At 63.1% G+C, this 108,214-nt stretch carries 109 protein-coding genes, 1 other RNA gene and 2 pseudogenes (1 of these 112 only partly in view); 54 read left to right on the top strand and 58 right to left on the bottom strand.

The genetic code is table 11. From position 1 onward, the window contains the following. Window positions 1-94: 94 nt before the first annotated feature. From ssrA to ACX80K_RS11025, 14 genes and pseudogenes are all read right to left on the bottom strand, one after another. Window positions 95-462, bottom strand: a transfer-messenger RNA (tmRNA) gene (ssrA, locus tag ACX80K_RS11090). Window positions 463-595: 133 nt separating this feature from the next. Then, a complete protein-coding gene (locus ACX80K_RS11085; protein WP_459271924.1) occupies window positions 596-970 on the bottom strand; it encodes a hypothetical protein in 375 nt (124 codons plus the stop codon). Then, entirely contained in the window at window positions 967-1,440 is a 474-nt protein-coding gene (gene smpB, locus ACX80K_RS11080) for an SsrA-binding protein SmpB (protein WP_104179060.1), read from the bottom strand. The genes ACX80K_RS11085 and smpB overlap by 4 nt, the downstream gene beginning before the upstream one ends. 71 nt (window positions 1,441-1,511) lie before the next feature. Further along, a complete protein-coding gene (locus ACX80K_RS11075; RefSeq protein ID WP_459271923.1) occupies window positions 1,512-3,083 on the bottom strand; it encodes a peptidoglycan DD-metalloendopeptidase family protein in 1,572 nt (523 codons plus the stop codon). 28 nt (window positions 3,084-3,111) lie between these two features. Continuing rightward, window positions 3,112-4,026 carry a permease-like cell division protein FtsX gene (ftsX, locus tag ACX80K_RS11070; protein WP_459271922.1) on the bottom strand — a complete coding sequence of 305 codons (915 nt, stop codon included), beginning with the start codon at window positions 4,024-4,026 and terminating at the stop codon, window positions 3,112-3,114. Further along, window positions 4,023-4,730 (bottom strand): cell division ATP-binding protein FtsE, encoded by a 708-nt coding sequence (ftsE, locus tag ACX80K_RS11065; RefSeq protein ID WP_459271921.1) that lies wholly within the window; start codon window positions 4,728-4,730, stop codon window positions 4,023-4,025. The genes ftsX and ftsE overlap by 4 nt, the downstream gene beginning before the upstream one ends. Window positions 4,731-4,900: 170 nt before the next feature. Continuing rightward, window positions 4,901-6,016, bottom strand: a complete 1,116-nt coding sequence (prfB, locus tag ACX80K_RS11060; protein WP_459271920.1) for a peptide chain release factor 2 — start codon at window positions 6,014-6,016, stop codon at window positions 4,901-4,903. Window positions 6,017-6,081: 65 nt separating this feature from the next. Next, window positions 6,082-6,609: a pilus assembly protein TadG-related protein gene (locus tag ACX80K_RS11055; protein ID WP_459271919.1), complete on the bottom strand. Its 528-nt coding sequence runs from the start codon at window positions 6,607-6,609 to the stop codon at window positions 6,082-6,084. After that, on the bottom strand, window positions 6,606-7,097 hold the full coding sequence (locus ACX80K_RS11050; protein WP_459271918.1) for a hypothetical protein: 492 nt from the start codon (window positions 7,095-7,097) through the stop codon (window positions 6,606-6,608). Before ACX80K_RS11050 ends, ACX80K_RS11055 begins: the two co-directional genes overlap by 4 nt. After that, the gene (locus ACX80K_RS11045; protein ID WP_459271930.1) at window positions 7,078-7,491 is read right to left on the bottom strand and encodes a TadE family protein; all 414 of its coding nucleotides are present in this window, start codon (window positions 7,489-7,491) and stop codon (window positions 7,078-7,080) included. Before ACX80K_RS11045 ends, ACX80K_RS11050 begins: the two co-directional genes overlap by 20 nt. Window positions 7,492-7,512: 21 nt before the next feature. After that, complete coding sequence (locus tag ACX80K_RS11040; RefSeq protein ID WP_459271917.1) at window positions 7,513-7,743, bottom strand: hypothetical protein; 231 nt, start codon at window positions 7,741-7,743, stop codon at window positions 7,513-7,515. Between the two features lie 82 nt (window positions 7,744-7,825). Further along, window positions 7,826-8,767 carry a type II secretion system F family protein gene (locus ACX80K_RS11035; protein WP_459271916.1) on the bottom strand — a complete coding sequence of 314 codons (942 nt, stop codon included), beginning with the start codon at window positions 8,765-8,767 and terminating at the stop codon, window positions 7,826-7,828. Continuing rightward, window positions 8,764-9,621 carry a type II secretion system F family protein gene (locus ACX80K_RS11030; RefSeq protein WP_459271915.1) on the bottom strand — a complete coding sequence of 286 codons (858 nt, stop codon included), beginning with the start codon at window positions 9,619-9,621 and terminating at the stop codon, window positions 8,764-8,766. Before ACX80K_RS11030 ends, ACX80K_RS11035 begins: the two co-directional genes overlap by 4 nt. Continuing rightward, window positions 9,618-9,935, bottom strand: a pseudogene (locus ACX80K_RS11025) (CpaF family protein); the annotation flags it as partial. The gene ACX80K_RS11030 and the pseudogene ACX80K_RS11025, both read right to left, overlap by 4 nt. 70 nt (window positions 9,936-10,005) lie before the next feature. On the opposite strand from ACX80K_RS11025, the gene ACX80K_RS11020 reads away from it, so the two are divergent. Both ACX80K_RS11020 and ACX80K_RS11015 read left to right on the top strand, forming a co-directional pair. Beyond that, a complete protein-coding gene (locus ACX80K_RS11020) occupies window positions 10,006-11,379 on the top strand; it encodes a recombinase family protein (RefSeq protein ID WP_459271914.1) in 1,374 nt (457 codons plus the stop codon). Window positions 11,380-11,808: 429 nt separating this feature from the next. Next, window positions 11,809-12,723 (top strand): DNA/RNA non-specific endonuclease, encoded by a 915-nt coding sequence (locus ACX80K_RS11015; RefSeq protein ID WP_459271913.1) that lies wholly within the window; start codon window positions 11,809-11,811, stop codon window positions 12,721-12,723. A 35-nt stretch (window positions 12,724-12,758) separates the two neighbouring features. On the opposite strand, the gene ACX80K_RS11010 is transcribed toward ACX80K_RS11015, so the two are convergent. From ACX80K_RS11010 to ACX80K_RS10985, 6 genes are all read right to left on the bottom strand, one after another. Further along, window positions 12,759-13,499: an SDR family NAD(P)-dependent oxidoreductase gene (locus ACX80K_RS11010; RefSeq protein WP_459271912.1), complete on the bottom strand. Its 741-nt coding sequence runs from the start codon at window positions 13,497-13,499 to the stop codon at window positions 12,759-12,761. Window positions 13,500-13,620: 121 nt separating this feature from the next. After that, entirely contained in the window at window positions 13,621-14,280 is a 660-nt protein-coding gene (locus ACX80K_RS11005) for a hypothetical protein (protein WP_459271911.1), read from the bottom strand. Next, window positions 14,277-14,672, bottom strand: coding sequence for a hypothetical protein (locus tag ACX80K_RS11000; protein WP_459271910.1), 396 nt, complete (start codon window positions 14,670-14,672; stop codon window positions 14,277-14,279). Before ACX80K_RS11000 ends, ACX80K_RS11005 begins: the two co-directional genes overlap by 4 nt. After that, window positions 14,669-14,848 (bottom strand): hypothetical protein, encoded by a 180-nt coding sequence (locus ACX80K_RS10995; protein WP_459271909.1) that lies wholly within the window; start codon window positions 14,846-14,848, stop codon window positions 14,669-14,671. Before ACX80K_RS10995 ends, ACX80K_RS11000 begins: the two co-directional genes overlap by 4 nt. Window positions 14,849-14,999: 151 nt before the next feature. Then, window positions 15,000-15,323 carry an EthD family reductase gene (locus tag ACX80K_RS10990; protein ID WP_459271908.1) on the bottom strand — a complete coding sequence of 108 codons (324 nt, stop codon included), beginning with the start codon at window positions 15,321-15,323 and terminating at the stop codon, window positions 15,000-15,002. 168 nt (window positions 15,324-15,491) lie between these two features. Next, window positions 15,492-15,686, bottom strand: coding sequence for a hypothetical protein (locus ACX80K_RS10985; RefSeq protein ID WP_459271907.1), 195 nt, complete (start codon window positions 15,684-15,686; stop codon window positions 15,492-15,494). A gap of 177 nt (window positions 15,687-15,863) precedes the next feature. Here ACX80K_RS10985 and ACX80K_RS10980 point away from each other — a divergent pair, with 177 nt between their 5' ends. Then, window positions 15,864-16,031 (top strand): hypothetical protein, encoded by a 168-nt coding sequence (locus ACX80K_RS10980; RefSeq protein WP_459271906.1) that lies wholly within the window; start codon window positions 15,864-15,866, stop codon window positions 16,029-16,031. A gap of 66 nt (window positions 16,032-16,097) precedes the next feature. Here the strand turns inward: ACX80K_RS10980 and ACX80K_RS10975 are convergent, their stop codons facing one another. Beyond that, window positions 16,098-16,361, bottom strand: a complete 264-nt coding sequence (locus ACX80K_RS10975; protein ID WP_459271905.1) for a hypothetical protein — start codon at window positions 16,359-16,361, stop codon at window positions 16,098-16,100. 99 nt (window positions 16,362-16,460) lie between these two features. Further along, window positions 16,461-17,135 (bottom strand): recombinase family protein, encoded by a 675-nt coding sequence (locus tag ACX80K_RS10970; protein WP_459271904.1) that lies wholly within the window; start codon window positions 17,133-17,135, stop codon window positions 16,461-16,463. Between the two features lie 719 nt (window positions 17,136-17,854). Here ACX80K_RS10970 and ACX80K_RS10965 point away from each other — a divergent pair. Further along, entirely contained in the window at window positions 17,855-18,061 is a 207-nt protein-coding gene (locus ACX80K_RS10965) for a hypothetical protein (RefSeq protein WP_459271903.1), read from the top strand. Window position 18,062: 1 nt separating this feature from the next. Here the strand turns inward: ACX80K_RS10965 and ACX80K_RS10960 are convergent, their stop codons facing one another. Continuing rightward, window positions 18,063-18,635 carry a hypothetical protein gene (locus tag ACX80K_RS10960; protein ID WP_459271902.1) on the bottom strand — a complete coding sequence of 191 codons (573 nt, stop codon included), beginning with the start codon at window positions 18,633-18,635 and terminating at the stop codon, window positions 18,063-18,065. A 410-nt stretch (window positions 18,636-19,045) separates the two neighbouring features. Here ACX80K_RS10960 and ACX80K_RS10955 point away from each other — a divergent pair, with 410 nt between their 5' ends. Beyond that, a complete protein-coding gene (locus ACX80K_RS10955) occupies window positions 19,046-19,441 on the top strand; it encodes a signal peptidase I (protein WP_459271901.1) in 396 nt (131 codons plus the stop codon). Continuing rightward, a complete protein-coding gene (locus tag ACX80K_RS10950) occupies window positions 19,434-19,868 on the top strand; it encodes a hypothetical protein (RefSeq protein ID WP_459271900.1) in 435 nt (144 codons plus the stop codon). The genes ACX80K_RS10955 and ACX80K_RS10950 overlap by 8 nt, the downstream gene beginning before the upstream one ends. A gap of 200 nt (window positions 19,869-20,068) precedes the next feature. Here ACX80K_RS10950 and ACX80K_RS10945 read toward each other — a convergent pair whose 3' ends face one another. After that, on the bottom strand, window positions 20,069-20,965 hold the full coding sequence (locus ACX80K_RS10945) for a hypothetical protein (RefSeq protein WP_459271899.1): 897 nt from the start codon (window positions 20,963-20,965) through the stop codon (window positions 20,069-20,071). Next, the gene (locus tag ACX80K_RS10940; protein ID WP_459271898.1) at window positions 20,958-21,236 is read right to left on the bottom strand and encodes a hypothetical protein; all 279 of its coding nucleotides are present in this window, start codon (window positions 21,234-21,236) and stop codon (window positions 20,958-20,960) included. Before ACX80K_RS10940 ends, ACX80K_RS10945 begins: the two co-directional genes overlap by 8 nt. Before the next feature lie 201 nt (window positions 21,237-21,437). Between ACX80K_RS10940 and ACX80K_RS10935 the strand changes: the two genes are divergently transcribed. From ACX80K_RS10935 to ACX80K_RS10925, 3 genes are all read left to right on the top strand, one after another. After that, window positions 21,438-21,662 carry a hypothetical protein gene (locus ACX80K_RS10935; protein ID WP_459271897.1) on the top strand — a complete coding sequence of 75 codons (225 nt, stop codon included), beginning with the start codon at window positions 21,438-21,440 and terminating at the stop codon, window positions 21,660-21,662. Between the two features lie 116 nt (window positions 21,663-21,778). Continuing rightward, window positions 21,779-22,081, top strand: a complete 303-nt coding sequence (locus ACX80K_RS10930) for a DUF4193 domain-containing protein (RefSeq protein ID WP_459271896.1) — start codon at window positions 21,779-21,781, stop codon at window positions 22,079-22,081. A gap of 30 nt (window positions 22,082-22,111) precedes the next feature. Further along, window positions 22,112-22,363: a hypothetical protein gene (locus ACX80K_RS10925; RefSeq protein WP_459271895.1), complete on the top strand. Its 252-nt coding sequence runs from the start codon at window positions 22,112-22,114 to the stop codon at window positions 22,361-22,363. A gap of 139 nt (window positions 22,364-22,502) precedes the next feature. Here ACX80K_RS10925 and ACX80K_RS10920 read toward each other — a convergent pair whose 3' ends face one another. The 5 genes from ACX80K_RS10920 to ACX80K_RS10900 form a co-directional block, all read right to left on the bottom strand. Next, window positions 22,503-22,649: a carbon storage regulator gene (locus ACX80K_RS10920; protein WP_459271894.1), complete on the bottom strand. Its 147-nt coding sequence runs from the start codon at window positions 22,647-22,649 to the stop codon at window positions 22,503-22,505. Further along, complete coding sequence (locus tag ACX80K_RS10915; RefSeq protein ID WP_459271893.1) at window positions 22,650-23,012, bottom strand: hypothetical protein; 363 nt, start codon at window positions 23,010-23,012, stop codon at window positions 22,650-22,652. Window positions 23,013-23,031: 19 nt separating this feature from the next. After that, window positions 23,032-23,457, bottom strand: coding sequence for a hypothetical protein (locus ACX80K_RS10910; RefSeq protein ID WP_459271892.1), 426 nt, complete (start codon window positions 23,455-23,457; stop codon window positions 23,032-23,034). Between the two features lie 135 nt (window positions 23,458-23,592). After that, window positions 23,593-24,411, bottom strand: coding sequence for a hypothetical protein (locus tag ACX80K_RS10905; RefSeq protein ID WP_459271891.1), 819 nt, complete (start codon window positions 24,409-24,411; stop codon window positions 23,593-23,595). A gap of 102 nt (window positions 24,412-24,513) precedes the next feature. Continuing rightward, on the bottom strand, window positions 24,514-24,984 hold the full coding sequence (locus tag ACX80K_RS10900) for an OmpA/MotB family protein (protein ID WP_459271890.1): 471 nt from the start codon (window positions 24,982-24,984) through the stop codon (window positions 24,514-24,516). 361 nt (window positions 24,985-25,345) lie between these two features. Here ACX80K_RS10900 and ACX80K_RS10895 point away from each other — a divergent pair, with 361 nt between their 5' ends. Further along, window positions 25,346-25,717, top strand: coding sequence for a histone-like nucleoid-structuring protein Lsr2 (locus ACX80K_RS10895; RefSeq protein WP_459271889.1), 372 nt, complete (start codon window positions 25,346-25,348; stop codon window positions 25,715-25,717). 828 nt (window positions 25,718-26,545) lie between these two features. Here ACX80K_RS10895 and ACX80K_RS10890 read toward each other — a convergent pair. The 4 genes from ACX80K_RS10890 to ACX80K_RS10875 form a co-directional block, all read right to left on the bottom strand. Beyond that, the gene (locus tag ACX80K_RS10890; protein ID WP_459271888.1) at window positions 26,546-26,812 is read right to left on the bottom strand and encodes a helix-turn-helix domain-containing protein; all 267 of its coding nucleotides are present in this window, start codon (window positions 26,810-26,812) and stop codon (window positions 26,546-26,548) included. 238 nt (window positions 26,813-27,050) lie between these two features. Then, on the bottom strand, window positions 27,051-27,602 hold the full coding sequence (locus tag ACX80K_RS10885; RefSeq protein ID WP_459271887.1) for an HAD domain-containing protein: 552 nt from the start codon (window positions 27,600-27,602) through the stop codon (window positions 27,051-27,053). A 328-nt stretch (window positions 27,603-27,930) separates the two neighbouring features. Further along, window positions 27,931-28,155 carry a hypothetical protein gene (locus ACX80K_RS10880; RefSeq protein ID WP_459271886.1) on the bottom strand — a complete coding sequence of 75 codons (225 nt, stop codon included), beginning with the start codon at window positions 28,153-28,155 and terminating at the stop codon, window positions 27,931-27,933. 911 nt (window positions 28,156-29,066) lie between these two features. Then, entirely contained in the window at window positions 29,067-29,264 is a 198-nt protein-coding gene (locus ACX80K_RS10875) for a hypothetical protein (RefSeq protein WP_459271885.1), read from the bottom strand. Between the two features lie 54 nt (window positions 29,265-29,318). On the opposite strand from ACX80K_RS10875, the gene ACX80K_RS10870 reads away from it, so the two are divergent. Together ACX80K_RS10870 and ACX80K_RS10865 are read left to right on the top strand one after the other, a co-directional pair. After that, entirely contained in the window at window positions 29,319-29,594 is a 276-nt protein-coding gene (locus tag ACX80K_RS10870; RefSeq protein ID WP_459271884.1) for a helix-turn-helix domain-containing protein, read from the top strand. Window positions 29,595-29,606: 12 nt separating this feature from the next. Then, complete coding sequence (locus tag ACX80K_RS10865) at window positions 29,607-29,852, top strand: hypothetical protein (protein WP_459271883.1); 246 nt, start codon at window positions 29,607-29,609, stop codon at window positions 29,850-29,852. 1,672 nt (window positions 29,853-31,524) lie between these two features. On the opposite strand, the gene ACX80K_RS10860 is transcribed toward ACX80K_RS10865, so the two are convergent. From ACX80K_RS10860 to ACX80K_RS10845, 4 genes are all read right to left on the bottom strand, one after another. After that, complete coding sequence (locus ACX80K_RS10860) at window positions 31,525-31,914, bottom strand: DUF5956 family protein (protein ID WP_459271882.1); 390 nt, start codon at window positions 31,912-31,914, stop codon at window positions 31,525-31,527. A 108-nt stretch (window positions 31,915-32,022) separates the two neighbouring features. After that, window positions 32,023-32,394 (bottom strand): DUF2510 domain-containing protein, encoded by a 372-nt coding sequence (locus ACX80K_RS10855; RefSeq protein ID WP_459271881.1) that lies wholly within the window; start codon window positions 32,392-32,394, stop codon window positions 32,023-32,025. 341 nt (window positions 32,395-32,735) lie between these two features. Then, window positions 32,736-33,548 carry an alpha/beta fold hydrolase gene (locus tag ACX80K_RS10850; RefSeq protein ID WP_459271880.1) on the bottom strand — a complete coding sequence of 271 codons (813 nt, stop codon included), beginning with the start codon at window positions 33,546-33,548 and terminating at the stop codon, window positions 32,736-32,738. A gap of 37 nt (window positions 33,549-33,585) precedes the next feature. Next, on the bottom strand, window positions 33,586-34,284 hold the full coding sequence (locus ACX80K_RS10845; protein WP_459271879.1) for a hypothetical protein: 699 nt from the start codon (window positions 34,282-34,284) through the stop codon (window positions 33,586-33,588). A gap of 124 nt (window positions 34,285-34,408) precedes the next feature. Here ACX80K_RS10845 and ACX80K_RS10840 point away from each other — a divergent pair, with 124 nt between their 5' ends. The 9 genes from ACX80K_RS10840 (at window position 34,409) to ACX80K_RS10800 (ending at window position 39,594) form a co-directional block, all read left to right on the top strand. Then, the gene (locus ACX80K_RS10840; RefSeq protein ID WP_459271878.1) at window positions 34,409-34,555 is read left to right on the top strand and encodes a hypothetical protein; all 147 of its coding nucleotides are present in this window, start codon (window positions 34,409-34,411) and stop codon (window positions 34,553-34,555) included. Between the two features lie 258 nt (window positions 34,556-34,813). Continuing rightward, window positions 34,814-35,143, top strand: a complete 330-nt coding sequence (locus tag ACX80K_RS10835; protein ID WP_459271877.1) for a hypothetical protein — start codon at window positions 34,814-34,816, stop codon at window positions 35,141-35,143. A gap of 329 nt (window positions 35,144-35,472) precedes the next feature. Then, a complete protein-coding gene (locus ACX80K_RS10830) occupies window positions 35,473-35,865 on the top strand; it encodes a hypothetical protein (RefSeq protein ID WP_459271876.1) in 393 nt (130 codons plus the stop codon). 42 nt (window positions 35,866-35,907) lie between these two features. Next, complete coding sequence (locus tag ACX80K_RS10825; RefSeq protein ID WP_459271875.1) at window positions 35,908-36,342, top strand: hypothetical protein; 435 nt, start codon at window positions 35,908-35,910, stop codon at window positions 36,340-36,342. A gap of 60 nt (window positions 36,343-36,402) precedes the next feature. Then, on the top strand, window positions 36,403-37,074 hold the full coding sequence (locus ACX80K_RS10820) for an excisionase family DNA-binding protein (protein WP_459271874.1): 672 nt from the start codon (window positions 36,403-36,405) through the stop codon (window positions 37,072-37,074). Between the two features lie 268 nt (window positions 37,075-37,342). Further along, window positions 37,343-37,843, top strand: a complete 501-nt coding sequence (locus ACX80K_RS10815; RefSeq protein WP_459271873.1) for a hypothetical protein — start codon at window positions 37,343-37,345, stop codon at window positions 37,841-37,843. Between the two features lie 315 nt (window positions 37,844-38,158). Beyond that, the gene (locus tag ACX80K_RS10810; RefSeq protein WP_459271872.1) at window positions 38,159-38,431 is read left to right on the top strand and encodes a hypothetical protein; all 273 of its coding nucleotides are present in this window, start codon (window positions 38,159-38,161) and stop codon (window positions 38,429-38,431) included. Window positions 38,432-38,511: 80 nt separating this feature from the next. Next, the gene (locus ACX80K_RS10805) at window positions 38,512-39,282 is read left to right on the top strand and encodes a hypothetical protein (RefSeq protein WP_459271871.1); all 771 of its coding nucleotides are present in this window, start codon (window positions 38,512-38,514) and stop codon (window positions 39,280-39,282) included. 63 nt (window positions 39,283-39,345) lie between these two features. Continuing rightward, complete coding sequence (locus ACX80K_RS10800) at window positions 39,346-39,594, top strand: hypothetical protein (RefSeq protein ID WP_459271870.1); 249 nt, start codon at window positions 39,346-39,348, stop codon at window positions 39,592-39,594. Here the strand turns inward: ACX80K_RS10800 and ACX80K_RS10795 are convergent. Continuing rightward, window positions 39,591-40,082 (bottom strand): DUF6221 family protein, encoded by a 492-nt coding sequence (locus ACX80K_RS10795; RefSeq protein ID WP_459271869.1) that lies wholly within the window; start codon window positions 40,080-40,082, stop codon window positions 39,591-39,593. The genes ACX80K_RS10800 and ACX80K_RS10795 overlap by 4 nt on opposite strands. Here ACX80K_RS10795 and ACX80K_RS10790 point away from each other — a divergent pair. Together ACX80K_RS10790 and ACX80K_RS10785 are read left to right on the top strand one after the other, a co-directional pair. Continuing rightward, window positions 39,982-40,380 carry a metal-dependent hydrolase gene (locus ACX80K_RS10790; protein WP_459271931.1) on the top strand — a complete coding sequence of 133 codons (399 nt, stop codon included), beginning with the start codon at window positions 39,982-39,984 and terminating at the stop codon, window positions 40,378-40,380. The two genes, ACX80K_RS10795 and ACX80K_RS10790, sit on opposite strands and share 101 nt — an antisense overlap. Before the next feature lie 34 nt (window positions 40,381-40,414). After that, complete coding sequence (locus ACX80K_RS10785; RefSeq protein WP_459271868.1) at window positions 40,415-40,720, top strand: DUF6966 domain-containing protein; 306 nt, start codon at window positions 40,415-40,417, stop codon at window positions 40,718-40,720. 66 nt (window positions 40,721-40,786) lie between these two features. On the opposite strand, the gene ACX80K_RS10780 is transcribed toward ACX80K_RS10785, so the two are convergent. Next, window positions 40,787-41,032 carry a hypothetical protein gene (locus ACX80K_RS10780; protein WP_459271867.1) on the bottom strand — a complete coding sequence of 82 codons (246 nt, stop codon included), beginning with the start codon at window positions 41,030-41,032 and terminating at the stop codon, window positions 40,787-40,789. Between the two features lie 68 nt (window positions 41,033-41,100). Between ACX80K_RS10780 and ACX80K_RS10775 the strand changes: the two genes are divergently transcribed. The 6 genes from ACX80K_RS10775 to ACX80K_RS10750 all read left to right on the top strand — a co-directional run bounded on the left by ACX80K_RS10775 (window position 41,101) and on the right by ACX80K_RS10750 (window position 47,173). Beyond that, the gene (locus ACX80K_RS10775; protein WP_459271866.1) at window positions 41,101-41,700 is read left to right on the top strand and encodes a hypothetical protein; all 600 of its coding nucleotides are present in this window, start codon (window positions 41,101-41,103) and stop codon (window positions 41,698-41,700) included. Between the two features lie 133 nt (window positions 41,701-41,833). Beyond that, the gene (locus tag ACX80K_RS10770; protein ID WP_459271865.1) at window positions 41,834-42,388 is read left to right on the top strand and encodes a hypothetical protein; all 555 of its coding nucleotides are present in this window, start codon (window positions 41,834-41,836) and stop codon (window positions 42,386-42,388) included. 51 nt (window positions 42,389-42,439) lie between these two features. Next, a complete protein-coding gene (locus tag ACX80K_RS10765) occupies window positions 42,440-43,192 on the top strand; it encodes a DUF6994 family protein (RefSeq protein ID WP_459271864.1) in 753 nt (250 codons plus the stop codon). An 87-nt stretch (window positions 43,193-43,279) separates the two neighbouring features. Further along, window positions 43,280-43,870, top strand: coding sequence for a 5' nucleotidase, NT5C type (locus ACX80K_RS10760; RefSeq protein ID WP_459271863.1), 591 nt, complete (start codon window positions 43,280-43,282; stop codon window positions 43,868-43,870). A 904-nt stretch (window positions 43,871-44,774) separates the two neighbouring features. After that, entirely contained in the window at window positions 44,775-45,740 is a 966-nt protein-coding gene (locus tag ACX80K_RS10755; protein ID WP_459271862.1) for a hypothetical protein, read from the top strand. 674 nt (window positions 45,741-46,414) lie between these two features. Beyond that, a complete protein-coding gene (locus tag ACX80K_RS10750) occupies window positions 46,415-47,173 on the top strand; it encodes a peptidyl-tRNA hydrolase (protein WP_459271861.1) in 759 nt (252 codons plus the stop codon). 545 nt (window positions 47,174-47,718) lie between these two features. On the opposite strand, the gene ACX80K_RS10745 is transcribed toward ACX80K_RS10750, so the two are convergent. Together ACX80K_RS10745 and ACX80K_RS10740 are read right to left on the bottom strand one after the other, a co-directional pair. Next, window positions 47,719-48,561 carry a hypothetical protein gene (locus ACX80K_RS10745; protein ID WP_459271860.1) on the bottom strand — a complete coding sequence of 281 codons (843 nt, stop codon included), beginning with the start codon at window positions 48,559-48,561 and terminating at the stop codon, window positions 47,719-47,721. Window position 48,562: 1 nt separating this feature from the next. Next, the gene (locus ACX80K_RS10740; RefSeq protein WP_459271859.1) at window positions 48,563-49,399 is read right to left on the bottom strand and encodes an alpha/beta fold hydrolase; all 837 of its coding nucleotides are present in this window, start codon (window positions 49,397-49,399) and stop codon (window positions 48,563-48,565) included. 1,745 nt (window positions 49,400-51,144) lie between these two features. Here ACX80K_RS10740 and ACX80K_RS10735 point away from each other — a divergent pair. The 8 genes from ACX80K_RS10735 (at window position 51,145) to ACX80K_RS10700 (ending at window position 61,168) form a co-directional block, all read left to right on the top strand. Further along, on the top strand, window positions 51,145-51,921 hold the full coding sequence (locus tag ACX80K_RS10735; protein ID WP_459271858.1) for an AfsR/SARP family transcriptional regulator: 777 nt from the start codon (window positions 51,145-51,147) through the stop codon (window positions 51,919-51,921). A gap of 113 nt (window positions 51,922-52,034) precedes the next feature. Further along, a complete protein-coding gene (locus ACX80K_RS10730; RefSeq protein WP_459271857.1) occupies window positions 52,035-54,362 on the top strand; it encodes a hypothetical protein in 2,328 nt (775 codons plus the stop codon). Beyond that, a complete protein-coding gene (locus ACX80K_RS10725) occupies window positions 54,355-55,647 on the top strand; it encodes a hypothetical protein (protein ID WP_459271856.1) in 1,293 nt (430 codons plus the stop codon). Before ACX80K_RS10730 ends, ACX80K_RS10725 begins: the two co-directional genes overlap by 8 nt. A 20-nt stretch (window positions 55,648-55,667) precedes the next feature. Then, a complete protein-coding gene (locus ACX80K_RS10720) occupies window positions 55,668-56,183 on the top strand; it encodes a hypothetical protein (protein WP_459271855.1) in 516 nt (171 codons plus the stop codon). A 204-nt stretch (window positions 56,184-56,387) separates the two neighbouring features. After that, window positions 56,388-57,410: a hypothetical protein gene (locus ACX80K_RS10715; protein WP_459271854.1), complete on the top strand. Its 1,023-nt coding sequence runs from the start codon at window positions 56,388-56,390 to the stop codon at window positions 57,408-57,410. 10 nt (window positions 57,411-57,420) lie between these two features. Then, the gene (locus ACX80K_RS10710) at window positions 57,421-58,917 is read left to right on the top strand and encodes a peptidoglycan-binding domain-containing protein (RefSeq protein WP_459271853.1); all 1,497 of its coding nucleotides are present in this window, start codon (window positions 57,421-57,423) and stop codon (window positions 58,915-58,917) included. A gap of 840 nt (window positions 58,918-59,757) precedes the next feature. Beyond that, window positions 59,758-60,111 carry a histone-like nucleoid-structuring protein Lsr2 gene (locus ACX80K_RS10705; RefSeq protein ID WP_459271852.1) on the top strand — a complete coding sequence of 118 codons (354 nt, stop codon included), beginning with the start codon at window positions 59,758-59,760 and terminating at the stop codon, window positions 60,109-60,111. A 748-nt stretch (window positions 60,112-60,859) separates the two neighbouring features. Next, the gene (locus tag ACX80K_RS10700; RefSeq protein WP_459271851.1) at window positions 60,860-61,168 is read left to right on the top strand and encodes a hypothetical protein; all 309 of its coding nucleotides are present in this window, start codon (window positions 60,860-60,862) and stop codon (window positions 61,166-61,168) included. A 137-nt stretch (window positions 61,169-61,305) separates the two neighbouring features. On the opposite strand, the gene ACX80K_RS10695 is transcribed toward ACX80K_RS10700, so the two are convergent. Continuing rightward, the gene (locus ACX80K_RS10695; RefSeq protein ID WP_459271850.1) at window positions 61,306-61,530 is read right to left on the bottom strand and encodes a hypothetical protein; all 225 of its coding nucleotides are present in this window, start codon (window positions 61,528-61,530) and stop codon (window positions 61,306-61,308) included. An 818-nt stretch (window positions 61,531-62,348) separates the two neighbouring features. Beyond that, the gene (locus ACX80K_RS10690; RefSeq protein WP_459271849.1) at window positions 62,349-63,053 is read right to left on the bottom strand and encodes a hypothetical protein; all 705 of its coding nucleotides are present in this window, start codon (window positions 63,051-63,053) and stop codon (window positions 62,349-62,351) included. Between the two features lie 375 nt (window positions 63,054-63,428). Here ACX80K_RS10690 and ACX80K_RS10685 point away from each other — a divergent pair, with 375 nt between their 5' ends. The 5 genes from ACX80K_RS10685 to ACX80K_RS10665 all read left to right on the top strand — a co-directional run bounded on the left by ACX80K_RS10685 (window position 63,429) and on the right by ACX80K_RS10665 (window position 70,945). Then, on the top strand, window positions 63,429-64,697 hold the full coding sequence (locus ACX80K_RS10685) for a hypothetical protein (RefSeq protein WP_459271848.1): 1,269 nt from the start codon (window positions 63,429-63,431) through the stop codon (window positions 64,695-64,697). 148 nt (window positions 64,698-64,845) lie between these two features. Continuing rightward, a complete protein-coding gene (locus tag ACX80K_RS10680; RefSeq protein WP_459271847.1) occupies window positions 64,846-65,007 on the top strand; it encodes a hypothetical protein in 162 nt (53 codons plus the stop codon). An 81-nt stretch (window positions 65,008-65,088) separates the two neighbouring features. After that, a complete protein-coding gene (locus tag ACX80K_RS10675) occupies window positions 65,089-69,246 on the top strand; it encodes a DNA polymerase III subunit alpha (protein WP_459271846.1) in 4,158 nt (1,385 codons plus the stop codon). Window positions 69,247-69,368: 122 nt separating this feature from the next. Further along, window positions 69,369-69,644 carry a hypothetical protein gene (locus tag ACX80K_RS10670; protein ID WP_459271845.1) on the top strand — a complete coding sequence of 92 codons (276 nt, stop codon included), beginning with the start codon at window positions 69,369-69,371 and terminating at the stop codon, window positions 69,642-69,644. A 533-nt stretch (window positions 69,645-70,177) separates the two neighbouring features. Beyond that, window positions 70,178-70,945, top strand: a complete 768-nt coding sequence (locus ACX80K_RS10665; protein ID WP_459271844.1) for a DUF2637 domain-containing protein — start codon at window positions 70,178-70,180, stop codon at window positions 70,943-70,945. Between the two features lie 16 nt (window positions 70,946-70,961). On the opposite strand, the gene ACX80K_RS10660 is transcribed toward ACX80K_RS10665, so the two are convergent. Then, a complete protein-coding gene (locus ACX80K_RS10660) occupies window positions 70,962-72,104 on the bottom strand; it encodes a site-specific DNA-methyltransferase (protein WP_459271843.1) in 1,143 nt (380 codons plus the stop codon). 442 nt (window positions 72,105-72,546) lie between these two features. Here ACX80K_RS10660 and ACX80K_RS10655 point away from each other — a divergent pair, with 442 nt between their 5' ends. Both ACX80K_RS10655 and ACX80K_RS10650 read left to right on the top strand, forming a co-directional pair. Further along, on the top strand, window positions 72,547-72,867 hold the full coding sequence (locus ACX80K_RS10655; protein ID WP_459271842.1) for a hypothetical protein: 321 nt from the start codon (window positions 72,547-72,549) through the stop codon (window positions 72,865-72,867). Further along, window positions 72,860-73,642 carry a metallophosphoesterase family protein gene (locus ACX80K_RS10650; RefSeq protein ID WP_459271841.1) on the top strand — a complete coding sequence of 261 codons (783 nt, stop codon included), beginning with the start codon at window positions 72,860-72,862 and terminating at the stop codon, window positions 73,640-73,642. The genes ACX80K_RS10655 and ACX80K_RS10650 overlap by 8 nt, the downstream gene beginning before the upstream one ends. 212 nt (window positions 73,643-73,854) lie before the next feature. Here the strand turns inward: ACX80K_RS10650 and brxL are convergent, their stop codons facing one another. The 6 genes from brxL to ACX80K_RS10620 are packed head-to-tail and all read right to left on the bottom strand — an operon-like array spanning window position 73,855 to window position 86,721. Beyond that, the gene (gene brxL / locus ACX80K_RS10645) at window positions 73,855-75,969 is read right to left on the bottom strand and encodes a BREX system Lon protease-like protein BrxL (protein ID WP_459271929.1); all 2,115 of its coding nucleotides are present in this window, start codon (window positions 75,967-75,969) and stop codon (window positions 73,855-73,857) included. Between the two features lie 36 nt (window positions 75,970-76,005). After that, window positions 76,006-78,504, bottom strand: a complete 2,499-nt coding sequence (gene pglZ / locus ACX80K_RS10640; protein WP_459271840.1) for a BREX-1 system phosphatase PglZ type A — start codon at window positions 78,502-78,504, stop codon at window positions 76,006-76,008. Then, on the bottom strand, window positions 78,501-81,968 hold the full coding sequence (gene pglX / locus ACX80K_RS10635; protein ID WP_459271839.1) for a BREX-1 system adenine-specific DNA-methyltransferase PglX: 3,468 nt from the start codon (window positions 81,966-81,968) through the stop codon (window positions 78,501-78,503). The genes pglZ and pglX overlap by 4 nt, the downstream gene beginning before the upstream one ends. 12 nt (window positions 81,969-81,980) lie before the next feature. Continuing rightward, on the bottom strand, window positions 81,981-85,484 hold the full coding sequence (gene brxC, locus ACX80K_RS10630; RefSeq protein WP_459271928.1) for a BREX system P-loop protein BrxC: 3,504 nt from the start codon (window positions 85,482-85,484) through the stop codon (window positions 81,981-81,983). A gap of 8 nt (window positions 85,485-85,492) precedes the next feature. Then, window positions 85,493-86,101, bottom strand: a complete 609-nt coding sequence (locus ACX80K_RS10625; RefSeq protein WP_459271838.1) for a DUF1788 domain-containing protein — start codon at window positions 86,099-86,101, stop codon at window positions 85,493-85,495. Next, window positions 86,098-86,721, bottom strand: coding sequence for a DUF1819 family protein (locus ACX80K_RS10620; protein WP_459271837.1), 624 nt, complete (start codon window positions 86,719-86,721; stop codon window positions 86,098-86,100). Before ACX80K_RS10620 ends, ACX80K_RS10625 begins: the two co-directional genes overlap by 4 nt. Before the next feature lie 1,280 nt (window positions 86,722-88,001). Here ACX80K_RS10620 and ACX80K_RS10615 point away from each other — a divergent pair. Continuing rightward, window positions 88,002-90,836 carry a hypothetical protein gene (locus tag ACX80K_RS10615; RefSeq protein WP_459271836.1) on the top strand — a complete coding sequence of 945 codons (2,835 nt, stop codon included), beginning with the start codon at window positions 88,002-88,004 and terminating at the stop codon, window positions 90,834-90,836. A 225-nt stretch (window positions 90,837-91,061) separates the two neighbouring features. Here ACX80K_RS10615 and ACX80K_RS10610 read toward each other — a convergent pair whose 3' ends face one another. The 4 genes from ACX80K_RS10610 to ACX80K_RS10595 all read right to left on the bottom strand — a co-directional run bounded on the left by ACX80K_RS10610 (window position 91,062) and on the right by ACX80K_RS10595 (window position 94,217). Further along, a complete protein-coding gene (locus ACX80K_RS10610) occupies window positions 91,062-91,571 on the bottom strand; it encodes a hypothetical protein (protein WP_459271835.1) in 510 nt (169 codons plus the stop codon). Between the two features lie 83 nt (window positions 91,572-91,654). Beyond that, a complete protein-coding gene (locus tag ACX80K_RS10605; RefSeq protein ID WP_459271834.1) occupies window positions 91,655-92,482 on the bottom strand; it encodes a restriction endonuclease in 828 nt (275 codons plus the stop codon). A 241-nt stretch (window positions 92,483-92,723) separates the two neighbouring features. Further along, on the bottom strand, window positions 92,724-93,044 hold the full coding sequence (locus ACX80K_RS10600) for a hypothetical protein (RefSeq protein WP_459271833.1): 321 nt from the start codon (window positions 93,042-93,044) through the stop codon (window positions 92,724-92,726). Window positions 93,045-93,263: 219 nt separating this feature from the next. Beyond that, on the bottom strand, window positions 93,264-94,217 hold the full coding sequence (locus ACX80K_RS10595; RefSeq protein WP_459271832.1) for a DUF4429 domain-containing protein: 954 nt from the start codon (window positions 94,215-94,217) through the stop codon (window positions 93,264-93,266). Window positions 94,218-94,354: 137 nt separating this feature from the next. Here ACX80K_RS10595 and ACX80K_RS10590 point away from each other — a divergent pair, with 137 nt between their 5' ends. From ACX80K_RS10590 to ACX80K_RS10575, 4 genes are all read left to right on the top strand, one after another. Next, complete coding sequence (locus ACX80K_RS10590; RefSeq protein ID WP_459271831.1) at window positions 94,355-94,768, top strand: hypothetical protein; 414 nt, start codon at window positions 94,355-94,357, stop codon at window positions 94,766-94,768. A 243-nt stretch (window positions 94,769-95,011) separates the two neighbouring features. Continuing rightward, the gene (locus tag ACX80K_RS10585; protein WP_459271830.1) at window positions 95,012-97,147 is read left to right on the top strand and encodes an AAA family ATPase; all 2,136 of its coding nucleotides are present in this window, start codon (window positions 95,012-95,014) and stop codon (window positions 97,145-97,147) included. Between the two features lie 496 nt (window positions 97,148-97,643). Further along, a complete protein-coding gene (locus ACX80K_RS10580) occupies window positions 97,644-98,273 on the top strand; it encodes a hypothetical protein (protein ID WP_459271829.1) in 630 nt (209 codons plus the stop codon). A gap of 541 nt (window positions 98,274-98,814) precedes the next feature. Next, window positions 98,815-99,936 carry an EcsC family protein gene (locus ACX80K_RS10575; protein WP_459271828.1) on the top strand — a complete coding sequence of 374 codons (1,122 nt, stop codon included), beginning with the start codon at window positions 98,815-98,817 and terminating at the stop codon, window positions 99,934-99,936. A gap of 202 nt (window positions 99,937-100,138) precedes the next feature. On the opposite strand, the gene ACX80K_RS10570 is transcribed toward ACX80K_RS10575, so the two are convergent. After that, window positions 100,139-100,816: an SHOCT domain-containing protein gene (locus tag ACX80K_RS10570; protein WP_459271827.1), complete on the bottom strand. Its 678-nt coding sequence runs from the start codon at window positions 100,814-100,816 to the stop codon at window positions 100,139-100,141. Between the two features lie 47 nt (window positions 100,817-100,863). Continuing rightward, window positions 100,864-101,178 (bottom strand): hypothetical protein, encoded by a 315-nt coding sequence (locus ACX80K_RS10565; RefSeq protein WP_459271826.1) that lies wholly within the window; start codon window positions 101,176-101,178, stop codon window positions 100,864-100,866. Window positions 101,179-101,567: 389 nt separating this feature from the next. Here ACX80K_RS10565 and ACX80K_RS10560 point away from each other — a divergent pair, with 389 nt between their 5' ends. The 5 genes from ACX80K_RS10560 (at window position 101,568) to ACX80K_RS10540 (ending at window position 107,259) form a co-directional block, all read left to right on the top strand. Next, the gene (locus tag ACX80K_RS10560; protein ID WP_459271825.1) at window positions 101,568-102,236 is read left to right on the top strand and encodes a pentapeptide repeat-containing protein; all 669 of its coding nucleotides are present in this window, start codon (window positions 101,568-101,570) and stop codon (window positions 102,234-102,236) included. Between the two features lie 194 nt (window positions 102,237-102,430). Further along, on the top strand, window positions 102,431-103,120 hold the full coding sequence (locus tag ACX80K_RS10555) for a pentapeptide repeat-containing protein (protein ID WP_459271824.1): 690 nt from the start codon (window positions 102,431-102,433) through the stop codon (window positions 103,118-103,120). 1,517 nt (window positions 103,121-104,637) lie between these two features. Further along, on the top strand, window positions 104,638-105,201 hold the full coding sequence (locus ACX80K_RS10550) for a hypothetical protein (protein WP_459271823.1): 564 nt from the start codon (window positions 104,638-104,640) through the stop codon (window positions 105,199-105,201). 74 nt (window positions 105,202-105,275) lie between these two features. After that, a complete protein-coding gene (locus ACX80K_RS10545) occupies window positions 105,276-105,791 on the top strand; it encodes a hypothetical protein (RefSeq protein ID WP_459271822.1) in 516 nt (171 codons plus the stop codon). Window positions 105,792-106,173: 382 nt separating this feature from the next. Then, entirely contained in the window at window positions 106,174-107,259 is a 1,086-nt protein-coding gene (locus tag ACX80K_RS10540) for a carbon-nitrogen hydrolase family protein (RefSeq protein ID WP_459271821.1), read from the top strand. A 165-nt stretch (window positions 107,260-107,424) separates the two neighbouring features. On the opposite strand, the pseudogene ACX80K_RS10535 reads toward ACX80K_RS10540, so the two are convergent. Beyond that, window positions 107,425-108,214: pseudogene (locus ACX80K_RS10535) on the bottom strand (CpaF family protein); its annotated part runs 137 nt beyond the window's last position; the annotation flags it as partial.

The following is a 108,214-nucleotide window of genomic DNA, read 5'->3' as shown; positions in this document are numbered from 1 at the left end:
TCCCGCAAGTCCAGTCCACGCCCCCGGTGGAGTTCGGACTGGGGACAAGGGAAAGAAAAAGCCCCCGGCAGGGGTCCGGGGGCCCGCTTCGTGGTGGTGGAGATGGCGGGAATTGAACCCGCGTCCGATGCAGTGTTGTCAGGGCTTCTCCGGGCGCAGTTCGCGTCGGTTTTTCTCGGCTTCAGTCATCGTGCGAACGAGTGGCTGCCAAGCCCAGTTGTATGAGTGTCCCCCCGGTCCCTACAACGAGGACCGGGAGCAGTGGCCCTCTAAATGACGCCAGGATCCGGGGCGAGAGCAAACCCGGGCTGACGGACTAGTCAGGCTGCTTAGGCAGCGAGAGCGAAGTCAGTGCGCTTTTGTTCGGCACTTATTGTTTTACAAGGAGCGTTTACGAGATAACCCTGTGTCCTCGGCCCGCTTCCCCTGTCGCGACTAACATCGTCGAAACCTGTCATCCCCATGTTCAGTTATCAAGTGATCCCTGCGTCGCCAGGCCCACCGGCCGTCCGACTCCAGAAGTCTACCGCACCTGCCGGGTCCGCCGGGAGGACTTCGCCGAGGGAGGACGAGGCCGGAGGAACAGGAGGTGGGGCTACCCGCCGAGGGTGAGTCCGAGGACGACGACCGGTGCCTGCCAGAGGCGGACGACGACGAAGGCGAGGGTGATGAAGGCGATGCCGAGCGCCGCGAGGGCCGTGGTCGCCGCCTGCTTGCGGCGGAAGCTCCACCAGAAGATGGCGATGTTGAGCAGGAGCAGCAGGGGCGAGACCCAGACGAGCACCTGCGCGAAGAAGACGTAGACCAGGAAGACGAACGGGATCAGCGAGAGGACCCCGACGGGCACCACGACGAGGAGCAGGAGCAGGTCGAGCAGGGCTCCGGCCGTCACCCACCAGGGACGCCGGTACCTCAGTTCGGAGACCTCGGGCTCCTCGTCCTCCTGGGATTCCCAGAAGACGTCGCTCACGCGCCGAGGTTCTTCTCGCGCATGGCGCGCAGCGCCTCGCGGTTGTCCTGCTTCTCCCGGAGGGTCTGCCGCTTGTCGTAGTCGCGCTTGCCCCGGGCCACCGCGATCTCCACCTTCGCCCGGCCGTTGAGGAAGTAGAGCTGCAGGGGCACCAGCGTGAATCCCGATTCGCGGATCTTCTGCGAGATCTTGGTGAGCTCCTCGCGGTGCAGCAGGAGTTTCCTCCTGCGGCGTGCGGCATGGTTGGTCCAGCTGCCCTGCGAGTACTCGGAGATGTGGATGCCCTCGAGCCACAGTTCGTCGCCGTAGAAGACCGCGTACCCGTCGATCAGGGAGGCGCGGCCCGCGCGCAGGGACTTCACCTCCGTGCCCATGAGGGCTATGCCGGCTTCGTACGTGTCGAGCACCGCGTAATCGTGAAAGGCCTTCCGATTGGTGGCCACCACTTTCCGGCCACTTTCCTTCGGCACGGCGACTCTCCTTCTTGCGACACTGCTGCGGACGGCGGTCCGCGGGTGGACAGTGCCTTCCATCCTACGACCTAGAACAAACCGATCGGGTCCACGAGGGTGCCGTTGAGCATCGTCTCGAAGTGGAGGTGGCATCCCGTCGAGTTGCCGGTGGTCCCGGTGTACCCGATGAGCTGCCCGGCGCTCACACGCTGCCCGGGGGACACCAGGTAGCTCGTGAGGTGGTAGAAGTTCGTGGCGAGGGCGTTCCCGCCCACCACGCCGTGGTTGAGGACGATCCGGTTGCCGGCGCCGGGCAGCACGCCTGAATCCGCGTACCAGACCTCGCCGGCGGCCGGAGCGTAGAGGGCGGTACCGCAGCCCACGCCGTAGTCGATCCCGGTGTGCATGTACCCGCCGGTGCCGTTGAAGTCGATGGTGCCGATCGGCGTCGGACGGAACCCGAAGCCCGAGCTGATCGGGGCGTTGACGGGAGCCCGGAGACCGAAGGAGCCGGGACCGGACGGCACCGCCTCCGGTAGGGGTGCCGGTGCCGGTGGGATGACCGGCACGACCGGCGCGACGACCTGGGGTTGCACGGGCGCCGGCGCGGGCCGGTTGGCGGCCTCCGCCTCCGCTGCCCGGCGCGCCGTCTCGGCCGCGGCGGCGGCCTCGGCCTCGGCCTGCAGCCGGGCCTGTTCCGCGGCCGCGGCGGCCTCGGCCTCGGCGCGGAGGCGCTCCTGCTCGGCCTTCTGCCGCGCCTGCTCCGCCTTCTGCCGCGCCTCTTCCGCCTTGCGCGCCTCCTCGATCAGGCGGCGCTGGCGTTCGGCGATGTCGGCGTTGACCTGCTGCTGGGCCTTCTCGACCCCGGCGAGCTTCGCCTCGATGACGGGCTTCTGTTCCTGCAGCTTCGCGGAGAGCGCGGAGGTGTCGGCGACGAGCCTGTCCACCTTGCCCTTCTCCGAGGCGGCCGCGTCCCGTGCCGACTGCTCCGCGGCGAGGGCGGCGTCGGCCTTCTCCCTGAGCTTCGTGATCTCGGCCTCCACGGCGGCGAGGCGGGCCTGGCTGTTCGCGTTCGTGGCGTTCTGCTCCGAGAGGCGTTCCATGGCGGCGTTCTGGCTGCGCAGGGCCTGGTCCACCAGGTCCATCGACTCCGTGAAGTCCTCGACGTCGTCGGCACCCATGAGCAGGGACACGTTGGTGGGGACCCCGCCGTTCTTGTAGGCCTCGGTGGCGATCTGGCCGATGACCTCGCGGGTCTCGTCCATCTCCTGCCGGTCGGCGCGCAGTTCCTCGGTGATCTTGTTCTTCGTCTCCTGGGCCAGTTCCACGCGGCCGGCCAGCACCTCCGCCTCACCGGCGGCCGTCTCGACCCTTCCCTGCGCGTCGCTGAGCGCCTGCTGGGCGGCCGGGAGCCGGCCCTGGTAGGTCCTCAGCGTCCCGATCGTCTCGGCGATGTCCGAGTCCAGGTACTCCATCGACTCCTGGACCTCGGCGATCTCGTTCTCGAGCGCGCTCCTGCGGTCGTCGAGTTCGTCGGCGACGACGGGCGTGCTGAACCCGAGCGCGAGCGCGACGACGAGGGCGATGGAGCTGCCCGCCGTCCCGCGGACCACGAAGGCCTTCCTGTCCTGCCGTGCCCACCAGGTCCCTGGTGAGCGCACGTGTCCCCTGGCGCTGAGCGGCATGATGCTAGACCTTTACGTATCGTCGAAGGGTGAGCAGGGATGAGAGCCCTGCGAGGACCGCCCCGAGCAGGATGAGCGCGGGGACGAGGATCAGGACCTGCTGGGACGAGATGAACGCCGTCTGCGGGAAGGTCCTCACGAGCCAGCCGTCGATCAGGAACTTCGACGCACCCCAGAGGGTCGCCGACGCGAGCACCGCGCCGATCACCGCCGCGATGACACCCTCGAGGACGAACGGCAGCTGGATGACCGCCTTCGACGCCCCCACGAGGCGCATGATGCCGGTCTCCCGGCGCCGGCTGAACGCGGAGAGCCGGATGGTCGTCGCGATGAGCAGCATGGCGCAGAACGTCATGATGCCCGCGATCACGAGCGAGACGACGGACGCCCAGTTCATGTACCGGAAGATCGCCTCGAGGAAGTCGCGCTGGTCGCTGACCGCGTCGACGCCCGGCTCCGAGGAGAAGGCCTCGTCGATGACCTCGTACTTCTCGGCGTCGACGAGGCCGACGCGGAACGACTCGGGGAGCTGGTCGGCGGTGACGGAGTCGACGATCGGCGAGTTGGCGAACTGGTCGCGGAAGTGGCCGAGCGCCTCCTCCTGCGATTCGTAGGTCACCGTGTCGACGTACTGGGCGAACTGCTCCGACTGGAGCTTCGCCTCGATCGCGGCGCGCTGGTCCTCGGTCACCGGGCCCGCGGCGCAGCTGGCCTCGGACGAGTTGTCGACGCAGAGGTAGATGGTGACCTGGACGCGGTCGTACCAGTAGCCCTTCATCTGCCCGATCTGCAGCTGGAACAGCCCGGCCGCGCCCACGAAGGTCAGGGAGATGAAGGTCACGAGGATCACGGACGTGACCATCGAGAGGTTCCGGCGGATGCCCGAGCCGATCTCGGACAGGATGAACGCGAGCCTCACTCGACCCCCACGACGCCGGCGTCGCCCACGTAGATGCCCTGGGCGTCGTCGCGCACCACGGAGCCGCTGCGGAGCTCCACGACGCGCTTGCGCATGGTGTTCACGATGTCGTCGTCGTGCGTGGCCATGACCACCGTGGTGCCGTTCTGGTTGATCCTGTCGAGCACCTTCATGATGCCCATCGACGTCGTCGGATCCAGGTTGCCGGTCGGCTCGTCGGCCAGGAGGATCCCCGGGCGGTTGACGATGGCGCGTGCGATCGCGACGCGCTGCTGCTCGCCGCCGGACAGCTCGTGCGGCATGCGGTTGTTCTTGCCCTCGAGGCCGACTGTCGCGAGGACGTCGGGCACGGTCTCGCGGATGACGGCGCGGCTCCTGCCGATGACCTGCATCGCGAACGCCACGTTGGCGAAGACCGTCTTGTTGGGGAGGAGGCGGAAGTCCTGGAACACGACGCCGATCCCGCGGCGGAGGCGGGGCACGCGCCAGCTGGGGATGTTGGCGACGTTCTGGCCCGCGACGTACACGGCGCCCCGCGAGGCGCGGTCCTCCTTGAGGACCAGCCGGATGAAGGTCGACTTCCCGGAGCCCGAAGCACCGACGAGGAAGACGAACTCGCCGCGGTCGACGTCGAGGGAGACGGCGTCGAGGGCGGGGTGCGACTGCTGGTCGTAGGTCTTCGTGACGTTATCGAATCGGATCATGATCGCTCTGCGCCCAGGGGTGCGCCGGGCACGGGCATTGGCTGGGGGAAGGAAGCCGCGGCTCCTCGACTATAACGACAGCACCATCGGGCGCCCAATACCCCGTCGGTGTGTCGCGCGCAAGACCGCCACCCGAAAACAGGTGGTCTGCCCCTCTATTCGCGTAGCGGCTACGCGGCGTCGTTGCGGTTGTTCGTGCGCCAGCGGATGCCCGCGTCGATGAAGTCGTCGATCTCGCCGTCGAAGACGGACGAGGTGTTGCCGACCTCGTGGTTGGTGCGGAGGTCCTTGACCATCTGGTACGGGTTGAGCACGTAGGACCGCATCTGGTCGCCCCAGGACGCCTTCACGTCGCCGGCGAACGCCTTCTTCTCCGCGTCCTCCTGCTCCTTCTTCAGCAGCAGGAGCCTCGACTGCAGCACGCGCATGGCGGCGGCGCGGTTCTGGATCTGCGACTTCTCGTTCTGCATGGACACCACGGTGCCCGTGGGCAGGTGGGTCAGGCGGACGGCGGAGTCGGTGGTGTTGACCGACTGGCCGCCCGGGCCGGACGAGCGGAACACGTCGACGCGGATCTCGTTGTCCGGCACCTCGACGACGTCCGTCTGCTCGATGAGCGGGATGACCTCGACGGCGGCGAAGGACGTCTGCCGGCGTCCCTGGTTGTCGAAGGGGCTGATGCGGACGAGGCGGTGCGTGCCGGCCTCGACCGACAGGGTGCCGTAGGCGTAGGGCGCCTTCACCTCGAACGTCGCCGACTTCAGGCCGGCCTCCTCGGCGTAGGACGTGTCGAGGACCTGCGTCGGGTAGCCGTGGCGCTCGGCCCAGCGGAGGTACATGCGCAGGAGCATCTCGGCGAAGTCGGCGGCGTCCACTCCCCCGGCCCCGGAACGGATGGTCACCACGGCCTCGCGCTCGTCCCACTCGCCGGCCAGCAGCGTCACGATCTCCAGGTCGTCGAGGGACTTGCTGAGGGAGACGAGTTCCTTCTCGGCCTCCGCCATCGAGTCCGCGTCGCCCTCGTCCTCGCCGAGCTCCACGAGGACCTCGAGGTCGTCGATGCGGCTCTCGAGGGTCTCGAGGCGTTCGAGGGCGGACTGCCGGTGGGAGAGCTTCGAGGTCACCTTCTGCGCGGCCGCGGGATCGTCCCAGAGGTCCGGCGCGCCGGCTTCCTCGCTCAGCTCCGAGATGTCCTTGCGGATCCCCTCGACGTCGGAGACCTGCTCGATGGACGTGTACTTGGCGCGGAGGGCGCGGATCTCTGCGGGAAAATCGGTGGCTGCCATGGTCCTTCCAGCCTACGTCATCGGTCCGGGGCACCAGGAGTGTGCGCCGCCTCCGCGGTGGACCGTCAGCGGGTGAGCTCGGCCCGCGCGTCGGCCCGGGCGACGATCGGGATGCCGGCCGGTACGAGGAAGTTGACGATGGGCGGACGCACCACCGCGGTGAGCACCACGCGGGCCGTGCGTCCGTCCGGCGCGCCCGTCGCGGGGTCGACGGCCAGCCGGGCGAGCCGGGTCCCGGCCCCGGTGGCGGCGAGGTAGCCCGCGGCCGACTCCTCGACGCCGGAGTCCTGCAGCGCCGGCAGCGGCGTCGTCGCGCCCGTGCCGGCCCCGCTCCCGCTGCCGCCGATCCCGACGTCGATGCTGTAGTCGTCGGCGGCGGCGAGCGCGGCACCGTCGGCGGCCGAGAGCAGCTTCTTGTGCCCTATATATACGGACGACACGGCCAGCACGACGGTCACGACGAGCAGCGAGACCAGGAGGTAGCCGATGACCAGGACCCCGACCTGCCCGTCCTCCCGCCGGTCGGCTCCCGGCCCGGGTCCGGCGGTTCCGGAGGACGCCGGTCCCGGCGCCGGCGCGCTCGCGGGCGTCATCCGAACCGCTCGATGATCTGCGTCGCGGCGGCGTCCACCGTCACCGCGGAAGGGTGCGTCCCCGCGACGGCCGGCATCAGCGGGAGCGGGACGTCGAGGCGCACGACGACGGTCACGGTCGAGCCCGGTGCCAGGCATGCGGCGCTGCAGGCGATGTCGACGTCCGCCTGCTCCTCGGTGAACCCGAAGTCGGCGAGCGCGATGCGCACGGCCTCGCGGGCCCTCGTGTCGGCGTCCTGCGGCGTCGGCGCGTCCACGAACACCTTGGCCGCCTGGTCGGCGGCACCGACGACGGCGAACGACTCGCCCTGCAGCCGGCCCACCGTGAGCACGAGGTAGACGACCGGGACCAGGAGGAGGACGCCCAGGAACACGAACTCCACGACGGCGCTCCCCCGCTCGTCCCTCCCCGGCCGTGCGGCCGCACCCACCCGACCCCGACCGGCCCGCCCGTCGGAGGAGTTCCGCTCATGAGGGTAGGGCCGCATGTCCGCGCACCTCCATGATGCCGGCGGGGCCGATGAGACCGAGGACCGGCAGGGGTGCGCGGACCACCACCTCGAGCGTCCTGACGCCGGCGACCGTGCTCTCGCCGACGGAGATGTCGGATCCGTACGCGTCGGCCAGTGATCCGCGGATCAGCTCCTCGGTGCGCCCGACCGCGTCCTGCGGACTGCGATCCGCCAGCGTGCCGTAGCGGGCCCCCGATGCGGCGGCGTCGATGAGGGTGTTGCGCACGTGGAGCACGAGCGTCAACTGGACGATCGCGATGAAGACGACGGTCAGGAGTCCGCCGATCAACGCGAAGTCCACGACCGCGGCGCCGCGTTCGCCGTGGCCGCGACGGCGTCCTCCCCGCCCGCGGGACGACCGGTGCGGCATCACGGTGGACGGCTGCATCACCTAGGGCGAGACCTGGTCGATCGCCTGGTTGAACAGGCCCTCGAGGGCCGGCCCCGCGATCGCGAGCAGGGCCGCGACGAGGACGGCCGACATGAGCGTGATCATCACCCAGCCGGGGACATCGCCCCGCTCACGGTCGTCCCGGGGTACCGCCCGCACCGCCGACGCAGCCGTCACCGCCGTCGCGAGGAGGAGCAGGATGATGCGGTGCGCGCCGGTCAGGATTCTCATGGTGGTTCCCCCTCGTTGTCGTGGTGCCTGTCGTGGTGCCAGTCGTGGTGCCAGTCGTGGTGCCTGTCGTGGTGATACGGGGTCAGAAGCCGAGGTTGATGAGGGCGATGCCGGGATAGACGGCGAACAGGACGGTCAGCGGAAGGACACCGAAGACCAGCGGCACCATCATCGCGATCTCCTTCTTGCCCGCCGATTCCATCAGTTCCCGCTTGGCCAGGTCGCGGACGTCCTGCGCCTGCGCGCGCAGGACGTCCGCCAGCGGCGTCCCGCGCTGGACGGCGACGGTGATGCCGTCGACGAAGCGGGCGAGTGGGGCGAGACGGGTCCGGTTGGAGAACTCCTGCAGCGCATCCACGAGGGGCTTGCCAGCACGCGTAGCAGCGAGGACGAGGGCGAACTCGCCCGCGAGTTCGCCCGTCGCAGTCCGGCAGATGCGCTCGAGTGCGCCCGTGGCGCTCTCCCCGGCCGACACCGCGAGGGCCATGAGTTCCGCGAGGCTCGGGAACTCCGCCAGCATGCGGGCCTCGCGCCGCCTGATGTCAGCAGACAGGAGGTAGTCGCGCCCGACGAACCCCAGGACGGCGCAGCCGAGGACGAGCAGGACTGCCAGGGGCAGGTTGGCCGAGCCGGACGCGGCCAGGAGGACCATGACCAGGGCGGATCCGGCGAGTCCCCCTGCGGCCCAGAGCAGTTGCTGGGCCCGGAAGTCCGTCGTCGTCTGACCCCGACCCGCCTGGGCGAGCCTGCGCGAGAGCGTGGCCGCCGCCGGGTTGAACCGATGCGACCACGACACCGCGTCCGCGAGGAGCGGGCGGAGGATGCGCTCGAGCGGACCGAACGGCGTGATGTTCGCAGGCGCCTCCGCGAGCAGCCTGGACTGCACGTCCACGGCGCGCAGTTGCGGGGCGATCCGTTCGGTCAGGGTCACCGGGCGCATGGCCGGCAGCCTCATGGCGACCAGCCACAGTCCCACGCCCAGCAGGAGTCCCGCGAGGGCGGCCAGGGCGATCACGGGACTCACCGGAGGACCCGCTCGTCCTCGGGCAGTGCCCCGATGCGCAGCATGATCCTGTAGCAGACCACGGAGATCAGCAGCCCCCCGAGCAGGACCACCGCCCCGCCCGCCGAGTTGTAGGCGCGGACGGCTTCCGGCCGGGTCGACAGGAGCAGCAGGACGAACCAGGGCGCGGCGACGGCGAGGCGGGCAGCATTGACCGTCCAGGACTGCCGTGCTTCCAGTTCGCTGCGGGTGCGGGCCGCGTCCCGCAGGAACTCGGACAGCGTCCCGAGGAGGCGGCCCAGGTCGGATCCGCCCACTTCCCGCGTCATGCGGAGAGCCTCGACGATGCGGTCGGCGACCGGGTCCGCCAGGCGCTCCTTGAGCCGGTTGAGGGCGTCGTCGAAGCGCCCGCCTGCCCGGTAGTCCGCGCCGAAGGCCCGGAAGGCGGGCCGCAGTTCGACCGGCCCCTTCTCCCCCAGCTGGATGAGCGCTTCCGGGAGGGAGAGGCCGGCCCGGATGGCGGATCGGAGATGATCGACGACGTCGGGCCACAGTTCGCGGAGGGAGGCCGTGCGCCTGGCAGCACGCCACCTGACGATCGAGAACGGGAGGAACCCGCCGAACAGCGCGAAACACAGAGCGATCGGCACGGACCCGGTGAGCACGAATCCGGTCAGCAGGACCACGGCCCCGACCGCGACGCACGAGGCGATGAGGCCGTTCCCCGAGACGCGCTCGACACCGGCGCGCTGGAGGAGGTCCTCGAGCACCCGGCGTCGTGCCGGTGCCCTGCGCTCCGTCACCGGGCGCTCCCAGCAGGACCACCACACGAGGAAGAGGCCGGCACCGAGTGCGCCGCCGACGGCGGTGCTCATGCCCGGTCCCCCAGCAGGGACGACACGTCGACTCCCGCCGCGGCGAACTTCTCCTCGGCCGGCATGCCGCTGGCCGTGAGTCGCAGCTCGCCGTCCACGCGACGGAAGACGGGGGACGATTCGATGATGCCGTTCTCGACGCGGCGACCCAGGGCCATGATCTCCAGCACGCGCCGCCGGCCTCCCGGGAGCCGCGCGCAGTGCACCACGAGGTCGATGCAGGACGCGACCGTCGGCACGACGAAACTGCTCGAGATGTTCTCGCCCGCCAGGAGCGGCAGCGTGCAGATCTTGGTCACGGCGTCAGCGACGCTTCCTAAAAGACGTGCACGCCGCGCCCTCAAACACCGTCTCTCGACTCGATCTTCTCTCTATGTTTGATCCATGCGAAAACAGGCTGTCATCTATACACGCATCTCCAAGGACTTGGAGGGCCTGGGCCTTGGTGTAGCCCGCCAGCTCAGCGACTGCCGTGACTACGCGAGGAAGAACAGTTATCAGGTTGTAGATGAGCTTGAGGACAACGACATCTCAGCCTCTGGTCTAGCGAAGCGTCCCTCCTACCTGAAGCTGCGCGAACTCATGGCGAGCGGAGCGGTAGATGTCGTCCTCGTGTATGCAATGGACCGCCTACATCGCAATATGCGCGAGCTCATCGAGTACATCGAACTCTCGCAACAGACGAACACTGCCATCGAATCAGTCGTCGCGGGCAAGGTTGATCTGGCCTCGGCGGACGGACGCATGTTCGCAACCATCCTTGGTGCCTTCGGCGCGGCAGAACGAGAAAAAACGTCGGAGCGTCTACTGAGGAAGGCTAAGGCAAACGCGGAAGAAGGACGCTGGCCAGGCCGCCGAGTATACGGGTATGAATCCGACGGAACCATCGTGCCCGAGGAAGCTGACGTGATCCGAGAGTTGGCTCAGCGAATACTGGCTGGCGAGGGTCTGAACGCGGTAGCCAATTCATTCAACGCTCGGGGCATTCCTACGCTACAGGGCGCTGAATGGAGAGCGGCCACGCTCGTGGGCATCGCACGCTCCGCTCGAATCGCCGGGCACCGTGAGCACCGCGGCGTCATCACCAAGCGAGATGCCTGGGACAGAATAATCAACGAAGAGGACTCGATCCTGTTGCGCAGGAAACTCGCCAAGGGCCGTTCCGAAGGCCGTACGGTGGGCGGGCCTCGAAAGCACCTTCTCACCGGGCTGCTCGTCTGTGGCAACTGTGGTGCTCCTATGCAGCGAGGCCTCGCTGGGAAAACGCGCGTCCCCAATTACAGGTGCGCCAAGAATGAGGGAAGCCAAAGCTGCGGAAGGGTCTCCATCAACTTGTCATCGACAGAGAATTTCGTTACCGCGGCCTTATTCGCGGCCTTCGATCGCCCCACCCAAGGCGAGGACGATAATGGCGAAGCGGAGCGCGCCCGGTACGTGATGGAAAGCAAACGCCTGGAGGAGCGGAAGAACGCCCTAGCAACTATGTTCGGTGACGGGACGATCGACGCGGACGAATGGATGGCGGCGTCGAAGTCCGTTAAGGAACAACTTTATGCACTGCCGTCACCCCGAGCGAAGGCAGCTCGCCAGCAAGCGACAGGATCAGAGCTCGCCGCGGCTTGGCCTTCCATGGAGACGTCAACGAAACGGGCATTGCTCGATCAGGTCTTTGTGAAAATCACCGTGATGCCTCGACGCATAGTGACCGGCGCAAAGGTTTGGGACCCGGAGCGGCTGGTGCCTGAATGGCGGATCTAAGCAGCCGATTATGCTGGACTCGTGTTTGAACGGTCTATCGCAGCAAGGGCAAGCACGTGTGAGTGTGCGTTGGTAATGGACGGCGGAAGTCCCTGGGCGACCCTGCTTGAGCGAACCCACATTGAAGCGGCATCAGGAACGGGAGATGTTTGGGGCAGGATTATCTGGTCGACGACCGGGCGCGCATGGTGAGATTTGAGATTCATGGGCCTCATGTGTGCGGCGCACGCAGGAACCCTCCCTGCGTGCGCCCTGCGGCTACTTTTGGCCGATAGGGAAGGACGTACCGGTGGCCGAGGGGCGCAGGACCGCGTCGGCACGGCCGTGTCGTGCATTGGTTGCTGGAGGTCATCGCTGCAGCTGGGTTGCACCAACCCAACCCGTAAGCCTATTCATCCGCCTGTCACCTGCCGCTGGTACCTTCAGCCGATGGACGCCACCCTGCCCGAACCACGCCTCACCACCACTGCTACCTCCGTCGCCGACCTCTCGGACCGCGAGGGCTTCGACGAGGACTTCCTCGGCCGGCGCGTACCGATCCCGTCCCTGGCCGACGTGGAGACCGTCCTGCTGCCCTACACGCACTTCTCGGTGCTGATGCGCCTCGACAAGCGACTGGCGGCTATCACGGCGCTCGGCATCGACGGCGCGAAGCTGATGGACCTCGACCGGTCCGGCATCGACTGGCGCCTGGATCCACGGCTGCCGGAGGACCTGCAGACCGGGGAACGGGTCTACGCGCGCAACGACATCGACCGCGGACACCTCGTCCGCCGGGCCTCGGCGGTCTGGGGCGACACCCGCGCCGAGGCAGCCCAAGCGAACGAGGACACCTTCCACTACACGAACGCTGCTCCGCAGGCTGCGAAGTTCAACCAGGGCCTGGAACTCTGGCTTGGCCTGGAGTCGTATCTGCTGGACAACGCCGCAGACAACGACCGGTGCCTGATCGTCTTCACCGGGCCCATCTTCAGCGACATCGACCCCATGTACCGGGGCGTGGAGATCCCGCTGCGGTTCTTCAAGGTCGCCGTGTTCCTGGTGTGCGGATCACTGGCCGCCACGGGCTACGTCGTCGATCAGACGCCCCAGCTTGGGGATCTGCCGGACGTGCCCCGGCCGGGCGCCGTGGACGACGGCGACGCTCCCCCGCTGGGACCGTTCCGAACCTTCCAGGTGCCGATCCGGGACATCGCCGCGCTCACCGGGCTGGACATGGCCCAGCTGATCGCTGTGGATCGCATGCCGATCGCTGCAGCGCTTCCGAGTGCGCGAGTGACCTCCGCCTGGCGCGAGCTCTCGAGCCCGGAGTGCTTGGATCTCGACTTCGACCTGTGGAGCTAGTCGCGTCACGTGCCTCCCGCCGGGGCGAGGGCGCTCTACTCGGGGGCGTCATTCTCCTTCTTCATGAAGTAGTCCACCCCGGTGTAGCCTCCGTCGGCGACGATCGTTGCTCCCGTGATGAAGGACGCGGAGTCGCTGAGAAGGAAAGCGACGGTGCTGGCTATGTCGTCGGGACGTCCATTTCGCCCTAGAGGTGTGAGGCCGGCCGCTTCGTAGGGTTCGGTCAGAATGCCGGAGTCGACCCATCCCGGACTCACGGCGTTGACGCGCACGCCGCGGGGGCCGAGCACGTTGGCCAGGCTCCGGGTAACGGACAGGAGTGCTGCCTTACTGGCTGAGTACGCGATGCCGCGGAACGACCCCACGGACGCGTCCGTGCTGGCGATGTTCACGATGCTCCCGCCGACCGGCATGCGAAGGCCGATCTCCCGGGCGAGGATGAGAGGTGCCGTGACGTTGACCTCGAACGACCTGTCCCAGGCGCCGAGGCTCAGCGCCTCGAACGGCTCCTTCTCCAGCACCCCGGCATTGTTCACCAGGGCATCGAAGGGAAATTCCTCACGGACGAGACGGGCGAAAGACTGCAACCCGGCTCGGTCTGTGAGGTCGAGGTGGCGTATTACTACTCCGTGTGTGCGCTGCAGAACGGTCGCCTCGTCGCGGCTCGTGTTGTAGGTCGCCACCACCCTCCAGTCCCGCTCTACGAGGTGTTCGGCGATGGCACGACCTATCCCTCGCGCCGCGCCGGTGATGAGGACGGTGCGTTGGCTCGTCATCGTGGCTGCTTCACCTCGATCTTGGAGTGAGGAATTGCATGACCGGCAGCCTAGTCCGGCGCTGCCGAGCGTCCGAGCATATCCATCGCGAGGGGCTCACATAAGGGCCGGCCACGAGCAATCAGGCGGGTGCTGTCACTGGTCCGACGATGGAGTAGTCGACATCCACGCGCACACCGAAGGCCGTTCCGCCTGCGAGTGAGCCATGAACGGTTGGTCCTATCGGCTCGAGCGCCGAGGAGACGGTGGCCCTGGCATTTGCTCGGACTTCCTCCTGCGGGGCCTTGTTGAGGGCGGAGTGGATGTCGCGCCGGTACTTGTTCACCTCGTCGAGGCAGGTCGGAGGTGCATCGATGGGGTGAGCCACCAGGACGAGGGCGAAGACAGAGCCCGGACGTCCCGCGAGGAGCCTGTAAGCCTTCGCCAGATCGCTCTCAACCATGCCGGTGTATTTGCGGACGTTGGCGCGCTCCGGGTTCGCAATGTCGAAGGTGTAGAGCGCCTTGGCCTCAACCAGCACCATCGGCGTCGCCGAAGAGTCCAGGATCGCCAGGTCGGTGCGCTTCCATTCGCGGGCGACGACCAGATCAGGCAGCTTTGTGGACAAGCTCCAGGCGAGCCGGTCCCGCAGCGGCAGTTCCACTTTCGAGGTCAGCGCCAGATAGGCGAGTTCCCCCGGTGCGAGCGAGGCGGCAGCGGAATCCGGGGCCTGTGCCAAGTACTGAGCGGTGATTTCGGTCGTCCGCCCATCATTACAGGCGAACCCGGGCTCGAGTGTCACGCTTTGTCGCGCCACCAGCGGTCGACGCGCGTCGAGTCCGGATCCCAGTCCCACTCGGCGTCCATGGCGTTAGAGAAGCATTCCTTCTGCTCGGTGGTGAGCTGCGTCCAAGTGCCGTGGCTGACGTGCAGGGCCAGGGCGGCGAGGGTTTCCCGCTGCACGTGGGCGACTGTATTGAGTGGGGCGTCCGGCGTCGGCAGATTCTCGAAGCCGAAGATTTCCCGGATCAGGCGATGGAGAGCCTCGCGCGTCTCCTCGCACGCACCTCCTGCCGTGAGCTCATCGAGCTTGCCCTGGACGACGGCGGCCGCGGCGTGGGTGCCAGCGTTGCGGGCGCGGTCCAGGAGGCCGGAGAAGCTCGTGACGACCTCGGCATCGCTGGGCGTGGTCACTGGCCGGACTCAGCCTCTGCAGGAACGACGCGCGCGCGGCCGTTGTGGGCGATGAGGAGCACGCCACCCAGGAGCATCAGGGAGAGCAGTGTCTGGCCGTTGAGGGCCGGGGCTGTCACGCCGATGACGAGTGCTGCGAGGAGCAGGATGATCTGGGCGATTTTCTGAGTGGTCATGGCAGGTATGTGTGCGGGACTTCGGGAAAGACTCACCGTGCACGCACATGACCTTTGACGCATTTGCCTCGTTCCTCAGGCAAGCCATCAGCGAGCCGGGGCGATCAGGTCTGCGGGCCGCATGACTTCGAGACGAGCACGTGGCGGCTGCCTAGAGCGAAGCGGCGTGCTCCTCGGCCCATGCCACGACAATACGGGAAAGGTCCATGAACTGCTGTGCGTCGGCGACCACGGCGGCCCATTCCGGTGACTGCGCAGCAGCTGCAGCGGTCTCTGGGTTGTCGAACCAGACTTCGCCTAGCCCCGTGTAGGGCGGCCTTTCGCCATCTGGGCCCGGCACGCAGCGGTTCTGAACGTAGGCCTGCACCCCCGGCACGGACAGCACCAGAGGGATGTGGCGGGTGAGCCAGTGCTCGACAGCCTTATCTTCGTCCAGCCCTTCCTGGACCTGCCAGGTCGTCAACCGCTTGATCATGGGAAGCCCTTCCAGATCGGTGCGATGCGGGTGGGGCCAAGCTACCAGCCGTGCGAACGCCCTGCACAGAGACAGCGTGTACTGGCGCCGTCAAGCTGGTGCAGGGCACGAAAAAGCCCGCCGGGCGGTCGGCGGGCTTGGGGGCCAGGGCGGTTCGGCGTGGGTTCATCAGCGGTCCTCCATGCGGAGGGCGGAGCGGACACAAGCCGAGCGAGAACCGATGCGGTTCGTCTGGCCGGTGTGGTGCTTGCGGGCCTTTTGGTCCGCGTGGACGCCGGCGGCGCCGGAGGATGCGAAGCGCACGCGCGAGGCGATGAACTCGGCCGGCTGCGCGAAGCCGGTCTTGGGGGCCTTGGTGGCCATGGTCCTGCCTTTCTGTAGGGGTGTGCACTTCTCAGACGTGCGACAGGGCCCATTTTGCACGACGCCACAGTCAGTTGGGCCTCCAACCGCGAGAGCGTTCAACCAGATGAGCGAGGGCTCAAGATCTACCACCGGCGCCGGAACAGGTCTGCGTTGAGCTATAGCCGGTAGATCATCATGACGGCGCACGAGCAGCTCAGCAACGCGGAGGCCGGTTCGATCCCCTTCGAAGTGAGCCTGGCGCAGCTGGCCATCGACGGCCTCATCAACGAGTCCGTGGGACGCATGAACGAGATCCGCAAGGACTCCATCATGCGCGCCGTCGCCGCCGGCCGGTGCCGGTAGGACCCGGCCCCTTGCCTGGTCGGCTGTCTGCCGACCAGGGACGGGGCCGATCCAGGCGCCTGCTGTTCAGCGCATCGTGCTCACATCCGCCCGAATCGCGCCCGGAATGTAGCCTTCGAGGATCTCCGCTCCGATACCTGCCGACACCGGCGCCTTCCACCTGTGCAGCGGCCTCACTCCTTCGTCGGCCCACGGCAGCTTCCGGCCGACGTACTCCTCGATCGCGAAGCACACGTCGTCGTAGGACACGCTCTTCTCGGTGAAGTCCTCGAGGCCGTCGATCACCGCACCGACCTCGGTCGTCTCGCCCACGCTGCCTGTGTAGATCATGCGCATCGCCCTCGCTCCCTTCGTGACTAGGCGGTCCTTCCGCCGGTCACTTCCACTGTCGTCCCAGCTTCACGCGCAGGTGTGGGACGCGGTGCAGTGTCATTTCCGGGGAGGGGGCGTCCGCCGACGGGCAGCGTGCTTGGATCCATCGGCGCCCGGTCGGATGACCGTCTCTGCCGTCGACGTCGGCTCGAGCTCCGTCTCGCCGTACATCTTCAGGTACCGGTACAGGGTGGCCTTGGACCAGCCGACGGTCCGCGCCGCCAGGTTGGCCGTCTTGCCCTGGGACATCATGCGCCGTGCCGTGGCGACCCGCTCCCGGGCGACGGCCCCATCCAGGGGCGCCGGACCGAAGCGGACGCCCCGCTTCTGCGCCGCGATCACACCCGCGCGGACCCGCTCGTTGATCAGCTCCCGCTCGTACTCGGCCAGGGTGGCCATCATCGACAACTGCATACGGCCCTGGGCACTCGTGGGATCCAACTGGTCCATGATCGAGTGCAGCCGGATGCCCTTCTCGGTGAAAAAGTTCACGGTGTTCAGGACATCGATCACGCTGCGACCTACCCGATCGAGCCGCCAAAAATAGACGTCGTCGTCCTCTCGAGCGAAGTCCATGAGCTTCGCCATGCCGGGTCGCTCCTTGGCCTCCTTCGCGCCGGTGAGCTCGTCGAGGAAGATCCGTTCGGCCGAGATACCCGCATTCAGGAGCGCATCGATCTGCAGACTGGCGTCCTGGTCAGTCGTCGAGATGCGTGCGTAGCCGAGCTTCATGACGGTCATTCCTGACGCGAGTCCGGTATCCTCGAGGGCTTTCGAGACACCATTAGTAGACCGCCTCCCTGAGACATTTTCGACGTCCAAAGCGCGCAAAGGAGGGGTTCGGGGGCCTTCGTTGCTTAAACTAGAGTTCACGAGACCCCGGCCTCGTCCTTTGATAGGTCCCCGTGCGTAGCTAGATAGCCTTCTCCCGTGAAGACACCAGAGCCCAATAAACCAGAGCCGACCAAAGCTTCCCTTGAGCGGGAGTTGCTCACGGCCGGGCAGGAGCTATCTACGGCGCTGTAGAAGTACCACGTCGCAGAGCAGGCGCTGCGCTTCAGTGATGAGTGCTTCCTGCGTCCCGACGAGACGACGGAGTTGTTCGGCGGCAACCTCCCCCACAATCTCGACCGGGCCCTAGTCGATTGGCGGAATGCTATCGCGCTGGTTGAAACCAACCCGCGGGTCGCCTAGCGCAGCCAGAATGACCGAGCCTAGCGGGAGCCCTTGGACCCAGGGGGTTACGCTACTTTATAAACTTGGCGGGCCCGGATGACCTCGACTAGCGGACCCGGCTGCGGAATGCGCTCTACCGGGAGGAGGCGCGGCTCGATGCGGTCAACGAGGATCACTCGCACGAGTGCGGCCGGCCGACGCTCTCTGGCAAACCGTGGCGCAACCTGCCGGCGTACTGGCCGGGAGTCGGCAGGAAGTCGCCGTGCTCGAAGCACATGGACGACGCCGAGAAGGTGGAGCTCGCGGCAATCTGGGAGCAGGTCGTGATCACCGTCGACTGCCCCGGGTGCACCTCGAAAGCCAGCCAGAAATGCTCGATCGACAAGCTGGTGCCCTTGAATGGGTTCTTCGCGACGCCGAAGGCTTTCTTGGGACGGCTGGTCCACAGCCCGCGGCTCGACCAGTTCGCCGCGGCCCCCTGACCTACGAGGCCTGCGAGGCGCAACCGGCCAAGACAGCGTGAAGCGTCGTGAGGTGCCCATAATTGTTCAGCTGTACGGCAGTGTCCTTGGCCTCCACCACTGAGTCCTGGTACATCTCGACGACGACGCTCCAGGGCTCGGGGGTCCACTCTGTAAGCAGCGCGGACCGAAGCGCGGCCTCGGACAGTTCCGAGTATTCGCTGTTGCGCCGCTGCGCCTCGAGGAAGTCGAGGATCGCGGGTCGTACGCAATCCTTCTTCGTCAGATTCAGTGTGGGCGTGCCCTGGGCGAGCGTCACCAGATTGTCGGTGTCTCCCTCTAAGCGCTGCAGGTCGACCGGCACCACGACCGCACGGATCACACCAAGCACCCTGCGCTCATACTCCTGATCACTGAGGCTGGCGGACAGCAGCGCGTCGGCCTGGACATAGGCTCCGTCCTCGCACTCCCTGGCGCCGGGATTCTCGGCGCAGCTGGTGGCCCGCCCGTCGAAATTGATCTCCACTTGGGGGATGCAGGCCGAGAGCGCGAGCACTGTTGAGAGGAGGGCTGCGGTGAGGGCGTACTTGTTCATAGGTGTTCCTTGAATCCGGTGTTTCACTCCTCCGACGGTAGGCAGACAACTTCGTTGACTTTCAAGTTGGCGGTCTCACAGCAAGAAGGGCCGCCTGGATTTCCGGGCGGCCCTTCAGGTCAGTTCCCTAGCATCAGGGGCTCTGGGTCTTCCATGCAGTCATTGCCGACGTCTCGGTTGTGTTGGTACCGGTGATCTCGGTGGGGGCGGACTTGGTGTTGCTCACGCCCTACCACTTGCCGTTGCCCGGGGACGCGACGACCCCGTACTTGCCGGCGGTGGCGACGTCCCAGCTCGAAGGTCGCGCTGGAGGTGAGGCTGGCGGGCAGCAGGTTCGCCGGAGCGGTCGGAAGTTCGGCCAGGGTGCCGTCAAACTGGGCGGCTTTGCCGCAAATGTCAGTCGAGCCGGCTTGGCACCCCTGATCAACCCCGGCGACGTCGTCGTCAGCGTCCCCGTACCGGTGGACTCCATCGAGAAGGGTGACGTCATCACCTTCCACGTGCCCATCGAGGACCACTGGGTCGAAACCCACCGTGTGACCGCCGTCGAGCGGACACCGGCCGGCGTGGCCGTCCGCACCAAGGGGGATGCGAACCAGGCCGAAGATCCGTGGCAGGCGACCCTTGACGGTGACACCGTGTTCCGGCAGGTCGCCGTCATCCCGCACCTCGGGGCAGGCATCCGCGCGCTCCGCGAGCCCATCGTGGGCACTGTCCTGCTCTACGGCGCCCCAGCCCTGCTGTCCGTCGCCCTGCTCAGCGCGATCTGGACGCGGAGCGACGAGGAAGAGCCAGCCGATGCGTAGCCGCCGAAGGATCGCTCTGGCGGCCATCGCCGTCGCGCTCGGAGCCACCTCGCTGCCTGTGGCGGCGCACGCCGTCTTCACCGGTTACACCGGTGCGCCCGTGGAGGTGTCCACCGCGGTCATCGCCGCCCCGGACGCGCAGAGCACCGTCGTGACGAGCTCGTGCCAGGGCAGCACGCACATCCGGATCGGCGTCGAAGCGATCGCCGCCGTGCAGCGGGCCACCGGGTACGAACTGCGCGTCATCGACCCTGCAGGAAATACGATCTACGCCGAGGCCGTCGCTGCCACCGGCGGCGAGGTTCGCTTCAAGGTGCCGCCCCGCGGCGGGCCCTGGACCTATGAGTTCCGCGGCACGTTCCTGGCTCCGGGCGCCGCGAATGCTTGGGTCGGCGAGCCGCTTCGGGGTCCGATCACCTGCCGTTAAGGGCGTCGCAACCACTCCCCTAACAAACGGCTTCAAATCGCCGAAACGAATGTTATGTCAGGTAAAAGGTCTTGAAGGGGTCAAACGGGGTCTTCGAGTTCCTCCCCCTGTCTCAGTCCAGGTGGCGGAAATCTCACGATGAGTGGCCGACCCCGCGCAGAACGTGCTTGTCGCAGGCCCGCGAAGAGGCGACGAAGTCCTCACGAAGCGGGTGTTTCCTGGGGCTCCACCTCGTCCGGCAACGGCGGAGGAGGTTCCTCCACTTTGCCCCAACTGTGGGTGATGATTAGGCGCAGTGCTTTACAGCCTTGCTGCTGGACCACCACGTCGGGACCGGTGTCAGTGTTGTCCAGATGAAGCACGCTCAGTGGCTGCGTGACGTCGCAATCGTCTCCGAGCCGGGTCGCAAGTGCCTCTTGCCCAAGGGGTTCCAGAGTCACGGTTCTGAGGGCCGCTTCTCCGACGACGGCAGGTGATGCCTCGCTGGCAGCGGCTGCTTTCGGCGGATTGATAGCCCAGATGAAGATCATGAGCCCGGCCAGCGACAGGGCAGCCCCGATTCCTATGAAGATCATGGCCCGCTGCCATCGTTTAGCTACCGCCTCGTAGGAGGCCATGCGAGTCACGGTCCTCACAATATGACCAAGGTTTTGGGCTGTTTCCATGGCGGTCTTCGCCCGGACATTGGCGTTCTGGTCGGCCGGATTTGCGTAGGAATTGCTCAGGGCTGTGTCCCGCTCATCCAGAGCTGTCGAAAATTTGTTCGCTAGGTCTTTAGCCCCGTCGTAGTTGCCCATCAGCCTGGCGAGCTTGTCGGCCCGCGTATCAGCTTCGACCTCCGCGAGGTTAATCGGTTCGGATGTGGCCGTCCGCACGGCGTGGTACAGAATGATGCCGACTCCGACAGTCACCAGTCCAGCCGCCCACAGGATGTGGTGGAACCTGTCGCTGTCCGCCTGGACGGCGCCGATGTTGCTGAACTGGGTGCCGCTGACGACAACGGCCCCGATGGCGGCCAGGCTCACGGTCAGCCACTTGGCAGTCTCGCGGATCTGGTCTTCCGCTGGCAGTGTCGCTTGCTGCGGCTCGTCAGCCACGACGACGCCTCTTTGAAATTGCGTCCCGCCCCCGGCCTGCGGCGTTGCCTGCCTTGAGCAGCACCGTATCGGCCAGCATCAATGCAAATTCGGGGACGCGGTCGGATTTGATGACTCGAGCAAAGTTGCTCGCTTTGCAGGAGGGTTCTCCACCAGGATCGTCGGGGTCGGCGCCGGAGTGCACCAGGACCCGAATGCCCTCGGCTGTTCCGTCGAAATTGTTTTTGCCGGCCAAATAGACGTCGATTCGCATTTCCTGGTCATCTAACATGGCACACCTCCACCTATCGGGATTGCGGCCGTGATGCGTCCCCGACATCACTGTGGGTACCCTTATTCTGCTCCCGGGAAGTAGCGGCGGGGAAGAGTTTCGCTCCCCTACCTCGACGACAAGAGTCTGCGGCGATGAGGGCAGCAGACGTAGTACCCGCTGACGGGTACGGCCTCGGTCTCCCCCGCACACATGGCGTCCATGACCCGCCTTCGCCGTGCTTCCGCCCTGACCTTCCGCTTCGTCCTCCTTGCCGCCGCAGCAGCCCTCCTGGGGGTCGCCGTCGTGCTCGGCGTCGTCGCCCTGCGGGAGGCCGCCTCGGCCATCGATGTCATCGGCCTGAGCAGCGTCATGGTGATCTTCCTCTCAGGCGCCGGCGTGCTGCTGCACGACGCCCTGCCGCGGCGCAGGCACCCCGCCCAGTAGCGGGACAGGTTACACCCGGTAGCTGGGTACAGGACCGGCAACGGAGCGTCGCGGGAGCCCCTGTCTACGCATGTACCCTGATGCGACTCCCCCACTACGACAGGATGAATCACCCCATGGCAACCGACTACGACGAGCCCCGCGTCAAGCCCGAGGACATGCCGGCCAATGAGTCGCTCGAGGCGATCCAGGCCCAGCGCAGCGCCACGACGCAGACGGCCGTCATCGACGCCGAGGACGTCGACACCGCGGAGGGTTTCGACCTGCCCGGGGCCATTCTCGAGGAAGAGCTCATGGTGACCGTTGTCCCCGTGCAGCAGGATGAGTTCACCTGCATGTCCTGCTTCCTGGTGCACCACCGGACGCAACTGGCGCGTGAGAAGAATGGCGACAAGTACTGCGCGGAGTGCGAGGGCTGATACCGTCCCACGGATGAGGAGGCGCCGCTGATGGACGAACGCGACCACCCGGCCGTCAGGCGCGGCACCCGCCTCTTCAGGGGCAAGGGGGCCTACCTCGCGCTGATCCTGATTGCCCTCGGCATCGTCACGCTGGTTAGGGACCTCACCGCTGTTCCGGTCCTCAGCGCGATCGGCTGTTTCGTCGGCGCCGGCCTCTCCCTGTGGTTCGGAGAGCGGCTGGTCAAGGACCTTCGGCATGAGTATCGGTACGAGGACAAAGACCGACCGGAAGTCGGGTAGGCGTTCCGAACTTCCGGAGTCCGGAAGCCGCTATTCGCCCGGCTCGGCGGAATGAATCTGCAGGCCGCCGGCCAGGAGCTGCTGCAGCGCCTCCCCCGTCGGATGCCGCCGCGGCGTCACGGTTGGCCTGGCCGACGGCCTATACGACCTCGCCGCGGTGCACCGGCACGCTCCTGGGCGCATCGATGCCGAGCTTGATGCCGTCGGAACGGACATCGAGCACCGTGATCGCGATGCTGTCGCCGATGACGATCTTCTCTCCGACCTTGCGGGATAGCACGAGCATTCAGAGCACCGCCTTCACGGCTGGGGCCCCGTCGACGAACCCGACCGGCAGGCCGAGCTCGTTCACGGTGGCGGGTGTCATGGTGCCGGTGGTGTTCACGACGGCGAGGGCGTGGACCGGGACGGTCTTGCGGACCGCTCCCGCCCAGGCGGCCATGTCGTCGGGCTTGCATGCGGCGTCGACGACGAGCCACAGCTGGTCGGCGCCGAGGGCTGAGAAATTCCTGGCGGCGGCGGCCGCGATCGACTGGCTGCCGAGCCCGTAGGCGACAACGGCGGGGACGTTGGCCAGGACACCGTCGGCGCGGGCGGTCACGGCGCTGTTGCGGTCGTCCACGAGAAAGGTCGCGATAGTGCCGCTCATATCCTGACTCTTGGAGCCCTTATTGGTGGCGCGTACGTCGGGCTGGCTCAAAGTCGATCTGCGTGAACTTCCGCTCCGGCGGGCGCTGGGATCCGTTGCCGCCGACCATCCGGCCGACCCAGGACGGCTCCGAGGACAACGGCAGCTGGATGACCGCCTTGGCCTTGGTGCCCTCGATCGTGCACAGCACCATCGCGGTCGTGGCCGGCAGCGACGAGGCGTACTCGTCGTAGGTCTTCATGTCGACGGACTCGGACACGACAGTAAATTTCACGCGCACCTTGGCGGTGAGTTGGGTGGCCCACTGGCGGGCGAACGTCTCGAAGGCAAGCTCCAGGACGCGGGCGTGCTCGCGGGCCAGAGTCGTCGGGCGCCGAAAGTCGTAGACCTCGATGGACCGGGATTTCGGGCGCGCGGAGTCAGGGGCAGGGGATGTTTGGGGCACAGTCATCTAGTCGACGACCAGCGCAACTCGGTAAGGGCTGAGACACATAGACCTCATGTGTGCGGAGCGAGCAGGAAGCCTCCCCGGGTACAAGAAGGCCCCGCATCGTCCGCGATGCGAGGCCTAGTTTCTGTTCTAGCCTTCCGTGGTGTTCACGTCGTGCTGCCAGCCGGAAATCAGCCACTGGCCGGTTTCTGGATTCTTCGTCAAGCCATAGTTCATGTAGCCCTTCGAGATTTGGACGCCCCCGTAATCCTTGCCGTCTGCGCGAACGACGGGCATGCCCCATTCGACGTTCACCTTAAATGCGATGGATCCGGGCTCGGGGGTGTAAACGTCGGCGACGCTCAGAGTCCGCGACGCGACGCGCTGCGTTTCAGGGCTGTAGACGTAGGAGTACGCGCCGTCGTACTGCTTCTGCCACGACTCGATTGTGATGACGTTGTTGGCCGCACCATCCGCCAGGCTCGCCCTGAACTCCTCGCTGTACTCGGGAGACAGCAAATCGGCGTGTTCGGAAACCCATTCGTCCGTGGTTTGCCCGCCTCCGTTCACGGCGGAATCGATGCCTTCTTCAGCGATGAATTTGAGGACGAATTTCTGGGCTGAGGCTATGTCCTCCGGCTTGAAGGCAGCGTAGATTTCCTGCTCGACAAGCGCCGAATCCACCTGCAGCGCAGGGTCGTCATCGGCGATGGTCGTCTGCAGGTATTGCCCGTGGCTTGTGTCGATCACCGCGCCGGACGGCAGGGCGTTTTTCGGCGCCTCCCTGGTTGGGTCGGCGCTGGTCTGAACACTCGGCTCCGCGGTCGCAGATGGGGAGGAGCTGGGGGCGGGTTCGGCAGCTGTGTCCGCGGCATCCGCTGCGCAGCCGGTGAGGGCCAGCGTCCCGAAGACGGCTGTCGCGAGCAGCGCCTTACGCAGGTTGGGGAAAGGGTTGGTGCTCGGCTTCAAGGAGGGTTCCTTCGACTCGTGCGTGACAGGGCAGGCAAGATTATGCGTGATGCCAGGCTCATGTGTGCGGAGCCACAAGCGCCCGTCGTCACCATAGGCAGATCAGTGGCCGGAATCGGCGACCGTCACGGCTTCGGCCTCAGGCGCGTCGCCAGCCGCCACTTCCGGGATGAGTGCCTTCACGGCGTCGGACTCGTCGGACTGCACCAGGACGTCGACGCGGCGGTTGGCCTTCATGTCCTCGGGGGCGGTGATGTCGAACACGACCCGATTGCCGGCGTAGCCGCGGGCCGAGATGAGCTTGCCGTCGACGCCGCCCATCTCGGTCATCTGGCGCACCACGTTCTCGGCCCGGTCCGCGGAGAGCTCCCAGTCGCGGAGCGGCTGGGTGCCGGGCTGCTTGGCCGGGTGGCCTTCGACATCGACCGCGCGGCCGCTCTTCTCGATGGGCGGCGCCACGGCGTCGAGCACCTGGATTGCCTGGGCCTGCAGGTCGGCGCTGTCGGGCCCGAAGAACGCCTCGGAGCTCACGATGCGGACCGTAAGCCCGTTCTCGTCGATGCCGAGCTTCACGGCGTCCTGCAGCCCCTTTGCCTCCAGGGCAGCCCGGATCTCGGCTTCGATCGCTGAGAGCGGTCGGCCGATTTCACAAAACGGCGCTGGTGTACGCTAATCCGCTACCCCTACAAAGCAGTCCGCATCCAAGCCCATGCCATCGCCTAAACCAGAAACGCCGCGAGCATCCGATTCTTCGGGCCTCGTATTCACATCCAACGCGATTGCTGGATGTGGCTCACTTCGGTCACCCCCGCTCCCGACAGTAACGACAGCAAGAAGACGCAGAACAGGTCTAATGAATGAAACCGGGACATTGTGCCCGCGTACACCACATCTTTTTGGCGCGATAGAGTGGAAGGCTGGGGATCATTGATTCATGGCGAATAACTCAGGAGTGGAAATGGCGCAGCGCGTGCAGGTGGAATTGGTTGACGACTTCAATGGCGAGGTCGCACAGGAAACGGTCCATTTCGGGGTCGATGGCACCGAGTATGAGATTGACCTGACAACGGAGAACGCGGACAGGCTCCGCTCGACCCTGTCCGAATACGTGGACAAGGGACGTAAAGCTAAGGGCGGCCGGAGAGGCCAAAGCGGGCACAAGTCTTCCTCGCCGTCTTCCTCCACGAGCCGGTCCAAGCAGGACACACAGCAGATCCGCCAATGGGCGCAGGACAACGGCTACAACCCCAACTCCCGGGGCCGCGTTACCCAGTCAATCATCGACGCCTACAACGGAGCCCACTAACGGCCCAGCAGTGCTCGATCGACCGTACGGGGGGGACGGATGGGCGGGGTGGGGGATCTGAGGACAGCAGCGGACACGCGGTGGGCCAAAGCCGAGAAATACGCCTGGGAATACGCGGACAACGGCCTGGGCGAGGCGCTGCGGGTCTGTTACACCCGGTGGATGCCGGCCATCATCCTGTCCGTCGTCCTTCTCGTGGACGCTATCAGCCCTCTCGTCCTTCCCGAGGGGCCGGAACGATTCAGCGCGTACCTGCAACTGGGTTTCTTTGTCTTCGCTGTCTGCGCTCTCAGATGCGGTCTGGTGTACATCACCAAACGACTCAAGCCGCGCGTAGATCTTGGCCCGGATCTTTCAATCACCTTCCCATTGGAGAAAGACGAGAAGCAGGCACTGCTACATGGAACCAACGGCCAGCACACCATGCCAGCGGAACACCCGTGCGGGGCACACTCGGTCGCTGTTCCAGAAGGACGCGGCCACCATTGTCCTGATCGTGCCGTCGTGCACCTACTTCCTCGGTTCGTCCCTCGGGAGCCTCGACTGGGTGTAGCTAGTGTTCTTCGCCGCTTTCGTCGTGCTGACCATCCTTCAGATCGGAGCATTCCTGCTGACGGGCACTTCCTCGCCGCCACCGCACTCTAGAGTCCGGCCGCGTTCCAGACTGCGAGGAAGAACAGGATACTCCCGATCATCATGGGGATCAGGCCCTGGGGATAACTGTTCGGCGTCTCGGGCTTCGTCGCGGGCGGCGCATCAAGACCGCACCATAGATCGCCGCTCCGAGTCCACCGACGAAACACAGCAGGTAGTACACGTCGGAGCCGCTCACCCCGGAATGAGCGCCGAATCCTCGTCGGCATCTCCCCGCGCGATGTCCGTCCGGGCCCTCGCGTAGGCGCCAGCAATGTAGTCTTCGAGCTTGTTGCGCTCAATACGCCATTGGCCGCGGCCGCCGATCTGAATGGCCGGCAACTCGCCTGAGGCGATGAGCCCACGGATGGTGTCGAGCTTGGTGTTCAATTCCTCGGCAACCTGCTGCAGGGTGAGGAACCGCAGAGGCCGAGACTGCTCATTCAAGGGGCGGGCTGTCATGCACCCAGCATTTCAGCTCGCAGGGCAAGTGCGTGCTGCCACGCCGCCGTGCAGGGTGAACGCAGCGGCGACACCGCAGCTCACGGAGCAGTCAGCACCTTCGTGTAAAGCACCCATCCGGTGCTCGAGGTGCGAGCAGAATCGCTCTACGAATGCGATTGCTACAGCCCCCCTCGACAGAAAGCCGCTGAGCTCTTCGTTGACCGACTTCCCCGGGCAGCACAGGTCAGCAACTGAGCTAGCGGGTCGGGGTGCCTGAACTGACAAGAAATTTGTCGACCCTAGCGATCTCATGATCCTGCAGACCTACGAAGCAGTCGGGTTCTACGAGGAGGAGATCGGCGAGTATGGGATCGGCGTCAAGCCAGTAGCTCTGCATGTGCTTGCCACGGGAGAAGAACGCGTCATCATCGATCCAGGCAAGACGAATGGAATCTGTTCTGGCCGCGAGGAAACGCTCGACGGCGGGCCTTTTCCAAGGGCGTTGACTCCGGCCCCAGTCGGCGACTTCTCCATAACCGGGCTCATAAAACACTGGCAGGTATGGCAGCCCGACCTGATCGAGCCACCGAGTGCGCCCGCCCCAGGAGGATAACCACTGGACCTCGGCCCCCGATACCGCCCACCGCTTCACCGCCTCCAGGACAGCAGGCCGAATATGGACATGCCCCGGCACCCAGGGTGGTACGGCTATCCGATAGCTGGCCTCGTCCGCGGCCGGCGCGACGTTCGCATCGACCGCGGGCACGACGACGCCGTCAACGTCCAAGAGCAACAACGTGTCGGGCACCGCATCATCCTTTCTCTGGCTTTCTCACTACAGGACCGCCGCTCCGAAGCAGCGGTCCCTCTACGGTCTGGCCTACTGTCCGGACGTCCTCCGTGGACTTAGCCGGTGTTTACTAGCTGAAAGTGGTAACCACGAACTGCTTGATCATTCTGTCCAGCTGCCAAGGTTCAGGGGTGGTGGTGAGCCGAAAGACGGTCGCCCTGCGACTCACCTCGACGATGCTCGAAGAGGCCGTTATGCACAATTACTGCCAGCTAACTCTGCCGCGTAGGCGCTAGGAAACGAAGGGCTCGGACGCTCTGGTTTCGGCCAGTCTCCGTGCGTAGCCCTAACTTCTGTGCTCGATCCGTGTGCGCAGGGCCTCAATGACGGTGTCATCCTCGACCATGAATGCGTCCTTCGAGTCGGTGAGGTCGTAGGCGAGGTTAGCCACATACTGGAAGAACCTCTGATCGGGTCCGGCGCGTTTCCAGTCTTCCGCTACGAGAGCCAGGAGTAAGTCGATGCGCTCCGGTGGCCGGTTCGGTTGCCTGTCAAACAACTCATCAGTCATGTCTGCTCCTCCCGTCTGCCGTCCTGCCTCGCCCAGGGCGGCGTCACCCCACACGATTGAGCAGCACCTGAACCTATTGTGTCCCGGCAACTGATCCCAGCTCCGAAATCCGCTTCTCAAGACACTTCGCTTACGCTGCGGACACTGGTCCTTGGGTGCAAACGACCACCCCGTCCACCTCCTAGTTGTCTGCCCACATCTCGTCCCGATTCGGGAGGCCGCTCGGCTGTGCCTCGAAGTCTTTTTCCGACCTAGCGCATGTCCAAGGGCGCGGCCCGGCTCAGGAACCCCATAGCTGGATGTGACCGTAGTTTAGCGATGCCTGCGGGTGTACCGATGACGAGAAGACCCGCCCGGGCCCCCTCCCGAATACGGTGCTGGTGCGCGGCACAAACGCCGACCACCAGTTGATTCAGCGGTACGTTCACGTCTCGAACGATCAGGAACCCCGGAAGACGCGAAAGCACGTGCCGAAAAGCAGCAGTGTCCGGCGTCAGATGGCTGGCCGACACTTCGTCTACCGGTCCGCCCTCGGCTTGAGCATCTATGAGCTCTCGTGCTGTCTTTATGAGCAGTCCTGCAGCCGCCTCACTATCGGCTACAGCAAGGGTGAACAAAGTTGGTAGGCCTGTCCCGATCCGAAGGTCATACTCGAAGTCCTTCGACCACTCCGCTAGTTCGTCCACCGGCCCTCCAATCGACTGCAAGCATGCAGTAAGCGCCACCGCACCGTGGACCCGCTAGGTCCGACTCTATGTGTCAACGCAGATGCTTGGAAGCGCAGGTATGAGCAATCGGGCTTCGTTCGGAGGGGAGATTGGTAAGGACTTATGGAGGCACTCGTGCAGGACGAGCAGCAGCCAAACGGGGCAGATAATCAGGGCTTGTCTCTGTCCTACCCGCGAGAACCATCACAACTGGAGCATCGTTGAGAAGCTGAAGGTGAGCGCCCATACCGCATGGGCACGTAAGACGACCACCAAGTTGTCACCAGCCCAGCGCCCATTGGCCAGGCGAATGAGCGGCGGGATGGTGAGGAACACCCCGACGATCAGCCCGCAGACTTGCGGGACGATCTTGTCCAGGGACGGGTCGTACTTTCTGGCCATGCCGCAGACTTTCAGTGCGGCCTGTCTCAAGCCAGCGTCGGGCAGGATGGGTCCATGACCGACTCCCCCGAGCACGAGACACCCGACGAAGCAGCGAGCACCAGGCCACTGCGCTTCCTCACGATCCTGCAGGTCGCCGACGAACTCGCGACGAAGGACAGCACCGTCCGCGCGCTCATCCACCGCGGTGAGCTCCCCGCCATCCAGGTCGGCGGTCGCGGCCAGTGGCGCGTCGAACGCGTGAAGCTCGAGGAGTACATCGCCGACGCCTACGCGCGCGCCGCGGCCGACATCAAGCGCGGCGACATCGACGACAGCACGCACGAATAGCCGGCGCCGGACGTGAGCCACTCGGACGAGTACCGGAACCTTCCGCCGAAGATGAAGCGCTTCGCCCTCGCGAGTCTTCTGTTGTTCCTGGGTGCGATGGTCGGCGCGACGATCCTCCGACCCTGGCTGGGCTTCTGGGTCACCGTGATCCTGTTGGGCTTTCTCATGGTCGCGGTGCTGATGCCTCTGGCCCGTGCTGCATCGAGGGAGCGGAAGGATCTGCAAGGCCCGTCCGAATCCTCCCGGCCTCCGTCCTGAAGTCAGCGCCCACGGTCGGCGGTCGCCGCACTCCCTGGCCGAGGCGAACATCATCCGCTGTCCGTTCCGGCCCGCTCGTCGGGTCGGTGTGATGGTCCGGCGATAGCCGAGGTGGCGGGCTGTCCGGGTGTGCGGGTGGCGTTGACGGGGTGGACGAGTGTGGCGTCGGGTGTGGGGCATATTAAGAAGGCTCGGGCCTGGCGGCCCTCGCCATGAAGGCGTTGTGTGGACCGTCATGGTTCTCGATGTGGTTCTGCTTCCCGCTGTGAAGAGCATTGTGTTCGTCGAGCCCCTCGGGCGCTGCGCGCCCTCCGGTCTGATCCATTTCATGCACGGATGCACCTGCGGCCTTCGGCCGCCGCGCTGCGCGCGCGCTTCCCACCTTGGTGACCAACGTGTGTGCCAGGGCGCTGCGCGCCCGGTGCTCATCCCCGCCGCGGCTGCGCGTCCTCTCGTTCGCTGCGCTCTCTTCCGGCCACCGCATCCACGTCTGCGTGGGTGCTACCCCTCTGCCCCTGCAGGCGGCTTCGCCGCATGCGGCTCTTCTCGTCTCGTCCTGCTGACGTCATGAAGATCAGCGGCTACGCCGCGGGACCGCTGTACATCCGACGGCGTTGGGACTCTGTCCGGCGATGCCCTGCGGGCGGCGGAATGCTTCCCGTTCCGTCATGGTGCACGCCTCGCTGTGCGTTGTGCTTCCCGTCATGGGTTCCTGGTCTCCGGCTGCGCCGTCGCCTCTCTGCTTTCAGGATGCTGCGCGGTGTTGGCCGCATCATGTGTATCAGCGGCTGCGCCGCAGTGCGCTTCGCACACCCCGGGCGTGTCACTGCCAGTGTGTGATCCGCTGCGCGGAGCAGGCGGCATCGAGGACCGACATGATGCACGGTCCGACAGCTTCCCGGTGAGCAATCTGCTGACCCCTCGCTTCGCTCATCCGCGCGAAGCGCTTGCACTCCATGAGCACAGCATTGTTCAGCCAACGATGTACCCCACATCCCACTCCCGGCCGCGCGCAGCGCATCCCGCGAAGCGGACCAGTGTGCTTCCGAGAAACACCCAGCCGTCTGTGAAAGCCCGCTGCAGGCGCAATGTCCGTGTGACTAGGACTTATGTCTCCCGACACGCGCGCCGCACGAAGTGCAGAGCGCATCCCACGCACCGCGGGGGAAAACTCCTTCGCAGAACCCAGTCGCCGGGGACGAAGTGCCGCACACAGAAAGGATGGCTGGAAGACTCGCAGAATGGGTCCCCCAAACCGCACAACCAGTACAAAGATGCCAGGGCTACGCCCCGTGTCGAAAACACCATCTGAATCATCCTGAAGGGTGCGCGCGGTTCCCGGCCCGTCGCCGCTGATTCCGGCCGATTCGTGCAGAATTTGCGGATCTCAGACCGCGCTGATCCCCGGCCTCAGGTCTTGCGGGGGTCAGGCCTCGGTCTACGCATGTTTCCGAGCATGGGACACGCCATCTATCACTTCGCCCGCACCGGCAGCATCGAGACCAACCCGACCACCTTCAGCCAGCGGGCCGCGACCTTCGCCTCCGCCATCGGCAACGGGAGCCACGCGACGCTGCTCACCCGCCGCGACGCCACTGGACTCAATGGCTACCTGATCCTGACGACCGACTCCGAGCACGGATCGAAGTTGCGCTCGCACCGCCGAAGGCTCTCAGGCGTAGAGGCTGCGCAGTACTCCGTCGAGGACCAGCCGGAGCTCGAGCGGTTCCCGGGCGTCCGGTTCGGCTTCCGTGACGCCCCGGTTAATGGCCGCCCAAAAGGAGTCGTCATACGGGCAATCGGCCGGGCGGCGGATAAACCAGATGTAGCCGCGCGGCAGTGGACGGACGCCGGCGGCTGCCAGGTGGGCGTCGATGTCGTCGTCGATCGAGTCGAGGTCGTCATCGCTGAGCATGCTCGGCTGGTGGAGGAACGTGCCGTCGGTCATCACGAGCACCTCGGTGTGCCGGTCACGCACGGCCACGGACTGACGCGCCGTGTTGGCCGGTCCGGCCACCCAAGCGACGAGGGCACCCCAGCCGTTCACGGTGGCTCGGTCCATCCTTCGGGCCTGGCGCCGTCGCGCAACTGGTTCCAAGACTGTTCGATTACCGGCCCAGTCTGATCGAGGCCGGACCGCGGCGCGGGGACCGGCACGCCATCGGTTCGGTCACGGCCTCCGGCCGCTGATGGCAAAGCTCGTGATGATCGCTGCGCCCGCAATGAGAATGAAGACCACCGAGACAGTGGTTGAGCTGTCGAGAATGCCAGGTACACAACTGCCAGGGAACCAGGCGCTTCCGCAGTTCGACGCTCCAGCGTAGACAGGCTTTACGCCGACGAAGAGACCGATCGCCGCCGAGATGCTTGCAACCCAGAGCAAGGCCAATGGGCCTCCACTTGTCGCGGGGACGGCTGCCGAGGCCGCAGGAGCCCCAACAACGGGCGTCTGCTTGGGACGACGGTGCTCCGACCACTCCTCGCCGTCGTGCCATCGCTCAGAGTCAAGTCTGTGCGGATCCTGATGCCAGCCCTGTTTCATCCCGCCAGCGTAGCGGTACGCAGGGAGTCGACTCCGCGGCGCCGCACACATGGCGGCCATGAGCGAATCACCAGCTGCCGTCGTCCGCTACTCCTTCAACTTCCGCTACCAGACCGACCTGGTCCGTTCGATCGACATCCCCATCGAACGCCTTGACGGGGTCTCCTTCGACGTGGAGTCCCTCTGGGAGTTCCTCGAGGACGAAGCGAACGAAGACCTGCTGCGCCTGCTGCTCGGGACTTTTTCGCCAGCTACCAGGAGATGCTCTCCCGATCGGACACCTACTGGAAGAACATCTCGCGTTTCAACGAGTCCGCCGTCGTCGTCGCTCCCCTGCAGGGCTAGACCGCCAGGTCGCCTAGCCCGAGGCCCTCGAAGAATGCCGCGGTATCGCGCGCGACAAGGTCCGGGTGCTCCCAGAGGACCAGATGACCGACGCCGGGATAGGCCTTCATGATCGAGCCGGGGATACGGGCCGCCAGAGTCTGCTGGTCACTCCGCGACAACAGGCGGTCCTGGTCGCCCCAGAGGATCAGAGTGGGCGCGCGCACGGTTCCCGATTCGGTGGGCGGCCTTGATGAGGTCAGACCCTGCAGGATGGCCTTCCAAACGTGCGCCGGCATCCTGACGCCGTCTCGTATCCGGTTTTCGACGAACCAGGCGGGAACCTCGCGCTGTAACGGGTACCAGGAGAGCGATTGCCTCACCCAGCCCGGGTCTACGGGGTCGGCGAGCCGCTCCACTTCGTCGGCGAACGGCGCACGCCCGTGCAGGCTCAAGGGTGCCCCAACGAGCACGAGCGCTGCCACGCGGTGCGGATGGACGGCTGCCACCTGTTGGGCAAGGTATCCGCCGCTGGAGGATCCGAGAACGAGAGCCTGCGGCACGTCCAAGGCGTCGAGAATCGCAACGATGTCCTCCGCCTGATCCTCGAGGGTGTAACCGGACTCCGGCTTGTCCGCTTCGCCCTGGCCGCGAAGGTCAGGAGCGAATACCCGGAAGGTGGTCAGGAGCGGGATCAGCCTGTCGAACGAGCCGCGGGACTCACCCCAGGCGTGGAGTAGCAGGGCCGGCCTCGCGCCTGGATTGCCCTGAATCCTGCATGGCACGCTAATGCCTGATCGGAGTCGGAGCCTGCGGACCTCTGATTCCATGGCGACAGGCTACGCCGCAACGACCAGGCCATGCCCCTTACCCCTGCCCGGACGGCGCCTTCTGCGATTTCGTCGGGAAGAACCTCTTGTAGCGGACCTTCGACTCCGGGTCGGTGAGGACGGCACCTGTGGTGAATTCGGCCTGGAAGTCGAGGCCGTCCTTTGTGCGCAGGGACGCCACGCGGACGAGCGTCCCCAGCTCGTCTCCTTCGAGCGTGAACAGCGGCTTGTCGAAGTGCTGCTCGGCCAGCCGCCCGACGACGACGCTCTGCCAGTGCTTATCCTTGGCCTCCCTCGCTCCTTTCGTGGTGTGGTCCAGCGTCGGGGAGCACAACTCGCACATCTCGTACTTTTCCGACGACTCGATGGCGGCGCGGGTGTACAGATTCGGCATCCGTGGGGGTCGGTAGTCGCCGTGCCAGTCGCGGGCCCACTTGAGGTCATCTAGGTACGGCTCCCAGATCGCGTCCCGGTCGAAGTACCGTCGCACGACTCCGCAGGTGGGTAGGTGCACCTTCCCGCTCTCGGAGACGACGTAGTACTCCGTGCCGGCGAAGGAGTCGACGGTCTTCTTCTCCTGGCGGATCGTCTCCTTCAGCTCGGCGCGCAGCTCGTCGTCGCTGCGGTATTCCTCACGCCGGAGGTAGTCCTCGCGCGCGTTCAGCTCGTCCATCGCCGCACTACGTCGTGCCTCGGCGCTGTCTGGATCCGTCGGTCGGTCGTCCTGGGTGATCATGAATTCAGGCTACAACCGCCGCCGGACTGGTCCGGTGAGGACCCCTGTCCGCTCCGCACACATGCGGACTGCAGCTGCCACCCGGCGCTCGGCTGCACCCGTGGACAACCCTGAACGGAGAACCGTGGAGACCCGAATTCAGTACGCAGCGCGCATCGGCGGGAACGCGATCATCATGGTCATCATCATGAACATCACCGCGGTCATCGTTGCGGCCGATGAGCGAGGGGCCGGGCGCCGCACACATGTCGCCCATGCCCTACGACCATGAAATCGACGCCGTCATCGCCTCCACCGGCCTCACCCGCGTGTCCCTCGACGACGAGGTTGCCGAGTGGCTCCAGATGGGGCCTCCGCATGGAGTCGGTCCTCGCCGACCACTTCAACGTCGCCGAACTGGCGGCCACGATCGAACTTCTCGCGTCCCGCCTCGCCGAGATCAACAACATCGCCGGCGGCTACATCCAGGTAGAAGGCCCCGTAGGGTCGGTGGCCCGCCGCATCGCCCGGATTGCCGGTCAAGAGGTACATGACCTACTGGTGGCTGGTCGTGCCCGACGCGACCCTCGTGAAGCCCGGCGAGCTGCCCGAGGACTGGGGGCTCATGGTCGTCACCGGCGGCAAGCTCCGGGCCAAGAAGAAGGCGCCCCGCCTGGATCCGGTACCGGCCGGCCTCGACTTCACGATCAGCCTCATGTCGGCCGCCGCCAAGACCGCCCACAAGGAGCCACTCCGCCGGGACTCCCCCGTCGCGTACGTCAAGAACTGGACGCGCCGTTGCGGGTTCTGCGGGGCTATCAGCCCCTGTACGGTCCACCAGCCCCGCGAAGTGCTGCAAACGGCGGAGAAGGCCGCGTAGGCCCACCCACCCAGCAGGAAGAAGGAACCCGTGGCGAAGAAACCACAGGAGATCGTGCGCCTCGGCGTGAACCTGAACAAGGAGAGCTCACACAGCGCTGCGTGAGCTCTCGGAGCGGCACACCATCACGATTACCGAGACCGTGCGGCGCGCCATCAGCGTCCTCAGGTTCGTCGATGACGAGCAGCGCGAGGGCCGGAAGATCCAGACCATGGACCAGGACGGCGGCAAGAAGGTGGACTTCGTCCTCATGTAGGGCGGACCTGCGTTCGAGGAAAGACCACCATGTCACCGGATAGGCTGCACGAACATCTAAATTTGGGGGACCCATGAATTCTCGCTTGACCGCCGTCTTTCTCGCCGGTTCTGCTCTGCTCCTGACCGGCTGCGGAATCGGTACTGCCGACATCGAGTCCGTCGTGCGGGGCGAAGCCGAGACGGTCTCGTCCGCCAGCAGCCAAGGAGACGTCGACGAGAACACGGCAATCGCCCAGTGCGGGATCCTGGGCGGCCTCCTCAACGGCGATGAGCCGATCACGGTCGATAACTACGACGAGGTCCAGGAGACGCTTCAGGCCCTGGCAGCCGATGGTGTTGGCGCCGTGAAGCCCACCGCCCAGCACATCCTCGACGAGATCGGCGGCGAGGAGTTCTCGGAGGCTGAAGGCACGGAGACCATCGAGGAGTTCAAGGACTTCTGCATGGACTACACCGTCGACTGAGTCCCGGGAACGGAAGCCGGCGCCTCCGCACACATGGCTTCCATGACGACATTCGAAGGCTTCGCCATCCGCCCCACCGGTTTCGATGATTTGCCGGCCAGCTGGAACAGCTCAGACCTCGAGGTCTGCCGCACCCGGGAGATGGCAGATGGTGGCCGCAACTGGCCCCGCCGCAAGGGCGACCCCGTGGCTGTGCGCGTGACCCTGCCCGAGGGGGCCTACTTCAGCGTGGCCGGGGATACTGACATGTCCGAGGGTCGCGGCGGACAATACGAGGTCGCGCGTCACGTCGACCTCTGGGCAGCGTATGACGCATCGAGGGGCAAGGGAGCCCAGGGCAGCTCGGGTTACGTCACGATCATGGTGCCGTACCAGCAGGAGTTCACCGTCACGGGCACCGACGGCTACGACGTCGTTCTGTCCACCAGCACTGCATACCGCCGCGGGTCGCTCGACAACCTCATCGTGGGGGTGTGAGCGATCGGATACACCTGCTCACGGTCGGTTCAAACCTTGCGCTATCGCTAGGGTAAAACCATGAACATCAGTGTGGCCGAGGCGAGCCGTCGCATGGGCGTCACGGGCGCAAGGGTGCGACAACTCATCGCCGCCGGCGACCTGCCTGCAACCCGGGTTGGGCGAGCCTGGGTTCTGGACGCGGCGACCGTCGCACGTTACAGCCCTCGTCGGCATGGGCGGCCGATTACGGAGTCCAGCGCCTGGGTTTTCCTGCGCTTCCTCTCCGGCAACCCCTCCCATGACGTCAGCCGCAGAGTGCTCGCACAGCACGAGCGATGGGCGCGCCATCTGAAGACTGTTTCGGACGAGGAGCTGGTTGACGGGTTCTTGTCCCTCGTCAGGCACAGAGCGACGAGGACGGACCTGGCCCTGGACCGTGCGGACCTCGAAGCCCTGCGTTCGGATGGGCGGGTCGTACTGTCCGGTGTCTCGCACCCCGAAACACGCCTGCTCACCAACGCGGAGACAGAAGGGTACGTGACCAGCAGGGACTTCTCGAAGGTGCGGCGAGAGTTCCTCCTCATTCCTCCTACGTCCGGCGGCAATGATGCCAGCGTGGTGCTGCACGTCTGCGACGCCATTCCGCGTCCCCTCCCCCGAGCGGCGATCGCCGCGGACCTTGCAGAGCACCGAGGCGTACGCGAGATCGCCGAGGCCACGCGCCTCCTTTGCGAGCTCCTCGACGGTTGAACTACTCCCAGCGACAAGAAGCAGATCGATGCACGGGGAGCCTTGTTCGAGATCGCCGAGGCAACGATCCCGGCTGTACCTGGAGGGATCACCTCGCCAATATGCTCGGGCGCCTAAGTTGACGGCCACTCGTCCGCCGCTGCTACCCTGAAGTGCTTTCGCGGCAAAAGCCTATGGCTTTGACCAATCAGCCCTGGCTAATCCGATACTGGTCGGGGCTTTTTGGTGCCCGGGGAGATTCCCAACCGCTGCCTCACACATGCTGACCATGGACTCCCACTACTTCGGCCACTCCTCCCTCCTCGACTCCGAGATCGTCGCCGGGATGCTGATCGCCGGACCGCAGCTCAGCATCCACAGCACCGCCGAAAAGGCCGCCGCGGCACGACCCGAGGGCGTCGCACATAGGACCATCATCACCACGACCGAGGGCGAGTACTTCCACGTCAAGCAGGGCACCGTAGCCTCCACGGGCGTGTGGATCGAAGACACCTACGGACGCCGGTTCCTGACGTACGGTCTGGCGGTCGCTTTCGCAGCCGGGAAGGGCCGTGACGGCTCCCCAGCCGAGATCGTCCTGATGACACCCCTCACGACCGAGCTCGGTGTCACGGCTCCGCACGGCATGGTCCACATCGTCGGAACCACCACAGTTTGGGAAGAGGTGCCTGTCGGGACCCGCCTCAGGCTCATGCCAGACCTGGTCGATCTCGTCCCCAGCCACGAGCGGTCCACTCGGAGGAGGGCGCACACCGCCGCCCGGAATTAGGGCTGGGAGGAGAACTTCCATCCGGACGACGTCACCAGGATCGAATACAGCCGGGGCGAGCAGTCCCTCCAGGTCCGCTACACCGCGATCGGCCGACTCGTGTCGGTGAAGTCCGACGACGTCAGCTGGCCAGGCAATGAGAAGGTCTCCCGCCTGATCACCACCCTGAGGACTCACGCGCCGTCCTGAGCAGGGCCCGGCGTGCGGGTACGAAGCGCACCTGGGTCCCCTCCAGCAGTTCCTCGGTCGTCTCGACGAATCCATGACGGCCGCCGCCGCCGGCCTTGATCCGGCGCTGTCGATGCAGGACCGCTGATGGACGGCCGGCACGTCGACGACGACGCCGACGGGTACGGGCTCCTCGAGTGCTTCCGCTACGGCACTCAGATGCCGACTCCCGACGAAGGCGAGCGGATCGCCGCCAGTTGGGCCCTGGAGGCAGACGGCGACGTCGTCTACCGCCCGATCCACATCCCAGGCCCTCCCTACGGCTGGCGCGACAAGGTCACCATCCTTACGCGCGAACAGATCCGCGGGTCCGTCGACCCGGCCAAGGTCCCCGAGCAGTTCCGGCACCTCTTCGAGTAGGCGGCGCGTCCGGTGGCTGCCGGAGTCCCGGCCCACTCGCGCAGGTACGCTGAGATCCACACTTCACTCCTGGGGGACCCATGAACACCCGTTTCGCTGCCATCCCGCTTGCCCTGATCCTCCTCGCCGGGTGCGCTGCACCTGAAGCCGAGACCGAGCCTGCCACCGAAGCAACGACAGGCAGTGCAAGCGCGAGCCTCTCCGCCACGGAGGACGCCGAGCCGGCAGGTCAGGTCAGCACTGCCACGACGTGCAGCCAGTTGGATGGCATCAACAAGAAGGGGGTGCTCCATCGGGCCGTCGATTTCGTGAACCAGCTCGAGGACATCGATCCGGATACCATCACTACCGCCAAGGACATCAAGGCGGACATCGAGCTCGTCTCCAGCAAGGCTGACCGCGAGTTCAAGCCATTGCTGAGAACCCTCGCGAGCCCGATGACTGAGATGATCAAGATCACTGCGAGTGGCGGCGCCACGTTCAACTTCGACTCGACCGACTTCAACGATGCCGCCCTGGAACTCGCCAACACCTGCGTCATCCTTCTCGAGAGCGCCGTCGTCGCTACCGAGCCTCCGGCTCCCGCCCTCACGGAAGGCGAGCAGGCGGAGCAGGTGTACCTGGCCGATGTGCGCGCCGCACAGCCCGACCTGATCCGTTTCACCGACGACGACCTCATCACCACCGCCCGGAACTTTTGCCTGGTCTACAGCAAACCCGGCGGAGATCCGGTGGTCGACCAGATGATCACTGCTGCAGCGGGCGCGAAGTACACGCTCGAGGAGTTGCAGTCCATGAACTCCGCCGGCGTCACGGCGCTCTGCCCGGAATACGTCGCGCTGCTCAACTAGGACTTCTGCCGAGGCTGCGACCGGATGGTGAGCGGCGCCGCGGATCCCGCACACATGACGGACATGCGCAGAACCAAATCCCTCGATGTCGACTACAGCGACGTCCAATGCATGCCCTGGCCCAAGCCGATGTCGAGGGCCTCGCTGAAGTTCATCACCAACGCTGCAGCCGTCCTCCTGGCCATGCTCGCGTCCCTGAGCTTCGCAAGTCTCGGAATGCGCATCGGCCCGTTCGCCCTCACGTCCGCGGTCTTCATCGTCACCTCTGTCCTGCCGCGGTTCCGCAGCCGAGTCGGCCAGCGCCGGCACTAGGCGGTCTTCCACTCCGGCCGAAAGTCCGGGTGCCCGGCGTACGGTTCAGCAATGATTTCGAGGATCGTCCGCATGTAGTCGGCGTCACCGGCCGGCTCGTAGTCCCAGTCGATCCGCTGGACGTGCGCGACAAGTTCGCGCCTCGACCGACAGCTCGCACGCTGCTGCTCGACCATCCACTCCCCCGGGTAATCTCCCGCGGTGATGGCGGCCTCGTCGTCGTCCGGCCGCGCCAGGACGCGAGAAACGGACCGTCGGTATTGCGAGGACAGCGGCCACGCGACCGAGCTGGAGGAGCACCATCCAGCCAAATGACAGCTGCGGTAAAGAATCGAGAGCCAATCAGTGCTTCGTGCATGTCCGCGTCTGCGGGGATTATGTCGCTCAATGACGGCCGCAGCGACGTCCGGTTCGTATCCTTGCCTGGCGGCCGGCGCCTTCGTCACCGCTTTCGCCCCCGAGGAGCAGTTCTGGTTCCCGCTGGCCATGGGCCTCGGCGTCATCGTCCACATCCTCGGCGACATGATGACCACCGGCGGCTGCAACCTCGTGTACCTGTTCACCACCAAGCCGCCGAAGGCGATCGGCGCCATCCCGGTCGTGAACTGGATGTGGAAGAAGAACGGCTACTTCGCCGTCCCCGTCCTCGGCAACGCCGGATCCATCCGCGAGTGGTGCTTGCTCGTGCCCATCAGCCTGTACGCCATTGGTGGCGTCGGCTGGGCGATCACCAGCATGGGCCGCTCCGGACTGCAGACGCTGGCCGCCGCCACCGGCCTCGGCTAGGCCGGGCGACCCGCGCGATGCCTAGGATTGCCGCATGACCAACGATCAGCGCACCGTCGAAGCCGCCAGAGACGAGATCATCGCAGCCACCGCCGAGCTCCGCGCGGCCGCCGCGTTGGGTCAGGACGAGCAACGAGCCCACGTCGCAGACTGGCTCGACGGCCTGTTCGCCAACGTCACGGATCGACGCGGTCTCCGTGAAGCATCAGCCCAGGGACTCACTCTGTACCGCGGCGGGATGGGCTCATTCCACGATGTTGGATACGAGGCCGCCGGGAACGTCGTTGATCGTCTGCGCGTAGCACTGCGGCGCGGACGGTCATGGTCTCTGCGCGGCTGATCCCGGCCAGCGATGCTCACTCGCGGGAACCCGGCTGAGTATCGCGAGCACCAAGGCCGCGGCTAGTCAGTCGTCGTTCGGCAGGTACCAGCCATGCTCACGATGCCTGCGCTCCGGCGGGTTAGGGTTGTCGCGCTCGTAAGCCTTGTTTGCACGGCGGATCATTTCGCCGTCGAGACGATGCAGCTCTGAGTAGTGGTCTTCGCCGGAGACGTGGCGCAGTCGTAACGCCTCGTGGTCTTCCGCGAGATCCTTATCGGTCATCGCGCGGAGGATACCCAGTGCCCGTGCAATCGGGTCGAAGAAGCTCATGGACACATGCTGTCACGCCGGAGCTGTCCTGGAGTGCGTGATGTGCGACGTGCCGCACACATGCGGGTATGGACATCATCAACCGCACCCCCGCCGGCGTTCCCACTGGTGGCCAGTTCGCCGCCACCTCGCACACGGAGCCGGCCCTGAGCCTCGCGCCGCCCGCGGCTCCCGAACCGGAATCTCCCGACTTCGACGCCGAGTTCGAGGCCGCCTACGGGGCAGAGCTCACGAACCAACTGCTCAAGATCCCGAAGTCGCCCGTCAAGGACACCCTGGGAGCCGCCCGCCTGGCCGACTACATCCGCGAGGCGCACCCGGACTACGTGGCCGACGGCAACGCCGTGCACCCCCGCAAGGAGGCCTTCGACATGCTCGAGGGCGAGTTCCCGAACCTCACCCAGGAGCGCCGCAAGCACCACGCCGGGCTGATCCGCTTCGCTGTGCACAACGAGATGAAGCACTACTCGAACACCGAGCACGTCCTCAGCCCCGAGAACGACTACGAGCTCCTGATCGAGAAGGCCGACTACGACAACGAGGACGACTTCGTCAGCCGCGGCCAGGATGAGAACCGTGAGCAGTGGGAACGCCTGGCCGACACCGCGTACCTCGCCGCACTGAACGAGAACATCCACGCCCAGCAGCGGCTCCGCGAAGCCGCCTGATCCGCAGCTGCAACGAGGGGGTCACCCATGCCGGGTGGCCCCCTCTCTCGTGCCCACGGGCGGTGGACCGCGGGCTGAGGCGCGATAGTCCTCGGTAGGATCGAGGAACACCTCGACCGACCGGAGACACCTCATGACCGATGTAGCTGCCACACAAGACGACCTTCCGGTCACCGGCACCATCACAGAGAGGGAGGCCCGCGCGGCCGTCCTCGTACTGCAGCAGGTCGCCTCCGAGTACAACAGGACCATCACGTACGCAGACCTCAAGGAGGCCGTCGGCGTACTCGCTCACCGGCCGTCGAACCAGCCGATCAGGGCCTGGGCGTCACGAGTGCTGTACCGGGTCATCGAGATCTGCGAGGCCGACGGACACCCGCGGCTGACATCCCTCGTCGTGCGCGCTTCGGACGGCGGGGTGGGCAGCGGCTTCAACGCGATCCTGGAACGCTCCGGGCAGGCGCGGATCGAGGACCCGCTGCAGTTGGAGGTCGTCGCCGCGCAGGAGCGCCTGAACTGCTACCGCCAGTACTGCCCGAACCTCCCGGAGGATGCCGAACCCACCCTCACCCGCGAGTACAAGGCCCACGTCGCCAGGAGGAACAAGCCGGAGCCCAGGGCGCGTCCGGTCTGCGCGACGTGCGGCTATCAGCTGCCGGCCACCGGCATCTGCGACGCGTGCGACTGACTCGACGAGAGGGTCCACGGTTCGGGACCGGAGCGCACATACACTCCGGTCATGCCCGTCTTCGACATCACCTTCGACTACAAATCCGACTCGGCAGGGAAGGACCCTGATTCGCACAGCCCGCGGATGAAGACCGACCATCAGTTGCTCTGGACGAAGGAGCTTCCCGACGGGCAGATGTTTCGCCCGGCTGTGCCGGCGCTAGCCAAGGTCCGTCGCTTCAACTACCTGGTGGTCGAGCAGAACCCCGACAGGAGGTTCACCGTCGGTAGTGACGCCATCACGTCCTCGTACACCACATGGAGCAGGCCGAAAGCTCTCGTCGAGGCCAGGCAGCAGCTGACAGATGACCAGCAGCTCCGCTACTTGAACCCGCCGTACACGTTCGGCAGCGCCATGATCTGGCCGGTCAGGATGATCCACAAGCCCACCATGAATCAGGCGCGGGGAACGCGGCCGAAGATCGCAGACCGGATGGACCTCACCCTTGAATGCATCCGGCGTCACTACGCCGGGGAGCCAGGCAGCCCCCTCGCTGACGTCACCACCAACTACGCGGACTTCTTCGATCTGTTCGGCACCTTCGAGCGGTTCGTGGAGTTCTTCCACCTGCAGGACCTCGTGACACCGGACGGCATCGACTTCTTCCTGCCGCTCGAGGACTTCCGTCGTCCAGGGACGCCGGCGACGAAGGATGAGTACATCGCGTGCCGGGAGGCCTCGCTGAAGTTCATCGCACAACGCGCCAACAGGATGGCCGACTGGGTCGAGGAGCACCGCCCGGACATCGAGGTTCGCCGGTAACGCCGGCTGGCGAAGCGTCCCCCTGCGCCCGGCCGGTCAGTACACCGAGCGGTGAAATGTCTGCGCCATGCCGTACACATGTGCAGCATGGCATTCGTAAATGGCTCGCGCCCCACCATCGCTCAGGACCAGGACGGCAACCTCTTCGACTGGAGCACCCGGTTCGCCGAGATCCTCCTCGACCTGGACCCCGACTTCCCCGTCGTGCCCGAGGGGCTGAGGACGCACTTCGACTACTTCTGGGTCGACGGAGCGGACCGAAACACGATCATGGCGGCGCTCAATCACCCGCGGCTCTACGAAGACCTCGAGCCCCTTCCGGGAGCCATCGACGCGGTCCTGGAGATGCACTCGATGGGCATGGATGTGTTCGTCGTTTCGACGCCGACGTGGACCAATCCGGGGTGCGTCGCCGGCAAGCTGAAGGACCTCGAAAAGCACCTCGGTGAGGGGTGGGACAAGCGCCTGATCCTGACCCACGACAAGACCGTCGTGAAGGCGGATGTCCTCATCGATGACAAGCCTCTGATCACCGGAGCACACACGCCGACGTGGACGCATGTGATGCGCGATCAGGACTACAACCGGTACATCGAAACGCCCCACCGGATCACCGACTGGGCCAACTGGAAGGACGTCGTCATGCCCCTCCTGGAAGGCGCAGAGATCTCCGCCTGAGCCGGGCCGGGGACGCCCCCTGCGAGGGGCTCAGTGAGCTGCACGAGGCCGCTTCCACACGATGGAGGCGGCCTTTCGTGCGTCTGGAGGGGCTCCACAGGCGGCGACCACGGAAGCAGAACGGCTTCATGGACGCGTGCTAGAGCATTGCTGCTGCATGCTCAGGGAGGCCGATCGTCGTTTTCGACCCCTCGGCGGACCCGAACCCTCGAGGCGAAGGGTGCTGGCGAGTGGTGGTGCTTCGCGACAGGGACGTAGGGCCCGAGACTCCATACCCAACGCCCGGACCCAGAAAAGGCCACCCTTTCGGTGGCCGTGGTACCCCTCGTCGCTGTGTGCCGGAATATCGCTCCTCAGGGTACCACGAATCGCCAAATTCACAACTCGGTGCATTCGGGCCGAATTGGCCTGTCCCACCCTTGTCCCACCCGTGTCCCACCCGTGTCCCACCATCCGCGGGACACCATTTCGAGGTATAACGCCTAGTCAGAAGCTCATTGGGTTTCACCAATCGGCGTGTCCGACCTGTCCGCGGGGAAAACAGGACCCTTTAAGGGAGAGGGGGCATTAGTACCGATCAAGGAGGGAGGATCGAAGCAATAGGAGCCCTATGTGTATAGATAGTAGTTAAGTGGTCGGACAAGTTATATCTATCTAGGGCCCTGCTTCCCTTTACTGGAGCGGAAGTTGTTGTCCGACCAGGTGGTCGGACAAAGGTGGGACAGGCCGGACAGTGGTCGGACAGGCACTTGTCGGCCGGAGCAGCCCCAATCCGCTCCTTTAGCGCCCCTCCTCCTCACTCATCGGTGACCTGCCGCCCAGGCCCGCACCAACGCCTCGAAATGCGAGCCGCACACACCTAAAATGAGAGCTGCGGCGCTGGGCCGCTCGAAAGGTGCATGACATGTCCGGTTTCAGCCCACACCGCGTCGACCGGGGCGTTCGCGCGGGCGGCCAGTTCGCACACTCCGCACACGCAGAATCCGTCGTCACCCTCTCCGGATCCTCCACGCTCACCGTCGACGAAACTTCCCTCGAAGCACCCCTCCAGGCATCGCCTCGAACCTCCTCGCCGGCACCCTCCCAGTGGGACCTCGCGGACGCCGCCCGGACCCAGCTCACGGCCCCAATCCGTGCCGCCGAAACGGTCTCCGACATGGACCGCGCGCTGGCAGCGTACGCCTCCCGCACGACGAAGTCCGGGACCTGGCACGACTACCTCCCCGACCTCCACGGAGGGCTGCCGAACCGCAGCCAGCTCCTTGCCGCGATGCGCGCCTTCGAGGACGCCCCGAAGCGCCTGGCGAACCTCCCGTCCGTCCGCGCGGCCACCGATGCCCTCGCCGTCATCGAACGCCGCAAGGCCGAGTTCTTCGCCCAGCGCCGGAACCATGAGCGCACCCACGGGAGCCTCGCCGGCTTCACCGTCCCCCGCCCGGACATCAGCGCCGAACGGATCGCCCTGGCGTCCGCCGCTCCCGCGGCCGCCGGCGAGCACGTCCGCGAGGTGTACCCGACGGCGGCCGTCATGACGTTCCGCAAGGACAGCACCGGGAACCTGTTCCTCGCCGCCGCGTTCGACGCCCAGCGCGTCGAGGTCGCCGGCTACCGGAAGAACCAGCTGGACCCCAAGAGCCAGAAGGCCGAGGAGATCATCCGCGACGCCATCGAGACGCACGGGCTGGTCGGCAACTGCATGATCGAGGACGAGCAGAGCCTGTCCATCCACATCGACCGGGCCCGGGCCTGGGCCTGCTACAGCGAACCCCGCGGACCGCAGGCCATTCACCGCCGCGACATCATCGAGCGTCGACCCGGCGCCGCCGACCGCGTCGTCCAGCCCCGCGGGATCTTCCGGCCCACCGCGTAGCGGTTTCTCCGAGCTGCCGCACACATGAGGGCAGACAATCCGCATGTGACCGGGACCAGACGTCCCGCGCTGGAGTCGGTAACCTGCCGGCCCGGCACCCGGATGACCGATGGGAGCATCTTGAACCCCGCAGGCACCGTCACTAACTTAGAGGTGAAGCCGCACGACGATGGCCACCTCAATCGTCGGCCTCAGGGTGGAGAGCGCTGGGCTCCCCGTCTACGCATGCTTACCTACATGAAGTGCCAGACTCTGCGGAAGTGCCATGAAGAAACCAGCGCAGCACGCCCCGAACCCGGTGTAGCCGCCTATCCCTTCGCTCAGGGCTGCGCCCAACAGCAGGGAGTCCGACTGTGACCGCATCGTCCGTCCACGCCCAACGCCTCGACTCCGCGTGCACCTATCAGGACTCGGCCATGCCGTCGTGTCGTGACCCCTACTGGGACCGGCTCTGGTTGCCGGGCTCGCAGGCGCTATGGGCCGACGGGGAGATGTCGTGCCACCGGCGCGAAGGACTTACCCGCGTGAACAACCGCTTCGTCGTGGACGACGAGGAAGGGCTGGGGCTGCTGCCTTCCCACCGCGGCCGTGTCGACCGGCACGGCCTATGGAGTCGATAATACCGAGGCTGCGTTCAATAGGATTGCTTCCATTCACTTCACCGAGAGACTGCTATGACCGACACCTTGACCGTCCCAGCGTCCACTACGCCGGAGACCGACCCCTTCGTGCAGCCCATCGTGCTCCTCGTGGACAGGAACGACCCTGCCCCTGAAGCGGACGGCATCTGCTCGGCCGCGATCGCCAGCGTCAGCGCCTACGCCTCGGACCTGCTCACGCCCTGTGGTGACACGACCAGCTGGGAGGCATGGCTGGACGGACGGTTCACGAAGTCGGTCCGCCGGGCGGACGTGAAGGCCTACTCGAAGGTGGTCAGCGAACTCCACAACGAAGCCACCGAGGCCGTCGTCGGCCGCGCCCGGGCCCTCGCCTTCCGTCCGGCGCCGTACGAGCAGTACCCGAAGACCCTGGCACGTCTGCAGGTCTCCGGCACGCACCTCCCCCAGGTTCCGGGCACCCGCCGCGCGAGCGACGGCACCGCGCCGAACCCGGTCATCGTCCTCAACGCCGATCTGGAGATGACCACGGGCAAGGCGGCAGCACAGGCATCGCACGCCCTCTTCGCGTGGTTCCTCACGCTGGACGAAGACACGCAGCGCGCATGGTCGGACAAGCTGACCGGCACCGTCCTGTTCCTCGATGCCGAGGATTTCACGGCGTTCCCGGCCAAGGCTGTCCCGGACTCGATCATCGTCGACGCCGGACTCACCGAGATCGCCCCGTCGAGCACGACGGCGTACGTCATGGTGCCCACCGGACCGATTGTGAGACGGGGGCGTACTTGGCGGAACTTCTCGGCCACTAGCCCCTAACGCTAGGCGCTAATTTCCGCGAACCGCCGTCGAGGACTGGCGACTCAAATTGGCGGATTGTCGAGGGTAGCTTTCAACGCACGGGACCCCGATCATGCGGAAGGTGCAATCAGCAACTCTTCAGACTAGGGGTCAGCCCCATTACGGGCCTTGAAGTAGTTCTTGCGGGGGCTTGTCAATGCGGTGTCGGCTCCTGACGATTGGCCGCAGACGACTTTCTCCTCGATACCGGCTTGCGCCACCTGCACGCAGTTAACTATTGAATCTACGTTGATCATGTGTAGTTGCTCCGGAAGGCAAATCCCACGTCCGGGTGGTGTTGTCAGCACCGCCGGGAAGGCCACGCGTCCCGTTGGGAGTGATGGCCGCATCAACCACGAGGTCAGTGTGACCGGCTAGCAAAGCACGTCAGCGTCGACCGCCCTTCGACCCAGTAGCAAGCGCACTAGGTGAAGGTAACCCTACAATCTTCGCCCACGCTGATCACTAAGTGCGCTCCAGCCATTCCGGACGGAGGAACAACGAGAGGGGCGCGATGGAAGAGGTCAGGACCATGCTGTCTGTTCATCGCCATCGTTTGAGACATCTACCGCCAAACCCATGTTGTCCATGTCATGGGAGCCGCTTGCCGCGAACTCCAGCGATCCACGCTCATAGGCTTGTTCCCCCACCATTGACTCTGACTTAGCTGAGGAGATTGGGTTCACCAGGTCCAAAATAAAGTGGTCCACAATTTTCGCTCGATAAAACTCCAATTGCAATTCTCTTCTGTTGTCTGAACAAATCTCATAGATTGGAGCGACTCGCCAATCTGAGGGCAAAGCCACGCTTTCTAGCCGCAGCTCAGATTCGGGACCATGAAATGCCCAAGTCACGCGGTCCATCATTCTCTGTGGTATACGGCGGCGCCCTAACGCGACTTCCTCTGCTACAACTGCAACTTCACCTACCGCGTGCTCCCATTCCGTCGAACTAGAGAAGAGATAGAGCCTTAGGAACTCCATCCGCTCATCGGTTAGGTCTTCCATTGAAGCCTGAATGGCTTCACCGAAACTCCCATCGAAGCTAAGTGACCTTGGGTCGTCCTGAAGGACCCAGGAACAGTTGACGAGATCCATCCGATCTTCATCAAACTTATTGAGATCTTGGGTGACCTCCCGTATGTCATGTATCCCATGTTTTATTGACAATCGTTGAATATTAGATGAAAAATATCCGCACCACTGTCCCATGTCGATCCAATTGGCCATCTCGCGCAAGAGGAGTAGCCTGAGGTTGCCTCCGCTAGGTTCTTCCTGATTTGTACTGTCGTTCTCAATGAAGCGCAGAAGCGGTTGAACATAAGCGGCTTCGAAAGATCTAAGACGATATTCCTGAGCGCGACTCATTTCAGCGTCCTTTTTCTACGAAGTACCAAGGCCTGCGATACCCGGACCGGGGTTTGCATACGGTGCCGTGCGACTGGCCGTCCACTGAAGCCCTGAATGAGTCGGTCTCGTATATTTCGGCCAGCACAACTTCGTCTGGGTTCGCCCAAAGAGTCCTCGCTTGCAACGCTGAGAGCTTCGTGCGCTCGAAGAGCCTCTCTGTTCTTCGGCGGGTGTCCGCGATTAGCGAAGACCCCGGCTGCAGGTCGGTGTAGGCCGAAGACATCCGAAGGAACAACTCTATTGCCGGCCAAACACCCGCGCCCTTTACCACCGCAAGAAAGCCCGCGGGCCGGAAACCCGCACTGGCCGGACTGAAGAGTCTTGTTTGAGCGGTAAGGATGACATGCGGAGGTTCATCGGATCTATTCAGCGCATAAAGCCAGTCTTGTGCTGCTTGCGCGAGAGCACACCGAATGATTAGACCTCCAAGGGAATGCCCCACCAGTATCAATTCCTCGTAGGGCAACTGCACATCTTCGCGCGCTGCTACTCCTCCTACATTCATTGCTGGAGGGAAGGGCCTTGGGTAGAATCGGGGAAGCTCAGTGTTTAAACGATCCGCAACAGAGGTTATGTTGTCGCGAGTGGATGCATAGCCCACAAACAGCATGTCGGACTCCATCCACCATGTGCTCACGCGCCCACTCCGCCCAAATTCCGTCCACGTGGTGACGGCATGGCCTCTGAAGCCATGGACGAAGACGATAAGACGGCGTGCTCTGCGGTGGGAAACGTACAGTACCCAGGGGTGTACGTCGGCTACAAGGAACGCAGAGTGGTTCTCTGGATGTGCCATACCGGGATCTTAGACCTGATTCGCTTCTACGGGGAGCGGCAGTTGGCGGCACCTGCAGTCAGGTTGTGCGACTTGGTGGTCCAATTGGCTTGACGCAGCCAAGAGTATTTATTGCGCGACGAATTGCGGCTCGGCGGCGGCGACGACCATCGTGCCGGAACCATCGATGTAATTACCTCGACGGGATTCTTGCCACCGCCCGGGCGCGAACCGGTTGAACGATGCCTCAACACCTGCGCCCGGAATGTCCAGACCCTGCTATCGAAACCTCGCTGCTTGGCTAGCCGGTGAAAATCCTTGCTCAGAAATTGCTGTTCCAGCAGGGCGACGGGAGGCAGCAGACCATTCTGCCGGGACCGGCAGGTCGAAGGACGAGTCCTCGGGTCCGCTCGGGGAATTTTAGGTGAGGGTGCCAGCGATTCGATACCGGAACCGATTGGGCGGCGGAATGAAGGCGTGTAGTGCTGGAAGCCGTACCCCATTCGCATCCGTGTAAGTCTGCGCCGGACCTGCCGTTGCTCGCCCCCTCCGCTGGGCTGGACGAGGGACACCGCCCTGATCCTTGGCGAGGGCGCTACCACTCCGGGCCTTCTCCCTTTGCGCCTCTTCGGGGCCCGCGGTTGCTGGACGCTTAGGCGGCTACGTTCACCGCAGTGACGCAATGCTCATTATTTGCGCCTGCTTAGGGGCACCGGTAGACCTTGCAGAGACCAAAGCCGTTGATTGCTTAGAATGCACCCCGCTCACTGGGAGTCTCAACAGATTCCTTGTCCGGAGGAGTACTGGAAGCCGGACTGCATGATGCGTTCCGCTTCCGCTCATCCCAGGTGTCGACGACGGGCACTGTAGTATCTTGATGCTGAAATGCTGGGTATAAGACGGACCGCTTCCTTGATGAGCAGCGCGGCCGCTGCGCTCTTTCACCCGGCAGCAGGCAGCAGGCAGCAGGCAGCAGACGACTTGAACATCGAACACAGCCCCATCCGCGGACGCTCCCGGTCCGGAGGGGCCGCCAACCGTTGAAATCGTCTGGCGGGGCGGCTGTCCCTTCAGCAACTGGTATATTCATCCAAGCCTTGCCATAAAACCCGCTGGGATGCACTCTAGATCTAATCTGCTTCATCCTCCGCGCAGAATGATCCCCAAGTCCATTGGGCGACCTATCTCAATGCATGGATCTTGCGGTGCTCCGGTCTGCCGTTAAGGGGAGGTGACGACGTTCGACTCCACATCTCTTTCCATGAGAAAGACAGTAGTTCTAGGCGTCTTTGGGGATCACATCTAAGGCCGAGAGCCTAATGGCATTACCGAACCGTCATTCATCAATGGACCGCGCCTGAGGCTTGACACACTGCCGGGTTGGGTGTGAATTAAAGATGCGTACGGCGAAAGCAGGGCTCCCGTCTGATCATTCTCGCGGTAATCACCGCTCGTGGGCACCAGCGCTCTAATTGGTCTGCCACGAGTCAAGAATCCGTTCAATGGCATTATGCAGCGCTTCCTTCGAGTTGTACGCGGTCTCTCCAGGCAAAGTGCTGGCTTGAAGGACCGCGCGAACACCGCCCTCGTCGTGCCACATGCGAACCACCAGCACGATCGGTTCCCGTCTCTCAACCATCCACACAACTTAGGACAGTGGTGTTGTCCCGATGCACCTTCTGGCGTCTCACGCAAACGAATATCGAACGACGGTCGAACGCCAGATCATGAGGATGGGGCCACAACCAGCAGAATAAGGGATTCCCATGACGATACAGCTCGCCACCCAGTCCGATACAACTTCCGCTTGGCAGCGCGGTGAACCAATGGCGCAACAGGTGCCCGAAGGCCGCCTTGTCACCTTGCTGGGTGACTTCGAGATGTCCGCAGACAGCGGTCCGGTCCGCGTTCCGGCCAACGTCGAGCGGCTCGTGGCCTATCTGGCGATCACTGCGACCCCGCAGCCGCGCGCGAAAGTGGCGTGCACCCTTTCGATGGACGTCCCTGAACCTCGGGCGGGTGCTCGTCTCCGGGCGGCCTTGTGGCAGGTAGAAAAGACTGCCCCCGGGTGGGTGTGCCGTGACGGCTGTCGGCTCTACCTTGCACCGGAAGTGGTCGTTGACCTGCCTCTCGCGTTCGCTCACGCTCGCCGCATTGCCAATGAGGCGCAAGGACTTGCGGTCGACGACGTGGGGATCGATGACCTGATGTTTGATTTGCTCCCACACTGGGATGAAGAGTGGTTGATTTTTGAACGCGAGCGAATGCGTCAGCTTCGCGCCCACGCATTGGAGACGCTGTGCGTGCTGTTGGCAAAGCGCGGTCAACTCGCCCAAGCAATCGACGCCGGTATCACTGCAGTCGCCATCGAGCCCCTGCGCGAGAGCGCCCATCGTGCCCTGATCACAGCTCACCTTACGGAGGGCAACGTCAGCGAAGCGCGGCGCGAGTTCTTTAGCTACCGCGACTTGCTGGAGGAGCGTCTCGGAATTGCGCCGACATGTACGCTCCGAGATCTCGTGCTCTCTTCTAGGCAGCACTGATCGGAGCGGGTTGACCCCAGCGAACGACAGTGGAACGCCAGACGCACGCATCAACAACGAGTGTCCTCGCATCCTTGTCTACGTAGCGACGACCTTGAGCTCGGGAGGGCAGCATGAATACTTCCACGGCGTACAACGATCAGTCTCAGGCGCGTGAGGAGGCTCTCCAGGGCGGTGACCATCCTGGAGGCGCGAGCTTCTCGCCCTTCATATCCAATCAGCTGGTTCCCGCTGCTGACGTTATATCCGCAGCGCCCACAGCATTTTCTGAAGGGCTAGCTAGCCCCTTTAGCGAGGCTGCAGGGGCTCTCTCCGAGGGCGAGTTGGAGAATGAGGCCGTCGAGGCCCTGCTCGGCGAGCTCGAAGACGAGGAGTTCACCGCCGCACTAGAGGCCCTCACTCAGGAGGCAGTCGCGCGGCACGCGCAGGCATTAAGCGGGTGGTCTCAAGAGGTGGCGGGGACCCCTTCACTAGCCGTCACTGAGGTCGCCCAATGGCTCGAGTCCGTCGCCCAGGAGGCCGGCCACCGGCTGCAAACCATCGCGGAGCGATTTGGAAACCGTACCGTGGACTCGTTGGACGAGTCGGAGTTCGAAGTCTTCGAGGCGGATCTTTCTGAGTCGGCCCGACCGACCTCGCCCCTAGACGCTCAAGAAGACTTCCTCAAGAAGCTCGTCAGCAAGGTGTCAAAGATCGGCCGCGGAGTCGCCCGAATGGCTGGCAAGGGACTCTCTGCCCTTTCTCGGTTCCTTCCGATCGGCAAACTGATCAACGCCGTGCGCCGGCTGGTCCGACCACTGCTGCAAAAGGTACTTGCTCGTGCAATTGGCCACCTGCCCGCCGCCCTGCAACCCGCAGCCCGCCAGCTTGCTCAGAAGTTTCGCGGGGAAGTTGAAGCCTTCGAGCCCCTGTCTTTCGGCGAATTCGAGGCCGGTCTCGCAGCAGAAACGCTGACCGACGAGTTCGATCGCCGCCTTGTGAGCCATCTCCTTGCGTCGGACGAGGTAACCGCGGAGGCGGAGGTGGCGGAGTACGAGGCAGCAGCTGAGCAACAGGCTGCGGAGCGCTCCGGTGACCGAGTCGCGGCCCTCGACGCAGCGCGTCAGGAGCTCGCAACATACTTCGGCCAAGCCGAACATCAGGCCGACCCAAACGCACAGATGCAGCAATTCATCCCGGCGGTTCTACCGCTAGTCAAGCTTGGGATCTCCGTGGTCGGTCGTCAACGCGTCGTCACACTTGTGGCCAAGCTGATCGCTCGACTAATTCAGCCCATGGTGGGGCACGCACTCGCCCCGGTCCTCTCCAAGCACCTAGCCAGCTCGGGTTTGGCTCTCGTAGGACTTGAGGCGGAGGCCGCAATGGAGACATCGACGTTGGGTAGTGACGCCTTAGTGTCGGTGGTCGAAGACACCGTGCGCGAAGTATTCGCGTCCGAGCCGGAGGTGCTCGAGAACGATCTCCTGGCAGCGGGCATCGTGCAGGAAGCGTTTGCCGAAGCAGTTACCCGGCACTTACCTGCCGAGGTTCTGAAAGCAGAGTTGCGCGACGAGGCAGAGGCGGAGGACGAGCGCGGAGTGTGGGTGATGATGCCGCGCGGTGGGGGGGCGCCGTATCGCTTTCGCGTATACAGTCAGCGCATTCCAATTCTGCTTCATCGGGCAGCCGCGCGACATATTCTGCTCGGTGACGGCGAGACCTTGGAGGATCGGCTTCTAGAAGCGGGCGTGAACACGTTTCCGGCGCCTCTGGAAGTCGAGGCCTATGAAATGTTGCCAGGCGGCGAGGTCGGGCACATCGTTGGAGCCGCGATCGGGGAGTCCTTTCCGGGGGAGGCGGGCGTTCTCGCTACCGAGTTTGAAGCCCTGGACGAGGCGCCCCGGCTCAACGTTCTCCTGCCCTCTCGGGTGGCGGGGGCCTCTGCGCCCGGTCAGCGCGGTCGCTTGCGGCGCTATCTGCGAATACGATCGGGTGGCCTCCCCCTACGCCGCCATTCGCCTCTCTCGGTGCGCCTCGACCTCACCGCGCCGAAGCCTGTGCTAACCGTCCGCGTCATGTTAGGAGAACGACGCGCCCACTTGGTGGCGACGCAGCTAGACCGACGTGAGTATGTCCCAGTGATAGCCACTTTCCAAAAATGGATCCGTGGCCCGATGCGCCCAGTCCTAGGTCGCCGGCTCTTTCGGGTGCTCACCAGAAGGGGCGTCACCGTCACCAACGCAGCCACCACCAGACAGGCCGACCGGTTAGTTGATGCCGTGGCTCAGGCCTTCTCGGCCGGGATCGTACCGGCGGCAGCGCGCTTGGCGGCAGCAGCCAAGGATCCGCGGGCCGGTGTCACCGTCGCGTTTGCCTTCACCTTCCCCTCACGAGACGCGATCATCACAGGTCACCCCGGCAAGCCGGTCATGTCAGTCACCGCGGGGTGGCACCGTGGCTGATCTGATTTCTTTGACGCGGGCGATCCAAAGCCAGACCATCGCCGAAGTCCAGCACTGGCGACTGGCTATTGAAGCGCTGGCTGACCTCGATACCGTCGCCGCCCCGGCAGCATGGGCATCGATGGAGGTGTATCTTCGCGAGCAGGTGCGTAGCCGGCTAGCCGGAATCGTCTCCGGCCTGGTCGCTGAAGCGGCGGTTCTGGAGGGACGTGCCGCCTCGGGGCGCGACATCCGTTCAGTGCGCCGGGACGTGCTGCGTCTTCGGCAGCGCTACCTTCAGGTCGAAACGGTGCTGGACTACTTCGGTGACGCGATCAATACTCGGACGAACCCCGCCATGCAGAACCTGCTGCGCGGCTACGACACCTTAGCCTCTGACTCGATGGCTCGTACGCTGACGCCTCTAGGCATCGACGCCCCGCCGGCGCTGGTGTACATCGATAAAGGACTTGGCGCGGCCATTCTCAGATCAGGGGTTCGGCTTTGGGATGCGGGGCACCCGTCACCCGCCGCAGCGATTAAACTGACTCGCCACAACCTATCGTTCCCTACTGCCATGCTCCACGAGACCGGGCACCAGGTCGGACACGTTACGGGCTGGAACGCAGAGCTCGCCGAGGCGCTCACCACTACGCTGGCGCCGCGCTCACGAGAAATCGCCGAACTAGTAGCATCATGGGCCGGGGAAATCGCAGCCGACGTTCATGCGTTCGGCCAGGCTGGCTGGGCCCCGGTGGTCGCTCTCGCCAACGTAGTTGACGGCACAGGCGCAGCGGTTTATCGCATTCGTCCCGGCGACCCCCACCCATTTCCGCTAATTCGTGTCCTGATTAACGTTGCCCTCTGCCGTTCCTGGTTTGGCGAAGGGCCATGGGATCGCGTGGCTACGGCCTGGTTGGGCCGCCACCCCATCGCTGGTGCTCCTCCCGAGGTAGCGGGCATCACCCGAACCATAGTCGCTGCCCTTCCTGAAATGGTCGACGTCTGCACACGCCGCCCCATGGCCGCATTCCACGGCCAGCCGTTCGCTAAGGTGGTCGATCCTCGCCGTGTTCGCCCGAACGCGATCCAAGACTTCGCTCGATCCGCTGGCGACTCGCTTGCCGTCTCCGCGTATCTCCGGCGGCGTGACCCAATTCGGGTGTTTGCACTCTTGGCGAGTCGGATTGTCGAAGATCCGGTGAGGGCGACGGCTCATCGCGCCGCACTGCTGCGCTGGCTTACCGACCTTGGGGCCGACGACCAGTCACGCACACCCAGCAACCGCACTTCCACCGCTGCCTAATCGTCATAGGAGGAGTTCTCATGGCACAAGACACCCCAGAGCAAGCAGTCCCAAACCCACCGTCGACGCAAGACGACATCGTCGACCTCAAAGCCATCGTGGGGTTACTGACAAAGCTGTTAGAAGGCGCGAACAGCCCGACGCCGACGACGGCCATCACGGCCAGCGACACCGTTGAGGCCAGCGACACCGTCGAGGCCCGCGACACCGCGTTCCGTTACAAATTGCTGACGGCGCTGACGGGAGCCGGCAGCCTAGACCGACTCGTCACAGCAGTTACCAGGGACCGCCAGGATCTTCTGATCGCTCACCCGGCCGGGCAAGAGCCTGGTACGAACCTGTCACTGGTGAACAATGGGAAGACGTTCGAATTCGAATTGTCTGGCGACCGAGTAACCGCCAGCGAGATGAAAAAGGCCGGCGTTGACGTATTCGGCCACCTCGATTCCTTCGTCCTCCGTTCCGGCCCAGGAGGGCATATCATCGCCGTCGCCCCGGCACTCGCCGCAAACCTGGCTCCCTCCAAGGCATCCTGATCGGAGTCCACAATGTTTCTATCACTTGCTAACCTCTTCGGAACGACACCCGCTCTACAAAATCAAGCCCTGCTCGTCAACGCTTTGCAGATTAGCCGGTGGCTTGACGAGGTATGGGCGGCTGGCGGACGTATCCCACCGATACTAACTACCACGAACAGCCCACCGTTCCTAGGCTCCACGGCCACCATACCTGCCTATCAGATGCCCGCGGCGCTGCTCGCCACACGTGCCTCCGGAATCGATATTAAAGACCCTGATGCCTTCTCCAGGGCAGCGGGGCCGACAAGCGACGCCGCCGGATTACCGCTGCTCTGGGACCACCTCTTCTACGCCTACGTCATCGAGAGCACTGGTGTCTTCGAGATTTTCACCGAGGTAACACGGCGACTCCTTGTCGGCGAGACCCTGGGTACACTGAGTGACGCCTCGGTGCAGTGGCTGCGCACCACCGAGGACCTGTTTTTCAAGGACCCACCATTGTTCGCCATCACCAGCGTCCTTTCCGACCTTCGTCCGCAGGCCAGGTTGAACCGGCGCAATGCCTACTGGCGAATGTTCGGCTTGGACCTGCCGCACCAGATTCCAGGTCGATGGGGGTCAAGCAACGAGCTCGCATGGAAAACGGACACGGGACCAGGTGTGAACGCCGACTTCCGGTCTAAATGGACGGAGCTACTCCGGCAGGTCTGGCTCGGGATCGAGAACCGCAGCAACAGTTCAGGCGCGAAGCCAACCGACCCCACTTACATCCTCCTCCTCTGCGACGCCCTACGAGACATGATGAACAACCGCCGACGCGGTGGCCAGCTTGCCCGTGAGGAGTTTGCTTACGTCACGGCGATGAGCTGGTTCCACCTCACCGTCGCAAACAACACGCCAATCGTCGTCGACCTTCAGGCAAGTGCCACAAGCCCAGCCGATCGGCTCGCCGCTGTTGCCCAACGAGTCGGAATGAACCCAGCTGCGCGCTCCCGAGAGCTCTTCAATCTCGCGCAACCCGCATCTCGCATCCTCCGCGCCATTGAATTGAACATTTTTGCAACGGCAACCAGTGCCTCGCAACTGTTCAATGACCCACTGCTGAGCAATGACGTCACTTTCGTTATCGATAACTGGCAATCCGCCACGGGCGAGAGGGTCAAGGAGCGCCCGGCTGGCACCGTCCCGAATTCCCAACCGCTGCGGGTTCCGGCACCGACGCCCTCGAGCGTCGTTCAGGCTTAGGAGAACACTGATGGACACGTTCAACGAGGCGACCGGGCCTTTCGCTCCAGAGTATACCGAGGCGCAGACCGAGGCCCAGATCGACGGGGTGCCGAGTAAGGCGTGGTTTGAAACCGACCTAGCTACTCCGGAAGTCAGCGAATGGGAGCAGCAGGCCTTCGACGACAACATGTACTTGGAGGAAGAATGGAAAGGAGATTTGGAAGTCAGGGCTCCCTTTAGCTGCGAGGACCGCAGGACCGACCCGATGGACGCACATGAGAGCGCCGGACCCAGACCTACCCTCAGGCGAGGTAGCCGAGGCGCCGAGGTAAAGCGGGCACAGACGCTGCTCAATGATTTCCTACGCCGTATCGCTTCCGGCCCGCAGGAATGTGTGGACCGCTCAACTGCCCGCATGGCGCGAATGCAGAGTCTTTTGTTCTCGCTTCGGCGCCAAAACCAGCTGCCGCTCAAGGTAGATGGCGTCTTCGGGCCGAATACCGAAAACGCCACCCAGCTCTTTCAGTTGTGTCTCGGTCTGGTGCGAGACGGCATTATAGGGAACGTCACCTGGCGCTATTTGGAGCAGAATCCGTCCCACGGGCCCCGCCGTCGCAATCCACCGGACACAGCCGGTTGTGGAGTGCCCGAGCGTCCATCCGCCGAGTTCGAAGCTGAACTCGATCTCGAACTCGAAATGCTCGGCGAGACCCGACGCCCAGCAATGACTGCAGTAAGCCCGGCGCTCAGCTTGTTCCAAAATTCATCGATTACGAGCCACCGCAACCATTTTCATTGCCAAGCGAGCCGGATCGCCCGCATGCTCCGGGCCTATGCGAATCCTCGAGTGGACCAATGCACACCTTGGAGAGTGGGGCCAACGGCTTACGACACCGGCGCGGACATCATTGCTGCGATCACCGCCGCTAGCGCCTGCCTCAAACGGCCGATCTCGTCACTTCATATTGTGGGGCACAGCGCCTCGTATGGTGCCTTCGGAGCCACGCGGGGTTCGGACGGGATCTATATCGAGGCCGACCCTGTGGATCGGGCGACGGGTGCCCGCGCGATCGCGGACATCCCGGTCGATGCCCTCGCGAGCAATGTAGTGGTCGTCCTGCACGGATGCAACCAAGGCTCCGGGTCAGACAGCTTTGCAGAAATGCTGTACCGACACCTTGCTGCATTTCTCACCTCACCTGTCGTGTTCGCGCATCCCAACCAGGGGTGCGCAGGGCGAGACAACAGTTGGCGTCGGTTCGACGGCCGCAGCCCCGCTGGCCGCTCGGAACGTTCAATAGCGCCCCACTACTCCGGGCATGGCTGCTGCACGCCCGGTCAACCCAGCAGGGAGACGGAAGGAGAGTCGGCATGGTCCGGCGAGTCCCAGATCGTGCCCTCCTCCGCATGGGGAAACAAGGAGACGATTCTGAACGGGCAGTGGGAGTCGAGCCCGGAGCATGAGCCCGCGTGGAAGGAGACGGGCCTGGAGGCGTCACGACGTCCGTGCGGCTGCGGACAATGAGTGACCGGTAGGTTCGTTCCCACCACGCCTGCTCCCGACTCTTCACAGGACGCTGCCCGATCGCGCTGCATGGGGCGGGCTGGTCATGGATCAGCCAGCCCCGGTCGAACCACTCCGAGTGCAGGCGGGCCTGCTTGTCGATGGCAGGGTGCACGCGGCGGACATCGACCCTGCACCATGCGGCGACCACCGACGCCGGCACGCCTCGGGAGTACATCAGCAGCCATTCCTGCCTGTTCTCGCACGCACCATTTGGGTACTCCCCCATCGGCAGGATCAGGTCATCAAACCTCATGGAACCTCATGGAACCTCACAACCTCTCACCAAGTTTTGCCCCTTCAGCTGGCCCAGTCGGTGTTGTAGCCGGGGTGGCTGGCCCCGGGCAGCGCGAGCAGCTCCAAGATGGTCCGCATGTAGTGCTAGTCCCCGACCGGCTCATGGTTCCAGTCGATGCTCTGTACATGAGCCACCAAGCGCCGCTTCGACACGCACTCCGCCGTCCCCAACACAGACGGACTCTACGCATTCGTCATCGACCGCCTCACCGCAAGACCAGAAGTCGCAGACGTCAACACCAGCGTCGTTTACTCACACCTTCTCATCACGCCAACACAGGATCCGGAGGGGACCGCATCCTCATGAAACTGCTCGGAGACCAGCACCGCATCTCGCACCATGGTCCTGATTCAGGCCGCCCTCGTGGTCCCCGTTCGCGTTGACATTTTCACCCGGGTTCAAACGGGACCGATAGCGGGCAGAACGAGCACTTGCAATGGGCGTTGTACAGTCGTTCCCTGGGGGTTCATTGATTCGGTTTGAATAACTCAGGAGGCTAAAAGATGGCGCAGCGTGTTCAGGTGCAGTTGGTTGATGACCTCAACGGCGAAGAAGCCCAAGAAACAGTCCGGTTCGGGATCGATGGCACCGACTACGAAATCGACCTCACCACGGACAACGCCGAGGCACTGCGCGCGGCACTGGCTGAATATATAGGCGGGGGCCGGAAAGCCAAGAGCGGGCGAAAAAACCAGGGCGGACAACAGGGCTCCTCGAGCTCTTCCACGTCGACGAGCCGGGTCAAGCGTGAAGACACGCAGCAGATTCGCCAATGGGCCCAGGATCACGGATATAATCCCAGCTCACGCGGCAGGATCACCCAATCGATCATTGATGCCTACAACGAAGCCCACTAGACCCCGTAACTCCACCTCTAGACTCCCTGAATGGAGCATTGGAATGTAATGCAGGCTTCAATTGGGGCACTCATTCGGGTCTAATAGTCACGAAATCTGCATGACCGGGCACGGATCACGGTGGCAGTACTGTTCAGAGTTCTTCTTCTGACGACCCAGCACGCCACCGAGGGGGCGGCCAGTTTTGGGGCTCCACGTTGGGAGGCTTGGGCGTTACCGTGTGGTTTCCTTCATCCCAATCAAAAGCAGGGCCCGGACTCCATGCCCAGGGTCCCTCAAAATTGACCCAGCCGGCGCCGAAGTCGGCCCCCCTGAACGTCGTGTTCTCGCCGCTGAAGGTCGCCTTTTTGAATGAGGTTTTCACACCGACGAAGGCCGAATCGTCAAACTCGACGGTCCTGCTGCTGAAAGCCCCCACCCAAAATTGGTGATCGCACCGCTGAACAGCGCCTCCTCGAACCAGACGGCCCCGCCGCTGAAGGTCGCCCCGTAAGGCCTAGTGGTCTCACCACGGAAGGGCGCTCGGCGGAAATTGGTGGTCTCACCGCAAAAGGTCGCTAAGTCGAAATCAGTGTTCTTACCTCGGAAGGTCGCCCCAGAGAACAAAATTTGCCCACTGCCGAAGGTGGCCCGACTGAGTACGGTATTCCGGCCGCTGAAGGTCGTGGCGCTGAACCAGGTGTCCCCACCGCTGAAGGTCGTCCCGTAGAATATAGTGTTCTTACTATGGAAGGTTGCCCGATTAAACATGGTGATCTCGCCACTAAAGGACTCGAACGATTGTCTGGCGTACTACCTTGTCGTTCTGGCGGTACTGGAACTGGAGCTCCTGTTCGGAACCACCCTTAAGAAGAAGCCTCCTGAGCATGAGGCCCGACTGGTGATTGTTGCCCAACTCCGGCGAGTAGGGCAGCCGGAGATAGCCACAGGGCACATCAATGCACTGTTGCCGCTTCAGCTTGGATGTCTGATCGGCGACGCCGTCCATCGCTTAAACACCAACCAATCGCACAGCCACATCGGCATCCCCGAGTTGTCTGGCTGCGGCACCGAATGATCAAACGAACCTGCCTTGCTCAAGATCACGTTGCCGCCGGTACGCCACCACGAGGGCGACTACCTCTCCTACGCCAGCAGCGATAGTCAGCACCAACTTGGTCAGATCGGCTGGCGATGTCTCCTGCGTACCCACGTTCACAGTGGCGAGACCAGCCGGTTGACATCGGCCTCCAGTGACAAACTTTCCGGCCCTGCATGTGCCCCATCGCTGTAAGGAGACTCGTACAGCGCCCCAACATGTACCACGCTCTTTTTGGTGAGTTGTTGGACGACCATGTCGGCGAAGTACAGCTGGTCGGAATTGAGTGTCCTGTCCCCTAAGAACTCCGACAGTGAGTCGAGCGCGGCTTGACAGTCCATGCCCACAAGGGACCGAAGGAAGAGGCATGACCCCTCAACCTGTGTGGCGGCAGCCTCAAGTTCCTCAGGTGTACCCTCGTCCTTAGCGACGAGACCAAACCTCCTGAACCCTAGCCTCAGCTCGTCTTACCCGCCACCGGCTGAGTATCGAAGGCACTCGTCCGCTCTGAAAGGCTCTCAAGAGCTCTTTATTTAAACGATTTATAAGAGCTCCAGACACGCCCAGTAGTTGATCTTGCGACTCCGTGCTTAGCCGCTTGAAGGTGGCAACTTTATCAGGCAGAAGCGCTGCAGATCTAAGTGGTTCACGGAAGCCTGGAAGTATATAGACAGTTGCTAGCCGAACCTTCTCCAAGTCTTTCTTAGCCTCCATTGCCCTCGCTTCCCATTGACTAGCATCTTGCCCCTGTCGGTAGCGTTTTCCCATGACTTGAGTACACGCAGCAACCTGGTGTAGCGCGCTCCCAAGGGTACCTAGGTGTGGAGTGAGCGCTTGCCTATAGGCGGCTCGTCTCGAGTCGGTTCTGGACGAAGCCACCGTGACAATGAGACTAATTAACACCGCTACTCCGGACAGTCCCGCCGCAATCAGGGCGGCGTGAGCCTCAGAGAGCGTTGCAATAAAATCTTCCACAGCACATCCTTCTGTTGAGACAACATCTGCCCGACATCGCACCTCGGCGCCCTGAAGCAACGCCGGCTCGTTTCACTGGCAGCACCTAAAAAATATGGCAGTCCGTCAACCTGCGGTGGTGCACTGCTTCCTATCACTTTTTACGGGAAGCATCATCAACGATAAGGCCAGCGAGGTTTATTGGCTAAGGGATCGTGTTCACGGACACAGCCTCTAACCAACCCTCAGTGGTCTCACCGTTGATTGTTGCCTCAACCGCTTGAACAACCATTTGGACCTTTGTACCGTCCCGCCATCCGGCAGCATCCGATTCATCAACGAACACGGGCAGGTCCTGGGCTCCCCCCTGAGCTTTCACCGAGACGGTGAACTCGCCGGCCGCACCGGTCATCCAGAACTCGGACATGAACAACTCGCCACTCAGCCGAAACTGGTCCCCGGTCTTGATTCCACCCATCTGATCGGAGTTGACTTTGTCTAACAGTTCATCGACGGTGATAGCCGTGATCACAGGGGCAGCACGCGGGGACTCGACTGGTGGTGCCGTCGTTTCAGTCGGCGCCGGCCGTGCTTCTGTTTCCGCGACCTGGGTCGGAGTCGCCGACGGGAGCGCCTCGGCACTGTTGTCTGAACTATCCCCTCCCCCAACCGCGCCGATGATGAGCGATCCGACGACAAAGAGTGCGAGCAGGCCGCCGCTCGCCCCGATCAGCTTCCATGGAATCTCTGGCTTCGGGCGCCGGAAGGTCAGCTCCGAGCGCACTGTCCCCTGTTCCTGAGAGACAAACTCCCAGCCTTCTTTCTCTAACTTGGCTCTAGTCCTAGCTTCCAAGCCGCGAACCGTCTTCACGGACCTCGTCTCGTAATTCACACCCGTTGCTGACGTCATCCTGAAGCTCCCCCTAGGCCCGAGAATCGAGCACTTTACGAGAGCTTAGAGCGGTGCTCAAGCGTCTCCAAGTCACGCTTCGGAGCCGACGCAAAGCGCAACCTTCGTCAGCATGGTATCCATACCTAGCCTGAAGATTTGCATGAGGATAGACTGCCCCAGAAGGGCCAGAGGCGCGGGCAACGACGACCATCAAACCAGCGTCGTCTGCCCGAGATCGTTCTTTTGCCGAGGGTCCTCAACTAGTCCTGCTGCTGGTTCCAAACCGTCTTACGGTAGGGACAGTACGGCCCGCCTCCCGTAAACTTCAGTCGAAATGAGCTAGGACGTTTAGCCAGCCATGGGTAGGGAATGTGAGAGGTGACCCGAAGTCATATGACAACGGCCCAGCGCGAGGTTGAAATCGCTTCAAAATTGATCCGACTCGATGCCAAGAGGCGAGAAGAGTTGACGGCGTGCGGCGATCGCCTGAGGTGGGATTTCAAGTGGGCTGATCCGCAGGACGATTCGCAGACTATTCTCAACGCCATCGCTTTGAAGATCGCGCTCCTGTGGGACGAACGCCTCGTAACGGCAGCAAATTCTCCAGTAGTGTGTCGGCGCGTGGAGGACTACCTTCCAGGCCTGTCCGAACTTGCCGCACGCGATCACTTGCAGATGCGAGAAGTGTCTTCATCTCTGCCGATGTTGCAGGTCGTCGAATATCTAGAGTTGCTGGCAACACCATCCGCACTACCGGTCGAGGTCGGCGAGCTCGTCGTGATGTCTGGATTGGCACGACAGTTGATCATGCGCGCAGTAGCTACGGCCGCCTCGCTGGACACGGCTTTGGAGGAACGCGCGCCTTTTGTCCTCCGACCTACCGGAAATGTTGACTGGCATCCTGCCCCAGGTGCAGGAATTCATGATCACGCCCCTTGGGTCACCGGTATCGCCCAGATTCATGCCTGTGTGGCGGGCTGGGATGCCGCGTGGACGCTTCCACCCCGGCCGCCCCTTGATGCCGACGTCCTGCCGAGATGCGCCTATTTTGCCCCTTTGGCACTGCTGATGTTCGGTTGCCTTTCTTGGACAGATCCAGCCGTGGGTATTGCTCGATGGATCAACTTGGGCATGCCGGTGGACGATCCGGTTCTGAGGCTGATTAAGTGGCAGTGGGGTAAGTGGGCCCTAGCTCATGCGCTTGGGCAGGACACGCTCACGTTTTGGACTTACGGCGACGGGTACAGACTGGCCGAAGGCCTGACAAAAGAACAGACCAGCCTCAGAGATTCCGCGAAGGCCGGCCGATCCTTTCTGGAATACTCGGAATACGGCCGCAGACAATTGCAGTTTGCGGACCAGCTCCACATGCAGACTCACGTCCAGTCACAACTTGGGCGACTTGACGGCCGAAGGCCGGCGCGGACCGTCCTCGTCAACGAGGACCGCGCCGTAATCGTTTTCGACGAATACAGCGGTTGGTGGGAGGCCCTACGTGAAGAGGGCAACAACCTGCCGCCACTCCGCGCTGACGATGAGCGCGTAGTCCACGTCCTGTCGAAAGGGGTAGGGCTGCTCGGGGAATTTCGGCATTCAAAGCTTTCCGGGCGCTGGTACGTCGGCTCCCACGAAACACACCTGCTGGGATGGACCACGCCCTAGCGGCTCTTTGGACTGCGCGTCAGTCCAAGAGCTCGGGTCAGCATCTCCTCGGCAATACCTGTAGGCACCGCCCCACGGACCTCGACCACCCGCCTAGCCCTACGGCCGGGCGGGTTTAGTTTTACCCTCTGCCGCACACATGAGGTCCATGAGCCTCACAATCCCCGACACCGTGCGCCCGAGCCGTCTCGCTCCGGAGCAGTCCCTGGGTGGATTCGTGCACGGCCCGTACCAGTTCGACAACCGGATCTGGACCCCTGAGGCGATAGACGAGCACGAGGACTTCGTCCGGCACATGGCCGTCGCCTGACTTCACGCATAGGAGTCGATGGCAACACCGGCATCACCTCAGGGCCAGCAGCCCGCTTCACACGATATGAAAGGCAGTGACATGGCGTTCGCGCACCTCCACAACCACACCGAGCACAGCCCCCTGGACGGCCTGGGCCGCATCAAGTCGATTGCCCAGGTCGCTGCATCGCTCGGCCAGACGGCCATGGCAATCACGGACCACAAATCCCTCGCCGGTGCCCTGAAGTTCCAGCGCAACTGCCTCGAAGCCGGCGTGAAGCCCATCATCGGCGTCGAGTTCTACCTGGCCATCGGCGACCGCTTCGAGCGGAACTTCGAGGTCGTGCCCAACGACGACGACAATGCCTCGGACGCCGACGAGGGCACCGAGAAGGTCAAGCGCTACATGCACTTGACCGTCCTCGCCCGCAACGAGACCGGCTGGAAGAACCTCCTGGCCCTGCACAACAAGGCCGAGGACTCCTACTGGTACCAGCCGCGCATCGACTTCGACCTGCTCGACCAGCACGGCGAGGGCCTCATCATCCTCTCGGGCTGCCTCGGTGGCCCCGTGGCCGGACCCCTGGCCCGTGCCGGTGTCCTCGCCAAGGCAGGAGACGCCGTCGGCGCCGAAGCACTCCGCGATACCGCCCGCGCCAACCTGGACCGCCTCATCGGTGCCGTCGGCCGCGAGCACGTCTTCCTCGAGGTCATGTACCACGGCATCGGCGCCGAGCAGCGCGCCTACCGCGAGATCCGCACCCTGTCCGCCGAGACCGGCATCCCGATGGTCGCCACGAACGACTGCCACTACGAGCACGCCCACGACGCCCCAGCCCACGACGGGTTCCTGGCCGTCGGCGTGAAGCGCAGCCTTGATGACCCCAAGCGCTTCCGCTTCAACGGCACCGCGGACTACTACATCAAGTCCGAGGAGGAGATGCTCGCGGTCCTCGGCAACCACCCGAACGCCGAGGTCGCCCAGTCCTGGCGCGACGCCTGCGCAATGACCGACCACGTCGCGTTCCTCTGCGACGACAAGGTCATCCCCGATCGGAAGATGCGCCTGCCCGAGTACCCGGTGCCCGAGGGCTTCGACAGCCCCAGCGCGTTCCTCAAGCACCTCGTGAAGGAGGGTGCCGTCGAGCGTTACGGCACTCCCCTGACCGATGAGGTCAAGGACCGCCTGCGGACCGAGCTCGGCATCATCAACGACATGGGCTTCCCGTCCTACTTCCTCATCGTCTGGGACGTCATCAACTGGGCCCGCTCGGACGCGCCCATCGAGTTCGACAACCCGGATGCGCCCCGGAAGAAGCCGATCCTGGTCGGCGTCGGCCGCGGTTCCGCTGCGGGCTCCGCCGTGTCCTACTGCCTCAAGATCGTCGGCGTGGACCCGCTGGAGAACAACCTGCTGTTCGAGCGCTTCCTCGAACCCGGCCGCCAGGGCATGCCCGACATCGACGTCGACTTCGAGGCCGGCCGCCGCCGTGAGGTCTTCGCCTACCTGGCCTACCGCTGGGGCAAGGACCGCGTCGCGCACATCGGCACGTTCGGCATGGCCCTGTCCAAGGCCGCCATCAAGGACGCCGCCCGCATTCTGAAGCCCTCGACCTTCGACGCCGAGACCCTGGCGCTGCTCGCCGAGGCCCGCGAGCAGGGCGACACCGCGAAGGCCGGGGCCCTGCAGAAGAGGGGCGCCGAGACGATGCTGTCCCGCGGCGCCCACCTGCTGAAGCTCGGCAACCGCCTCTCCGACCTCGTCCCGAGCGCCGGCGAGAAGGCCTACAACTTCGCCCAGCTCGACGACACGAGCGACGCCGCCGGCGACGCGTTCCGGACCCTCGTGCAGGAGTCCGGCGACGATGCAGCCGAGATCCTCCGTCTTGCCCGCGCCTTCGAGGGCATCACGAAGACCGAGTCGATCCACGCCTGCGGCTTCATCATCTCGCCCGAGCCGCTGGACAACATCGTGCCCATGCGCTGGCAGTCCCACGACGCCAGCGCCGACCCCGACCAGCCGCGTGTCATCTGCTGGGACGGTGGGGACTGCGAGGAGATCGGCCTGCTCAAGATGGACGTCCTGGGCCTGATCAACCTCGACATCGCCTCGACCGCTCTCGACTACATGGAGGCGACCACCGGCAACAAGCTCACCCTGGAGGAGATCCCCCACCCGTCGACGATCAGTGACCCGATCGTGCGTGGCGCCTACGACCTTCTGGCCGCCGGAAAGACTGCCGGGGTCTTCCAGATGGAGTCGGGTGGAATGATCAAGATCGCCCAATCCATCGCTCCCGAGAGCCTCGATGACATCTCCGCCATCGTCGCGATCTTCCGTCCCGGCCCGCTGAAAGCCGGCATGGATCGGTCGTACGCCGCGCGCAAGGCCGGCCACGAGCCCGTCGCCTACACCGACTTCACCAGCGACCCGGTCGAGACCGAGTGGATCGACAAGGTCATGGGTGCCACCTACGGCATGGCCATCTACCAGGAAACGATCATGCGCCTGTCCGCGGTCGTCTCCGGCTTCGACGCCACCAAGCGCTCCAAGCTGCGCAAGGCCATGGGCAAGAAGAAGCAGGAGGAGATGGACAAGTGCTTCTCCTGGTGGTTGGACGGCGCCGGACAGGAGTTCCGCAACGATGACGGTGAGGTCATCTCCCCGGTCTTCGGCGACAAGACGGCCAAGCGGCTCTGGGACTTCATCTCAGGTGCTGCGTCCTATCTGTTCAACGCCAGCCATTCTGCCGCGTACGGCCAGCTGGCCTACTACACCGCGTACCTCAAGGCCGGCTGGCCGGTCGAGTACGGGGCCGCGATCCTGGCCGTCGCCGACAAGGACGAGAAGCGCCTGACCGCGCTGCGGTCCCTGCGCGACGACGGCATCGAGGTGCTCGCACCCGACGTGAACAAGTCCCTCGAGCGCACCGCACCCGTCGACGGGAAGATCCTGTTCGGCCTCGCCGAGATCAAGGACGTCGGCGCCAACGGCAACCACATCGTGAAGGAGCGCCTGGAGAACGGGCCCTTCAGCTCGATGTTCGACCTCATGCAGCGCGTCCGGGTCCCGGCCGACAACGCCACCGGGTTCAGCCGCCTGTCGACGACGGTCATGCAGGGTCTCATCGAGGCCGGAGCGCTGGACTCCTTCGGACCGCGCCTGGGCCTGCTCATGGTGATGCGCGCCGCGCAGAAGAGCGACGTGGCACCGCTGGACGCCCGCTGGTCAGATGTCGAGGCATCGACCCGTCAGCGCCTGCGCCTGGGCGTCAGCCTGGGCACCCACCCCCTGACTTCGCTGCGCGAGGTCCTCCGCGACTACCAGACACCCCTGGTCGACGACAACGGAGAGCCCTGCGGGACGAAACTCACGCCGCTGCACCTGATCGCGTCGAAGAACGGCGCTTCGGCCGTCACCGTCGGCGTCATCTCCCAGTGGGAGGAGAAGGGCTACTCCGGCGGCCGGCGCGCGAACTTCGCTGTCGAGTCCACGAAGACGACCGTCCAGGGCGTCATCTGGGACCGGACCCTCACCAGCCTCCGCCGACGGGGCATCGTGCCGAAGATCGGCGACGTCGTCGCCCTCTCGGGCAAGGTCAACGTCCGCACCACCGTACTGGGCGACGACGAGTCGGGCACCCAGGAAACCGTCACTACCAAGGAGCTCAACATCGCCGAGATGTGGCCGATCGACTCGGGTAGCAAGCCTGAGATCGCACTCCAGTCGAACGTCTTCGACTTCACCACCGCTTACCACCGCCTGCGCGCCGAGGCGCCGAAGCCGGACACCACCCCGCCGGGCACCCGAGGCACGCAGGCTGCGGGTGACACGCCTGTCGGGGAGGCCGAACCCGCGGCCAAGGCTCCTGCCATCGTTCTGCCTCTCACACGCAGCGAGGAGAACTGGGTGGCTGTCGAGCTGTCACCCAGAACGACGACTCTGGCCGGTTACGAGCTGGCTGGAAACGAAGCCCTGAGTAAGAAGTGCCGCAAGTTCGCCATTCCCAGTGGCCCCGCTACCGCGGGTGAGGTCTTCCGCTGCGTGAGTGCCGAGGGCAAGAAGTTCTTTGGTATCGTCTCGGGCGGCCCGCTCACCCTTACGGAACTGATCGCAGTGGTGAGGGAAGCTGACGAGGATGACGCCCGGTGGGCTCTCCTGGTGTCCCACGCATCGCAGAGTGAGGCGCTTGTCTGGCATGCGATGACCAGTGACACGTGCGGCGCATCGAAGCAGGATCGCACTGAACTCGTCTAGCGGGGAGGGAGGCCGTTGAGGCCGCACACATGGGTGAAGCAAGCAGCACACGCTCCCCAGATTTTCACCGGCCATCCTTCAGCGGCAGAGAGTAGCCACCGTGGCCTTCGACCTCACCCCCAATGCCTCCCGCAGATCCGACCCTCGCGGCCCTCGCCGTCCTGACGAGCTTGAACGAGAAGAACCACAAGGACGTCGACTCGCTCCTCGACGTGATCCAGGAGCGCGAGCTCACGTTGGGCCTGCTTCAAGTCAGCTCATACCTGGCCACCATCATCGGCAACGCCACCGGCACGACGCGGGCAATGGCCCTCACCCACCTGCGGGAGACCGTCCTTCAGATGGTCAGCGACGGCCAGCTCGGTGCCGAGGCCCTCAGATTCCCGCATGAGCGGTGACGCTTCCTGACGACTCCGCACACATGAAGGATAGGGAAACGCTCCACCCAAAGAGCTCCGCCCAGAAACGAAAGGCGACACCCGTCGTGTGTCGATTCGCATAGGAGATCACAGGAAGAGCAACCGGAAACTCGGTCGGTTCAGCGTAAAGCTTCCCAGCCCGGGAACGAGGAGCACCCGCACCGGTCCGACGCCACTACCCCACCGGACGATGGTCGAACGTGCCAACACATACGTCTCCAAGGGCAAGCGGTTCCTGGCGCAGGGAATTGGAAAAGGTGCTCGCGGAGGAACAGTCGGCGCCCAGACCTAACGAAGCACCGGGAGCAGCTCCAGGACTAAGGAGGTATTCCACTCTGGCTATGCGTTAGGAGGCCCGCGGGGTGGTCCACCTCCGGTTCCTAAGTGGCCCGCAAGGTGTGGCCCACTGCTGGTCTATTCGTGGTCCATTAAGAATGTGGGACGTGGGCCATATGCTGTCCCTCCGGTGGTCCAAGCCGGGGACGTACGATGCAGAAGGAGCAGCCACGAGCATGCGTATTGAAGCTGATGGCCCGGTCTTCATCCGACTCTCGATGGCACTGGTGGCCGTCCTGGCGGTCGCGAGTTTCTCGCTTTCCTTCCTCGGGATGATTCAGGCAGCAGCCTGGGCGGGCATTCCCGAAGACCTCCGGTGGCTGGTTCCGGTTGTCGTCGACTCGACCATCCTTGTGTACACGGTCGCAGCCACCGTTCAGCGCGCGAGGGGCGAGAATACGAGAATTTCGTGGGTCGCCGTGGGCATTTTCACGGCAGTATCCGTAGCAGCCAACGCGGCCCACGTCATCGCTCCTGAGGGCGCCCCTCAGGACATCACGCCCAGTGTCGCCTTCGGAGCTCTCCTGGCCGGCATCATGCCGATTAGCCTCTTCTTCGCCACCCACACGACCGTGCAGCTCGCGGTCGCACCTATCCACGGTTCGGTAGCCGCGAGGCAGCGCCGCGCAGCGAAGAAGCTGGTCCAGGACCAGGGGATGGACCACGCCAAGGACCACTCGCGGACCACTTCAAGGACCACCGCCGGACCACGCATGGACCACCGCGCGGACCGGGGTACGGACCACTCGAAGGACCACCGTGGACCAGTGCGTCGCGGACCGGTCACCGTGGATCCAGCTGAGGTGCTCCGGCTGAATGCCGAAGGGCTCAGCCAGAGGGTGATTGCTCAGCAGACGGGAACCTCGAAGACGACCGTCGCGCGCATCCTTGAGGATCCTGAGAAGGCCCGTGCGGGCTTGAAAGCGGTCGCGGAGGCCCGCTAAGACGTCAACCGCACGTCTACTCGTAGGCTACGGATTCTGTGGCGGTGAGGTCACTCTCCACAGTGAAGGACACCGTTGACGCTGTATAGGCAGGACGGCGCAGTGGATCGGAGCCGGCCACAATGCCCTCAATCCGCGGCATGATGAACTGCTGCACGGTCTCGGTGTTGAGCTCGATGCCGACCCAAGCCCGCCCGGTCTTCTGGGCCACCGCCAGGGTGGTACCGGAGCCCGCGAACGGATCAAGCACGGTGTCGCCTTCGTCGGTGGCCGCCACGACGAAGCGCTCAAGCAGCGCCTCAGGCTTCGGGGTGTCGAAGGAGCGGCCTGCGTCGGTGCCGAAGATGGCCTCGGACTCGGCCCGGGCGTCCTCGTTCGTGGGGGCGCCGTTGACGCGGAACGACTGCAGGTTCGTGAGCACCTTGCCGCGGGACTCCACGGACAGGTACGAGGGGCGGATCATCGGCTTCGGCGCGATGAACGCGGGCCCTCCCCCGTTGTCGGCCATCTTGTCGACGCCCTCCTGGCTGTACCGGAACGGGCCGGTCATCCGGAAGGGAGCCGTGTTGACGCCGTCGACGACGACCAGATCGTCGAGTAGGTCCGAGGCGATCGTCGGGGTGTTCATCGGTCCGGCCGGCACCGTGCGGTCGGTGAAGTTGAAGGCCACGCTGCCCGCGGGGAAGCACAGCTCCGAGACCTTGTTCCCCTTGTTGTGGACGGGGATCCGCTTGCCGGCCTCGGTCGCCGAATGCACCAGGGGCGCCATCTTGGGCCGGTCCTTGGCGTAGATCAGGATGTGGTCGGTGACTTCGGCGAGCTGGGCGTGCAGGAACGAGGCCCGGTTCTTCTTCTCCCAGATGATCGTGCCGACGTAGTTCCGGTCGCCAAAGATCGCATCAAGCATGACCCGGACGCGGTGGATGTGCTGGTCGTCCAGGTGCACCCAGACGCTGCCGTCCTCGCGCAGCGCGGTGTGGACGCCCTCGAGGGTGGAGCGCATCATGACGAGCCAGGCCGTGAGCGGGTAGCTGTCGGAGTACTGGCCGAACTTGCGGCCGGTGTTGTAGGGCGGATCCAGGTAGGCCATCTTCACGGACCCGGACAGTCGTGGGTCGGCAAGGGCGCGCTCGGCGGCGCAGTTGAAGAGCAGATTCACACGGATTCCTATACGGCAGGTCGATCGACGGGCCCTTTCGTCCGCCTGCTCCCGGCTGCGCCGGGGTTCCCAGTCTCTCGAAGTGCTCCTCGGGAATTGTACCGTGCTGTCGCACAACAGCCCCTGCGCTTCTGGCAACCCTTAGGGAATGCTTCGACTACGCTTTTCCGTCTCTGAGTTGCACCAGGCAGTCGGAAAGAATCCGTTCGGACCATTCCTGTGACCTCTTCCCCGCTTGTCATCGAAGTAGCCGCCTAGGGTCACTAGCGATCGTGGTCATGCCCGCGTGCATTTTGTCACTGACCCTTACGAGCGGAATCAACTACAGGATGATTAAACGGAGGATTTCAGTGGCCTTATCAAACTGGAGATGTGCGTACACGAAGGAGTCTGCTCGTTCAGCACCCTAAAACGGGGAGAGGGCGTGAATACAGTGGCACGCATGATCCAAGAGTTACGCAACGACAACCAGGGGAGGTACCTCGTTACCACGGCAACGGGCAGCCACTATCAACTCGACCTCGACGCCAGAACCGTAAGCCGACGAATGGCAGCCACTGCACCGCGTCTTGATTATCTGGAGGCCGGCTTCTGGAAGCTCCGCCGTGACGGCGAAGCTCTCGAACTCCATATGATCGAGTGCTGCAAGGTCGGGCAATCTGCCCACTACTTGTCCCAGGTACGGACGGACCACGTCCTCACGCTCAGGATGACATCCCCTGTCGTCCGGATCGAGCAACTGGCTTCAGCCGACAATGACTGAGTCTCCCGGCGCTCGCCCATGGGCTGTAGCAGGCGACTGGCATGGCAGCTATGGCTGGGCGCGCACAGCGGTGAAGTCAGCTGCGAGACAAGGCGTTAAGACACTCATACATGTCGGGGACTTTGGACTCGACTGGCCCGGCGCAATGCGCGGCCGACTCGAGCAGCGGCTGAACCGGACCCTGATCGAACACGACATGGAGGTCTTGGTCTCGCCCGGGAACCATGACTGTCTCACGAACATCGACAGGCTCGACGTTCAGGACGACGGCCTCATCCATTGGCGAAGCAACATTAGAATCCTGCCCAAGGGCGGCCGCACGGTCATTGACGGGCTTCGGATCGGGGGGCTCGGTGGTGCCCTGTCCGTCGACAAGAAATGGCGAACGGAGGGTAAAAATTGGTGGGCGGACGAGGAACCCAGCCGCGAGCAGGCCGAGATGCTGATCGCCGGCGGGAGCCTTGACGTGCTCGTCACACATGACGTTCCGCTCGGGGTTTCTGTACGCAGCGCCTTCAACCTGCCGGCGGACCTTGCCGAGCAGGCGGACCGAACCAGAACCTTACTTAGGGAAGTAGTTGACCGTCTGGCACCTTCCCATGTATTTGCGGGCCACTGGCACCAGCGGCTGACCCAGGAGCTGGTGCATCCGGACGGGCGCGTGACACGTGTGGATGTGCTCAACATGGAAAACAGCCGGGACGGAAATTGCATCCTCGTCTGGCCGGGGAGCACGCCGTTGGGCGTCGAATCGCTCAGTGTCCGGGGTGGATAGTGGCGATACTTGCCTGCTCACTGCGTAGCCGAAGTAGAGCAGTCAACTCAACAAGGCTGTAGAGATTGAGGTCGACCAAACGGTCCTAGCAATAATCGTCGCCTGCCTAGCTCTGAACTGTCGGCCGGAGTTCCTACGTCTCGTTTGCTTACTTGGTCCGACAGAACGGATTCGTTACGAATGCGGCGATATGCATCTTAACGATAGACCTTTCAACCATCATGGCGGATATAGGTGACTCCGAAAGCGCGGACTTGCCGGAACTCCTGACGACTCGTGCCGAAGTCGAACCAGCCGCCGTCGGACTTTTGGAAGATGTCGAGGCCGCGGCCGAGGTTGATTCGCCAGCCGGTGTCCGTCCGGATCCATCGGTCATGGCCGCCGGGATCCTTCGCCACGTTGACTTTGATGCCTTGCTGGGCGGCTTCCTGAACGATGTCGTTGAGCATGTGCAGTTGCTTTGTCTGGTACTCGGGGTCTTCATCGAGCACTGTGAACAGGTTGACGGAGACTTCGTCGGCCGGGTCTTTCGCGCCAGCGATGAGTGCGAGCAGTTCGACGAGATTGCGGCCTTGGTGTCCCATGCGGATGTACGGGTCGTGCAGCTCAATTTCTGATGCGCCTCGTAGGTACGGCATGAGTAGCGCTTCGTAGGAGACACCCCGTTGGTTGTCGAGAAAGTCCCGGTGTCCTCGGAACAGTTCCGGCTGAACTGGGCCAGGTTCGGGAAGGGATGATGACACCCCGGTGGAAGTTTCCGGCATTTCAGTCTCGTCCGATTGCTCGCCAGCGAGGGAGGCCGAGCGGTGTCGATTGTAGTGCGTCGGGTATTCGTCTTGCTCAAGCGTCGTTACCGCTGACCAACCGCCGCCGGGTGAGTCGTAGCCAAAATTCACCGCCGCCGTGGTGGCGTCGATCCGGAGAATCTGGTCCTTGACGCGCTTGCGGCCCTCGATCGCGAAGCGCAGGATCTCTTCGATCTCCTCGGGCGTCGCCTGCTCGTGCGGGTAGAGCAGTTTCATCAGTCCCGAGAAGGTCTTGTGGATGCCGTCGCGATCGCGTGTCGAGATGTCGGGCCCTAGCGTGAAGTAACGCTGGTACCGGTCGGAGTAGTCGAGGTTTCGCATCGACCTAAGGACTTCGGCAATGTAGTCGACGACGAACCCGTATCCGGCGGAGAACATCTCGCTGCGGATGGTGTCTATTTCCCAGCCGGGGATGTAGAAGTGCAACCGGTCAAGGTAGGCCGGGTCGTGGTAGCTCTCCGGTAGCTCGTCGAAGAGGTCAGAGTGCCTGAGCATGTACGGCACCGTGTGCGAAGTGTTGCCTACGAATACCATCGATGCCTCAGCACCAAGCGTCTCCACACCGCGGGAGAACGACTTGTTTGCCATATAGTTTTTCATGATGTCGACCAGCGCTTTGTCGGTGCGCTTCTTCTTACCCGCGAATTCATCGAATGCGACGACATCCCAGTATCCGACGAGGCCCAGGCGTCCATTGGCGTTGTTCACAAACAGCTTCGGCACGGTCACCTCTCCACCCGAGATGAGCATGCCGTGCGGTGAGAACTCGGAGTAGATGTGCGACTTTCCCGTGCCCTTGGGTCCCAGCTCGACGAGGTTGTAGTTGCGCTCCACGAACGGGATCAGACGCACCAACTGCAGCAGCTTCCCGCGGCGCCCGAACATGTCGGGGTTGAATCCGATCGATTGGACCAGCAGGTCAATCCACTCATCGGTCGTGAAGTTCGCTCGCGCGTCGAGATACCTGTCGTAGTCGAAGTTCGACAGCTGGATTGGTTTGAGGGAACCAAGGATCCACGGTGAGACGCGCGCGTCCTCAGCGTGAAAGTACTCGACGTCGCACAGACACCAGACGCCTCCGACCAGCAGCTTCTGATGGGCGTTGACCGTGGCCGAATCCACGACCACGCTGCTGATGCCGAGGTTCGCGAATGTCGCGTGATAGACGTCCTCCTTCTCGTTGAGGGTGACGCTGACCCTATCGATGATTCGGTAGCGTCCGCGCTCCTTAATCTTCGACTTCACCAGCTCCGACTCGTTGCGGTGCACGTAGTGCTGGGCGAGGATGTCACGGACCTTGTCAATGCCCGCCTGAATTGTGGCCTCATTGTCGGATGCCGCGTACTGGCCGAGCAAATACTCCAACACGTACGAGGGCACGATCGCGTTGCCCTTAACTGCTTTGACAAGATCTTTCCTGACCACGGCGCCAGCGAAGTGTTCGTTGATCTTGCGGTCCAACTCGCTCGGCGCGCCGGCCTCGGAGGGTTCGGCGTCAAAGGTGTCCTCGATGGGCGCCACCTGGGTCAGGTCGATATTCTCGCTCAAGAGTGCTCCTTAGAAGTCGAAGTCAGTAGTGAAGGAGCGCTTGAGCGTGTACGGCACGCTCTTGTACTTCTTCCACTCGCCGGTTTCACCGATCGGCTCCGAAAGCCGGAACTCCACGCTCTGGTTGTTGGCCATATCAGCGTCTTTGCTCAGCAGTAGGCGGACACTTTGATACCGATCACGCCCTTCGGTGCTGTCGGCATCGAAGAGCAACTCAAGTTCGTTGGAGATTAGCTGATCACCGAAGTAGAGACCCGCACGCAGCCTCCTTGCGATGCGCTGATCGGTGACCGCGCTCTGCTGATAAAGCTTGACCACGATCTGACCAGTGGTGATCTTGTCGGACTCCGGGTGGATGTCCACATTCACGGACTCGACGGTGTCGGAACGTCCCTTGTTAATCGAGATGACCGGTACCACGATCTCCTGTAGCGACGCACCCCCGTGAACGAATTGGACCCCGGCACCCGGCTTGACGATCCGGCAGATCGAGTTCGGGATCTGCACTTCCAGATCGCTCGACAGCCCGAGCTGCTCGGGCAGGAACCGGCGGAAGGCATCGTTCTTCTTCAACCCGCGGCCGAGAACGTAACGGCGATTCTCGAGCACCACCTTATCGCCCTGTGGCTTTACGGTCAGGTTGAATTGCGGTGCCAGCTTCGACTCCTGATACAGGAAGCCGTGGTCCGCGGTGACGAAGATATTTGTCGCATTCGCACTCGCAAGTTTCTTCACGATGTCGACGAGTTCATCGATCGCATCAGCCGCGGCCTTGAACGTGCGGTGTTCCGACACCGCCTTGTCACCGGTTGCGTCGATAGTGTCGTGATAGACGTACAGCACCTGATGCGCCGCGTAGAAATCACGCCGCTCCGCGGGCTTCATCTTCAGGAAATCTGTCGCTTGGATTGCCGTGCCACCGACGGAGCTAAGGATCTTCGAGCGGTTCGCCGTGCCATTGGAGGGTTGCCCATCGACGAGTACGGGGTCACCGTTATCGGAATGCGCGAGCGTTTTGTGGGGGAGCAGCGACGCCATCCCTAGCTGCGTGTAGCTGGGCAGTACGCCGAGCATGGCTTCAATGGTCGCGTCGTACTTGTTCTCACCGCGGACCCTGGAAGTCAGTTCGTCGGCGACTTCGTAGCGCAGGGCATCAGAGATGACGACGACGGCTTTCTTACGTCCGCCTCGGACCAGCGGGGCAATGTAGTGGTCATAGAAGGAACTTTGCGAAGTGAAGGCGAGGGTCTTCCATGTCTCGATCTGGTCGACGTGTTGTTGCCAATTGATCCCGAGCTTGGAGAGGAAGTCAGAGACGTAGGCGTTCTCCACCTGTTCGTTGAGCGCTTCCAAGGGCTGCCTGGATTCGGCGGTCTGCGACGCCAGGGTGTACTGGCGATAGAGCTGATCAATGCGGAAGAGGCTATCGCTGTAACGGCTGATGCCCTCATCGAAACTCGACACATCGATCCGAGTAGAACGGATCGCCGGGAGCAGCTCGGCTGCGGCGCCGAGTGCCACGTAAAGCGTCGCATAGTCGTCAAACCAAATGCTGTCCCGGCGACGAGTACGAATCATGTCGGCAATGTCGCTCGATTGAATCGTCTGGGAAGCAATGCCGTCGATTAGACGCCGGATGACCTCCTTTTCGCCCGCGTCGAAGATGTCGGTGCCCACAAGTTCGGCAAGGGACGCCCCTGTGGCTTGTTCAACGTAGTTAAGGTCGGTCTCGGCCTGACGCGCCAACTTCTTCAGCGCCACCCCGCTCTGGCGGTCATTGCGGAAGCTACGAAAATCGATCTCAATATTGCGCGCCGCGTTCCGAGTTGTGACCGCGAACCCTCCCCGGGCTTGCTTGAACATCCACAGCACAAAACCGGCCACGTTCGGCGTCTCGGAATCGTAGCCGTAGATCTTTGCGGCCCCTGCCCAATGAAAGCCCGCAAGGCCCTGTTTCACGAGCGCCTCGTAGCCGGCGCCGTCGCCGTCGGCGTACTGCACCAGAAGCGTACGAGTCAGCTCGGAGAAACTGTGCTCCTTCTGACCGAGCATGACTGCACACATCTTCGCCTGGAGCTTGGCAAGGTCATCGTCGACGCGCAACAACGGCCTGAGCTTCGCAACCAGCTTCGCGTTGCCAAAAAACGTCCCGTGCTCAGCAATGAGCTCATCGGATCCAGGCATTGTGAGGCCTAGGTCTGCCCTCATTAGCGCGGGGCGATCTGCGGTAAACACACCGTATGCGAGTTCAAGATCTAGTAGCCAGTTGCCCGTTCCCTCAGCAACAGGACCGCTGCGATAAATTAGAAACTTCGTGGCGGGCTCGTCGCGCAATACGCGGTGCTTGATCCCGAACTCGTCGTTCTGAACACGTAGTACTGCCACACCGCTCGGCGCATGAACATTGACATCAGTGGTATATGTTCCTTCGGGATCGTGCCACACCACCAGACGGTGCTGCTCGAAGCGTGCCGCAAGGTGCTCTGAGATCGAAGTCGCGATGCTCACTCCGCCGCCTCTAACCCGGGGATCTTTTTAAGCGCCGGGTAGAACTTGGGGTAGTTCGTCTTCACACCATCGTCAAGGTCGATCATGAGTTGCTGGGTGGCCATCGGGTAGAGCACATCGTGTTCGTAGTCACGAAGCTCCGCGAGCACCTTACGCAGCCGGTCAGCTTCCTTTTGCTCCTTTGTGGAGCCCGCGGCAGCAGCATGCTCGGCGTTGCTGAGCGCGACTTCCAACTTCGCCCGATACTCACGCAGGTACTCGTTGAGCACCGTCGAGACCGTCGAGGGGTTGTAGCGGTGCATGTAGATCAGCGCGTTGAACGCTCCATTTGGGCTGGAGAACATCCAGTAGATTGGGCGCTTCTTGTACTTCTGCACGTGGTCCTTGTAGAAAGATCTTACAAAATAGTCGCGCAGGTTCTGCACGTGGAGTGACTCCGTGACGAACCGCAGATTCTCCTCGAAGTGCTGCTCACCAAAGGCAGCGCGGAGGAACTGACGGAACCGCGCGACAATGTCGTCCGCGAACCAATCGCCATCGAGGATCGGGATGACATTGTCCGCGTCCGGTTTGAGACTCGGCGCCGGCACCTTCGCGAGGTAGTCCTGTAAAGTTCCACCTTGATCCGCGAGGATCAGACCTGGCTCGTCGAGACTGTACCGCCCAAACATGCAGCCGACCGCGTAGGACACGAAGTCCTTGAGCACAGCAACGCGACTCAAGTCACGGTAAGCCTCTTCAGTTCTTCCGGCACCAAACATGTAGACAGGGTTTGCGTACAGTGTCACCTGACTAACCGCAACCGACGCGTCTACCTCGTTTGAAAGGCCAGTTGCCGCCGCGAGGACTGTGTTGTTCTGCTCCGCCAGTCGCCGGAACTCTTCGGCGCTGGCCGCTGAGGAATCGAAAAAGCCTGACTCGACTTCCCTGAGCTTTTTGGAATCAGGCTGAACAAGGGGCGATCCCGCGAAGTCCCAACACGTTTCCTGCTGCGCTTCGTCTTCCCTCGCGAGATCGACAAGCCGCTTGACGACGATGTCGTCAGCCGCCACGATATTGGGCAGGCGCGACAAGTCACCGGTCTGGAACTCGATTGTCGGGTTCAGCGCCCGCAGTAGGTAAGACGCGGTGCTTGACGCGAGGTACCCCAAACTCGCCAAAAGATCACCACTGTCAGAAAAGCACGATGACCCCTTCGCATCGAAGATAAAGCCGGGTTCAGAGTACCTAATCGAAAGCGAACTTGAGCCCGTGGCCGAGTAGGTCAACGACTCCTGGAAGTACTTGCCGCGGCTCCTAGGAGTCGCCCGGCCTGTAGAAAGTATGTCGCGGCCATCGCCTTCCCAGTTTACGTAGAAGTCCCTATTACCGAACCAACTCCGTGCACCACCCCCTTTGTTGTACGGAAACCATCGGCGTCCACTTACCGCTGCCTCCGATGCAGTCCCAGAAGAGTGGGAAGCTCGGCTTTGTGAAACCTCGAACCACCTCCGCAGGAATCGCTCGTTATCGCCGGTGGTCATTCCTCCAGTGATATGGAGGGCCTTGCTGAGTGGCTCATGTTGCGAGAAAAGATTCCTCGCTGAATCAGGCAACCAGTACGCCACAGGCTTACCCGGTACTTTCGAGAAATCGAGGACATTAACTTCATACTTGCCCTCGGACTCTCGGGCAGCCACAAGTGCCAGGAGTTTCGACTTCTTTGCAGCCTCGTTCCGGCCTTCTGTTACGTCCAAGAAGACTCCCCGTTGCATGGGGCGGATGCCCTTTTCGAGCACCACTGCAGCGGTCTGCACGATCTCGCCGGAGATTGTGTCGAAAGCGCCAACGCCGAGGTGCGCCAGCGTCGAAATTCCTGCTCCGGCAAAAATCGATTCTCTTAGGTTGGCGTACGTGGACAGGAACATCCATGACTGCATCGCGACCAATGCAGCATAGCCAGACCCTTGGGTGAGCTTCAGGCTCCGCTCCAGAAACATCGCGTACAGGTCCGTTCTCGAAAGCGGATATGCGTCCTTCGAGAACACAGCCAAGATCGTACCCATACTCTTGTTGCCCATATAGGGAGGATTAGCCACTACAACGCCGTATCGGGGCGCAAGGTACTCAGCTTGCTCCACGACGCTGTAGGCCCGCTCAATCGTGTCGGCCCTTATTAGGTCCCCGCGGTGATCAAGCGTCTTCAAGTGGTGCCCAAGCCGAGCAGTCACATTAGGATCAGGCTGTATCAATGATCCTAATACGTCGGCCTCAGTGAACTGGTTCCAGAAGGCAATCTCTTCGTGGCGGTCGCCCCCTCGAGTGACAAGTACGTCCAGCTCTTCGGGTCCGAATGAGATTGGCTTGAGCACGCAGATGTTCGGCTTCACTTGGTTCGTGAAAAAGGTCCGCTGCTTGCCCCGGGCCTTCATAGTGAGCGCGAACGCAGCGAGGGAACCTGCACGCGGGTCGATCTCGATGCCGTGCAAGTTATGGGCGAGGATGAGACCGGGTATCTCAGATGGTGCGTAGCCTTCCTCCTCGTAGATCGCGTAGAGGAGGTCGAAAGCATAGGTGAGCATATGTCCTGAGCCGCAGGCAGGGTCGGCTATGGTCAGCTCTTCTGGGCAGGCAATCTTCAGGAAGTTGACATCGCCGTCGACCGGGGCAACGTAGTAATCCATCTGATCGACGAGGCGTGAGGTGGGCCGGTTAAGCATCCACAACCGTCCGAGCGAGTTTTCAACGAGGTAACGGACAATCCAGTGCGGGGTGAAGAGCTGGGTGGCGGCAGGGATTTCGTCTGGCCCGGCCTTCCTATTCTTTCTGAATCCCGCGAAGACTTCGTTCTTCCGCTCCGAAATGTAGAACTGGTAGAGCCAGCCGATCACTTCGACGTCGCCACAGACCTCTTCTGTAAGCACCTCGCGTGCTTGGGACAGAATCGCACCGTCGGCGAGCAACCCGGTGGGAACAAGCAGCTCGGTGTAGTCACCCTCACGCTCGAACATGAACGGCATCGACCTGTGCCAGTAGCGACAGTATTCGGTCAATAGCAGCGCGTAGGCTTCACCCTCGGCGTCGGTGCTGCGGCGCGTGCCATCAAGCAGTCCGAGAATCGCCTCTGCCGTCTTCTTATTGAGGACAACGTCTATAGCTAGGCTGCCGCGCTTGGCATCGGCGAGAATCTCCGGTTGGCCATGCGCCCGCCCCTGAGCGGGGGAAACGACGCCGGCGTCGGTGTAGCCACGAACGTCCATGAAGCGCAGCGCGATGATGCGGTTGAACCAGGTATAGGCAACCTTGTCGATCACGCGGGTGCGACCATGTGCGGCGATTTCGGCTTCGAGCATCTTCACCACTTCGCTGCGCTCGGTGCGGGCGACTGATCCAGTTGCAAGAACGGCGGTGGCCTGTGCGTCTACGGCGGCGAGGAGATCGTGGCGTGCCTGCGTGGCAAAGCGCTCCAGGGGTTTGGTGTCCATGTCGTTTTCGTCCTAAAGCGTGATGCGCTTGTTGTCTTGGATTATTGCGAGCAGCGTCGTGCGGAGCTGGTCGAGGTAGCCGTCGATGTCGGCCTCGGTTTCCAGCACCTGCCCAGCCCCGGGAAGCACCAACTTGTTGATTGAGACGGTTTGCTTGACCGGTGCGGGCGCCGGCTCCGGGTTCGGGTTGGGGCCGGAGTCCTGAGTCTCGGGCTCCGGGGTAGCTGGAGCCGCGTCCAGCTCGTCGAGAATCTGCGGGTAGATCGAGTCTGCGAACTGCGAGGCGAGGTTCTTTATCGCTGGGATCTGTGTTTCGTGCTGAACTCGGTCGAGCACACCCTGGGTCGTTCGTGTCACCGCCTGCTTCGCGGCGGCGGTCGCGTCACTGTATGCCTGGCTGGCGGGCACCTGGTTCCAGCGCGCGTTAATGTCCGCTATGGCGGCAGCGCGGTGCTCCTCAATCATGTCGGTTAGACGGTCCTGTAGAGCCTTGACCGCAGCGCCTAACTGGGTGGTCTTGCTGCCCCGGAAGATCTGCCGATCATCGAGAGCGAATGCAACCGCGTCCGTGGTGCTGGCCGGTAGATAGGCGAGGTTGGACTGATTCGATTGCACGAACGCCGCGGCGGTGTCATAGATGCCGCGCTGGGCGCCGCGTAGAAACGCCTTGATTGGGTCAATCACATTGTCTTTCGCGTCAAGCAAATCATCGGCCTCGACGAAGTGGGTGACGAACCATTCGGCCTTGTTGCTGCAGAGTTCGGTCAGCATCTGGATCGGCTCGTCGAGCTGATCGATAAACGAGTACCGGGACCCAGTACGCAAAGCGTTCAGTTCCGCAAGTTTCGCGTCAAGATGCTCCTTGCCGGCGCGTGCAAGCTCCAGCGGATCTTTGCTGATCGCGCCGTCGTCGGTAAATTCGATAACGAACTTCCGGAACGCGCTGACCACCTTCGCGTCAAACACCCGCTGGAGGGCAATGACCATGCTCGGGTAACTCTGCGTGTTGCGCAGCGCAGCGGTGATCTCAGTTCGCGCGAGTACCTTGCCGTTGAGCTGGATCTCGACCTTCGACTCACCCGCTAGGTAGCCGACTACAGCGGCGATCGACCACTGGTCCCAGCCGTACGGCTTGATTGTGTACTTCTCCATAAGGTGCTTCATTGTCACCTGCACGTGACGCTTACCGCTCATTTCCAGGTGAGCAAGGACATCATCGCCGGGCACGGCCAGGATGCTGGAGGTCTCCTCAAACAGCCCATCTTCAGGCGGAGTTACGAACGTGGCCAGCTGCTGCTCCGTGAAGCTCTTACCGCCCAGTAGGGTGAGATTCATGTAGGTCGCCGCAATGACCTTCTGAAAACCCTCGTTGATGCGGGTCACCCCGTCGTCTGAGGTGACATCGAGGATGCCCGCGTTGTGAATTAGGGTGGAGCGGCCGACAGCGGTGCGCAGCCGCTCCACAATCTCCTTTTCCCTCTCAGCGTTCTGAGTGCCCCTAGTTTGCAGGATCGTCTGCTCGATTGCGGTACGGCTGGCTCCTTGGGCGCGCTTAACGTACTTCGCGGTCTTCAGCAGAAGCCGCAGGTCGGCGAGGATCCGATCGGTCTCGGGCGGCAACACAACGCGAAGTTCATCGAGGCCGGCGCTGTGGGCTTTGATCTGCTCCAAGCTGAACTCGGTCTCGGGGCTGGTGAAGTGCAGAACGAGCTCGTGCTGCTTGCTCATTGCCTGCCCGTCGAGTTTGAACCCCACAGGAAAGTTCTGACCGTTCTTGCCATAGACGACCTTGGTCGTCTTGATGATCGAGCCGGTGAGTAAGTCTGACAGCTGTCTGGAGACTTCAGAACTGTCGATGTCGACGTTCTTGATTTCCTGCTCGATCTTCTGCTCTTCGTTGGTGAGGTAGTCGTAGACGTCCCCGGTGCGCTGGATATAGGTTTGCGCTTCCAGCGCGGCGAGAGCCTCGTTGACGTCCTTCCCAAGTTGCGTGAGGTCAGTGCCGAAATGGTCGTAAACCAGCACGGTAAGGTTGCGCGGCGTCGCTTTGAAGGTATCCACGTACTTGACCAGGAACAGGGCCTTGAGGAGGCGAATCGCAAGCGGCGGCAGTGACGGGCTGCGTTCGGCGTCGTTGATCGCACGCCGATTCGCTGACTTCAGCGAGGCACGGATGCCCTCAAACATCTGGTCAAAAGATGCGAGTTGGCCGAGAGGTTCACTGGCCAGTGTGCGGGCAACTTCCTGAACGACACCGAGCATGGAACGTTCACCGACTGAGCTGTTCCGCCCTTCGAAGATGTTGTGGTCACTGATTCCCTCGATTGCGGACTGGAACAGCGGGAACTGATAGCTCACGAACGGGTATGTTCCGACGAAGTGGGTTTCGTCACGGTAGTTCGGGTAGTGGCGACCCTCAACGAAGTCGAAAAGGGTTTTGAAGTTTGCATGCTCAGTCGCGTACAGCGCCGCTACGGCAGTTTTCGCAGCATCCGTCTTGTCGAGCAGGCGTTTACGGATGACCTCTTCGACGTCCTGGCTAGTGAGCTTGAGCCGGTTCGTGAAACGATCTTGGACTCTGGAGAAGTCGTTGGCCTGCGACTTCGTGCGGTCACCACCAACCTTCTCCATGTCTTCCTGTGAGGTGACGAAGATCCATGCCCTCCCTCTGCACTTGGTGGCCAGGGATTCGGCGATGGTTTGAAGGTTCAGCATCAGCTGGGTATTTGTGCCAATGAACTGGCCGACCTCGTCGACAAAGAAGTTCAGGCGGAACCCATCGGGCTGTTGGTCCAACCAGATTGCGACCTCGCTGGCAAAGTCCTCGATCGAAACTGAATAGCTGGTGCTGTATTGGCGAATGATGCCGGGACTCTCGGTGCCGTTGACTTCGGCGAAAGCCCGGTCGATGTGCCCGGCTTCGAGCACGGCCTGCTCGCGCCCTTGCGTCCACGGGATACCCGCGATTCGTTCGAACGCGACCTTGAAATCGTCGTACTGTCCGCGAGTGTCGAGGTCGCGCTCAAAGCGAGCAATGTGGCCTTGGTTGCCGTAGTACCCGCGGGATTCGTCGAAGATCTTCACAAAGACCTTGAGAAGGGCGTCAGTCTGATCCTTCGAGATCAGCGTGGCCTTCTGGTCGATATTGAACAGCAGGCTCTTCGCGGGGATTCGGTCGGCCTTCTCAATTAGCGCAGGCAGGAAAGCGTCCTCGGCCTTGCCACGGAAGTGCTCCGAGACCTTGGTTCGCCGGTAGTCGTGACTACCGATGTCGCCGAGCAGGTGGGCGAGCATTTTCAGCAGGTGTGACTTGCCGGAGCCGAAAAAGCCCGAGATCCAAACGCCGTTAGCGTTCGTGTAGTTGGTGTAGGCCTCCAGCACGTGTTCGAGGCCCTTGGCTGCCTCGTTCGTGAGGACGTACTCCTCGACCTCGGTGGCGAGGTAAGAGGTGTCATCGGCCTTAATGACGCCCTCGATAGCGCGGTTGATCGGTCTGGCGAAGATTTCGTTGATCATGGTCACGCTTATGCTTCCTGTTCCAGAATGTCCTTGGCCCGGTAGTAGCTATCACTGGCGCCCAGGTTCAGCGCCCGCAACTGGTGACCACTAGCTTGTGTGAATTCGTAAGTGCCCGGGAACCACGCCAGCATCGGACGACCCGTAACGACACTCTGCAGGTTCTCCAGCACCGTGTGGGTGCGAATGAAGGGGAACACCTCGCCGATGCCCGTGAGGAAGACTATGTCGCTCGGCTCAGCGTCGAGGAGGATGCGGATCGCGGGTGCGAGGTGATCATGCGGGTCAAGCATGCCTTGCAATGTCTCGCGGAACTCGGTCTTTTCCATGTCTGGCTCGAGTGCCAAGACTCGAGCCCAAACCCCACGTGCCCTGAGCAACTGCACGGCAAGGTTGTAAAGGTTGATCTCGACGACGTTTAACCCGTCGTCGCTACGGAGTTTCGTGGTAACGCGGTCGCGGAGGCCGTCGACGTCACGCGACCACGTGGGCGGGTAGTGATAGATGAAGAACGGCACCTCCTTAGAGAGGCCCTCCATCTTCAAAAACCGCATACCGCGCAGCACTTCGTAAACGTGCTTTTCATCGCTCGTGAGGCTTCGCTTGATCGTGCTCATCCCGTCGCCTCCATCGGCAGAGTGGTGGGAAAAAACCGGATGTCGCTCGGGCCGCGTGCAGCAAGGGCTTTGTGGACTCGCCCTGAGAGCACTGCCGGTACGATGGCGCCTTCTTTGCTCCAAATGCCCACTTCATACAGCATGCGGAAGACGTTCTGGCGGAGCCTGGCTCGCGTTGAGGGTTTTAACTCGTCAAGCTCGGGGTGCCACAAGCTTCTACCCGTCATAAACCGCTCGAAGTGTTCGGTGCTGAGCGTCGGGGTCATCAGGAGGAACCGTTCGCGAATGACTTCTTCCGCGAAGTCACCAATCAGGTCATAATGACGGCATGCAGCGGCCCACATCAAGTGACAGCGCTCGGTGAGACTCGATTCCGCGAGTAGTTCAAGTTCTAGATCATCGAAAACGCTTAGCCGCTGGATCGTCTCCCGCGTTACGCGAACACTCGACGAAGTCGTACGCGCCTGCAGCAGATTCTGCTCAGTGACTGCACGACGTACCATCAGCCAATCGTGCGAGCGGAGATACTCGGCGACGATCACGTCTGCCTCGCGCACCAGAAGCCCCCCGCTGGTGAACGACAGTGCATAGCGATCATTTGAGCGACTGCTCGTAGTCAACGGGGCCTCCTTCCGGGAGTCGGGCAGTGGTCGGGATACGTAGGCACGCCGACGGGAACGTCGCGGCACTTCGAAGAAAACAGCTAAATAGTCTGGCCCGAGCTCCAATGCATCGGCACCACAACCGTGGACTCAGTCGCCGATCTCGCTGGCTTGAAATTTCCACAGGAGCTCATTTTTATGGGTAGGCATGCCTCGTCGGCAATCCAGGAGTAGACCGAATCCCTCGTCATGCGGCCATGAACAGCGATGCCGTCAGCGGGGAGCCAAGGCTCGGGCACGTCGGTCCTCTCAATACGCTTGCGGCCTCAGGGACCCTCTTCCCTGATACTACCGAGGAGTGCCCTTCTGCCCTGCTTTGACTGGGCCTCGCCGGGTGAGTCCTATCCGAAAGGACGCTTAGGGCTCGGTGCGCTCCTTTCTGCCTCGAGCCCAGACGCCGCAAGCCCGTTCTCCATCGATCGTAATTCAATGCTTTGGGCTCAAGCAGAGGATCTCGTGCGGCCACCCTGCGGCCTCACGCGCCTCAAGCCGGGCCAATGACACCTCCCGTAATGCAGGTGCTCGACAGGTCTCCCAACGCTGGGATCGTCGATGCTTCCGGTTGATGCCCCGCTCCCCCGTCGTGGAGGACGCGGAGGATCCCGACGCGCTAGGGCGGTGAAGGATTGCTAACTCGCCGCACACATAGCGGGAGTGAAGCACTTCATCGCAGAGGCCCGGAGCCGCATCGAGCAACTCGCGGATGATCCTGTCCGCGGATCAACAGCGACTAGACCGAGATCGAACTTCGGTTTCATGACCTCGCGACTTCGGCTCGGGCTATGCGTCGGCGCTTTGGTTCACCGCGAAGTGCAAGGCTCGCGTTGCCGGGAGCAAGGTCTCAGCAACGGCGTGAATCCTGGTCTCAACGTTCCCTTGTTCCAGTTGTTCCAGGGTTTCCCCACAGAGAGTCCTTAGAGAGATGCATACATGGAATGTCGGATGGTGAGTGCGGGAAATGGGTAGAGGCAGTACTGGGGAAACCTGGAACTTCCGGAACAAGTCCCCTACTGATGGAGTCGCCTACCCTGCTTCCCCTTATTCACGCGGTTCTTCGACAGATAACCCTGTTCCGGATTCTGTTCCAAGACCGTTCCTAGGTTCAAAGTTCGCACATCATCCGAAGCGCCTGCACTCCTTCCCTCAAATGTGCTCCTAGAGGATCGAGCGAGGCCCACCAGCGGAAATCCTTCCCCCGGTGACAGCAAGTCCGCAACCAGAGAAAGCAGTACAGCAAAATGACAAAGACCTACACCCCTACCCCTGACTTCGGCGATGACTTGGATTTCGGTCCGGAGGATGCCTACTTCATCGACGGCACGGACTTCGAGGCGGAGGCAGCAAGCATCTCCTCCGGGGATGAGTTCTTCCTCGACCATTCCGACGAACCCTGCAAACTCACTGCGACTGACCTCGAGTACCTGGCCGAGGAGGGCATCCTCCCCGAGGTCGCTTTGGCTCATGGAACATACTCGGTGGTCGTCGAATCGCAGATGCCCGAAGAGCTGGCAACGAAGTGGGATGGCCCCGGCATCATCTTCCAGAACCACCGGATCGACGGCTCGGTTGTTCCCCAGTACCGCCCGACAGAGGCGACCAGGGTCGGCACGGATGGCAAGCCGACGAAATATGTACTGCCAGCGAAGTCGGGCAACTCCCCTTACTACTCGCCGCTGCAAAAGGAGATGCTCGGTAAGGCGGAGACTGTGCTCGTCATCGAGGGCACGAAAGCCTGCCTCTCGGTGGTCTCACTGCTTCAGGAAGTCGGCAAGCTCGATGAGATTTTCGTGATCTCGGTTGCCGGTGCGTGGGGCGGCAGTGAGGGGGGCGTTCACTCTCCCGATTTCGGTGACATGCTCGGTGCGGGCGCTACCGTAACGGCCTTCTTCGACGCGGATTTCGCGACCAATGAGTCTGTTTACCTGGCGGCGAAGAAGCTGCAAGATTTTCTGAATGCGTCTTTCGGTGCCTCCGTGAAGTTCGCTCGGGTCCCGGTCTCCGGCAAGGGCGGCGTATCCGACTGGCTTGGCAGCCTCAAGCGTCGCAGCGCAGTGCAGCGAATGGACGCCGTGGATCGTCTTATCGCCAGTGCTATCGCGAAGCTCGGCCGTAAGCCCGCCGCGAAGAAGAAGGCCCCGAGTGCCGCGAGCTCCCACCTGGCGGAGGTATCCGCCGGCGGCGCCCGGGTCTTCAGGGACCTCGAGATGATCGCCCGGGCCAACATCAGTGAGGATGGCAAGGTCACCCCCGGCGAGATCCTACTTAAGGACGCGGCCATCTGGCTTACGGCGATTCACGAGGTCTTCGACGATATGTCGCAGTCCGCCGCCCGGACCGGTGAGTTCGACGTGGCGGTGAAGCTCGGCGGTGGTCTGGTTTTCGAGTTGGAGCGTGTCGCGGCCTCCCAGCTCGACAACCCCCGTTGGATTCTTTCCCAGGTCCCCGGTGCCCTCGGAGAGACAGCAACGATCCGTCCCTATGCCGAGAAGGAAATTGGTGAAGCCATTCGTGCCTCCTCTGGCCTCCCTGGCGTGGACTTTCCCATCAAGCGCCGCCTGACCCGGTGCGGTTGGTACGAGATTGACCGCGTCGCCGAGGACGGAAGCCCGAAAAAGTCGGCCTTCTATCTCACTGGCACCGGTGCGATCGGCGGCGACGGCATGGATTTGGCTTTTACGGCCCGCATTGCGGAGCCTACTTTGGCGGGCTTTGAGATGGTCGACCTGAACCAGGTAACCCAGCGCGAGATCGAATCGGCCGTCGCGAAGGTGCTCGAGGCGATCGAGGCACACCTCGTTGATCCGACGCCGGTCCTCGTAGGCCTGGGTTTCATGGCCCTGTCGGTGATGGGTGTGAAGGCTGGTGGTGGCGCCTGCATCGTGGGTCTCCCGGGATCCGGCAAGACGGCAATGGCCCTGTTTCTCTCGTCCCTCCAGATCGGCCGTTGGGACGAGGATTTCCTCGGCAACTTCGAAGGCACGTCAAACTACGTGGCCGGTGTCGGCCGGGGCGTCCACAACGCGACCGTCTTCGTCGACGATCTCCGCGTTCGATCCCGCCCGGGCTCTACCAACCAGCGCAGTCAAGATGCCCAATCCGAAGCGTTCTCCCAGATCATGCGGCGCATGTACGGTGGCGGAGGCAAGGCCCGCGGCCGTCAGTTCTTCGACAAGAACAGCGGCGACGTGTTCTCGAAGGAAAAGGCCCGTACGGCTCCGGGATTCATCCTGACCGCCGAGCCCGCTGCCCTGCCCGATGGTCACCAGAACTCCGATATGGAGCGAGGCCTGTTCGTCGAGGTGACGAAGGAATCTACCTTCCGGCCCGGTGGCGCCTCGGCAATGGAGGATCTCGCCAATGAGGGCATCACCCAAATTGCCTGGGCCGGGTTCATCCAGTATCTTGCCGGCAAGATCGACCGTAACGGTGGGCTGGACGAATACCTTTCAGTAGTCCGCTGCATCGCCGAGGATGTTGCCACCACTTTCCGAAGTGCTCACCCCAGCATCCCCGGGTCGAGGCCTCACCGCATCGCGGCCAACGCATACGTCGGCCTCGCCGAGTTCCTGGGCTACGCAGGCCAGTTCGTCGGCATCGCGCGGGCGGGTGTCGCCGCCCGCCTCACCCAACAGGGCTGGGAGCTGACACAGACGGCCATGTCCGAGTGCTGGGACAAGTTCCAGGGCGGCCAACCGCCAATGGGACCTCTCGAGGCGCTGAAAGGTGCCGTAGCCTCAGGTGAATACTGGATTGAAAACTACGCAGGCGACCCAACAAAGTCACGTCTGAAGCTCGGGGTGAAGGGCGAGACAGCTGGCCAGTCCGGCGTGAAGGAGGAGGTGCTCTTCCTCCTCCCAGAGGTCGTCACCAAGATCACCGGGCTGAAGGGGAAAGCGCTCGGTCTGGCCCTTGGCGAGGACATCATCCCCGGCACCGAGGGGTACATGCGCCGGCTCCGTACGCCGCAGGGCAATCTCTGGATGTATGCGGTCAAGCGCTCCAGCTGGGGCGGCCTCCAGGTCGTTGGAAGCAGCGAAGGCTGGACCAAGGCCGAGGACTCGGTAGCCGCCTAATGGCACCCGCCGGGCTACTTGCCGCAACCGCGTCCTGAGTATGGAAGGGGCACCACTTCTCTATTTGCCTCCGCGGTCAAAAGACAGCCGCTAAGTTCAGCACCGACACCGGCCGGCCATGCCGTATCTGACCGACGGTCGACCGCTTAGAGTCGACATCGGCAAAGGCAGCGACGCCGAACCTCCCTAGCGGACATGCGTCGAAATGGTGAACGGCGCGGGCCATCAAGGCCATGACTGCTTCTCCGGCTTACCCGACCCGTCTGATGTGAGCCAGATTCCGACCGGCCTGAACTCCCGCAGCGAGGGCCCCAGCGCAATGACGGCGCCAAAGCAATAAGAGTACGCTCCCATCCACCACTCGATCTTTCGTCGGTCTCTGTAGCTATTGCGGCCTTGATTGAGCGCGTTCTTGAACTCGACGATCAGCAGGTTGTGCTCAGGCCCGTCCTTTCCGCGATGGTGCACCGCGAGATCCGGGGTGCCATATCCGCTTCTGTTCATTCCTTGCCGCTTAGGATCTCCATCGAAACTCTCCCGGTTCCACTCCAGATCGATGTCCCACCTGCCGTGAAAGGGTTCGGTTTCGTACAGCGCACGATAGATTTGTCCCACTCGGGCGCGCTCTCCAACGCCCCACTCCCATAGGCTTGGTTGGTCTGCGTGGACCCGATCAATCGCATTCCACAGCCATTCACGGACAACGTTGTCTGTGCCGCTTCCCAGTGCGTCCATCGTTGCAACCTAGCCGTCGACATGGCATTTCCACTAGGGTTTTTCGAAGGGTGTTCTTCGCGCACGAGACCTAGCGCGGCGCGTCACGATGGTAGGTCCTTGTCCAGCAAATTGTCGAAGAACGCTTCGTCCAGCTGGTAGGTGACGATGGGCGTACGGGGCTGGACACCAACCCGGTACTTGAACATCAGCTCGGCCAGTCGGCGACCGTCGATCAGTACGATTTTAATAGCGCTGCCGGAGATCTCTTCCGCTGCCGTGACCGCCGAGCTGCTGTAGCTGGCGGTGGTGATGAAGATGCCCTTGTTTGCTCGCTTCTGCATGAGGGCACCGCCGAAGTCGCGGACGTCCTTCGGCCCGACGGAATCGTTGTGTGAGTACCTTTTAGCTTGAAGGTACACCTTGTCAAAGCCAAGAGCGTCCTGCCAGATAATGCCGTCGATGCCGTTGTCACCGCTGCCACCAGTGCGTTGCATCATCTTGCTATTCGTCCCGTAGCCCATCGCATCCACGACCATCAGAATTAGATTCTCGAACGGTCGGTGATGCACCTTCAGCAGGTTCAGGTAGATGTCTTCAATTAATGCTTCATTAATTTGTGATGCGGCTTCGGCCAGGGACTCCTCTGGTGTTTCCTCGGAGTCCTCAACAACCTCTACGGGTCCGCCCTCCGGAGCTTCCCTTCGCCGGCGCGCCGTACCACGAAGCCAATCGACGTACTCGGCGTTCTTGCGCAGGGTCTCATAGGTGACTGGCTCTTGTGAGGCGACGGCTTCCTTGCCGTCCTCGCTAATGACGAAGGTTCTGCGGTCGGGCCGATCAAGCAGCCCTGCGCGAAACGAATTGTAAACGGCCCAGTGGGCTCGCCCCCCGCCACAGGGGCTTGTTTTGCGTATCAGTCCTAGCCGCATCGTCGTCGCTCAACGCCAGCCCGGGGTAAATCAAGTCTTGGATTTGGCGTTCTGTTCGAGGAGTACCATCTGCCATGAGGCTGACGACAGGGTCGATGAACGCTTTCCACTGAGGCATAGTCACCTGCTTACCCTATGCCGACTGGAAGCTCAGGCGGCGGTGTGTGCACGAAGCTCCGAGCTAAGATCCGCTCACTGATGGTCATGCAGTTGACGTGCGGACGCTGGCGCCTCGCCGACGTTATTCCATCTCGTCGCCATCTGAGGGATGAACGCCAACCGGCGTCATCGCGTCAAACATGTCCTGGTGGTCTAAATACTGCATCTCGTGGACTTCCTCGGTGTACTTGTCGACCAAGATGGCGCCCCGTCCAACCAGCATGTAGTCACCGCTCTCTTGCCCGCCCTCCAGCGCTTCCCTCGCGCCGTCGACGACGACCCAAAAAGCTTCATTCTCGAAGCCGTAGTCGGCCACCATGTACTGCCCGCGGTGTCCATACTTAGCCCATTCCCTGACGCCGCGCTCATAGGCAACGACGCGCGCCTGCTCGAAGTCGATCATGACCACGGCCTCCCAATGTCGATTGTTGCCCCGACGGACCCTCTTCAGAAGGACTATCGCGCTGCTCTGCTAATCCACGAGTTTCCTTCGATCTGACGGGGTTGGTTCTAGGCTCTATGCGTCCCGTCCACCGACGGGCAACACCGGCCGCTCCCCTAGTTGGCGGAGTTTCCGCCAACTAGGTCCACTTCCGCCAAGAACGGCCGGATATGCAGCCGGTCACATCCGGGAGAGGAGCTCGGCCTTCTTCGCCTGGAACTCCGACTCACTGACGATCCCTGCGTCGCGCAGCTTCCCAAGCTTCTCCAGCTGGGCGAAGACGTCGTCAGGGGCTGGTACGGGTTGCGGCGCCGGTGCTGCCTGCGGCTGGTGGAGGGCGCGCTGGGCCGCCTCCACGGCGTCCCGTATGGCGATGAAGGCCGCATCCTCGCCCATGCCGAAGGTGATCGAGTTCTCGTCCTTCACGGCACTCATCGTCTGATGGCCGAACGCGCTGACCTTCTCGTTGCCGCCGGCGATCGAAAACTGGATGAAGCCGGCCATGACCACGCCCGAGGGCTTGATCTGGACGCTCGAGATGGACGTGATCGGGACTCGCTTCACGCCCTTGCCGATTGTCACGCGCCCCAGGCCGATGTGCTGAATGGTGACGAAGTGCCCATCGAATGCGATGTACCCCACGCCCAAGGCGCGCGCGAGGAGGGCATCTGCAGGGATCTTGTACTTCGCCCGGAACTTCTCGTCGCCGGTCGGAGCCTGGCCGTCCGCGGACTTCACCCTATGCGTTTGGACTCCCGGACCCGACGAGGGCATCGGCGGCGCCGGGCGCTGCCCCTGCACTCCGTAGGCCCTGTCGCTCTCGACCAGGCGGTGCAGTTGCGCGAAAGCCGACTCGTCCTGCGCCCCGAAGATAATGTCCTGGCGGTCGCCGAACTTGTCCGTCGGGCGCCGGAAGCGGATGTGTCCCTGCGTCAGCGTGCCGGCTGGCTTGAAGTCGACGCCGGCCAGGTCCTGCACCGGGATGACGACCATCGGGGTCAACTTCATCTTCACCGACAGGATGCCCTCGCCGTACGCAGCCCACCCCTGTTGGCCGATCCAGACCGGAATGTGAGGCGGTATCGCGTACTTCTCGCGGATCCGCTGCGCCTTCGATCCGTCCCTGTCCCCCATGCCGTGCCCTTCCCCTGGCCAATGTCCTCACCAGAGCATAGGGCCGCCCGGCGACGCCAGGCGGCTAGGCTTGCCGCAGTCGATCACGAGGGGGACGAATGCGCCACGGGCGTAGCGACGAAGACTGGAATGACCTGATGGATGCGGGCATGCAGGAGCTGGTGAGAGTGGCACAGAGTGGGGTCTGGACCTCCTATGGCGAGTTCAACGAGGCGATTGCCGAAGGCGCCGGCGTCCGCAAGTTCGACTTCAACAACGACGGTGAGCGGAACGCCATCGGCACGCTCCTGGCCGACGTCGTTAAGGCAGACCCTCTGCACCCACAGTTCATGATCTCCGCGGTGGTGAAGCTGGCTGCCAGGGACGCCGGCCCCGGCGAGGGCTTCTACACGCTGGCGGAGCACCTGGAGCACCTGGATCACCTGAAGCCCGGCGCCTCGAGCGACGAGAAGTACGGCGTCTGGTCCCAGCACGTTGGCATGGCGTTCGACCACTACCGTCGCCGGCCCCGGCCCCGGCCCCGGACGCAGGAAAGCTCCGGCAGCCCGTAGTCCGCCGAAGCTTTCCGTTGCCTCAGGCCATCACAGCTGGCATGAAACGCAGCCCTCCACCTCGAAGCCGCCGTCCCTCGCTGTCTCCACAGGTGCACACCCATTTTTCGTCACTTCCATGACGAGCTACACGACGAGTTCTTCGTCGTCTAAAGCGCCCAGTGTCTCCACCGCCGCCTCTGATCCGATGCCGCAGCCGTGGTGGGATGCGTCTGAGGGCAGGGGTGAGGTAACAATTACTGCATGCATCAGATGCCTGCGTTGAAACCGAGACCGTCCCTTATTGGCATGCGGCTGTATGGCCCCCCTCTTTCTGACGTGACCGTTCGGTTCGGCCCCAGCCTTACAGCCTTCTACGGCCGAAACGGTGCCGGGAAGACGTCAATTCTCAACGGCCTGCGAGGCGCGTTTGCCGGACGCGCGAAGTACATCAATCAGCTCTTCATGCAGGCCGACAAGGGGTCCGTGGCTTTCGACTGGGCTGTCAGGAGTATCAAGGACACCGCCCGTGATCCTTCGTACGAGCTGACATATGACACTCCGGATGTCGACGTTCTCCGGCATGCAATCCGCCACTGGTTCCTGTCCGGCGGAAGACACTTCGACCCTGCCCTGACGGCGGATGAGATCGATTCGGCGCTTGTCGATGAGTTGGCGGATCTGTCCTCGATAGCTATTCTCCCGGCAGGTGCCGAAGAGCCATCCTGGGATGTCTGGGCGTGTATCCCTCCGCAAGGATCACGAGCCGCGGCGAGCGAGAAAGCCGTGGCCAAGCTCGTCGATCTCTGGAACGAAGAGGATGAGCGCTCGAATCTGCTGGCGGAGAAGGAAGTGCAGCTGGAGGCGTTGTACGAGGCTGGAGAGATTTCAGAAGAGGAGTTGATGGAAAGGCAGGGCGACCTCGAGGTGGCATGGGAAAAAGCCGCTAGACAAGACGGGTTCGGCATCTTTGAACCCGTGGCAGGGTTCACCTGGGATTTTTTCTGGTCTGACACTGCGGAAAACGTCAGAAAGTTCATCAGCCGAATGCTCGGAGACGGGCTTCCGGTGCCGGTCGTAAAGATCTTCTCCACGAAGTCGATTCCGTTTGAGTTGGAAGATGACGGGGACGAGTCCGACCTAGACCGAGTGACTGCCGTGAAGCTCATGGCGCGTCTCGATTCACGCTCCAAGGAAGACCCGAAGGAAGACCAAGACACAGCCGAGCCGCTGCGCCGCTGGGTCCAGGAGCTAGAGTCCGAGGTCAACACCATCTACTCAACACTCCTGCAGGACGCTCCTCCCCTCAGTCTCGAGATGTCGGACCCGTCCCGGTGGCTGGCCGAAAAACCATTGCGGTGGATTGTCCGCTACGGCCATCAAGAAGTGCCTCTCTCGTCACTCTCCCGAGCCGAAGGGCGCTGGGCCAGAATAGCCATCCGCCGAGCACTGGACTTTCACTCACTCATTGCGGCCGCCGTCATCGACGAACCCGAAGCGGCACTCCACCGCGCCGCCGAGCGGCACATGTCTGCTGGACTCGACACGCTAACGGCGTTCGGCCCTCAACTCATAGTCGCCACACACTCTCCAGAGGTTCTCAACTCCAGAGGGACCAGTTGCGTTCATGTGTCAAAAACCGAAGGGGGAACGCGTGTTGGACAGATTCCTGACCTAGGCCCGGAGAACCTTGCAGTCCTCGGACTGTCCCCGTCTGACCTTCTAGGCCTCTACCGCGTATTCCTCCTAGTTGAAGGCGTCCATGACGAGATCGTCCTAGGTGCCTTCTGCGGGCCGGCGCTGGAAGAAGCGCGGGTCAAAATCATCCCTATGCGTGGAGCGAGAAACCTCCCCGGATCCATCGAGAGTCAGGTTCTGTTTGACCTCACCGACGCACATGTCGTGGCGGTACTGGATGACATCAACATCCAGGAAGTCAATGAGGTGTGGGCTGAAGCAGTGAGGCTGGCGAAGTCCGACGAACAGGATGAGGCCATGACGCTACTGACCAGCGCATTCCGTGGACGCAGGGGCAACGAGTACGCCTGGATTACGAACTGGCTCGCCCGGGCGTTGAAGCAGCAGGTGGATTCGCGCATAGAGCCCTATGGTTTCCGAGCCCGCGACATCATCGAGTACCTGCCTGTGGAACTGATAGTGCCGGAAGCCGGAAAGTCCTGGGACGATCTCCGGCGGGAGCACGACGACGCCATCCCCTCATTGAACAAGGCAAAAGGCCTTCATGATTTCAAGGAATGGCTGAAAAGGACCTTCAAAGCCGATACGTCGGTCAGTGCCATCCGCCGCGCCGCCGAGGCAGCAACAGACATCCCTGAGGAGTTTCAGAGGTTTAGCTACAGGCTGCGAGAAATAGGGTCGCGACGAGTTGCAGGGCATTGACGCTGAAGTTGAGGAACCTTGCGCCCTCGTCGATCGCGATGCTCCCGGACCTCACGCAGGCCTTGGCTGCGCGTTCTACGCCTAGCGATTGGGCCTCCTTCTCGTAGTCATGGCAGCAGGGATGTGTGCAGTGGAAGGACACCGTCGTTCAAAGGGTTCGAGGAGGCAACGTACCGGGCGATAAGCTCGCCCCGAGAAACGAACATCGGAGGGGCTTGTGCCGGTACACCTGAGAGAACTCGTTCTAAGCGTTGCCCGCTGCACGGAGGTTCCTGGTGCGGTCGCAGACCCTCAACATCCATGCCATGAGGTTGTCTGCTTTCAGGACCGATATGAGGGCCCGTTTCAGGTGCCTGAAGCGTGGGCCGGCAGGATGGAGACTGCGAAAGTGGTCTTCTTGTCCTCGAACCCGTCGATCAGTGCAGGAGAGCCTGAGGCACGAGCTCGATATAAGCATCTAGCTGAGCTCTATCCAACTGCCGAATGGAACGACGATATGATCGCCGACTTCATGCTGCATCGGTTCGACAGCGAGCACTCCTGGGTGAATGGAAACTTGCAGCACCTCAAGGCCGGTGCCACAGGCGAATCGTTCGCCGAAGTGCTCCGCCGCGTCGCCGGTGGTGAGGCAGTTAATCGTGGCAGGAGCGAGACCTACTGGCAGTGGGTTCGGAAGCAAACAGTGGCGCTGGTTGGCGAGGGAGCTCCCTGGCACGAAAGCGCGGCGATGACCGAGGTCGTGCACTGCAAGTCAAAAAACGAGATCGGCGTCCGCGAAGCTGCTAGCTTCTGCAGCGCCAAGCACATGGACCGCGTGCTTTCCGCGTCGCCGGCTGGACTGATCGTCGTCGTGGGCGGGCCATCACGCGATGCCTTCACGCTGGCTCACCCGGAAATCTCAAAGCGGTTCCCCCTCTTCGGTCGCGACGACCCGATCACAGGCCGGGTCGATCCCGTGCAAAGTATCGTAAAAATTACGGTCGGCGGCCGCCAGCGCCTGATCTGCTTCCTGTGGCACAACAGCGCCTATGCACCCAAAGTTAAGGACCTCAAGACTATGTATCCGGAGGACTTCCCCCGGCTGCAGCGCGCGGCACTGAGTCCTGCACCACCGGAGGAACTATAGAAAAAGCCGGAAATGGGCCCCCGTACGCACGTCGTCGATAGATGGGTAGCCAGTTCCCAAGTTGTAAGCTCTCCGGGCAGACGGGCAACCGGGTTTGGTGAGGTGATAGCCGCTGACGTCCCAGGTTCAGCCAGCAGCCCGAAGCTCCCCTACTGGAAAAACTCGGAATGCATCGGACTCATCTGCGCGGGTGCAGTAGTGGCGGCTGACAATCAGGAGCAGGATCTGAGCCGGGATCCCCAAAGCTTTGAGCTCATGGCTTCCCTGTCTTGCAGGCGGCTGGACTGGGGCGAAAGTGTCCCGTGCTGCGTCAGCTAAGTGTAGATCTGACGGGAGTTGTTGACAGTCGGGTTTTCTAGTTGAAAGGAAGACTTCAGCCCATCAGCCTTCGAGCGTCGAGCGTCGAGCGTCGAGGCAATTACTGGCTCGCCGTCCGGCGTCACGTCGAGGAAGTCAGCGGGAACCTAGCAGCGAAATACCACACTAATCGCTAGCTGCGCGGCGGTCCGGACGGGGACAGATACGCCACTACGATGGCGGGATGCAACCATCCGAATATGAGCTCAATGCCTGGCGGGACATCCAGAACTACAAGGGACGCCCAGTGTCAGGTGCATTGAAGGATGTCGGCAAGCGAATGGTAGACGGCGCCGCAGAGCTTAGCGGGCATGCCACGACATATATGGAAGACCATCCACGGGCCCGATCGGCCGTCTCGCGCGGGCAAGAAATCGCGGCCAAGGGCACCAATGCACTCGGCCGTGGGAAACGACTGGCTGCCGAAGTGCTACCGTCCTGGAGCGGCACTGTCCTCGAATCCACCAGATACACCGGGGCACGCATTTCGCGGCTTGGACTCACACCCAAAGCGGTCGTGGTGAAGCACAAGAAGCAAGGGCACGCCGTTGCGTCACTTTCGGACCTGCGTCGCTTAGATCTGGAGCAGATTGACGCTGTCCGTGGACGGGGAGATAGCTGGGGCTACCCGATCGTTGCAGCAGCCGTGGGAATCGGTACCGGGCTGGTAATCACCGGCGGAGGATTAGCAATCGCCATCACCAGCGGTGCCGCCGCCGCTCCGTCGGGCGGGGCTATCACCGGCGCCATGGCCACTGACACTGCAGCTGTCCTCGGACTAACCTCCCGCTGCGTCGGCAAGGTGTCTCTGCATTACGGCTACGATCCTGAAGTCCCCGCGGAGAAGATGTTCGTGATGACCGTCATTAACGCCGCAACGGCGATGTCAGCCGGAGCGAAGACCGCCGCCATGGCGGACATCTCGAAGCTCACTCAGGCGCTATTCCGCCGCCAAAGCTGGGAAGTCCTCGATAAGTTTGTGGTCGCCCAAGTCTCAAAGAAGTTTGCGGGAGCATTCGGCAAACGCCTGACCAAGCAGGGGCTTGGAAAGGTTGTTCCCGGTGCTGGGGCCGTCATCGGCTCCACCCTCAACTGGGCCACCCTGGAGTCCGTTATCGACCTTGCGGACGTCGCATACCGACGGCGGTTCCTTCTTGAGAAGTATCCGCACCTCGCTGAGGAAGAGGTGCCGGGCACGTTCGCAGACGCCGTTCCGGCAGAGGTCATTCCAGTTGACGGCGACGAAGTGATCAGCGTGCTTGACGAGATAACGGAAGCGGGCGGGCCTGACATAAAAGCTTCGTAAGCTTCGTAAGCTTCGGCATCCAAATCCCCGGGACGCCTTGAGGGCTGGGGCTTGTTCGTTGGGCTGGGTGTCTTGCGCCCGTCGTGCCTAATCCGGCTGGACCACGAGCTCAAACAGGCCGGCCGCCGAGAGCGAGTTCGAAAAGGTCGTCTCGTTCAACGGGGTTAATGAACATGACGTTCCCGGCGGGGACGGTGGCCCTTTACCTGCGGCTGAGGAGGTCGGTCTTCTTTGCCTCGAATTCCTCGTCACTGATGATGCCCTGTGCGCGCAGTGCGGCAAGGTCGTGAATTTGCGAGCCAACCGTGGGCTGGACCGGGCCGCGCGGTGTCGCGCGGGTGATAGCGCGGACTATGAGCCAGGTAAGCAACGTCAGGATGCCAATGCCAACGAGCGCCCACGTCAATGCCGCTGCGGAGGCGATCTCCTGTATGCAGTCGGCCTCGTTTGAACCAAAGCCCAACCCGCCCTCGTACATCATGGCGTCGGTTAGCTCAGCGACGGTGTTGTCGGGATTGAAGGGGCTGCCGCAAATGTCCGAGACATCAGTGAATCCGATGATGAATCCGAGGACAGTGATGGTGCTGCCCAAGCCCAGGATCCATCCGAGCAAGGTGGAGTGCGGGCGTTTCGGGGGCTTGGGCGCAGAAGGGCGGTCCTGCGACACGACGGCCGGTGCGGCATCGGCGCGCGCGTCCGCTGGGAGGATGAAGTGCTCGAACGGCGCGGCAGGCCCGAGATGGCCGGCAGGCAGTGGGGTAACGGAGTCACTATGTTCTGGTGCCAGGCTGGCGCGATCGGTGACCGCTCCCCATTCGGTGCCGTCGAAGTATGCCACGATGCCGTGGTTGAGAATGTGTGCGTACCAGCCAGGATTCACGATGCCCCCAAAGTCTTGATGGAGGCCTCGCCGAATATGTAGGCGCCTCACGGTTCACGAATAATTATGGCACTGGTGGCATAGCCCGTTGACCGTGCTGTGATTCCCTTAATGGCCAGAGTTACTAGCACGATGATGGCGGTTGCCAATGTCGTCACCAGCACGATGAGCCAACGGGAAGAGGGCAGGACCGCGAACCAGGACACGGCCAGCACGAGGATCGCCACCCCGACACCGTTGATAAAAAGCGCAGTGTAGCCGGGGCCCATCAGCACATCCCTTGGGGCATCCAAGCCGTTCGACTCCAGGTACAGGGCGAGACCGCAGCCGATCGTGTCGAGTATGCCTACGACGCTGAGCACGACTCAACTGGAGACGGCCTTGGAGTGGCCTTGCGCACAGGTGTGCTCACTTGCCGGGGTCACGAATGTATCAAAGCAGTATGCATAGTCTCATCTGCGGAGGGTGAGATCTCGGTCAGCAACTCTGTGCGTTCTCCTGCAGCATTGCTGACACGTCTGCCAGGGGCCGAACCTGGGCTGCTCAAGTAGGTCCCGTGCGTCCAAGACAGGGAGCCTGCGGGTACACATCTTTTCGTGAGTGTAGCGTCAGTGATACTTCCGAGAGGGCACCCCCGGTGACCGAAAGTCATGCCGCTCACGTGTGCGGCCGGACCCCCTATCCTCATCGCGGGGGGATGGGCTCGTGCGGCCCCTCCCCCTCGGTGCACGCCGGGGCGTACCATCTGGCCATGGTCGTCTCAAAGAAGAGCGTCCCCTTGGTTCCGTCGGCCGATGTGTCGCCGCCCCCGCTGCGGCACGACCGATGGTGGTTCAGGGACGTCGTGATCCCGATTCTCATCGCCGTCATCGTGGGCGGCATGGTGATCGCCGGCCAGTACCTTATCGATGACAGACGTGCCGACCGTGAGCAAGCCATGGCGGACCGGCAGCAGGCGGAGGCCGATGAACTCGCTCGGCTGGAGGATATGCGCTTCATCCGTGAGCAGTCCGCCGGGCTCGAGCCTCTTCGGTACGGGGAAGGGGAAGACAATGTATTGCCGCCCTACCTGCCATTCCAGGGCATGGATCTGCACGGGATGGATCTCAGCTTCATGGATCTCAGGCGTGCCAATTTCACCAACGCCGACCTGACGAACGTCAACTTCCACCAGGCGAACCTGCGTGGAGCGATCTTCCGTGAGTCAACGGTCGTCGGAGTCAACTTCATTGAGGCAGAGCTCAACGAGGCCAGCTTCTGGCGCGTCGCCTTCATCGACTCGGACTTGAGGGGCGCTACGACTGGCGGCACCATGTTCACCTATACCTGTCGGAACGCAGGAACGAAGTGGATCACATCGCCAGATCAGCAGCAGCAGCGCGACGACCGGATGTGCACGACAGCGGAGGACGAACCGTGACGGTTGCTGAACATTTCTGACATTTTTCTGGCGGTAAGTGGCCGGGTTCGGCAGGGCGGGTCGACTTAGGTATGAGGAGGTCGCTGAGGGATGTCATGCCGGTCACGTGTGTGGCCGGACCGACCGGGCTCATTGCATAACAGGAAATCCTGTGGCCCTCTCCCGGCGGCGCACCTGGGGCGTACTATCTGCGCATGGTCGTCTCAAAGAAGAGCGTTCCCCTAGTCCCGCAGGCCGAAGTACCGCCACCGCCGAAGCACCAGCGGTGGTGGTTCCGGGACGTCATCATTCCGACCCTCATAGCGGTCGTCGTGGGAGGCATGACAATCGCAGGACAAGCGGTGATCGACGACAACCGGGCTGAGCGCGAGCAGGCTGCTGCCGAAGCTCTCTCGCAGGAACTGGCGCGACTGGAGGAAGAGCGGTCAGCCGAACTGGTCCGCCTGGAAGATCTGCGATTCGTCCGTGAGCGCTCCGCTGACATCGAACCGGCCCTCACTGAGGACGGCCGGCCGATCCTGAAACGGCTCCCCTTCTCCGGGATGGACATGGAGGGCATGGACTTGAGCTTCATGGATCTTCGGAACGCCGATTTCACGAGCGCCAACCTGACCGAGGTGAACTTCTTTCAAGCCGATCTCAGAGGCGCACTTTTCCGGAGTACGAACGCCACCAGGGCAAATTTGCGAGATGCGGAGATGCGTGGGGCTGCCTTCTACAGGTCAAGCCTCGGCGGGGCGGACCTACGCGATACGTTCGGCGCCGAATTCATCGATTCGTGCTGGACCGCAGATACACAGTGGCCGAGTGACGATCGACCGACGCCGGAGATGATTTGCCCGCCGCCGTCGCCCGAACCGGACCCGTCGGAAGAGGGTGAGTGACGGGGCTCGAACCCGCGACCTCCTCGACCACAACCAGCCGCTCTACCAACTGAGCTACACCCACCATGCGGGCGCGTGAGCGCCCCGAGCAGACGACGGGGATCGAATCCGCTGCCTCTTGGTTGGAAGCTAGGCGCCCTACCTTCAGGGCCTCGTCTGAAGATGCCCTCGCGGGCGGGTGGCCTACCGCGCCGGAACTGAGATGGGCGAGTAGGCGGCGCGGCCGCACGTCAGGCATCGGTAGATGTCCCGTTTGGGCGACACGTAGTTCATTGCGCCGTGATCGACGCAGTCCGGCTTGTTCCACGCCGGGTTTAGGACGACGGTCCGTGCGCTGACGTCCCCGGTAGACCAGTCAGCCCGGTCCTGCTGAGTGGCCCAGTTGAAGTCAGGCATGTCGGCGAGATTAAAGATTGGGCGCAGTTCCATAGGGTCCTGCTTCCTGCTCGAAGATCCTCGCCACCCTGGCTGGGCGGTGGTCCTCGATGCGTGCCACATCCATCCCGGGTTCGAACCCCGGACCGTCCGATTTTCAGTCGTGCGCTTTACCAACCTGCGTGGCAAAGCATGCCGTTCTCGAACCGGCCTCTCCTGCGCGTACGGCCAAGTATTCGCTCGTCCCCGTCGCCAGTTCTGGGGCTACGAGCTCGTGCCCGCCGTCGATCGCCGGAAATTGAACTGAGCTCGCAGGGGGCTCCATCTGTCGAGAACCACGAGTTCAAAAGGTACACGTTTTTGCGTATGCATCCCCTCAACGACGCCCAAGACCTGCTGCTCATTTTTCGGAAAAGTAGTCTGCTCACGCGCCGCCGAAAACTGCAGGCGCAATGTTTCGTGGATATAGAAGCACCTTTGAGCGCTCATGCACTGGAATACCAAAGGAGTTAACAGGGTGTCGGCGCTGGAGCGCTGATTCAACTGGAGGGACCGCATACTATCGGTGAGACTGCAGATACTACGTTTCTTGGGGGACCGATGACCTTTTCGCGCTTCACGCCTTATGGCACGCCTTGTGTGACACCGTGACCAGGAGTGCAGGCTCTCGCTTCCAGCTGATTCCTCTCGCCCTCGCGTGTGCGCTTCTTGCTTCCGGTTGCTCGAACCCAGTCACGAACAACATGGCTCCCGAGTCCGTAGGTACGGCGACATCCGAAATGTCGTCACCAGCCCGGACTTCAGCCGCCCCCTCAAAGCCAAGCCCCTCCGCCGCGGCCACCCCGACCCGCGCGGCCACCCCGACCAGCGCTCCCTCACCGACAGGTCAGGTGGATGCCGCGGTACTGGACCAGACGTTCACTTCGCCGGATGGCGCCTTGAGTTTCCGTTATCCGACCGGGTGGACCGTTACTCAAACGCCGGAGGTGCAAGACGGCGGGCCCTGGACACTGGTCAACCCGGCAGGTGATTCCGTGCTCGCGCTCAGCGCCTTCCCTTCCGACTCCCCGAGGGGAGGGATGGGCCCACTCCTCATGGCATCACCGGAAGGGCCTATAGCCGGAGTGGTGGACAAAGCTGGTATGACGCCTCAAGCCGTCGTCGCCGTGGCCGCAGGTCACGCCCCGGGCGGCAATGGCGCGCTGGTCTACGGCGCAGCAGTCCCGGGAACAGATACGTGGCAGTTCGATTTCGGGTGGGACAACTACTACTCGTTGTCCTTTTCGGGCTCACGAATGCTGGGATCTACTGATCGAACAGATGATCTGACGGCCGCAGCTGACCAGTTCACTGCAAGTTCAGAATTCCGTTCTCAGATCCTTCCGATCATCCAGTCCCTGACCGCCTCCGCGGCTCCCGCGCCGGGCGGAGTGGCACCCGAGGCTGCTGGTGAAAGCACCTGCGGGGGTGCAAGATTCGTGTACGAGAATTTGCAAGGCGTCACTTGTGAGGAGGCCAAGTTCGTCCTGCAAGAGGTGCTCGACACAGGTGCACCGCAGGGCGCCCGCAGCCGGATAACCGATGATTTTGAATGCTACGAAACCAGCTACGTCGAGCGGACCGAAGGCTTGCCAGACATGACGTGTTGGGCGCTGACCGACGAGGGTCTGCGCGACTACCCCATCCTCGACGCGAACTACCGCTAATTCCGAACACACCCATCCACGCAACGCCGCGACAGGTTGGGGGCAGCACACCCATGTCGCCATAAGGAAGTTCTATGCAAAACCCGTTCACCGACAAATCCATCACTCGCGAGCAGAGAAGAAACCGGATCATCCTCGCGGTTGTGCCAGTCCTCATCATCGCCGCCATCCAAACCATGCTCGACGGCGGCGGCGAAGCGGATGCGACCAAGCCGGAGGCCACCGGGCAGAGCACGCTGGCGCAAAGCGGGGCAGACGCCCCTGAGCGAAAGGCATGGGCTGCCGAGATCAACGAGGCCGGCCTGGAGTCATTCGGTATCGGGACGTGGACTGAGACATGCCTCTTCGAGACGGTGGGATGGCCCTGCTACGTCCAGGATATGGAATCACCCTCACCGGAGAGCCTTGTCGTCATGCTCATGGTTGACGGCGTCAGCGAAGACAATGAACGCCTCGGCGACGACGCGGCGCACGCATTGTTCAAGCTAGTCAACGCGAAGGAACACGGACTCGAATGGATTCAAGTCGTCGACAGCTCGTACGGTCTTCTGACGACCGTCCACTACAACGAAGCGCTGCCCGCCGGCTGATATAGGGCGCTGTGACGGCCGCTTATACTTGCGTGGGTCGTCCTTCTTTACTCGTTTGCAACCAGCGCTGATGGGGTCCGCTGACGTGCCAATCACACCGGGTTGGGGCCACATCGCCTTCGTGGTCAATGACCTCCACGTTGCAAAGGACGCCGTCCACGAGAACGGCGGAGCAGACGCCTCCGAGATCTCCCTCTCCAGACGTTCGACGGACGACAGCTCACGTGGTGCTACCTCCGCGATCCGGAGGGCAACCTAATCGAGCTGCAAAAGCTGGTCCATTCTCGTTTAGCTCGCAGGCTCCTCGAGCAGGCGCAAGCTGTATCCAAAGTGATGTCCGCTCGTCGTGTACGCGCTCCTGCTTCGGTGTCGCGTTCACGTAATGAGGAGAGCTACGGGAGCGATAGCACCAGCGGCCCAGCGATACCGGTGCGCACTGGCCGGCCTGCCGCAGATCAGGGCGCAGGCGGTATTGACGCTGCGAAAGCATGAGCGCAGACTTTGCGCCATGTCCGGAAATACTGTGCGAATCGCTGCAGTTCAGGCCACTCCCGTGATCCTCGATGCGGAGGCGTCAGTATCAAAGGCGCTGCAACTCCTGGACGAGGCGGCAGCCCAGGGGGTGAAGCTCGCGGTCTTCCCTGAACTGTTCATCCCGCTCTACCCGTCCGGGGTTTGGGCGCATCAAGCGGCCAAGTTCGACGGATTCGACGAGCTGTGGACCCGCCTCTGGGCCAACTCCATCGATGTCCCCGGACCACAGATCGACCGGTTCATCGAGGCCTGTGCGAAGCACGACATGTACTGCGTCCTGAGTGTCAACGAACGGGAATCCGGGAGGCCCGGAAGTCTCTACGACACGTTGGTCCTGCTCGGCCCCGAGGGCTTGCTCTCGAAGCATCGCAAGCTGATACCCACGATGCACGAACGGCTGTTCTACGGTGTAGGGCCAGGACACGATTTGAGCGCTGTCGAGACGCCCGTCGGCAGGGTTGGGGGTCTCCTCTGTTGGGAGAACCGCATGCCTTTGGCCCGGTATGAGCTCTACCGTCAGGGCGTGCAGATCCTGGCTGCCCCAACGGCCGATGACTCGGAAGGCTGGATTTCCACGATGAGCCACGTGGCTATCGAATCCGGCGCCTTCGTGGTGTCGGTTCCCCAGTACATTCCTCGTTCTGCGTTTCCCGATGACTTCCCGGTCCGGCTGCCCGATGGCGACCAGGCGTTGGGGCGGGGTGGAGCGGCGATCTTCGAGCCCCTGGACGGCCGTCCGATCGCAGGTCCTCTCTACGACCAGGAGGGGATCGTTGCCGCGGACGTCGACCTGGATCGCACCTTGGCCGCAAAGCGAATCTTCGACGTCGTGGGGCACTACAGCCGAGAAGACGTCCTTTACCCGCCGGCCCCGACCACCACGCCTCAGAAGGTTCCGCCCTCGGGCTTGAGATCGGCCGCCACAGGAGAATAGCCACTAAGCCCGGCCCCGCTAGCTGAGCACGGTGGCAGTCAATAGCCCCGCTTGAGCTCATTCAGCCTTTCGTTGCTTCTACAGGCAAGGGCAGGAGGTGCTGCTGACTAACCTCCCGTTTCGTGCCACGCGAAGCGACTATTTGGGTACACGCCTTTTGGAACGTATCCCATCGTGCGCGCTGTTCGCGTGGACGCTGCACATCCCCGGGAGTCCGCTGTTCAGCGCGATCAGCATGTCCAGGCTCTCCGCCTCCCGGACCTCGCCCACGATCAGGCGGTCCGGCCGCATGCGCAGGGCCTCCTTGACGAGGCGTCGCAGGGGTATCTCCCCGGTACCCTCCAGATTGGGCTGCCGGCACTGGAGACCGACGACGTCGCGCAGGGGCAGCTGCAGCTCGAAGATCTCCTCGACCGTGATGACCCTCTCGCGCGGGCCGATCGACGCGCCGAGGCAGTTAAGCAGGGTCGTCTTCCCGGCCTGTGTGGCACCGGACACGAGGATGTTGAGGCCGCTCGCGACCGCCGCCCCGAGGAAGCGGGCTGCCTGCGGGCTGAGCGTCCCCAACTCCACGAGGTGTTCGAGGCGCGAGGCACGGGCGATGAACTTCCGGATGTTCACGGACCAGTGCCTGCGGGTCACGTCCGGGATGACCACGTGCAGGCGGGAGCCGTCGGGCAGGGAGGCATCGACGAAGGGCGAGGAGAGGTCCAGGCGGCGTCCCGAGGACTTGAGCATCTTCTCGACGAGGTCCCTGACCTGCCGATCCGTGAGCGAGAGCGCCGTGAGCTGGGATTCGCCGTCGCGCGCGATGTAGACCTCCGACGGCGCATTGATCCAGATCTCCTCGATGGTCGGATCGTCGAGGAACGGCTGCAGGGCGCCGAAGCCCGCCACGGCGTCGTAGATCTGCTTGCGGGCGACATCGAGGCGGCCCAGGGGAGGAACGACCCCG

The sequence above is a fragment of the Arthrobacter sorbitolis genome, assembly GCF_054510995.1.
This window is presented reverse-complemented; position numbering and strand designations above follow the sequence as displayed.

Coding starts and splice junctions, on each gene's coding strand:
- ACX80K_RS10935 (WP_459271897.1), top strand. CDS start 21,438: ATGACCCGCCTTCGCCGTGCTTCCGCCCTGACCTTCCGCTTCGTCCTC.
- ACX80K_RS10770 (WP_459271865.1), top strand. CDS start 41,834: ATGACCGATGTAGCTGCCACACAAGACGACCTTCCGGTCACCGGCACC.
- ACX80K_RS10940 (WP_459271898.1), bottom strand. CDS start 21,236: ATGTTAGATGACCAGGAAATGCGAATCGACGTCTATTTGGCCGGCAAA.
- ACX80K_RS10990 (WP_459271908.1), bottom strand. CDS start 15,323: ATGATCAAGCGGTTGACGACCTGGCAGGTCCAGGAAGGGCTGGACGAA.
- ACX80K_RS10985 (WP_459271907.1), bottom strand. CDS start 15,686: ATGGCCACCAAGGCCCCCAAGACCGGCTTCGCGCAGCCGGCCGAGTTC.
- ACX80K_RS10695 (WP_459271850.1), bottom strand. CDS start 61,530: ATGGACTGTCAAGCCGCGCTCGACTCACTGTCGGAGTTCTTAGGGGAC.
- ACX80K_RS10560 (WP_459271825.1), top strand. CDS start 101,568: ATGGTCGTCTCAAAGAAGAGCGTCCCCTTGGTTCCGTCGGCCGATGTG.
- ACX80K_RS10665 (WP_459271844.1), top strand. CDS start 70,178: ATGCGTATTGAAGCTGATGGCCCGGTCTTCATCCGACTCTCGATGGCA.
- ACX80K_RS10795 (WP_459271869.1), bottom strand. CDS start 40,082: ATGGCCAGCGGGAACCAGAACTGCTCCTCGGGGGCGAAAGCGGTGACG.
- ACX80K_RS10750 (WP_459271861.1), top strand. CDS start 46,415: ATGACCGACACCTTGACCGTCCCAGCGTCCACTACGCCGGAGACCGAC.
- ACX80K_RS10860 (WP_459271882.1), bottom strand. CDS start 31,914: ATGGACCGAGCCACCGTGAACGGCTGGGGTGCCCTCGTCGCTTGGGTG.
- ACX80K_RS10685 (WP_459271848.1), top strand. CDS start 63,429: ATGACAACGGCCCAGCGCGAGGTTGAAATCGCTTCAAAATTGATCCGA.
- ACX80K_RS10825 (WP_459271875.1), top strand. CDS start 35,908: ATGACGACATTCGAAGGCTTCGCCATCCGCCCCACCGGTTTCGATGAT.
- ACX80K_RS10735 (WP_459271858.1), top strand. CDS start 51,145: ATGACGATACAGCTCGCCACCCAGTCCGATACAACTTCCGCTTGGCAG.
- ACX80K_RS11020 (WP_459271914.1), top strand. CDS start 10,006: ATGCGAAAACAGGCTGTCATCTATACACGCATCTCCAAGGACTTGGAG.
- ACX80K_RS10705 (WP_459271852.1), top strand. CDS start 59,758: ATGGCGCAGCGTGTTCAGGTGCAGTTGGTTGATGACCTCAACGGCGAA.
- brxC (WP_459271928.1), bottom strand. CDS start 85,484: ATGATCAACGAAATCTTCGCCAGACCGATCAACCGCGCTATCGAGGGC.
- ACX80K_RS10975 (WP_459271905.1), bottom strand. CDS start 16,361: ATGATCTACACAGGCAGCGTGGGCGAGACGACCGAGGTCGGTGCGGTG.
- ACX80K_RS10600 (WP_459271833.1), bottom strand. CDS start 93,044: ATGATCGACTTCGAGCAGGCGCGCGTCGTTGCCTATGAGCGCGGCGTC.
- ACX80K_RS10845 (WP_459271879.1), bottom strand. CDS start 34,284: ATGATCACCCAGGACGACCGACCGACGGATCCAGACAGCGCCGAGGCA.
- ACX80K_RS10950 (WP_459271900.1), top strand. CDS start 19,434: ATGCGTAGCCGCCGAAGGATCGCTCTGGCGGCCATCGCCGTCGCGCTC.
- ACX80K_RS10580 (WP_459271829.1), top strand. CDS start 97,644: ATGATCGCCGACTTCATGCTGCATCGGTTCGACAGCGAGCACTCCTGG.
- ACX80K_RS10970 (WP_459271904.1), bottom strand. CDS start 17,135: ATGAAGCTCGGCTACGCACGCATCTCGACGACTGACCAGGACGCCAGT.
- ACX80K_RS10690 (WP_459271849.1), bottom strand. CDS start 63,053: ATGACGTCAGCAACGGGTGTGAATTACGAGACGAGGTCCGTGAAGACG.
- ACX80K_RS10805 (WP_459271871.1), top strand. CDS start 38,512: ATGAACACCCGTTTCGCTGCCATCCCGCTTGCCCTGATCCTCCTCGCC.
- ACX80K_RS10595 (WP_459271832.1), bottom strand. CDS start 94,217: ATGGGGGACAGGGACGGATCGAAGGCGCAGCGGATCCGCGAGAAGTAC.
- ACX80K_RS11040 (WP_459271917.1), bottom strand. CDS start 7,743: ATGAGAATCCTGACCGGCGCGCACCGCATCATCCTGCTCCTCCTCGCG.
- ACX80K_RS11010 (WP_459271912.1), bottom strand. CDS start 13,499: ATGACGAGCCAACGCACCGTCCTCATCACCGGCGCGGCGCGAGGGATA.
- ACX80K_RS10920 (WP_459271894.1), bottom strand. CDS start 22,649: ATGCTCGTGCTATCCCGCAAGGTCGGAGAGAAGATCGTCATCGGCGAC.
- ACX80K_RS10745 (WP_459271860.1), bottom strand. CDS start 48,561: ATGAGTCGCGCTCAGGAATATCGTCTTAGATCTTTCGAAGCCGCTTAT.
- ACX80K_RS10855 (WP_459271881.1), bottom strand. CDS start 32,394: ATGAAACAGGGCTGGCATCAGGATCCGCACAGACTTGACTCTGAGCGA.
- ACX80K_RS10780 (WP_459271867.1), bottom strand. CDS start 41,032: ATGAGCTTCTTCGACCCGATTGCACGGGCACTGGGTATCCTCCGCGCG.
- ACX80K_RS10765 (WP_459271864.1), top strand. CDS start 42,440: ATGCCCGTCTTCGACATCACCTTCGACTACAAATCCGACTCGGCAGGG.
- ACX80K_RS10925 (WP_459271895.1), top strand. CDS start 22,112: ATGGACGAACGCGACCACCCGGCCGTCAGGCGCGGCACCCGCCTCTTC.
- ACX80K_RS10960 (WP_459271902.1), bottom strand. CDS start 18,635: ATGAACAAGTACGCCCTCACCGCAGCCCTCCTCTCAACAGTGCTCGCG.
- ACX80K_RS10675 (WP_459271846.1), top strand. CDS start 65,089: ATGGCGTTCGCGCACCTCCACAACCACACCGAGCACAGCCCCCTGGAC.
- ACX80K_RS10740 (WP_459271859.1), bottom strand. CDS start 49,399: ATGGCACATCCAGAGAACCACTCTGCGTTCCTTGTAGCCGACGTACAC.
- prfB (WP_459271920.1), bottom strand. CDS start 6,016: ATGGCAGCCACCGATTTTCCCGCAGAGATCCGCGCCCTCCGCGCCAAG.
- ACX80K_RS10775 (WP_459271866.1), top strand. CDS start 41,101: ATGGACATCATCAACCGCACCCCCGCCGGCGTTCCCACTGGTGGCCAG.
- ACX80K_RS10545 (WP_459271822.1), top strand. CDS start 105,276: ATGCAAAACCCGTTCACCGACAAATCCATCACTCGCGAGCAGAGAAGA.
- ACX80K_RS10835 (WP_459271877.1), top strand. CDS start 34,814: ATGACCTACTGGTGGCTGGTCGTGCCCGACGCGACCCTCGTGAAGCCC.
- ACX80K_RS10650 (WP_459271841.1), top strand. CDS start 72,860: ATGACTGAGTCTCCCGGCGCTCGCCCATGGGCTGTAGCAGGCGACTGG.
- ACX80K_RS10670 (WP_459271845.1), top strand. CDS start 69,369: ATGCCTCCCGCAGATCCGACCCTCGCGGCCCTCGCCGTCCTGACGAGC.
- ACX80K_RS10575 (WP_459271828.1), top strand. CDS start 98,815: ATGCAACCATCCGAATATGAGCTCAATGCCTGGCGGGACATCCAGAAC.
- ACX80K_RS10655 (WP_459271842.1), top strand. CDS start 72,547: ATGATCCAAGAGTTACGCAACGACAACCAGGGGAGGTACCTCGTTACC.
- ACX80K_RS10890 (WP_459271888.1), bottom strand. CDS start 26,812: ATGACAGCCCGCCCCTTGAATGAGCAGTCTCGGCCTCTGCGGTTCCTC.
- ACX80K_RS10895 (WP_459271889.1), top strand. CDS start 25,346: ATGGCGAATAACTCAGGAGTGGAAATGGCGCAGCGCGTGCAGGTGGAA.
- ACX80K_RS10830 (WP_459271876.1), top strand. CDS start 35,473: ATGAATTCTCGCTTGACCGCCGTCTTTCTCGCCGGTTCTGCTCTGCTC.
- ACX80K_RS10610 (WP_459271835.1), bottom strand. CDS start 91,571: ATGGACGCACTGGGAAGCGGCACAGACAACGTTGTCCGTGAATGGCTG.
- ACX80K_RS10715 (WP_459271854.1), top strand. CDS start 56,388: ATGCCCGCGGCGCTGCTCGCCACACGTGCCTCCGGAATCGATATTAAA.
- ACX80K_RS10995 (WP_459271909.1), bottom strand. CDS start 14,848: ATGACCACTCAGAAAATCGCCCAGATCATCCTGCTCCTCGCAGCACTC.
- ACX80K_RS10875 (WP_459271885.1), bottom strand. CDS start 29,264: ATGGCCAGAAAGTACGACCCGTCCCTGGACAAGATCGTCCCGCAAGTC.
- ftsE (WP_459271921.1), bottom strand. CDS start 4,730: ATGATCCGATTCGATAACGTCACGAAGACCTACGACCAGCAGTCGCAC.
- ACX80K_RS10965 (WP_459271903.1), top strand. CDS start 17,855: ATGGACGACGCCGAGAAGGTGGAGCTCGCGGCAATCTGGGAGCAGGTC.
- ACX80K_RS10555 (WP_459271824.1), top strand. CDS start 102,431: ATGGTCGTCTCAAAGAAGAGCGTTCCCCTAGTCCCGCAGGCCGAAGTA.
- ACX80K_RS10880 (WP_459271886.1), bottom strand. CDS start 28,155: ATGACTGATGAGTTGTTTGACAGGCAACCGAACCGGCCACCGGAGCGC.
- ACX80K_RS10850 (WP_459271880.1), bottom strand. CDS start 33,548: ATGGAATCAGAGGTCCGCAGGCTCCGACTCCGATCAGGCATTAGCGTG.
- ACX80K_RS10700 (WP_459271851.1), top strand. CDS start 60,860: ATGGTGATCTCGCCACTAAAGGACTCGAACGATTGTCTGGCGTACTAC.
- ACX80K_RS10810 (WP_459271872.1), top strand. CDS start 38,159: ATGGACGGCCGGCACGTCGACGACGACGCCGACGGGTACGGGCTCCTC.
- pglX (WP_459271839.1), bottom strand. CDS start 81,968: ATGGACACCAAACCCCTGGAGCGCTTTGCCACGCAGGCACGCCACGAT.
- ACX80K_RS10605 (WP_459271834.1), bottom strand. CDS start 92,482: ATGCGGCTAGGACTGATACGCAAAACAAGCCCCTGTGGCGGGGGGCGA.
- ACX80K_RS10870 (WP_459271884.1), top strand. CDS start 29,319: ATGACCGACTCCCCCGAGCACGAGACACCCGACGAAGCAGCGAGCACC.
- ACX80K_RS10680 (WP_459271847.1), top strand. CDS start 64,846: ATGAGCCTCACAATCCCCGACACCGTGCGCCCGAGCCGTCTCGCTCCG.
- ACX80K_RS10800 (WP_459271870.1), top strand. CDS start 39,346: ATGCGCAGAACCAAATCCCTCGATGTCGACTACAGCGACGTCCAATGC.
- ACX80K_RS10755 (WP_459271862.1), top strand. CDS start 44,775: ATGTCCGGTTTCAGCCCACACCGCGTCGACCGGGGCGTTCGCGCGGGC.
- ACX80K_RS10625 (WP_459271838.1), bottom strand. CDS start 86,101: ATGAGCACGATCAAGCGAAGCCTCACGAGCGATGAAAAGCACGTTTAC.
- ACX80K_RS11050 (WP_459271918.1), bottom strand. CDS start 7,097: ATGCGGCCCTACCCTCATGAGCGGAACTCCTCCGACGGGCGGGCCGGT.
- ACX80K_RS11030 (WP_459271915.1), bottom strand. CDS start 9,621: ATGAGCACCGCCGTCGGCGGCGCACTCGGTGCCGGCCTCTTCCTCGTG.
- ACX80K_RS10760 (WP_459271863.1), top strand. CDS start 43,280: ATGGCATTCGTAAATGGCTCGCGCCCCACCATCGCTCAGGACCAGGAC.
- ACX80K_RS10815 (WP_459271873.1), top strand. CDS start 37,343: ATGGACTCCCACTACTTCGGCCACTCCTCCCTCCTCGACTCCGAGATC.
- ACX80K_RS10980 (WP_459271906.1), top strand. CDS start 15,864: ATGACGGCGCACGAGCAGCTCAGCAACGCGGAGGCCGGTTCGATCCCC.
- ACX80K_RS11045 (WP_459271930.1), bottom strand. CDS start 7,491: ATGCCGCACCGGTCGTCCCGCGGGCGGGGAGGACGCCGTCGCGGCCAC.
- ACX80K_RS10730 (WP_459271857.1), top strand. CDS start 52,035: ATGAATACTTCCACGGCGTACAACGATCAGTCTCAGGCGCGTGAGGAG.
- ACX80K_RS10615 (WP_459271836.1), top strand. CDS start 88,002: ATGACAAAGACCTACACCCCTACCCCTGACTTCGGCGATGACTTGGAT.
- ACX80K_RS10790 (WP_459271931.1), top strand. CDS start 39,982: ATGACGGCCGCAGCGACGTCCGGTTCGTATCCTTGCCTGGCGGCCGGC.
- ACX80K_RS10915 (WP_459271893.1), bottom strand. CDS start 23,012: ATGAGCGGCACTATCGCGACCTTTCTCGTGGACGACCGCAACAGCGCC.
- ACX80K_RS10785 (WP_459271868.1), top strand. CDS start 40,415: ATGACCAACGATCAGCGCACCGTCGAAGCCGCCAGAGACGAGATCATC.
- ACX80K_RS10930 (WP_459271896.1), top strand. CDS start 21,779: ATGGCAACCGACTACGACGAGCCCCGCGTCAAGCCCGAGGACATGCCG.
- ACX80K_RS11015 (WP_459271913.1), top strand. CDS start 11,809: ATGGACGCCACCCTGCCCGAACCACGCCTCACCACCACTGCTACCTCC.
- ACX80K_RS10540 (WP_459271821.1), top strand. CDS start 106,174: ATGAGGAGAGCTACGGGAGCGATAGCACCAGCGGCCCAGCGATACCGG.
- ACX80K_RS11055 (WP_459271919.1), bottom strand. CDS start 6,609: ATGACGCCCGCGAGCGCGCCGGCGCCGGGACCGGCGTCCTCCGGAACC.
- ACX80K_RS10590 (WP_459271831.1), top strand. CDS start 94,355: ATGGATGCGGGCATGCAGGAGCTGGTGAGAGTGGCACAGAGTGGGGTC.
- ACX80K_RS10820 (WP_459271874.1), top strand. CDS start 36,403: ATGAACATCAGTGTGGCCGAGGCGAGCCGTCGCATGGGCGTCACGGGC.
- ACX80K_RS10720 (WP_459271855.1), top strand. CDS start 55,668: ATGGCACAAGACACCCCAGAGCAAGCAGTCCCAAACCCACCGTCGACG.
- ACX80K_RS10550 (WP_459271823.1), top strand. CDS start 104,638: ATGACGCCTCAAGCCGTCGTCGCCGTGGCCGCAGGTCACGCCCCGGGC.
- ACX80K_RS10585 (WP_459271830.1), top strand. CDS start 95,012: ATGCATCAGATGCCTGCGTTGAAACCGAGACCGTCCCTTATTGGCATG.
- ACX80K_RS10710 (WP_459271853.1), top strand. CDS start 57,421: ATGGACACGTTCAACGAGGCGACCGGGCCTTTCGCTCCAGAGTATACC.